Source organism: Amorphoplanes digitatis, assembly GCF_014205335.1.
GTDB lineage: Bacteria > Actinomycetota > Actinomycetes > Mycobacteriales > Micromonosporaceae > Actinoplanes > Actinoplanes digitatus.
The window spans coordinates 7418988-7530667 of the sequence record NZ_JACHNH010000001.1 but is presented as its reverse complement, the minus strand read 5'-3'; the positions used below and the strand labels follow the sequence as shown (position 1 = coordinate 7530667).

The 111680-nt window shown below is 70.5% G+C and carries 112 protein-coding genes, 3 tRNA genes, 1 pseudogene and 1 riboswitch (1 of these 117 only partly in view); of the genes and pseudogenes, 74 read left to right on the top strand and 42 right to left on the bottom strand.

Annotated elements, in window-relative coordinates; genetic code table 11:
- Both xylB and BJ971_RS33070 read left to right on the top strand, forming a co-directional pair.
- A protein-coding gene (gene xylB, locus BJ971_RS33075) for a xylulokinase (RefSeq protein ID WP_184997116.1) crosses the window boundary here: on the top strand, nucleotides 1-900 show its 3' portion. It extends 516 nt beyond the left edge of the window; 900 of the gene's 1416 nt are visible here — the last part of the coding sequence; its start codon lies beyond the left edge, outside the window; the stop codon is at nucleotides 898-900.
- A 10-nt stretch (nucleotides 901-910) separates the two neighbouring features.
- Nucleotides 911-2329 (top strand): MFS transporter, encoded by a 1419-nt coding sequence (locus BJ971_RS33070; RefSeq protein WP_184997114.1) that lies wholly within the window; start codon nucleotides 911-913, stop codon nucleotides 2327-2329.
- Here the strand turns inward: BJ971_RS33070 and BJ971_RS33065 are convergent.
- The 7 genes from BJ971_RS33065 to BJ971_RS33035 form a co-directional block, all read right to left on the bottom strand.
- Nucleotides 2307-3938 (bottom strand): glycoside hydrolase family 13 protein, encoded by a 1632-nt coding sequence (locus BJ971_RS33065; RefSeq protein WP_184997112.1) that lies wholly within the window; start codon nucleotides 3936-3938, stop codon nucleotides 2307-2309. The two genes, BJ971_RS33070 and BJ971_RS33065, sit on opposite strands and share 23 nt — an antisense overlap.
- Nucleotides 3939-3957: 19 nt before the next feature.
- On the bottom strand, nucleotides 3958-4677 hold the full coding sequence (locus tag BJ971_RS33060) for an HD domain-containing protein (RefSeq protein ID WP_184997110.1): 720 nt from the start codon (nucleotides 4675-4677) through the stop codon (nucleotides 3958-3960).
- 42 nt (nucleotides 4678-4719) lie between these two features.
- Nucleotides 4720-5646 (bottom strand): MHYT domain-containing protein, encoded by a 927-nt coding sequence (locus BJ971_RS33055; RefSeq protein ID WP_184997108.1) that lies wholly within the window; start codon nucleotides 5644-5646, stop codon nucleotides 4720-4722.
- Between the two features lie 154 nt (nucleotides 5647-5800).
- A complete protein-coding gene (locus BJ971_RS33050; RefSeq protein ID WP_184997106.1) occupies nucleotides 5801-5944 on the bottom strand; it encodes a GPGG-motif small membrane protein in 144 nt (47 codons plus the stop codon).
- 45 nt (nucleotides 5945-5989) lie between these two features.
- Nucleotides 5990-6733 carry a metallophosphoesterase family protein gene (locus BJ971_RS33045; RefSeq protein WP_184997104.1) on the bottom strand — a complete coding sequence of 248 codons (744 nt, stop codon included), beginning with the start codon at nucleotides 6731-6733 and terminating at the stop codon, nucleotides 5990-5992.
- On the bottom strand, nucleotides 6730-6984 hold the full coding sequence (locus tag BJ971_RS33040) for a hypothetical protein (RefSeq protein WP_184997102.1): 255 nt from the start codon (nucleotides 6982-6984) through the stop codon (nucleotides 6730-6732). The genes BJ971_RS33045 and BJ971_RS33040 overlap by 4 nt, the downstream gene beginning before the upstream one ends.
- Before the next feature lies 1 nt (nucleotide 6985).
- Complete coding sequence (locus tag BJ971_RS33035) at nucleotides 6986-7570, bottom strand: nucleotidyltransferase (protein WP_184997100.1); 585 nt, start codon at nucleotides 7568-7570, stop codon at nucleotides 6986-6988.
- 183 nt (nucleotides 7571-7753) lie between these two features.
- Here BJ971_RS33035 and BJ971_RS33030 point away from each other — a divergent pair, with 183 nt between their 5' ends.
- On the top strand, nucleotides 7754-8563 hold the full coding sequence (locus BJ971_RS33030) for a dTMP kinase (RefSeq protein ID WP_184997098.1): 810 nt from the start codon (nucleotides 7754-7756) through the stop codon (nucleotides 8561-8563).
- 7 nt (nucleotides 8564-8570) lie between these two features.
- On the opposite strand, the gene BJ971_RS33025 is transcribed toward BJ971_RS33030, so the two are convergent.
- The gene (locus BJ971_RS33025) at nucleotides 8571-9254 is read right to left on the bottom strand and encodes an SDR family NAD(P)-dependent oxidoreductase (RefSeq protein WP_184997096.1); all 684 of its coding nucleotides are present in this window, start codon (nucleotides 9252-9254) and stop codon (nucleotides 8571-8573) included.
- Nucleotides 9255-9803: 549 nt separating this feature from the next.
- On the opposite strand from BJ971_RS33025, the gene BJ971_RS33020 reads away from it, so the two are divergent.
- Complete coding sequence (locus tag BJ971_RS33020) at nucleotides 9804-10805, top strand: sigma-70 family RNA polymerase sigma factor (protein WP_184997094.1); 1002 nt, start codon at nucleotides 9804-9806, stop codon at nucleotides 10803-10805.
- A gap of 84 nt (nucleotides 10806-10889) precedes the next feature.
- Here BJ971_RS33020 and BJ971_RS33015 read toward each other — a convergent pair whose 3' ends face one another.
- The 3 genes from BJ971_RS33015 to BJ971_RS33005 form a co-directional block, all read right to left on the bottom strand.
- Nucleotides 10890-11849, bottom strand: coding sequence for a C40 family peptidase (locus tag BJ971_RS33015; protein WP_239087833.1), 960 nt, complete (start codon nucleotides 11847-11849; stop codon nucleotides 10890-10892).
- A 12-nt stretch (nucleotides 11850-11861) separates the two neighbouring features.
- A riboswitch (cyclic di-AMP (ydaO/yuaA leader) is annotated at nucleotides 11862-11987 on the bottom strand.
- A gap of 220 nt (nucleotides 11988-12207) precedes the next feature.
- Complete coding sequence (locus tag BJ971_RS33010; RefSeq protein WP_184997092.1) at nucleotides 12208-12534, bottom strand: DUF3817 domain-containing protein; 327 nt, start codon at nucleotides 12532-12534, stop codon at nucleotides 12208-12210.
- 17 nt (nucleotides 12535-12551) lie between these two features.
- Nucleotides 12552-12977 carry a hypothetical protein gene (locus BJ971_RS33005; protein WP_184997090.1) on the bottom strand — a complete coding sequence of 142 codons (426 nt, stop codon included), beginning with the start codon at nucleotides 12975-12977 and terminating at the stop codon, nucleotides 12552-12554.
- 91 nt (nucleotides 12978-13068) lie between these two features.
- On the opposite strand from BJ971_RS33005, the gene BJ971_RS33000 reads away from it, so the two are divergent.
- Together BJ971_RS33000 and BJ971_RS32995 are read left to right on the top strand one after the other, a co-directional pair.
- The gene (locus BJ971_RS33000; protein WP_184997088.1) at nucleotides 13069-13326 is read left to right on the top strand and encodes a DUF6158 family protein; all 258 of its coding nucleotides are present in this window, start codon (nucleotides 13069-13071) and stop codon (nucleotides 13324-13326) included.
- Nucleotides 13327-13901: 575 nt separating this feature from the next.
- Nucleotides 13902-14714 (top strand): GAF and ANTAR domain-containing protein, encoded by an 813-nt coding sequence (locus tag BJ971_RS32995; RefSeq protein ID WP_239087832.1) that lies wholly within the window; start codon nucleotides 13902-13904, stop codon nucleotides 14712-14714.
- Between the two features lie 4 nt (nucleotides 14715-14718).
- Here the strand turns inward: BJ971_RS32995 and BJ971_RS32990 are convergent, their stop codons facing one another.
- The 5 genes from BJ971_RS32990 to BJ971_RS32970 form a co-directional block, all read right to left on the bottom strand.
- The gene (locus tag BJ971_RS32990; RefSeq protein ID WP_184997084.1) at nucleotides 14719-15021 is read right to left on the bottom strand and encodes an antibiotic biosynthesis monooxygenase family protein; all 303 of its coding nucleotides are present in this window, start codon (nucleotides 15019-15021) and stop codon (nucleotides 14719-14721) included.
- A 56-nt stretch (nucleotides 15022-15077) separates the two neighbouring features.
- Nucleotides 15078-16811 (bottom strand): MDR family MFS transporter, encoded by a 1734-nt coding sequence (locus tag BJ971_RS32985; protein WP_239087831.1) that lies wholly within the window; start codon nucleotides 16809-16811, stop codon nucleotides 15078-15080.
- Nucleotides 16808-17293, bottom strand: a complete 486-nt coding sequence (locus BJ971_RS32980; RefSeq protein WP_184997082.1) for a MarR family winged helix-turn-helix transcriptional regulator — start codon at nucleotides 17291-17293, stop codon at nucleotides 16808-16810. The genes BJ971_RS32985 and BJ971_RS32980 overlap by 4 nt, the downstream gene beginning before the upstream one ends.
- A 61-nt stretch (nucleotides 17294-17354) precedes the next feature.
- Nucleotides 17355-17987, bottom strand: coding sequence for a class I SAM-dependent methyltransferase (locus tag BJ971_RS32975; protein WP_184997080.1), 633 nt, complete (start codon nucleotides 17985-17987; stop codon nucleotides 17355-17357).
- A gap of 55 nt (nucleotides 17988-18042) precedes the next feature.
- On the bottom strand, nucleotides 18043-18906 hold the full coding sequence (locus BJ971_RS32970) for an AfsR/SARP family transcriptional regulator (protein WP_184997078.1): 864 nt from the start codon (nucleotides 18904-18906) through the stop codon (nucleotides 18043-18045).
- Between the two features lie 240 nt (nucleotides 18907-19146).
- On the opposite strand from BJ971_RS32970, the gene BJ971_RS32965 reads away from it, so the two are divergent.
- Together BJ971_RS32965 and BJ971_RS32960 are read left to right on the top strand one after the other, a co-directional pair.
- Nucleotides 19147-19809, top strand: coding sequence for a response regulator (locus BJ971_RS32965; RefSeq protein ID WP_184997076.1), 663 nt, complete (start codon nucleotides 19147-19149; stop codon nucleotides 19807-19809).
- Nucleotides 19810-19906: 97 nt separating this feature from the next.
- Nucleotides 19907-21328, top strand: a complete 1422-nt coding sequence (locus tag BJ971_RS32960; RefSeq protein ID WP_184997075.1) for a hypothetical protein — start codon at nucleotides 19907-19909, stop codon at nucleotides 21326-21328.
- A gap of 25 nt (nucleotides 21329-21353) precedes the next feature.
- Here the strand turns inward: BJ971_RS32960 and serA are convergent, their stop codons facing one another.
- The 3 genes from serA to BJ971_RS32945 all read right to left on the bottom strand — a co-directional run bounded on the left by serA (nucleotide 21354) and on the right by BJ971_RS32945 (nucleotide 24521).
- Nucleotides 21354-22568 (bottom strand): phosphoglycerate dehydrogenase, encoded by a 1215-nt coding sequence (serA, locus tag BJ971_RS32955; RefSeq protein ID WP_184997073.1) that lies wholly within the window; start codon nucleotides 22566-22568, stop codon nucleotides 21354-21356.
- 172 nt (nucleotides 22569-22740) lie between these two features.
- A complete protein-coding gene (locus BJ971_RS32950) occupies nucleotides 22741-23868 on the bottom strand; it encodes a sensor histidine kinase (RefSeq protein ID WP_184997071.1) in 1128 nt (375 codons plus the stop codon).
- Nucleotides 23865-24521, bottom strand: coding sequence for a response regulator transcription factor (locus tag BJ971_RS32945; RefSeq protein ID WP_184997069.1), 657 nt, complete (start codon nucleotides 24519-24521; stop codon nucleotides 23865-23867). The genes BJ971_RS32950 and BJ971_RS32945 overlap by 4 nt, the downstream gene beginning before the upstream one ends.
- Nucleotides 24522-24645: 124 nt before the next feature.
- Here BJ971_RS32945 and BJ971_RS32940 point away from each other — a divergent pair, with 124 nt between their 5' ends.
- The 4 genes from BJ971_RS32940 to BJ971_RS32925 are packed head-to-tail and all read left to right on the top strand — an operon-like array spanning nucleotide 24646 to nucleotide 28119.
- Complete coding sequence (locus BJ971_RS32940; protein WP_184997067.1) at nucleotides 24646-25239, top strand: hypothetical protein; 594 nt, start codon at nucleotides 24646-24648, stop codon at nucleotides 25237-25239.
- Entirely contained in the window at nucleotides 25236-26279 is a 1044-nt protein-coding gene (locus BJ971_RS32935; RefSeq protein WP_184997065.1) for an efflux RND transporter periplasmic adaptor subunit, read from the top strand. The genes BJ971_RS32940 and BJ971_RS32935 overlap by 4 nt, the downstream gene beginning before the upstream one ends.
- Nucleotides 26276-26941: an ABC transporter ATP-binding protein gene (locus BJ971_RS32930; protein WP_184997063.1), complete on the top strand. Its 666-nt coding sequence runs from the start codon at nucleotides 26276-26278 to the stop codon at nucleotides 26939-26941. Before BJ971_RS32935 ends, BJ971_RS32930 begins: the two co-directional genes overlap by 4 nt.
- Nucleotides 26938-28119: an ABC transporter permease gene (locus BJ971_RS32925; RefSeq protein WP_184997061.1), complete on the top strand. Its 1182-nt coding sequence runs from the start codon at nucleotides 26938-26940 to the stop codon at nucleotides 28117-28119. Before BJ971_RS32930 ends, BJ971_RS32925 begins: the two co-directional genes overlap by 4 nt.
- Nucleotides 28120-28164: 45 nt before the next feature.
- Here the strand turns inward: BJ971_RS32925 and BJ971_RS32920 are convergent, their stop codons facing one another.
- Nucleotides 28165-28671 (bottom strand): class I SAM-dependent methyltransferase, encoded by a 507-nt coding sequence (locus BJ971_RS32920; RefSeq protein ID WP_184997059.1) that lies wholly within the window; start codon nucleotides 28669-28671, stop codon nucleotides 28165-28167.
- Nucleotides 28672-28710: 39 nt separating this feature from the next.
- Between BJ971_RS32920 and BJ971_RS40765 the strand changes: the two genes are divergently transcribed.
- From BJ971_RS40765 to BJ971_RS32905, 3 genes are all read left to right on the top strand, one after another.
- Complete coding sequence (locus tag BJ971_RS40765; protein ID WP_203709693.1) at nucleotides 28711-29433, top strand: hypothetical protein; 723 nt, start codon at nucleotides 28711-28713, stop codon at nucleotides 29431-29433.
- 87 nt (nucleotides 29434-29520) lie between these two features.
- A complete protein-coding gene (gene rph, locus BJ971_RS32910; protein WP_184997057.1) occupies nucleotides 29521-32109 on the top strand; it encodes a rifamycin-inactivating phosphotransferase in 2589 nt (862 codons plus the stop codon).
- Nucleotides 32110-32126: 17 nt separating this feature from the next.
- Entirely contained in the window at nucleotides 32127-32840 is a 714-nt protein-coding gene (locus BJ971_RS32905) for a VOC family protein (protein WP_184997056.1), read from the top strand.
- A 52-nt stretch (nucleotides 32841-32892) separates the two neighbouring features.
- Here the strand turns inward: BJ971_RS32905 and BJ971_RS32900 are convergent, their stop codons facing one another.
- From BJ971_RS32900 to BJ971_RS32890, 3 genes are all read right to left on the bottom strand, one after another.
- Complete coding sequence (locus tag BJ971_RS32900) at nucleotides 32893-33639, bottom strand: LPXTG cell wall anchor domain-containing protein (RefSeq protein ID WP_184997055.1); 747 nt, start codon at nucleotides 33637-33639, stop codon at nucleotides 32893-32895.
- Between the two features lie 431 nt (nucleotides 33640-34070).
- Nucleotides 34071-36659, bottom strand: coding sequence for an Hsp70 family protein (locus BJ971_RS32895; protein WP_184997054.1), 2589 nt, complete (start codon nucleotides 36657-36659; stop codon nucleotides 34071-34073).
- A gap of 542 nt (nucleotides 36660-37201) precedes the next feature.
- Entirely contained in the window at nucleotides 37202-37468 is a 267-nt protein-coding gene (locus tag BJ971_RS32890; RefSeq protein WP_184997053.1) for a hypothetical protein, read from the bottom strand.
- 714 nt (nucleotides 37469-38182) lie between these two features.
- Here BJ971_RS32890 and BJ971_RS42570 point away from each other — a divergent pair.
- The 9 genes from BJ971_RS42570 (at nucleotide 38183) to BJ971_RS32840 (ending at nucleotide 45147) form a co-directional block, all read left to right on the top strand.
- Nucleotides 38183-38344: an Imm1 family immunity protein gene (locus tag BJ971_RS42570; RefSeq protein WP_184997052.1), complete on the top strand. Its 162-nt coding sequence runs from the start codon at nucleotides 38183-38185 to the stop codon at nucleotides 38342-38344.
- Nucleotides 38345-38872: 528 nt separating this feature from the next.
- Nucleotides 38873-40078 (top strand): ABC-three component system protein, encoded by a 1206-nt coding sequence (locus BJ971_RS32875; RefSeq protein WP_184997051.1) that lies wholly within the window; start codon nucleotides 38873-38875, stop codon nucleotides 40076-40078.
- A gap of 14 nt (nucleotides 40079-40092) precedes the next feature.
- Nucleotides 40093-40602 (top strand): three component ABC system middle component, encoded by a 510-nt coding sequence (locus tag BJ971_RS32870; RefSeq protein ID WP_275411419.1) that lies wholly within the window; start codon nucleotides 40093-40095, stop codon nucleotides 40600-40602.
- A 5-nt stretch (nucleotides 40603-40607) separates the two neighbouring features.
- Nucleotides 40608-42596, top strand: a complete 1989-nt coding sequence (locus tag BJ971_RS32865; RefSeq protein ID WP_184997046.1) for a DUF3732 domain-containing protein — start codon at nucleotides 40608-40610, stop codon at nucleotides 42594-42596.
- Between the two features lie 197 nt (nucleotides 42597-42793).
- Nucleotides 42794-43012 (top strand): hypothetical protein, encoded by a 219-nt coding sequence (locus BJ971_RS32860; RefSeq protein WP_183227787.1) that lies wholly within the window; start codon nucleotides 42794-42796, stop codon nucleotides 43010-43012.
- The gene (locus BJ971_RS32855) at nucleotides 42996-43514 is read left to right on the top strand and encodes a DUF6879 family protein (RefSeq protein ID WP_184997044.1); all 519 of its coding nucleotides are present in this window, start codon (nucleotides 42996-42998) and stop codon (nucleotides 43512-43514) included. Before BJ971_RS32860 ends, BJ971_RS32855 begins: the two co-directional genes overlap by 17 nt.
- Nucleotides 43495-44346, top strand: coding sequence for a helix-turn-helix domain-containing protein (locus BJ971_RS32850; RefSeq protein ID WP_184997042.1), 852 nt, complete (start codon nucleotides 43495-43497; stop codon nucleotides 44344-44346). The genes BJ971_RS32855 and BJ971_RS32850 overlap by 20 nt, the downstream gene beginning before the upstream one ends.
- A 214-nt stretch (nucleotides 44347-44560) precedes the next feature.
- Nucleotides 44561-44821: a hypothetical protein gene (locus BJ971_RS32845; RefSeq protein ID WP_184997040.1), complete on the top strand. Its 261-nt coding sequence runs from the start codon at nucleotides 44561-44563 to the stop codon at nucleotides 44819-44821.
- 86 nt (nucleotides 44822-44907) lie between these two features.
- The gene (locus BJ971_RS32840; RefSeq protein ID WP_184997038.1) at nucleotides 44908-45147 is read left to right on the top strand and encodes a hypothetical protein; all 240 of its coding nucleotides are present in this window, start codon (nucleotides 44908-44910) and stop codon (nucleotides 45145-45147) included.
- Between the two features lie 260 nt (nucleotides 45148-45407).
- On the opposite strand, the gene BJ971_RS32835 is transcribed toward BJ971_RS32840, so the two are convergent.
- Complete coding sequence (locus tag BJ971_RS32835) at nucleotides 45408-45791, bottom strand: hypothetical protein (protein ID WP_184997036.1); 384 nt, start codon at nucleotides 45789-45791, stop codon at nucleotides 45408-45410.
- The gene (locus BJ971_RS32830) at nucleotides 45788-45985 is read right to left on the bottom strand and encodes a hypothetical protein (protein ID WP_203709778.1); all 198 of its coding nucleotides are present in this window, start codon (nucleotides 45983-45985) and stop codon (nucleotides 45788-45790) included. The genes BJ971_RS32835 and BJ971_RS32830 overlap by 4 nt, the downstream gene beginning before the upstream one ends.
- Before the next feature lie 169 nt (nucleotides 45986-46154).
- Between BJ971_RS32830 and BJ971_RS32825 the strand changes: the two genes are divergently transcribed.
- Together BJ971_RS32825 and BJ971_RS32820 are read left to right on the top strand one after the other, a co-directional pair.
- The gene (locus BJ971_RS32825; protein ID WP_184997034.1) at nucleotides 46155-46847 is read left to right on the top strand and encodes a hypothetical protein; all 693 of its coding nucleotides are present in this window, start codon (nucleotides 46155-46157) and stop codon (nucleotides 46845-46847) included.
- The gene (locus BJ971_RS32820; RefSeq protein ID WP_184997031.1) at nucleotides 46844-48046 is read left to right on the top strand and encodes a tyrosine-type recombinase/integrase; all 1203 of its coding nucleotides are present in this window, start codon (nucleotides 46844-46846) and stop codon (nucleotides 48044-48046) included. Before BJ971_RS32825 ends, BJ971_RS32820 begins: the two co-directional genes overlap by 4 nt.
- Nucleotides 48047-48136: 90 nt before the next feature.
- On the opposite strand, the gene BJ971_RS32815 is transcribed toward BJ971_RS32820, so the two are convergent.
- Nucleotides 48137-48212, bottom strand: a tRNA-Arg gene (locus BJ971_RS32815).
- Nucleotides 48213-48281: 69 nt separating this feature from the next.
- Nucleotides 48282-49289 (bottom strand): alpha/beta hydrolase, encoded by a 1008-nt coding sequence (locus BJ971_RS32810; RefSeq protein WP_184997029.1) that lies wholly within the window; start codon nucleotides 49287-49289, stop codon nucleotides 48282-48284.
- A gap of 169 nt (nucleotides 49290-49458) precedes the next feature.
- Here BJ971_RS32810 and BJ971_RS32805 point away from each other — a divergent pair, with 169 nt between their 5' ends.
- The 10 genes from BJ971_RS32805 (at nucleotide 49459) to BJ971_RS32760 (ending at nucleotide 62551) form a co-directional block, all read left to right on the top strand.
- The gene (locus BJ971_RS32805) at nucleotides 49459-50364 is read left to right on the top strand and encodes a single-stranded DNA-binding protein (protein ID WP_184999231.1); all 906 of its coding nucleotides are present in this window, start codon (nucleotides 49459-49461) and stop codon (nucleotides 50362-50364) included.
- A 934-nt stretch (nucleotides 50365-51298) separates the two neighbouring features.
- The gene (locus BJ971_RS32800; RefSeq protein WP_184997027.1) at nucleotides 51299-52267 is read left to right on the top strand and encodes a cobalamin biosynthesis protein; all 969 of its coding nucleotides are present in this window, start codon (nucleotides 51299-51301) and stop codon (nucleotides 52265-52267) included.
- A gap of 73 nt (nucleotides 52268-52340) precedes the next feature.
- Entirely contained in the window at nucleotides 52341-53933 is a 1593-nt protein-coding gene (locus tag BJ971_RS32795; RefSeq protein WP_184997024.1) for a cobyric acid synthase, read from the top strand.
- Complete coding sequence (locus BJ971_RS32790) at nucleotides 53930-54538, top strand: uridine kinase family protein (RefSeq protein WP_184997022.1); 609 nt, start codon at nucleotides 53930-53932, stop codon at nucleotides 54536-54538. The genes BJ971_RS32795 and BJ971_RS32790 overlap by 4 nt, the downstream gene beginning before the upstream one ends.
- 40 nt (nucleotides 54539-54578) lie before the next feature.
- A complete protein-coding gene (locus BJ971_RS32785) occupies nucleotides 54579-55649 on the top strand; it encodes a M48 family metallopeptidase (protein WP_184997020.1) in 1071 nt (356 codons plus the stop codon).
- 61 nt (nucleotides 55650-55710) lie between these two features.
- On the top strand, nucleotides 55711-57060 hold the full coding sequence (locus BJ971_RS32780) for a dipeptidase (protein WP_184997018.1): 1350 nt from the start codon (nucleotides 55711-55713) through the stop codon (nucleotides 57058-57060).
- Nucleotide 57061: 1 nt separating this feature from the next.
- Nucleotides 57062-58546, top strand: coding sequence for an FAD-dependent monooxygenase (locus BJ971_RS32775; RefSeq protein ID WP_184997016.1), 1485 nt, complete (start codon nucleotides 57062-57064; stop codon nucleotides 58544-58546).
- Nucleotides 58547-58657: 111 nt separating this feature from the next.
- The gene (locus BJ971_RS32770) at nucleotides 58658-59965 is read left to right on the top strand and encodes an MFS transporter (RefSeq protein WP_239087749.1); all 1308 of its coding nucleotides are present in this window, start codon (nucleotides 58658-58660) and stop codon (nucleotides 59963-59965) included.
- 120 nt (nucleotides 59966-60085) lie between these two features.
- Nucleotides 60086-60292 carry a hypothetical protein gene (locus BJ971_RS32765; protein ID WP_184997012.1) on the top strand — a complete coding sequence of 69 codons (207 nt, stop codon included), beginning with the start codon at nucleotides 60086-60088 and terminating at the stop codon, nucleotides 60290-60292.
- Nucleotides 60293-60988: 696 nt separating this feature from the next.
- The gene (locus BJ971_RS32760; RefSeq protein ID WP_184997009.1) at nucleotides 60989-62551 is read left to right on the top strand and encodes an ATP-dependent DNA ligase; all 1563 of its coding nucleotides are present in this window, start codon (nucleotides 60989-60991) and stop codon (nucleotides 62549-62551) included.
- A 111-nt stretch (nucleotides 62552-62662) separates the two neighbouring features.
- On the opposite strand, the gene BJ971_RS32755 is transcribed toward BJ971_RS32760, so the two are convergent.
- Nucleotides 62663-63091, bottom strand: a complete 429-nt coding sequence (locus BJ971_RS32755) for a hypothetical protein (protein ID WP_239087750.1) — start codon at nucleotides 63089-63091, stop codon at nucleotides 62663-62665.
- A gap of 10 nt (nucleotides 63092-63101) precedes the next feature.
- The gene (locus BJ971_RS32750) at nucleotides 63102-63926 is read right to left on the bottom strand and encodes an SURF1 family cytochrome oxidase biogenesis protein (RefSeq protein ID WP_260415964.1); all 825 of its coding nucleotides are present in this window, start codon (nucleotides 63924-63926) and stop codon (nucleotides 63102-63104) included.
- A 105-nt stretch (nucleotides 63927-64031) separates the two neighbouring features.
- Here BJ971_RS32750 and BJ971_RS32745 point away from each other — a divergent pair, with 105 nt between their 5' ends.
- Both BJ971_RS32745 and BJ971_RS32740 read left to right on the top strand, forming a co-directional pair.
- Nucleotides 64032-65492: a cobyrinic acid a,c-diamide synthase CobB gene (locus tag BJ971_RS32745; RefSeq protein ID WP_184997006.1), complete on the top strand. Its 1461-nt coding sequence runs from the start codon at nucleotides 64032-64034 to the stop codon at nucleotides 65490-65492.
- 270 nt (nucleotides 65493-65762) lie between these two features.
- Entirely contained in the window at nucleotides 65763-66365 is a 603-nt protein-coding gene (locus tag BJ971_RS32740; protein ID WP_184997004.1) for a TIGR03086 family metal-binding protein, read from the top strand.
- A gap of 347 nt (nucleotides 66366-66712) precedes the next feature.
- Here the strand turns inward: BJ971_RS32740 and BJ971_RS32735 are convergent, their stop codons facing one another.
- On the bottom strand, nucleotides 66713-68866 hold the full coding sequence (locus tag BJ971_RS32735) for a transglycosylase domain-containing protein (protein ID WP_184997002.1): 2154 nt from the start codon (nucleotides 68864-68866) through the stop codon (nucleotides 66713-66715).
- A gap of 180 nt (nucleotides 68867-69046) precedes the next feature.
- On the opposite strand from BJ971_RS32735, the gene cobC reads away from it, so the two are divergent.
- Genes cobC through BJ971_RS32715 form a run of 4 tightly spaced genes read left to right on the top strand, consistent with a single transcriptional unit; the run spans nucleotide 69047 to nucleotide 72729 of the window.
- Nucleotides 69047-70087 carry an Rv2231c family histidinol phosphate aminotransferase CobC gene (gene cobC, locus BJ971_RS32730; protein ID WP_239087753.1) on the top strand — a complete coding sequence of 347 codons (1041 nt, stop codon included), beginning with the start codon at nucleotides 69047-69049 and terminating at the stop codon, nucleotides 70085-70087.
- Nucleotides 70084-71136, top strand: coding sequence for a nicotinate-nucleotide--dimethylbenzimidazole phosphoribosyltransferase (cobT, locus tag BJ971_RS32725; RefSeq protein WP_184996998.1), 1053 nt, complete (start codon nucleotides 70084-70086; stop codon nucleotides 71134-71136). The genes cobC and cobT overlap by 4 nt, the downstream gene beginning before the upstream one ends.
- A complete protein-coding gene (cobA, locus tag BJ971_RS32720; RefSeq protein WP_184996996.1) occupies nucleotides 71133-72326 on the top strand; it encodes a uroporphyrinogen-III C-methyltransferase in 1194 nt (397 codons plus the stop codon). Before cobT ends, cobA begins: the two co-directional genes overlap by 4 nt.
- A 28-nt stretch (nucleotides 72327-72354) precedes the next feature.
- Nucleotides 72355-72729 carry a VOC family protein gene (locus tag BJ971_RS32715; protein WP_184996994.1) on the top strand — a complete coding sequence of 125 codons (375 nt, stop codon included), beginning with the start codon at nucleotides 72355-72357 and terminating at the stop codon, nucleotides 72727-72729.
- Here BJ971_RS32715 and BJ971_RS32710 read toward each other — a convergent pair.
- A complete protein-coding gene (locus tag BJ971_RS32710) occupies nucleotides 72726-74135 on the bottom strand; it encodes an alpha,alpha-trehalose-phosphate synthase (UDP-forming) (protein WP_184996991.1) in 1410 nt (469 codons plus the stop codon). The two genes, BJ971_RS32715 and BJ971_RS32710, sit on opposite strands and share 4 nt — an antisense overlap.
- A gap of 129 nt (nucleotides 74136-74264) precedes the next feature.
- Here BJ971_RS32710 and BJ971_RS32705 point away from each other — a divergent pair, with 129 nt between their 5' ends.
- The 5 genes from BJ971_RS32705 (at nucleotide 74265) to BJ971_RS32685 (ending at nucleotide 78353) form a co-directional block, all read left to right on the top strand.
- Nucleotides 74265-74783, top strand: coding sequence for a hypothetical protein (locus BJ971_RS32705; RefSeq protein WP_184996989.1), 519 nt, complete (start codon nucleotides 74265-74267; stop codon nucleotides 74781-74783).
- Nucleotides 74784-74902: 119 nt separating this feature from the next.
- Nucleotides 74903-76579 (top strand): energy-dependent translational throttle protein EttA, encoded by a 1677-nt coding sequence (gene ettA, locus BJ971_RS32700; RefSeq protein WP_184996988.1) that lies wholly within the window; start codon nucleotides 74903-74905, stop codon nucleotides 76577-76579.
- Entirely contained in the window at nucleotides 76572-76976 is a 405-nt protein-coding gene (locus BJ971_RS32695) for an acyl-CoA thioesterase (protein ID WP_275411400.1), read from the top strand. Before ettA ends, BJ971_RS32695 begins: the two co-directional genes overlap by 8 nt.
- A 2-nt stretch (nucleotides 76977-76978) precedes the next feature.
- Nucleotides 76979-77638: a DUF8185 domain-containing protein gene (locus BJ971_RS32690; protein WP_184996986.1), complete on the top strand. Its 660-nt coding sequence runs from the start codon at nucleotides 76979-76981 to the stop codon at nucleotides 77636-77638.
- A 130-nt stretch (nucleotides 77639-77768) separates the two neighbouring features.
- Nucleotides 77769-78353 carry a type III secretion system chaperone family protein gene (locus BJ971_RS32685; protein ID WP_184996985.1) on the top strand — a complete coding sequence of 195 codons (585 nt, stop codon included), beginning with the start codon at nucleotides 77769-77771 and terminating at the stop codon, nucleotides 78351-78353.
- A 47-nt stretch (nucleotides 78354-78400) separates the two neighbouring features.
- Here the strand turns inward: BJ971_RS32685 and BJ971_RS32680 are convergent, their stop codons facing one another.
- The 4 genes from BJ971_RS32680 to BJ971_RS32665 all read right to left on the bottom strand — a co-directional run bounded on the left by BJ971_RS32680 (nucleotide 78401) and on the right by BJ971_RS32665 (nucleotide 82826).
- Nucleotides 78401-79660 carry a delta-60 repeat domain-containing protein gene (locus BJ971_RS32680; RefSeq protein WP_184996984.1) on the bottom strand — a complete coding sequence of 420 codons (1260 nt, stop codon included), beginning with the start codon at nucleotides 79658-79660 and terminating at the stop codon, nucleotides 78401-78403.
- Between the two features lie 60 nt (nucleotides 79661-79720).
- On the bottom strand, nucleotides 79721-80146 hold the full coding sequence (locus tag BJ971_RS32675; RefSeq protein WP_184996983.1) for a globin: 426 nt from the start codon (nucleotides 80144-80146) through the stop codon (nucleotides 79721-79723).
- Nucleotides 80143-81510 carry an MFS transporter gene (locus tag BJ971_RS32670; RefSeq protein WP_184996982.1) on the bottom strand — a complete coding sequence of 456 codons (1368 nt, stop codon included), beginning with the start codon at nucleotides 81508-81510 and terminating at the stop codon, nucleotides 80143-80145. The genes BJ971_RS32675 and BJ971_RS32670 overlap by 4 nt, the downstream gene beginning before the upstream one ends.
- A gap of 221 nt (nucleotides 81511-81731) precedes the next feature.
- Complete coding sequence (locus tag BJ971_RS32665; RefSeq protein ID WP_377885496.1) at nucleotides 81732-82826, bottom strand: mechanosensitive ion channel family protein; 1095 nt, start codon at nucleotides 82824-82826, stop codon at nucleotides 81732-81734.
- A gap of 223 nt (nucleotides 82827-83049) precedes the next feature.
- Here BJ971_RS32665 and BJ971_RS32660 point away from each other — a divergent pair, with 223 nt between their 5' ends.
- Nucleotides 83050-83592: an HNH endonuclease gene (locus BJ971_RS32660; RefSeq protein WP_184996981.1), complete on the top strand. Its 543-nt coding sequence runs from the start codon at nucleotides 83050-83052 to the stop codon at nucleotides 83590-83592.
- A 7-nt stretch (nucleotides 83593-83599) separates the two neighbouring features.
- On the opposite strand, the gene BJ971_RS32655 is transcribed toward BJ971_RS32660, so the two are convergent.
- Together BJ971_RS32655 and BJ971_RS32650 are read right to left on the bottom strand one after the other, a co-directional pair.
- Nucleotides 83600-84355: a class F sortase gene (locus BJ971_RS32655; RefSeq protein WP_239087751.1), complete on the bottom strand. Its 756-nt coding sequence runs from the start codon at nucleotides 84353-84355 to the stop codon at nucleotides 83600-83602.
- 56 nt (nucleotides 84356-84411) lie between these two features.
- Entirely contained in the window at nucleotides 84412-84903 is a 492-nt protein-coding gene (locus BJ971_RS32650; protein WP_184996979.1) for a hypothetical protein, read from the bottom strand.
- A gap of 278 nt (nucleotides 84904-85181) precedes the next feature.
- Here BJ971_RS32650 and BJ971_RS42730 point away from each other — a divergent pair, with 278 nt between their 5' ends.
- Nucleotides 85182-85403, top strand: a complete 222-nt coding sequence (locus tag BJ971_RS42730; RefSeq protein WP_438839541.1) for a hypothetical protein — start codon at nucleotides 85182-85184, stop codon at nucleotides 85401-85403.
- 94 nt (nucleotides 85404-85497) lie between these two features.
- A complete protein-coding gene (locus tag BJ971_RS32645; RefSeq protein WP_184999227.1) occupies nucleotides 85498-85881 on the top strand; it encodes a DUF5130 family protein in 384 nt (127 codons plus the stop codon).
- A 4-nt stretch (nucleotides 85882-85885) separates the two neighbouring features.
- On the opposite strand, the gene BJ971_RS32640 is transcribed toward BJ971_RS32645, so the two are convergent.
- Nucleotides 85886-86446, bottom strand: a complete 561-nt coding sequence (locus tag BJ971_RS32640; protein WP_203709593.1) for a Uma2 family endonuclease — start codon at nucleotides 86444-86446, stop codon at nucleotides 85886-85888.
- Nucleotides 86447-86566: 120 nt separating this feature from the next.
- Nucleotides 86567-89125 (bottom strand): aminopeptidase N, encoded by a 2559-nt coding sequence (gene pepN / locus BJ971_RS32635; protein ID WP_239087752.1) that lies wholly within the window; start codon nucleotides 89123-89125, stop codon nucleotides 86567-86569.
- A 125-nt stretch (nucleotides 89126-89250) separates the two neighbouring features.
- On the opposite strand from pepN, the gene BJ971_RS32630 reads away from it, so the two are divergent.
- The 5 genes from BJ971_RS32630 to BJ971_RS32610 all read left to right on the top strand — a co-directional run bounded on the left by BJ971_RS32630 (nucleotide 89251) and on the right by BJ971_RS32610 (nucleotide 92839).
- Nucleotides 89251-89877 (top strand): DsbA family protein, encoded by a 627-nt coding sequence (locus BJ971_RS32630; protein ID WP_184996977.1) that lies wholly within the window; start codon nucleotides 89251-89253, stop codon nucleotides 89875-89877.
- 65 nt (nucleotides 89878-89942) lie between these two features.
- Nucleotides 89943-90179: a hypothetical protein gene (locus BJ971_RS32625; RefSeq protein WP_184996976.1), complete on the top strand. Its 237-nt coding sequence runs from the start codon at nucleotides 89943-89945 to the stop codon at nucleotides 90177-90179.
- A 54-nt stretch (nucleotides 90180-90233) separates the two neighbouring features.
- A complete protein-coding gene (locus BJ971_RS32620) occupies nucleotides 90234-91424 on the top strand; it encodes a DUF1015 family protein (RefSeq protein ID WP_184996975.1) in 1191 nt (396 codons plus the stop codon).
- Nucleotides 91424-92341, top strand: a complete 918-nt coding sequence (locus BJ971_RS32615; RefSeq protein WP_184996974.1) for an alpha/beta hydrolase — start codon at nucleotides 91424-91426, stop codon at nucleotides 92339-92341. The genes BJ971_RS32620 and BJ971_RS32615 overlap by 1 nt, the downstream gene beginning before the upstream one ends.
- A gap of 24 nt (nucleotides 92342-92365) precedes the next feature.
- Nucleotides 92366-92839, top strand: coding sequence for a ribose-5-phosphate isomerase (locus tag BJ971_RS32610; protein WP_184996973.1), 474 nt, complete (start codon nucleotides 92366-92368; stop codon nucleotides 92837-92839).
- Between the two features lie 3 nt (nucleotides 92840-92842).
- Here the strand turns inward: BJ971_RS32610 and BJ971_RS42725 are convergent, their stop codons facing one another.
- Together BJ971_RS42725 and BJ971_RS32600 are read right to left on the bottom strand one after the other, a co-directional pair.
- The gene (locus BJ971_RS42725) at nucleotides 92843-93193 is read right to left on the bottom strand and encodes a hypothetical protein (protein WP_417281804.1); all 351 of its coding nucleotides are present in this window, start codon (nucleotides 93191-93193) and stop codon (nucleotides 92843-92845) included.
- A gap of 137 nt (nucleotides 93194-93330) precedes the next feature.
- Nucleotides 93331-94572, bottom strand: a complete 1242-nt coding sequence (locus BJ971_RS32600) for a GNAT family N-acetyltransferase (RefSeq protein WP_184996971.1) — start codon at nucleotides 94570-94572, stop codon at nucleotides 93331-93333.
- Nucleotides 94573-94673: 101 nt separating this feature from the next.
- Between BJ971_RS32600 and BJ971_RS32595 the strand changes: the two genes are divergently transcribed.
- The 13 genes from BJ971_RS32595 (at nucleotide 94674) to BJ971_RS32535 (ending at nucleotide 105412) form a co-directional block, all read left to right on the top strand.
- Nucleotides 94674-95270, top strand: coding sequence for a DNA-directed RNA polymerase II (locus BJ971_RS32595; protein WP_184996970.1), 597 nt, complete (start codon nucleotides 94674-94676; stop codon nucleotides 95268-95270).
- 78 nt (nucleotides 95271-95348) lie between these two features.
- Nucleotides 95349-95741 (top strand): LapA family protein, encoded by a 393-nt coding sequence (locus tag BJ971_RS32590; protein WP_184996969.1) that lies wholly within the window; start codon nucleotides 95349-95351, stop codon nucleotides 95739-95741.
- Between the two features lie 43 nt (nucleotides 95742-95784).
- A complete protein-coding gene (locus BJ971_RS32585) occupies nucleotides 95785-96105 on the top strand; it encodes an ArsR/SmtB family transcription factor (protein WP_184996968.1) in 321 nt (106 codons plus the stop codon).
- Nucleotides 96102-96617 (top strand): SRPBCC domain-containing protein, encoded by a 516-nt coding sequence (locus BJ971_RS32580; RefSeq protein WP_184996967.1) that lies wholly within the window; start codon nucleotides 96102-96104, stop codon nucleotides 96615-96617. The genes BJ971_RS32585 and BJ971_RS32580 overlap by 4 nt, the downstream gene beginning before the upstream one ends.
- Before the next feature lie 136 nt (nucleotides 96618-96753).
- A complete protein-coding gene (locus BJ971_RS32575) occupies nucleotides 96754-97323 on the top strand; it encodes a hypothetical protein (protein WP_184996966.1) in 570 nt (189 codons plus the stop codon).
- A gap of 114 nt (nucleotides 97324-97437) precedes the next feature.
- Nucleotides 97438-97767 (top strand): hypothetical protein, encoded by a 330-nt coding sequence (locus BJ971_RS32570; RefSeq protein WP_184996965.1) that lies wholly within the window; start codon nucleotides 97438-97440, stop codon nucleotides 97765-97767.
- A 12-nt stretch (nucleotides 97768-97779) separates the two neighbouring features.
- On the top strand, nucleotides 97780-100032 hold the full coding sequence (locus tag BJ971_RS32565) for a CHAT domain-containing protein (protein ID WP_184996964.1): 2253 nt from the start codon (nucleotides 97780-97782) through the stop codon (nucleotides 100030-100032).
- Nucleotides 100029-101342, top strand: coding sequence for a tetratricopeptide repeat protein (locus tag BJ971_RS32560; protein ID WP_184996963.1), 1314 nt, complete (start codon nucleotides 100029-100031; stop codon nucleotides 101340-101342). The genes BJ971_RS32565 and BJ971_RS32560 overlap by 4 nt, the downstream gene beginning before the upstream one ends.
- On the top strand, nucleotides 101339-102295 hold the full coding sequence (locus tag BJ971_RS32555) for a tetratricopeptide repeat protein (RefSeq protein ID WP_184996962.1): 957 nt from the start codon (nucleotides 101339-101341) through the stop codon (nucleotides 102293-102295). Before BJ971_RS32560 ends, BJ971_RS32555 begins: the two co-directional genes overlap by 4 nt.
- 8 nt (nucleotides 102296-102303) lie before the next feature.
- Nucleotides 102304-103236, top strand: a complete 933-nt coding sequence (locus BJ971_RS32550) for a tetratricopeptide repeat protein (protein WP_184996961.1) — start codon at nucleotides 102304-102306, stop codon at nucleotides 103234-103236.
- Nucleotides 103233-104405 carry a tetratricopeptide repeat protein gene (locus BJ971_RS32545; RefSeq protein WP_184996960.1) on the top strand — a complete coding sequence of 391 codons (1173 nt, stop codon included), beginning with the start codon at nucleotides 103233-103235 and terminating at the stop codon, nucleotides 104403-104405. The genes BJ971_RS32550 and BJ971_RS32545 overlap by 4 nt, the downstream gene beginning before the upstream one ends.
- A 49-nt stretch (nucleotides 104406-104454) precedes the next feature.
- Nucleotides 104455-104892 carry a hypothetical protein gene (locus tag BJ971_RS32540; protein WP_184996959.1) on the top strand — a complete coding sequence of 146 codons (438 nt, stop codon included), beginning with the start codon at nucleotides 104455-104457 and terminating at the stop codon, nucleotides 104890-104892.
- 1 nt (nucleotide 104893) lies between these two features.
- Nucleotides 104894-105412, top strand: a complete 519-nt coding sequence (locus BJ971_RS32535) for a P-loop nucleotide/nucleoside kinase family protein (protein ID WP_184996958.1) — start codon at nucleotides 104894-104896, stop codon at nucleotides 105410-105412.
- A gap of 916 nt (nucleotides 105413-106328) precedes the next feature.
- On the opposite strand, the gene BJ971_RS32530 is transcribed toward BJ971_RS32535, so the two are convergent.
- Nucleotides 106329-106399 (bottom strand) — tRNA-Gly (locus BJ971_RS32530).
- Nucleotides 106400-106541: 142 nt separating this feature from the next.
- Here BJ971_RS32530 and BJ971_RS32525 point away from each other — a divergent pair.
- The 6 genes and pseudogenes from BJ971_RS32525 (at nucleotide 106542) to BJ971_RS42720 (ending at nucleotide 111680) form a co-directional block, all read left to right on the top strand.
- Nucleotides 106542-106615 (top strand) — tRNA-Pro (locus BJ971_RS32525).
- 40 nt (nucleotides 106616-106655) lie between these two features.
- Nucleotides 106656-108005 carry a trigger factor gene (gene tig, locus BJ971_RS32520; RefSeq protein WP_184996957.1) on the top strand — a complete coding sequence of 450 codons (1350 nt, stop codon included), beginning with the start codon at nucleotides 106656-106658 and terminating at the stop codon, nucleotides 108003-108005.
- A gap of 205 nt (nucleotides 108006-108210) precedes the next feature.
- On the top strand, nucleotides 108211-108840 hold the full coding sequence (locus tag BJ971_RS32515; protein WP_184996956.1) for an ATP-dependent Clp protease proteolytic subunit: 630 nt from the start codon (nucleotides 108211-108213) through the stop codon (nucleotides 108838-108840).
- Between the two features lie 12 nt (nucleotides 108841-108852).
- Nucleotides 108853-109509, top strand: coding sequence for an ATP-dependent Clp protease proteolytic subunit (locus tag BJ971_RS32510; RefSeq protein WP_184996955.1), 657 nt, complete (start codon nucleotides 108853-108855; stop codon nucleotides 109507-109509).
- A 232-nt stretch (nucleotides 109510-109741) separates the two neighbouring features.
- Entirely contained in the window at nucleotides 109742-111034 is a 1293-nt protein-coding gene (gene clpX, locus BJ971_RS32505) for an ATP-dependent Clp protease ATP-binding subunit ClpX (RefSeq protein WP_184996954.1), read from the top strand.
- Nucleotides 111031-111680, top strand: a pseudogene (locus tag BJ971_RS42720) (GNAT family N-acetyltransferase). Before clpX ends, BJ971_RS42720 begins: the two are co-directional and overlap by 4 nt.

Below are 111680 nucleotides of genomic sequence, written 5' to 3'. Positions count from 1 at the left end.
GACCGCAGCGACGCCAGCGGCACCCTCTACTGGTCGGCCGCCGCCGACGAGTACCGTCACGAACTGCTCGAACTGGGCTTCGGCCGGCGGATCCGGGTGCCGCAGGTGCTCGGGCCGACCGGCATCGCCGGCACCCTGCCGAACGGCGCGCCGCTCGGCCCGGGCGCCGGCGACAACGCCGCGGCCGGCCTCGGCGCGGGCGCGCTGCCGGGCGACGTGGTGATCTCCATCGGCACCTCCGGCACCGTCTTCGTCTCCTCCGACGTCGCGCCGGACGATCCGAGCGGCGCCGTCTCCGGCTTCGCCGACACGACCGGCCGGTTCCTGCCGATCGTCGTCACGCTCAACGCGGCCCGGGTGCTCGACGCGGCGACCCGGCTGCTCGGCGTCGATCACGAGGAGCTGTCCCGGCTCGCGCTGTCCGCGCCCGCCGGCGCGGACGGCCTGGTGCTGATCCCGTACCTGGAGGGCGAGCGGACACCGAACCGGCCGAACGCCACGGGTGCCATCCACGGCCTCACCTTGCGCACCTCGGACCCGGCGCACCTGGCCCGGGCGGCGGTCGAGGGCATGCTCTGCGCGCTCGCCGACGGCCTGGACGCCCTGGTCGCGTGCGGTGCGACGGCCAACCGCATCGTGCTGGTCGGCGGCGGCGCGCGCAGCGAGGCGGTCCGCCGGATCGCGCCGGCGCTGTTCGGCCTGCCGGTGCTGGTGCCGCCGCCGGGCGAGTACGTCGCGGACGGGGCCGCCCGCCAGGCCGCCTGGGTCGCCCGGGGCGGCGACGCGCCGCCGGCCTGGTCCGCGGAGCCACCCGAGATATACGAGGACGACAGCGTCCCGCTGATCCGGGAGCAATACGCTTCGGCCCGGGAAGCGGTGATCGACAAGGTATCCCGCTAACCTCGTCCGCGTGAGCTTGCGGGGAGGACCGGCACATCGCGCGTACAGCGTTGTCGTCTTCGTCATCCTCGCGTCCCTGGACAACGTCGCGATCGGCCTCGTCCCGCCGCTGTACCGCGACATCGGCAAGGAGCTCGGCGTCGGCGAGGGGCGGATCGCGCTTGCCACCACGGTGATGTTCCTGATCAGCGCGGTGGCGGCGATCGGCTGGGCGTACGCGGGCGACCGCACCAACCGCAAGCCGGTGCTGATCGCCGGCACGGTGATCTGGGTCCTGGGCACCGCCTGGTCAGGCCTGGCCGGCAGCTACTCGTCGTTCCTGCTGTCGCAGGTGCTCGCGGCGATCGGCCTGGGCGGCGTGGCCAGCGTCAGCTTCTCCGTGGTCAGCGACCTGATCTCGCCGCGCCGCCGTGGCCTGGTGATGAGCTTCTGGGGGCTGTCGCAGGGCATCGGCACGCTCGCCGGGACGTTGATCGGCGGCCTGCTCGGCTCGACCGACTGGCGGCGGCCGTTCCTGGTCGTCGCCGTTGCGGGCCTGATCGCCACCCTGGCCTACCTGCTGACCTACGACGTCCCGCGCGGCGACAGCCAGCCGGAGCTGCGGGGCGTGCACTACGAGGAGCGGATCCACCGCGACGACCTGCCGCGGATCCTGGCCCGGCGCACCAACGTCTGGCTGATCCTCCAGGGCTTCTCCGCGCAGGTGGCCTTCGGCTCGCTGGTCTGGCTGCCGGTGCTGTTCCGGGCCCGCGCCGAGGACCAGGGCTACTCGGCGCCGACCGCGGTGATCGTGGGCAGCGTCTTCGCCACGATGTTCCAGCTCGGCGGCGCGCTGTCGATCCTCGGCGGCCTCGTCGGCGACCGGCTGCAACGCCGCACGCCCCGGGGCCGGGCCCTGGTCGCGGCCGTCGGCGTCCTGGCCGCGGTGCCGTTCTACGTGGTGCTGTTCTTCGTGCCGTTCCACATCGACGTGCCGGACGGTGGCAGTACGGGTGCCGTGGTGGGCGCGATCCTGCGCAACGTCTACACCGAGCCGACCGTCGGGCTCAGCCTGGCCACCGCCATCTTCGCCCTCGCGCTGACCTCGGCGAACTCGCCGAACTGGTTCGCGCTCATCGCGGACGTGAACCCGCCGGAGCATCGCGGCACCGTCTACAGCCTCGGCAACCTGGTAAACGGCTTCGGCCGGGCCGGCGGCAACGTGCTGATCGCGGTGGCGTTCCGGGGCCTGTCCGGCGCCTTCCCGCCACCGCTGAACTACGCAGTCGGCCTGGCCGCGTTCCAGTTCTTCTTCGTGCCGACCGGCGTCATGTACTGGCTGGCCAGCCGGACGGTGGCCCGGGACATGGCGGACACCCACGCCGCCCTGGCCACCTACCGGGCGGAGCAGGAGGCGGAGGCGAGGATCAGACCCGCGCCCACACCGTGACGTCCTGCGGTACGCGACCGTCGGCGGCCAGCGGCTCGCTGGAGAGCTGGACCCGGGCGTTGAGCGGCAGCTCGGCCGGCGCGGTGCCGTAGTTGGTCAACACCAGCAGGTCGCCGTTGCGGTACGCCAGCACGTCGGCCGGGGTGTCCACCCAGGTCAGCGCCCCGGCGCCGAGGCCGTGCCCGGCACGCAGGCGCAGCGCGGAGCGGTACAGCTCGTAGGTGGAGCCGGCGACGTCCCGCTGGCGGTCCAGGGCGTACTCGGCCCAGGTCGCAGGCTGCGGCAGCCAGCTCGCGTCCGACGGGCCGAAGCCGTACGAGGGCGCGTCGGCCTCCCACGGGATCGGCACCCGGCAGCCGTCGCGACCGCGCTCGGCGTGCCCCGACCGCTCCCAGGCCGGATCCTGCCGGAACTCGTCCGGAATCTCGGTCGCCTCGGGCAGCCCCAGCTCCTCGCCCTGGTAGAGGTACGCGGAGCCGGGCAGTCCGAGCATCTGTAGCGTGGCCGCCCGGGCCCGGCGCAGCCCCAGGCCGGCGTCGGGCTGCGGGTCGCCGGCGCCGATGCCGTGCCGGCGCGGCTCACCGACCGGGTAGCCCAGCCGGGTCGCGTGCCGCACCACGTCGTGGTTGGAGAGCACCCAGGTGGTGGGCGCGCCGACCGCGGCGTTCGCGGCCATGGTGGAGCCGATGATCCGGCGCAGCGGGTCGGCGGACCAGGGCGCGTCCAGGTATTCGAAGTTGAAGGCCTGGTGCATCTCGTCCGGGCGTACGTAGCGGGCCAGCCGCTCGGCCGGCTGCACCCAGGCCTCGGCCACCAGGATGCGCTCGCCGGGGTACTCGTCGAGGACCGTGCGCCACCGCTGGTAGACCTCGTGCACGCCGTCCTGGTCCCACATCGGCGGCGGCGGGGCGCCCTCGGGCGCGAGCCCGCCGAGGATCACGCCGGCGTACTGCCAGTCGGCCAGGGTGGCGTCCTTGATCAGGCCGTGCGCCACGTCGACCCGGAAGCCGTCGACGCCGCGGTCGAGCCAGAAGCGCAGGATCGCCTCGAACTCGGCGCGGACCTTCCCGCTGCCCCAGTTGAGGTCGGGCTGGGAGACGTCGAACAGGTGCAGGTACCACTGGCCGTCGGGGACGCGCTCCCACGCCGGGCCGCCGAAGACGCTGTGCCAGTCGTTGGGCGGCTCGCTGCCGTCCGGCCCGCGCCCGTCGCGGAAGATGTATGCCTCCCGCTCGGGGCTGCCCGGTCCGGCGGCCAGCGCGGCGGTGAACCAGGCGTGCTCGTTCGAGGTGTGGTTGGGCACCAGGTCGATGATGACCTTGAGCCCGAGCGCGTGAGCCTCGCTGATCATCTTGTCGGCGTCGCCGAGGTCGCCGAAGAGCGGATCGACGGCGCGGTAGTCGGCAACGTCGTACCCGGCGTCGTGCTGCGGCGACGGGTAGAACGGCGAGAGCCAGACGGCGTCGACGCCGAGGTGGCGGAGGTCGCTCAGGCGTGCCGTGATGCCCGGCAGATCGCCCATCCCGTCGCCGTTGCTGTCGGCGAACGAGCGCGGATAGATCTGGTAGATGACGGCGCTGCGCCACCAGTTGTCTGTACGGGACGGCATGGCACCCAGGCTAGTCGCGCTATCCGTCGAGAATCGCGGCGAACCGCTCCTCTGCTAAATCGAGCTGGTCCAGGATGTGGTCCTTGGCGGCGACCGAGAGCGGGGTGTCCGGGCGTCCGACCAGCTCGCGCAGCTTCGGCACCAGCGGCCGGTACTTGATCGCGGAGCTGCGGGCCTTGTCGTATGTGGTGTGAATGACCCCGACGCCGTTGTCGGTGAAGTCGGAAACCTTGATGACCCGGGCCCACGGGTCGCGCTCGAGGCTGTCCGCGACGTGCGCCCGGTACTGCTCGTGCCGGTCGTACTCGGGGTCGTACTCCGGGTTGGTGACCGAGCGCACCAGCTCGGCCGTCCGGGGGTTGAACCGGCGGGCCAGCTCGGCGACGGCGGCGTCCGTCAGCACCTGGTGCCCGAGCGACGCGGGCAGGCCGGCCAGCTCCGCCGGGTGGTCCTCGACGGCGTCGTGCAGCAACGCCGCCGTCAGCACGTCCACGTCGTGGATCCCGTAATACCTCATGATCCGGATCGCCACCCGCAGCAGGTGGTTGAGGTACGGCTCCCGGACGCGGCGGTCCTCGGCGTGCAGCCGGGCCGCCAGCTCCAGCGCCTCCTCGAGCTGCCGCCGGTCGGCGGGCGGCAGCTCCTGGAGCTCGAGGGCGAACCGTTCGCGGAGCCCGGCCTCGCCGTAGACCTCGGTGATCGCGTGCAACGGCATCGTCAGCAGCATCCTTGGCGCCATGCCGAACAGGTATACCGGACGGAGGCGCTCCGTGTGCGCCGGTCAGGAAGGCACGTCGAGCAAAGGTTCGTCCGTCAGCGGCTTGGCCCGCGGCGGAACCGGCCGCGGCGAGGGCCGCACGCCCGGCGACGGGCGGCTGCCGGGCGCCCGCCGCATCGCCGACATCGACGCCTGCTTGAGCGACCAGGGGTTCTCGGCGTGCATGCCGCGGTGCGGCTTGCCGTCGCCCTCGGTGAACTCCTCCTCGGTCATCGCCTGTAGCGCGCTGAGCGCGACGCCGAGGATCGTGGCCGCGCTGATCAGGGTGATCGGCACGATCATCAGCAGTGGCCGGATGCCGCTCACCGAGGTGGACACCTTGGTGCTGAGTTCGACTGACATGGCGGCCATGCCGGTGTAGTGCATCCCGCAGACGGCCAGGCCCATGATCGAGGCGGCGCCGATCATCGGGCGCCAGCCGCGTACCGAGACGGCGAACCACAGCGCGGCGGTGGACGCGGCGACGGCGATGACGCCGGAGGCGGCGACCAGCGGGGGGTCGAAATGGATCCGGCCGGACACGTGCAGGCCGATCATGCCGGTGTAGTGCATCGCCAGCACCCCGGCGCCGGTCAGGACGCCGGCGATCATGGTCTTCACGACGCTGCGCCGGCCGTGGCCGACCACCAGCAGGCCGAGGCCGACGGCGACCACCGCCAGCCCGAGGCTGACCATGGTGAGCAGCGGGTTGTAGCGCACCGGGCTCTCGGGCACGTCGAAGCCCAGCATCGCGGTGAAGTGCATGAGCCAGATGGCCGCACCGCCGATCGCGAACGCGGCGATGATCAACCAGCGGTTGCGGCGGCCGCGGGAGCGGGCGCTGCGGGCACGGCCGGTGGACAGCAGTCCGAGGAAGGAGCCGAGGACCGCGACCAGGTAGGCCGCGACCGGATTGAATGCTCCGTAGGTGAAGTGATGGACCTCGGCCACTGCGTCACACCCTCGCGAAATGTCGGGAACAGGACGCAGAGGATTGAGCCATAGGTCCGATGTGGGACAACGCACGTCGTGTGCGCTCCGCTACACGCAGAGACCCGGGGCCGCGCGAATGCGCGGCCCCGGGTCGTGAGTGTTTGGCTACCGATCAGGTGAAGATGCTGACACCGCCGGGACCGACAAGCAGCCCGACGATAATCAGGACGACACCCCAGAGAATCTGCCGCCGAAAGAGCGCGAGGACGCCGGCGACCACGAGAATGACTGCGAGGATCCAGAGCAACAGTGACATGCAGGTCGGATACCCCGGGCGCTCGAATCGAAAACCTCGACCGGATCAGACGGCCACGAGGCCGGCATCGACGTCGCCGGAGAGCAGTTGGTACACGTTGTACGCCTGCTTGATCACGGGGTGCGACACGTTGCGGACCGGCACGCCGCCGGGCGTGCGCCCCCGCTCGGTGCCGTGGTGCGCGTGCCCGTGCAGGGCCAGCGCGGTCGGCGCCGAGTCGATGGCCTGCCCGAGCAGGTACGAGCCCAGGAACGGATAGATCTCCAGCGGCTCACCGGCCAGGGTCTCCGGCACGGGGGAGTAGTGGGTCAGCGCCACCAGCGCGTCGCAGTCGAGTCCGCGCAGCGCGGCGCCGAGCCGCTCGGCGCTCGCCTCGGTGGTGCCGACGAAGTCCTTCATCTCCCGCTCGCCGAACGAGCTCGCGCAGGCACCGGCGAAGCCGCCGCCGAAGCCCTTGGCCCCGGCGATGCCGAGCCGGTGTCCGTGCAGTTCGAGCACGGTGCCGTCGCCCTCGAGCACGGTCATGCCCGCGTCCCGCAGCACGTCGGTGACCTGAGCCTCCTGGTCGCTCTGGTGGTCGTGGTTGCCGAGCACGACGATGACCGGCACGCCGAGGTCACCGAACTCCGTCGCCATGCACTGGGCCTCCTCGACCGTGCCGTGCCGGGTCAGGTCACCGGCGATCAGCAGCGCGTCGGCGACACCCGGCAACTCCTCCAGCGCGGGCCGGTAGCGGCCCAGCACGTCCTTGTCCACGTGGACGTCGCCCACCGCCGCGATCCGGATCATGAAATCTCCTCCACCTCGGTGGGTGCCGCGGCGCGGATGATGCCGATGTCGCAGGCGATCTCCACGTCCGGGAAGCTGGTGGCGATCAGCCGGCAGATCTCGTCGCGGCGCCGCGCGCTCTCCACCTCGCCGCCGAGCACCAGCACGTGTTCGCGGCGTTGCAGGGTGATGCCCTGTTCGGCGATCGCCCCGCTCTCGGTGAGCAGGCGCTGGATCTCCGCCTCCAGGTATTCGTCGAGCTGTGGTGCCATCTCATCCCCCTACTGTCAGGTCGGCGTCCCCCGGCAACGCGACCACGTCGAGGCGGTCCAGCAGGACGAGGAACGCCTCCGCGTACGGTGATCTCGTGGTCTCCGCGCGTACCCGGTCCCAGTCGATCTGCTCGCGCAGCGAGCGGGCGACGGGCAGTCCGGTGGCGAAGTCGCAGTAATGCTGGGTGTAGCTGAGCAGCTTGTGGATCATCAATTGGGTCGCCGAGAGCACGGGCATGTTGATCGCCTCGACGGGGCGCATCACGGTGTCGCGCAGGGTCGCGTCGGTCACCGGCGACTCGACCGGCCGGTAGATCAGATCCACCATCCGGCCCTCGTCGTAGACCTTGACCAGCCAGTCCTCGGGCGGCTGCTGCACCTCGAAGCCGACCGCGGACAGCTCCTCGAGCGCACGCGGCTTGTCCTTCTCGCGGATCAGAAAGTCGACGTCGTGGTCGCTGGAGTGGCCGCCGTGCGCGTACACCGCGAAGCTGCCGCCGAGCGCGAACGGGATCTCCGCCTGCTTCAGGACAGAGGCCACCCGTTTGAGCGTGTTGACCAGGCCCTCATCCACCCGGTGCGGCATGCGGTCCCCCTGAGTCCTCGGTGTGCGTTTGCCACTCCAGCGACTACCCGAGCGGTCGACCCCTCACACCCCGAGCAGCACGCGGTGCCAAGGTCAAAATAAACTGCTTGACCCCATTTTGTACGCGGACAGCCTCGTCCACGCCCGAACCGTCCGTGACTCCCACAGGTACCGTTGGTGGGTATGGTCCCTGACCTTGATTCCCTCCCGGTGTCCCGTTCCGGCGGCGGCCGTCTGCGCACGGTGGCGCTCGTCGGCATCGACGGGTCCGGAAAGACGACCCAGGCGCACCAGCTGGCGACGGCGCTGGCCGCCCGCGGCCTGCCCGCGACCTACCGGCGCAACGCCGGCGGACGCCGCTGGTTCGGCCGGCTCGCCGTCGCCCTCGGCCGCATGGACGGCGAGCATCTGCTCGGCCGCCGGGCCATGCTCTTCGTCGAGTCGGTGCTGCGCTGGCTCGCCATCCTGCGGACCCTTCTGCGCCGCCGGATCACCGGCGAGATCTCGATCATGGACAGGTACGCGGTCTGCCAGTACGCCAGCATCCGCGCGCACGCCAAGACCCCCCGCCCCGGCCGGCTCAACCGCGCCGAGCGCCGGGCCCGGCTCGCCTACCGGGTCTTCCCGAAGCCGGACGTGACGTTCCTGCTCGCGGTCGACCCGGCGATCGCGTACGACCGGATCGAGCGGCGCGGCTACGACCACGAGGAGATGGCCTACCTGCGGGCGGCGTCGGCCGCCTACGAGGCGCTGCCGGAGCGCCCGGACTTCGTGGTGATCGATGCGAACGGCACCCCGGCCGAGGTGGGCGCGGCCCTGATCGGCTACCTGACCACGCCGCCGCCGGCCGTTGCGGTCCCGACGGCGCGGGTACCCGTCGGGCGCCGCGGTCCGGCCGCGGCGCTCGTGTCACACGGCCGCATGCTGCTCCTGGCCGGCGCGACGCTCGCGGCGGCGTCGGCGCTGACCTACCAGCTGGCCGAGGGCTTCTGACGCCCGCTCACGCTCGGCCGTAGACGGGTACCGTCGCGCCGCTCGTCGGCTTCGATCCGTCGCCGGCCAGGAAGGCGATCACCTGGGCGATGTCGGCCGGCGCGACCCAGCGCGAGAAGTCCGCGTCCGGCTGCCCGGCCCGGTTTGCGGGGGTATCGATCACGCTCGGCAGCACTGTGTTGCAACGCACACCGCTCTTTCGGTACTCGACCGCGACGGCGTTGGCGAAGGCCAGCACCGCGGCCTTGGCGGTCGCGTAACCGGCCGCGCCGGCGAACGGGGCCACGGCCGCGCGGGACGAGACGCACACCACCGAGCCGCCGCCGGCGTCAACCAGATGCGGCAGCGCCGCCGCCGTCACCAGGTAGGTCGGGCGCAGGTTCGCCCGGATGACCGCCTCGAAGTCCTCGATCGCCGTCTCGTGCACGAGGCCGCCGCCCGCGTACCCGCCGACCAGGTTGACCACGGCGCGCAGCGGCGCGTCCGGCTCACCCGCCGCGAGGGCAACGGCCGCCCGCACGTCCGCGGGCACGCTCAGGTCGGCCTCGATCCCGACGGCGCCCTTGGCGAGCCGGCCGACCGCGCCGGCCCGGACGGGAGCCACGACCCGCCAGTTCTGATCCCGCAGTATCTCGACGACGGCCTCACCGAGCCCGCCAACCCCACCCGTAACCAGCACGCTGCGCTCCATAGGGCTCACGTTAGCCGTGTGTTTTTGCTCACCATCGCGAGGATGGGCCGAAGGGTGCACCGCGCCGATCCGAACGGCCGTCATCCATGCGTGTGTCACCCGGGCGGGCTAGTGAACTGCGGCTCGTCGTGGCGCATCGTGGCAGTTGGTCCCGGTCCGAGCAGCGGCGGGATCTTTTGCCGTGGCATTTGCTTCAGGCCCGGCGACAACCTGTCGATGCAGGATGTGAACCCATTTGGCTACCCGGCCGTACTGGGTAGTGACGAGCATCGCAGGGAGACGCGTGATGCCCGTCGCTGTGACGAATGAGGGGCCGATGGTGTCATGTAGTAGGCGCAAGGGTATGCGTGTATCGACGCATCCACGCCGGGTGCGGCTCCGAATGCCTCTGAGAGGGCCTTCCTCAGTAAGTATGCATGCGGCTCTCAGGTGACACTCAGACATTCGTGACACTTTCGAACCACCAGCCGGAATCAGTACACGCCGTCTTCTGTTCATGTAGGTGTCCGCACCGCAATGCACGAGCAGCGGACGTTACGGGGAAGGCTGATGGACGCAGGTATTGCCCGTAACAGGGTTAGTGAAGGCAACGAGGGGACCGTGGGCAACGTGGAGAAGAACACCGTGATGCGGACCGACCAGGTCGCCGAGGAGCGCGACCTCGTCGGAGTCTACCTGCACGAGATCTCCCGGACGCCGCTGTTGGATGCCGCCCGGGAGGTCGACCTCTCGAAGGCAATCGAGGCCGGGCTCTACGCCGAGCACCTGCTCGACAGCGGCGAGGTCCGTCGCGGCGTGAGCCGGGAGGAACTGGAGCGACTGGCCACCGAGGGCAAGCGGGCGAAGGATCTCTTCATCCGCGCGAACCTGCGACTCGTCGTGTCGATCGCGCGTCGCTACGTGCGCTCGGGCATGCCGATGCTCGACCTCATCCAGGAGGGCAACACCGGCCTGGTCCGCGCCGTCGAGAAGTTCGACTACGAGCGCGGCTACAAGTTCTCCACCTACGCCACGTGGTGGGTCCGCCAGGCGATCAGCCGGGCGATCGCCCAGCAGGAGCGCACCGTGCGCCTGCCCGTGCACCTGGTCGAGGACGTCAACCGGATGCGCAACGTCACCCGCCAGCTCGTCCGCGAGCTCGGCGCCGACCCGGAGCCCGCGCAGGTCGCCGCGGCACTGGGCGTGACGGTGGAGCGCGTCACCGAACTGACCCGCTGGGCACAGGACACCGTTTCGCTGGACACCCCGGTGGGCGACGACGGCGACACGAACCTCGGCGACCTGGTCGCCGACAGCGACGCCCCGTCGCCGGAGGAGATCGTCCTGACCGCGCTGGAGCGTCAGCGCATCGAGGGCCTGCTGAACCACCTCGACGACCGGTCGGCGGGCATCATGCGCGCCCGCTACGGCCTCGAGGACGGTCGCGAGCACTCGCTGACCGAGGTGGCGTCGCGCTTCTCGCTCTCCCGCGAGCGGATCCGCCAGCTCGAGATCCAGGCGCTCGGCCGGCTGCGCGAGCTGGCCCGGGCCGAGGGCCTCCAGGCCGCGTAACCCGCAAGGAACGACAAGCCCACGATCAACGAAAAGGCCGGCACCCCCGAGGGGGCGCCGGCCTTTCGCCGTGACTGACCTTGCTCAGGTGACCCGGCCGTAGCCGTACGGGGTCATGATGTTGATCGACCGCTTCTTCACCGGCTGGCCCGCTCGGGACGCGTCGATGATCTGGCCGCCGCCGACATAGATGCCGACGTGGCCGAGGCTGCGGTAGAACACCAGGTCGCCGGCCTTCAGGTCGGACTTGCTGATCCTGGCGGTCGCGCTGTACTGCGCCGCGGCGTTGTGCGGCAGCGACTTGCCGGCCGCACGCCAGGCGGCGGAGGTCAGGCCGGAGCAGTCGTAGCCGTTCGGGCCGTCGGCGCCGTAGTCGTACATGACGCCGATGGCGTTGAAGGCGAACGTCACCGCCTTGCCGGCCGAGCCCGCGATGTTCGGGATGGGCCCCGTGTACCTGCTGCCGGTCTCGGTCGCCGAGCCGAACGCGGCGGTGCGCATCGCGAAGAGCTTCTTGAGGTCGCCCTCGATCTTCTTCTTGCGGTCCGACAGCTCCTTGAGCTCCGCGGCCTGCCGGTCCTGGGTCGCCTTGAGGGCGGTCTGACGATCGGCGAAGGTCTGCGTCGTCTCGGTGTATTTCTGGACGTCCCGGCTGCGGCTGCGGGAGATCTGCTCGAGGATGCTCATCCGCTCCATGAGGTTGTCGGATCCCTCGAGCATGACGTTCATGGTGCCGACGTTGCCGGTCTTGTAGGCCGACGACGCGATGGACTTCATCTGCGCGCTGGCCGCGACCAGGGCCACCTTGGCCGGCTCGAGCGAGGCGATGAGCTGCTTCTCGTCAGCCTTCGTCTTCTTCAGGCTGATCTTCATCTTGTTGTACGACTCGACGACGTCCTCGAGCTGGTCGGACGCCTTATCGATCTTCTTGGTGAGCTCGGCCTTCGACGGTTCCGCGTGTGCGGCGGTCGCGGAGGTGCCGGAGATCGCGATCGCCAGGACGGCGACCGCCAGCGCGCGGAGCCTGGTTCGGGCGTGTGGCAACGGTACGGGGCCTTTCTTCCGCTTGGCCGCCTACCGGGTTAGCTGACGGATTCGGGCGGGAAGAAGGCCCTACCGCTTGCGCGGATTCACCCCGATGCTGCTCGGTGGTTCCCCGGTTCGTCGCGGCGGAAGCGGTGACCCTGGGGGATCGGGGTCGTCCCATTTCCGCCGGCGAGGATTCGACGGCGCTGGCCGGCGCCACCGAGGGGTGTGGCTGCGGACCGGACCAACCGCATTAACTTATCGGCGCTCGGCATTAACACAAGAGCCAGAAGAGTGACTTGCGCCAATGATCACAAACATCGGAATGATCCGGATAGCGGGCGGCGACAAGGCCGATTCGCAGCGTGACTTTTGCCTACTCCGCCATGGCGGGTGGGGCGTCTACGGCCTCGACGGCCCACTTGTGCGTGACGACCCGTTCGGCCCAGAACGAGAAGAACGGGACCGTGCCGGCCAGCATCACGAGCAGCATCCGGCGCAGCGGCCACCCCACGCGGCGGCTCAGGTCGAACGTGGCGGCGAGATAGAGCATGTAGAGGAAGCCGTGGAACGGCCCGACGGCGGCCACCACCGTGTCGTCGTCGCCGATGTACTTCAGCGGCATGCCGACCACGACGAGCACGATCAGGACCACGCCGACGATCCAGGCGATGATCCGGTAGCGGGTGAGGGCTCCCTGCACGATCCACGTCCTTTGGTTCAACTGGTCTTGGTGCGGCGTCCGGGATAGTCGCCGGGCCGGGCCCCGGGGTGGGCGGCCAGCCAGCTCAGGTACTCGTTGTACGCCGCCAGCTCGGGGTCGTCGTCGGCGGGTGCCGCGCCGGCCACCGGGACACGGACCGGGCGGCGCACCGTCACCGGCTGGTCGCCCTGCGCGGGCTGCTCCGGCTCCTGGGCGTCCTGCTCCGGCGCGCGTCCCGCGCGGCGCTCCTGCTGGACCTCGCGGAACCACAGGAAGACGACGAACGCGGCGAACACCGGCCATTCGAAGGTGTAGCCCCAGCTGAGCGAGTTGCCGCCGGTGGCCCGGCTGAACTGCCACCAGCCCAGGCCCAGGAATCCGGCGACAAGCACCAGGGCGAGGGCGTGGCGCGCGATCCACGCGGGGGTCCACAGCCTCCTCATGTCGGTCAGCGTACCGGCGCGGGTTTCGCGGCATGATGATCGGGCAACCGGTTGCGTGAGGCACGTTCGGCGAATCAAGGCAGGTGGAGTCATGAAGGACGCCCGGCTCGGCCCCGGTGACGACCAGCCCGTCGTCTTCGAGACCGGCATCGACCCCGCGGGCCTGGCCGACGACGACCTCCTGCGCGAGCTGGCCAGCCTGCACCGGACCCGGCTCGACGCGTTGCGGCACGCACCAGAGGCGGCGCTGTCGACGCATCTGCGGCGCACGGCCGAGCTGGAGAGCGAATATCTGGCCCGGCACCCCGGCCGGGAGATCGATCCGTCCCGGCTCACCCAGGACTTCTGAGCGGCCCCGCCGCAGGTGTGGTCTGGGTCACAACGGCTACCGGAATCACCGCACCCCGCCGACGGTTGGGGTGGATGTCGGTGCGATCAGTGTCCCCGGGCCTCACCCTTTGCCTTCGCGGAATACCGTTCGGCTGGAGCCGCGTTGAGCCTTTCGCCGAGAGGCGACCTGCGCACCGACATCTTCATCTGCGCCGCTCCCGGGTTCCGGGGGCGGCGCACTTGTTTGCCCGCGAGGGGTTCGTAGCGGCCGGATTCGGGTAGTTGATCTCCATGGCCCACGACCATGCCGATCAGCGCGCCCTCGGAATGCCGGGAAGCCGTCACCGGGGCGCCCCGCGCCCGCCCTCGCGAGGCCGGGGCGGGCGTCCCGGATCCGTTCCCGGAGCGCCGCGGGAGAGCGGACCGTATCGCCCCGATGGGCACTCGGTAGTGGACACGACTTTCGTGTTCGCCGATGCGCATGGCAATATCGGGCAAATGTCAGCCCCGCAACGGAGCTCCGGGCGGCTCGCCTCGCATCGCGTTCCGCCGGCCTCCGGCACCCCGGGAAATCCTGCCGGCCAGACCCGCGCCGTGAGCCGTGTTCGCGTACCCCTGCCCGCCAAGTCCGGGTCGGCGGCCGGGGCCGTGACCGGCGAGCTGGCGGTGCCCGAGCCCCCCGTCACCGACCTCGTCCCGGCGATCCGGCCGGGCGACGGCCTTTCCGCGGGTCCGCATCCGGTGGAGCTCGCCGGGCTGCTGCACGAGCTGTCCGTCCGCATTCTCGGCGCCGACGCCGTGCCGCAGGCCCTGGACCGCCTCGCCGCCTTCGTGGCCGGCGCGGTTCCGGGCGTGCTGCGCTGCTCCGTGGCGCTGATCGGCGAGGGCGGCCCGCCCATGCTGGCCGCCTCCGGCGCCAGGGCGAAGGCCCTTGACGACCGGCAGTACGGCACCGGGAACGGCCCCGGTCTCGAGGCCGCCCGCAACCGCGTGCTGGTCACCGCCGGCGAGCTGCAGTCCGACCCGCGCTGGCCCGAGCTCGCCGAGTGCGCCCGCGCCGAGGGGGTGTACGGCGTCGTGTCGTTCCCGCTCGACGTGCAGCGCACCTCGGTCGGCTCGCTGAGCCTCTTCGTCGGCCAGCCGGGCGGCATCGCCCCCGATCTGCTGCTCACCACCATGGCGGTGGTCAACCAGGCCGAGGTTCTGCTGGGCGAGCTGCGCAGGCGCGAGGGGCTGAGCGAGGGCGCCACCGTCGACCGGGCGGCCGGCGTGATCATCGCGCAGCGCGGCTGCGGCGTGCAGGAGGCCTACGACGTGCTGCGGGAGACCGCGCAGCGCCTCGGCATGGACCGCCGGGCGGTCGCCGAGCGGCTGATCGCGGCGGCCGCCCGCAACGCTGAGGGCTGAAGGGCTACTTCGTCACGTGCTGGACCACCTCGAACTCCAGCAGGCTGGCGCCCGAGGCGACGGGGCGGGCGCGCTCCCCGGCGTGTGCCGCGCGACCGCTTCCTTCTGACCATGCTCTGAAGGCTTCATCGTTCGACCAGCGGGTGACTACGAAGTAGCGGGTCTCGCCCGCCACCGGGCGCAGCAGCTCGAAAGACAGGAAACCGGGCGCGTTCTCCACGGCTCCCTGCCGCGCTGCGAAGCGCTTCTCCAGCTCGGGACCGGCGCCCTCGGGCACCTCGATTGCGTTGATCTTCACGACTGCCATACGACAAAGGGTACGAGCGCGCGCTGCGCCCGTACCCGATGGTCGTCGGTCTGTCGTCAATAGGAGCTTTTGATCTCCGCGTCGGGGCCGGCGCCGACCCCGCCGGGCACACCGTCGCAGTTGGCCGCGGCCGCGGCGTCGTCGGCGCGCTGCTGCTGCGCCGACCGCTGTGCCAGTGGGATCTCCGGCAGGAAGAGCACCACGATCAGGCCGATCAGCATGATGGCCAGCGCCATCAGGTAGACCACCTGGAAGCTGTCGGAGAAGCCGGCCTTGAACGGGTGCGCCATGACGTCGGACAGCTTGCCGATGAACGACGTGTCGCTCAGCCCCTCGTGCTGCGCCTGCTGGAGGATCTTCAGCTGCGCCGGGTCCGATGCCGCCTGCTGGTACGCGGGCGTCTCCCGCGCCGCCGTCAGCTCGTCGTTGATGTTTCCCGGTAGCACGTTGAAGAGCACCGACAGGAAGATCGCGGTGCCCAGCGTGCCGCCCATCGACCGGAAGAAGGTGACAGTGCTGGTCGCGACGCCGATCTCCCGCGGCGACACCGCGTTCTGCACCGCGGTGATCATCGGCTGCATGTTGCCGCCCAGGCCGAGGCCCATCAGCACCATGATCAGCATGGTGCGCCACAGTGGGGTGTCCGCGTCGATCAGCGCGAACAGGGCCAGCGCGGTCGCCATCAGCACGCTGCCGATGATCGGGAAGATCCGGTAGCGGCCGGTCCGGGCGATGAGCTGGCCGGCGGTGATCGAGCCGGCCATGATGCCGGCCACGAACGGGATCATCTCCAGGCCGGCGACGGTCGGCGAGGCGCCCTTCACGATCTGGAGGTACAGCGGGACGGTCATCAGGCCGCCGAACATCGCCATGCCCAGGATGGTGCTCGAGGTGGCGCCGACGGCGACCGTGCGGTTGTTGAACAGCCGCAGCGGCAGCATCGCCTCGTCCTTGTAGGCCCGCTCCGCGAAGATGAAGGCCACGATGCCGATCAATCCGATCGCGTAGCAGAGGAACGCGCGGCCGGAGTCCCAGCCCCAGGTGCGGCCCTGCTCGGCGACGGTAAGCAGCGGCACCAGGCCGACGACGAGGAAGAGCGCGCCGGGCCAGTCGATGCGGTGCGGGGTGCGGATGTGCGGCAGGTGCAGCACCCGGGCCACGACGATCATCGCGGCGGCGCCGATCGGCACGTTGATGTAGAAGACCCAGCGCCAGCCGTCGACGCCCAGGATCGTGTCGGCGCCCGCGAAGAAGCCGCCCAGGATCGGGCCGACGACGCTCGCGGTGCCGAAGACGGCCAGGAAGTAGCCCTGGTACTTGGCGCGCTCGCGGGGCGGCACGATGTCACCGATGATCGCCAGGGCCAGCGACATGAGGCCGCCGGCGCCGATGCCCTGGATCGCGCGGAAGGCGGCCAGCCCGTACATGCTCTGCGCGAGACCGCAGAGGATCGAGCCGATGATGAAGACCGCGATCGCGAACAGGAAGAACGGCCGCCGCCCGTAGATGTCGGACAGCTTGCCGTACAGCGGGGTCGAGATCGTCGACGTGATCAGGAACGCCGTGGTCGCCCAGGCCTGGAGGTTGAAGCCGTTGAGGTCGTCCGCGATGGTCTTGGTCGCCGTTGCCATGATCGTCTGATCGAGGGCGGCGAGGAACATGCCCATCATCAGGCCGGTCAGGATGGTCAGGATCTGCCGGTGGGTGAATTCCACCGAGGGCATGCCGGCGCCTGGCGCGCCCGCCGCCGATCCGTCCTCCGCCGATGCGGTGGTGCCGGAGTCACTCACGCGTTCTCCCGTGCTGGTACGGCCGGGTCGCTGCGCAGGAGCGCCGCGACGGAGCTGTTGAATTCTGCGAACAGGTCGGCGAACGCGCTCACGCGCTCGGCCGGCCAGCCACTCAGCGCCTCGCTGAGCAGCGCGTGCCGCGCCTCGCGCAGCCGGTGGCAGGCCGAGTGGCCCGCCTCGGTGACGGCGAGCCGCGACACCCGGCCGTCGGCCGGGTCGGCCTCGCGGCGGGCGAGGCCGGCCTTGACCAGCTGCGCCGCCTGCCGGCTGACCGTCGAGGGGTCGGCGCCCTTCACCTCGGCGAGGTCGGTGACCCGCATCGGCCCCAGGTGCTGCATCGGGAAGAGCAGCATGAGCGCGGAGAACTCGGCACCGAGGTCTCCCGCGTTGAGCATGCCCTTGGCGCGCGCGCCGAGCCCGGCGAATCGCGCAATCTCGTCGGCGAGCCGTCCGGTGGCGTCACCCGCGTCCGATTTCGTCATCACGCACCTCCCGCCAAGATACGTGTAGCGTACAGCTTGTTGGTTGATGAAAGCATCTGCGTCAGCCGGTGGTGGTGGCCCGGGTTCGCAGCTCCCAGACGCCGGTGACCAGCGACTCGGTCTCCTCCAGCGCGGCCGGCACGGGCACCACGTACTCCGCGACCCGGGCGAACAGCCGCTCCGGGAAGAACCCCCGGCCGGGGTCGCCGACCAGGACCCGGGCGCCCTCGCGGCCCGCCCGGCGCAGCCGCGCCGCCATCCGGTCGGCGACGCCGCGGGTGTAGAAGACGTCGCCGGCCAGGATCACCTCCGCGGTCGAGTCCGCCTGCGCGACGTCCGCGACCCGGGTGTCCACCGCCGCGTCGTTCGCCGCCGCGTTCCGGGCCGCCGCCTGCGCCGCCCGCGGATCGACGTCCAGCGCCGTGACGCGGGCCGCGCCCGCCCGGGCCGCCGCGATCGCCGCCACGCCCGAGCCGGTGGCGATGTCGAGCACCGTCCTGCCCCGCACGATCTCGGGGTGGTCCAGGACGTAACGGGCCAGGGCCTGGCCGCCGGCCCAGACGAACAGCCAGAACGGCGGCGGCACGTCACTGCTGAACGCGCCGCCGTTCTCGTCGAACAACCCCACCCGGCCGTCGGCCAGGTGCAGCGAGATCTCCGGAGCCAGGGGTACGGGCAGCAGCGTCGTGTGCACGCGGCGATTCTTCGCGGTTTCCGCCCCGGGCGCCCGCTATTTGACCCGCGTCACGTCACTGCGGCCGGGCGGCCAGCTCCGCGGCCCGGCGCAGCAGGTCCGCCACCGTGCCGGGCCGGTGTGCCTCGCCGGCCGCCGCCAGGATCGCCGCGACCGCGCCGTCCACTGCGGGGTCCGAGCCGTCGTACCGCAGCAGCTCCAGGAACAGAGCGCGGGTCTCCGCGGACGGCTCGACGCCCAGGTCCTCGGCGAGCCGCCGGCGGCAGAGGTCGTATGCCCGCAGCGCCGCCACCCGGTCGCCGAGCGAGCGGTGCGCCGCCATCGTGATCGCCCAACCGCGCTCCGCGACCGGGTCGATGTCCACCGCGCGGCCCGCCAGCTCCAGCGCCGTGCTCGGCTCCCCGGCCGCCAGCGCGAGCCCGCCCGCGTCGAGCAGCGTCGTCACCAGGCGGGTCCGGTAGCGCTCGCGGGCCTCGGCCGCCCACTCCGGGTGCTCGACGTCCTCCAGCAGCGGCCGCCCGGCCAGGTGGGCGGCGGCGGTCAGCGGCCGCAGCGCGCGCCCCGCCGTACGGCCCGAGGCCGCCGCGACCAGCTCGTCGAAGCGGGCCACGTCCACCCGCACCCGCTCGTCGACGAGGGCGTAGCCGCCGTCGCGGCTGGTGATCGCGGAGTCACGGGAGTCGCCCGCCGGGTCGAGACGATGCCGCAAAAGGGACACATAACCCTCCACCGTGGTCCGGTGGCCGGCCGGTGGGCGTCCGGACCAGAGCAGTTCCGCCAACTCCGCGCCGTTCGTCTCGCCACGGAGCGCGAGCAGTGCCAGAATCTGCCGGGGCTTTTCGCCGCCGAAGTCCTGACCCGTCAGGCGCACGCCGCGTGTGCGGACCTCGAGTCGACCGAAGAGCTGGATTTCGTACATGGCGTAAGACCCTCTATGGGAGTGGGCCGCGCGACAAGCGTCCGCCGCGTCGTTCCGCACCCCGAAAGCGAGGGGTCCTGTCCACCGAAGATACGAGTTATGGCGGCCGCTCGGCCTCATCCGGACGGCGGGCGTACCGCCCGATCGGCTTGGCTCGCGGGTGCTGTCCGACTGTTGGTACGCCTTGGCTTCGGGCGAGAGACACATAGACTTCCAGCGCTGGCGGATCAGGAGGCGCGAATGGTGGGCGAGGCGATCACGGTGCTCGTGGTTGATGGGCATCAGACGTTCGCCGAGCTGCTCGGCGTGGCGCTGGCCGGGCAGCCGGAGCTTCGGTACATCGGTCATGCGCGCACCGGTGAGCAGGCCATCCGGCTCGTGCAGGAGTTACGGCCCAACGTGGTACTGCTCGATCCGGACCTTCCGGACGCGGACGGGATCGCGATCGCGGAGCTGCTGCGGCACCGGCAGCCGGACACCCGGTTCGTGATTCTGACGGCGAACAACGAATCCGCCCTGGTCGGCCGGGCGACGGCGGCCGGCGCGTCGGGGTTCCTGTCGAAGAACGGCCCGCTCGGCGACGTGCTGAACGCCGTGCACACCGCGCACGGCGGCGGCATGACGGTCTCCACCGACATCCTGGCGCGGCTGCTGCGCAGCACCTCGCCGGTGGTCGGGCCGCGGGCCGGCGGGCTGACCGCGCGCGAGCGAGAGGTGCTGGTCCTGATGGGCTCCGGGCTCGACCCGCGGGCCATCGCCCGGCGGCTCGGCATCAGCGTGCACACGTGCCGCGGTTACGTGAAGGCCGTGCTGGGCAAACTCGGCGCGCACAGCCAGCTGGAGGCGGTCGCGGTCGCCACCCGCCGGGGCCTACTCAGCCCGCACAGAAATAACGGAGAGTAATTCACGATCGTACTCATCCGATACGCCGCGGCATCCGTACTTCTCGCTGGAGCGCCCCCAGAAGTCGACGGCGCCGGCGCGGGTTGGAGGGCATCGCGTGGAACGACAACACGCCGATTCGTCCGATGTGTCCGTACCGGCGGCGGGCCTGATGTCCAACTCCGGCGCCGACTGGGCCAACCGCGACGGCGCGCCCTACCGGCGGCCTCCCGCTGTGAACTCGTTCCGTGACGATGCTGATGAGGAAGACATGGCCGACTCCCAGAGCTGGAGTGCTTTCGGTTCGCCCGCCACACCCTCGTCCGCGGACGCGCACGGCACACCCGCCGACCCGCCGGAGCCCGCGTACGGCCCGGCGCCGCCGGCCGGCCCCGGCCGCGCGTCGTTCGGGTTCTCCGCCGGCCCGATCAGCGGCAACCACAACGCCAGGACCGCGCCGGCCACCGGCGCGCAGTTCCCGCCCGCCGTCCCGCCGCCCGCGCCCCGCAAGCCGGAGCCGCGGATGCCCGCGCCGCGCCTGCCGGAGCCGCGGATGCCCGAACCGCGGTCGCCCGAACCCCGGTCGCCCGAGCCGCACCCGGTCCGCTCCGTCACCGGTGAATCCGTGCTGGCCAGATCCCGCCAGGCCCGGACGCCGTACGCGGTGGGCGAGGACGACGGCATCGGTGACTTCATCGGCGGACCGGGCCGTGAGATCCGGCCGCACCGCGCCGCCCGCCACCCGCATGCGACCGGCGAGCAGGCCGTCCTGGCCGGGCCGCCGCGGGGCGGGGGCCGGGGCGTGTTCGTCGCCGGTGTCGCGCTGAGCGCGGCCGTGCTGTTCGGCGGCGTCGTCGCCGGCGTCTCCTACTTCTCCGGCCCGGACAAGAGCCTCACGTCGGTGCTCGAACTCGGCGCGGGCGGTTCCGGCGACCGGACGGTCACCGCGCCCGTCGACGGCCGTACGGTGGCCTCCTTCGAGCTGGCCACCGCCGCGACCAAGCTGACAATGCGCAGCGAGGACCTCGGCGAGGACCTCTACCGGATCTCGACCGCCGAGGACGCCGGGATCCTGCCGAAGGCCGTCGTCGACAAGGACCGGGTACAGCTCAAGCTGGTTCCCGGCGGCGACGGCGGCTCCGGCGCGGTGGAGGTCGTGCTCTCCAACCAGGTGATGTGGAACCTGCGCCTGTCCGGCGCCGTCGACGAGCAGCGCATCAACTTCGCCGGCGGCGCGATCGGCGCCATCGACCTGATCGGCGGGTCCCGGGTCACCGAGATCGCCCTTCCCGAGCCGGCCGGCACGGTGGCGCTGAAGATCACCGGGGTCATCGACGAGCTCGCGCTGACCTCGCCGCAGGGCAACCCGGTCCGGGTGAAGATGCAGGGCGGCGCGAAGACCGTCGCGGCGGGCGCGCGGACGCTGCGCGACGTCGAGCCGGGTTCGACGCTGACCCCGAAGGGCTGGGCGACGAACGACCGCTACGACGTGACCGCGGAGACCCGGGTCACGCTCCTCTCGGTCGAAACCGTCAAGTAGCGCGACCCGGGCCCGCCGGCCTCGGTTAGGAGAGGACCCGGAGCCGCACCGTCTGGCTCATGCCGCGCAGCCGGTCGAGCACGTCGGCGCTGTAGCTGCCGCCGATGTCCGTGATCAGGTAGCCGTACTCGCCGCGGGTGCTTAGCAGCTGGCCCTCGACGTTGACGCTGTGCTCGGCCAGGATGCTGTTCACCTGTGCCAGGACGCCCGGCATGTTCAGGTGCACGTGGATGATCCGGCTCGTGCCGGTGGTGGCCGGCAGCGTGATGGTGGGCAGGTTGACGCTCAGCGTGGTGTTGCCCTCGCGCACGAAGAGCGCCAGCTTGTTCGCGACGAAGTCGCCGATGTCCGACTGTGCCTCCTCGGTGGACCCGCCGATGTGCGGGGTGAGGATGACGTTCGGCAGGCCGCGCAGCTCGGAGACGAACTCGTCGCCGCGGCCCTTCGGCTCGGTCGGGAAGACGTCGACGGCCGCGCCGACGAGGTGCCCGCTGGCCAGCGACTCGCGCAGGGCGACGTGGTCGACCACGATGCCGCGGGACAGGTTGAGGAAGATCGCGCCCGGGCGCATCCTGGCGAACTGCTCGGCGCCGAAGAAGCCGGCGTTGCCGGGCCGCCCGTCGACGTGCAGCGTCACCACGTCCGAGGTCGCCAGCAGCTCGTCCATGCTCGCGCAGCGCTGAGCGTTGCCGAGGGCCAGCTTGTCGGCGGTGTCGTAGAAGGACACATGCATGCCCAGGTTCTCGGCGAGCACCGACAGCTGGGTGCCGATGTTGCCGTAACCGACGATGCCGAGGCGGCGGCCGCGAACCTCGTGGCTGCCGACGGCGGCCTTGTCCCAGACGCCCTCGTGCATGAGGTTGTTCTTCTCGGTGAGCCGGCGGGTCATCGCGATGATCTCGGCGAGGGCCAGCTCGACCACTGAGCGGGTGTTGGAGAAGGGCGCGTTGAAGACGGCGATTCCGGCCTGCGACGCGGCGCCGAGGTCGATCTGATCGGTGCCGATGCAGAACGCGCCGATCGCGACCAGGCTGTCCGCGGCCTCGAGGACCTTCGCGGTGACCTGCGTCTTGGATCGGACGCCGAGCAGATGCACACCCTTGATGCGCTCGATCAGCTCGACCTCGTCGAGGGCGTTGCGGACGGACTCGACCTGGTAACCCGCCGCCTCGAGCCGGGACACCGCGTCCGGGTGAATGCTCTCGAGCAGCAGGACTCGCACGTTGGCTTGGTCGGTCATCACTTTCCGTTCATGTCGGGAGGACCATCCGGGCCGCCACACCGAAGCCCAGTTCACAGGCGCACCAGCCTAATGCCCCGGATTGCCCGGCCCCCGGTGGTGTGCCGGAGCTCCCATCTGGCGGTCAACCCGTCACCGGCCGTCCAGAAATTGTCACACCCGCCCGTGATCGCTACTGCCAGGGCCGGGCCGCCGGGAGGGTGACCGTCACGACGAGGCCGCCCTCGTCGCGGGGCACGGCGTGCACCTCGCCGCCGTGCGCGCGGGCCACCGCCCGCACGATCGACAGGCCCAGGCCGACGCCGGGGCCGGCGAGCCGGTCCCGGCCGAGCCGGCGGAACGGCTCGAAGAGCGTCTCGACCTCGTAGCGGGGCACGACCGGCCCGGTGTTGCTGACCTCAAGCGTCGCCAGGTCGTCCTTCGTGTAGGTGGCGACCCGCACCCAGCCGCCGTCCGCCAGGTTGTGCCGCACGCTGTTGTCGACCAGGTTCTGCACCAGCCGTTCGAGCAGGACCGGATCGCCGACGGTGGCGGCCTCGGCCAGGTCGACCTGTACGTCGTCCGCGCTCACGTGCGAGGCGATGTCCGCGAGGTCGACGTACGAGCGCTCGGTCAGCTCCCGCTCCGAGCGGGCCAGGGTGAGCAGCCCGTCGATCAGCCGGCCGTGCCGGTCGTTGATCGCCAGCAGGGTCGTGCCGAGCTGCCGCACCTCCACCGACGCCGACTCCTGCTGGAGCGCGACCTCCAGCAGGGTCCGGTTCAGGGTCAGCGGGGTGCGCAGCTCGTGCGACGCGTTCGCGATGAACCGCCGCTGCCCGTCGAACGAGCGGTCCAGCCGCGTCAGCATGAGATCGAACGTGTCGGCCAGCTGCTTGATCTCGTCGTCCGGGCCGGTCAGCGCGATACGCTCGTGCAGGCCGCGGTCGGCCGCCGGCGACTCGGCGATCCGCCGCGCGGTCTCGGTGATCCGGTGCAGCGGCTGCAACATCCGCCCGGCCACCAGCCAGCCCAGCGCGATCGCGACCGCACTCACCACCAGCAGGGCGATCCCGCCCTGGGTGAGCAGCACGGTCAGCGCGTCGTCGCGGGTCTCCCGGACGACCTCCTGGAAGTAGGCCTCCGGCTTCGGCAGGGTCGGATCCGCGGGGACGGGCCCGAGGTTCGTCGCCCCCCGGATGACGGCCTTGCCGGGCAACTGCTGCCAGACGAGGACATAGGTGACGCCGAGCATCACGACGCCGAACGCGAGGAAGAGGCTGCCGTACACCAGGGTCAGGCGGCCTCGCACGGTAAGTCTCATCCGATCCGATACCCCACTCCGGGCTCCGTGAGCAGCACCGGCGGGTTGCCGAGCTTGCGGCGCAACTTCAGGATCGTCATCCGTACGGCGTGGGTGAACGGATCCGCGTTCTCGTCCCACGCCTTCTCCAGCAGCTGTTCCGCCGACACCGCGGTGCCGTCGGCCCGCAGCAGCTCGGCCAGGACCGCGAACTCCTTGCGGGACAGCGGCACGTACCGGCCGTCGCGGAAGACCTCGCGCCGGTGCGGGTCAAGGCTGATGCCGGCCCGGCGCAGCACCGGCGGCGCGGCCGGGCGCGACCGGCGGCCGAGCGCGGCGACCCGGGCGGACAGCTCCCGGAACGCGAACGGCTTGGGCAGGTAGTCGTCCGCGCCGAGCGCCAGCCCCTCGACCCGGTCGTCGATCTCGGCCGCCGCCGTCAGCATCAGGATCCGCATCGTCGCGTCCCGCCCGGCCAGCTGCCGGCACACCTCGTCGCCGTGCACGACCGGCAGGTCCCGGTCGAGTACCAGCACGTCGTAGTCGTTGACCTGGGCGCGTTCGAGCGCGGCGGCGCCGTCGTAGACCACGTCCACCGCGTGGGCGTCGTGCCGAAGGCCCTCCGCGACGGCGTCGGCCAGCAGCGGCTCGTCCTCGACCACCAGGATGCGCATGCCTCCATGGTGACCCACGGTCACGTCACGTGGGCGTCATCGTTTTGCGTGACGGCCGGGAAACCCGCCGGGGACTTCACTGCATCCCGTGGCGGCCGTCCGGCCGCCGATGAGGGAGAAGACGATGCGGAGCTGGAGGATTCTCGCGCTCGGCCTGCTGCTCACTGCGGCGGCCGCCGGCTGCGGAGAGGCCGCCGCCGGCGACGGGGTTGCCTCGGTCGGCGGGACGCCGACGACGTCGGCCACGGCCGACGCACCCGATCAGAGGGACGAGGACGCACCGCTGAAGTTCGCGCAGTGCATGCGGGAGCAGGGCCTGAGCTGGTTCCCCGACCCGAAGCCCGACGGGGGAATTCAGATCAGACCCCCCAAGGGTACGGACAAGGCGAAGATCGACGCCGCCATGGAGGCCTGCAAGAAGTGGGCGCCGAACGGCGGCGACCACGGGCCGGCCGACCCGGAGATGCTCGAACAGGCCCGGCAGATGGCGCAGTGCATGCGCGAGAACGGCGTCGAGAAGTTCCCCGACCCGAAACCCGACGGAAGCATCCAGATCGACGGCAGGAAGGTCGGCATGGGCCCCGGTGACCCGACGTTCGACAAGGCCGAGGAGGCCTGCTCCAAGTTCCGCCCGGAGGGACCTAATTCCGGCACGAACAAGCATGAGGACACCTCCGGCGGCGGCTCGTCCCTCGAACTGAATTCGGAGCGGGGATGAGGCGCCGGCTGGGCATCGCCGTCGCCGCGGCGGCGGCGCTCACCGCGGGCGCCGCGGTCGTCGTCGTGGCCGGGCTGCCGGACGGGCAGGCCGAGGCGGAGGCGTCGGTACCCCCGCTGACGGCCGAGGTGAAGCGGGAGACGCTCGTCGACACCCAGGACGCCGACGGCGAACTCGGGTACGGGGACACGACCGCGCACGTCAGCCGGCTGTCCGGGACGGTGACCTGGCTCGCCGCGGCGGAGTCGACGGTGCGGCGCGGCAAGCCGCTCTACCGGGTGGACGACGACCCGGTGGTGCTGCTGTACGGCTCGCTGCCCGCGTACCGGACCCTGTCCGCGGGGGACACCGGGCGGGACGTCAAGCAGTTCGAGAAGAACCTGTGGGCGCTGGGGTACCGCGGGTTCACCGTCGACCGGACGTACTCGTCGGCGACGGCTTCCGCCGTACGGGATTGGCAGGACGATCTCGGGCTGGAGGAGACCGGCAAGGTCGACCCGGCACGGATCGTCTACGCGCCCGGCGCGGTCCGGGTCGCCGCCCAATCGGCGGCGCCGGGTGCCGCGGCGCAGCCCGGCACCGCGCTGCTCGACACGACCGGCACCGGCCGGGTCGCCACCGTCGAGCTGGACATCTCCGACCAGCGGCTGGTCCGCAAGGGCGCGGCCGTGCGGGTGACCCTGCCGGACGGCACCGAGGCGCCCGGCCGGATCACGGAGGTCGAGACGGTGGTGACGCCCGCCGAGGGGAACGAGGACGCGAGCACCAGCCTGTCGGTCACCATCGCCTTCGAGAAGGCCCCGAAGGGGCTGGACCAGGCGGCGGTCACCGTGGCGTTCACCGCGTCCGAGCGCAAGAACGTGCTGACGGTCCCGGTCTCGGCGCTGCTCGCGCTCGCCGAGGGCGGGTACGGCCTGCAGGTCGTCGAGGGCGGCTCCGCGCGCTACGTCGCGGTGGAGACCGGCCTGTTCGCCGACGGCCGCGTCGAGGTGTCCGGCGGCGGCATCAAGGACGGCATGCAGGTGGGGATGCCGGAATGAGCCAGGTCATCGAGCTCTCCGGCGCGACCAAGTCCTACCCGGGCGGCGTGACCGCGCTCGACTCCGTCGACCTCGGCGTCGAGTACGGCGAGCTCGCCGCGGTCGTCGGCCCGTCCGGCTCGGGCAAGTCGACGATGCTGCACCTGATCGGCACGCTCGACCGGCCGTCGGCGGGCACCGTCCGCATCGACGGGCACGACGTGGCCCGCCTGTCGGACCGCCAGCTCTCGGCGCTGCGTGCCCGCCGGATCGGGTTCGTCTTCCAGCAGTTCCATCTCGCGCCCGGGCGCACCGCCGTCGCGAACGTCGCCGACGGTCTGCTGTATGCGGGCGTACCCCGGAGAGAGCGCGAGCGGCGCGCGGAGGCCGCGCTGCACCGGGTCGGTCTCGGCGGCCGGCTCGGGCACCGGCCGCATCAGCTGTCGGGCGGCGAGCGGCAGCGGGTGGCGATAGCGCGGGCGGTGGCCGGGGAGCCGGCGCTGCTGCTGGCGGACGAGCCGACCGGAAACCTGGACTCGGCCGCCGGATCGGGGGTGGTCGAGCTGCTGCGGGAACTCCACGCGGGCGGCACGACCGTGCTGGTGATCACGCATGACCGGGAACTGGCCGACGAGCTGCCCCGGCAGATCGCGCTGCTCGACGGGCGGGTGGTCCAGCCATGACCCTGTCACCTGCCCGGCTGCGCGCCTCGGACCTGGCCCGGGTCGGCCTGTCCGGGCTGCGGGCGCGTCCGTTGCGGGCGGTGCTGTCCGCGCTGGGCATCGCGATCGGCATCGCGGCGATGACCGCGGTCGTCGGTATCTCGTCGTCCAGCCGCGCCGACCTGGACCGCGCGCTGGAGGCGCTGGGCACGAACCTGCTGACCGTCGGGCCGGGCAACACGATGTTCGGCGACAACGCGACCCTGCCCGACGAATCGGTGTCGATGATCTCCCGGATCGGCCCGGTGTACGCGGTCGCGGCGATCGGGTCGGTCTCCGACATGGGTGTCTACCGCACGGACCGGATCCCGGCGGCGCAGACCGGCGGCATCTCGGTGGCGGCGGCCCAGCCGGCCCTGCTGTCGACCGTCGGCGCCTCGCTGGCGTCGGGCAGCTGGCTGAACGCGGCGACCGAGCGGTACCCGGCGGTGGTGCTCGGCGCGACGGCGGCGCGGCGACTCGGCACGGTGCCGTCGGTCTACCTGGGCGGGCGCTGGTTCACCGTCGTCGGGGTGCTGAAGCCGGTGCCGCTGGCGCCGGAGCTGGACTCGGCCGCGCTGGTGGGCTGGAAGTCGGCCGCGGACTACCTGAAGTTCGACGGGCACCCGACGACCGTCTACACGCGATCCGCGGACGCGCAGGTAAACGCGGTGCGCGGGGTCCTGGCGGCGACGGCCAACCCGTCGAACCCCAATGAGGTGAAGGTCTCGCGGCCCTCGGACGCGCTGGCGGCGCGGCGGGCCACCGACCGGACCTTCACCCAGCTGCTGCTGGGGCTGGGCGCGGTGGCGCTGCTTGTCGGCGGGATCGGGGTGGCCAACACCATGGTGATCTCCGTGCTGGAGCGGCGGGCCGAGATCGGGCTGCGCCGGTCGCTGGGCGCGACGCGCGGCCAGATCCGGGTGCAGTTCGTCGCGGAGTCCATGCTGTTGTCGCTGGCCGGCGGGGTAGCGGGAGTGCTCATCGGTTTCCTGGTGACGGCGTTCTACGCGGGTACGCAGACCTGGCCGACCGTGGTGCCGCTGTGGGCACTGTGCGGCGGGGTCGGCGCGACCGTGGTGATCGGGGCGGTGGCCGGGTGGTATCCGGCCGTCCGCGCGGCGCGCCTGGCGCCGACGGAGGCGCTCGGCGCCGCCTGACCCCGTGCCCCGCCCGGCCGTTCACCTGCGGCCGGGCGGGGCCTCCTATCCTCGCCGCGGGCGCGCGATCAGCATTCCGCCGGTCACCGTCTCGGAGGGGTGGTGCAGCATGCTCACCTCGACGCGGAACCCGGCCTGTTCCAGCCATTCGGCGATCCGCTCGACGGGACGCCGGTGCACGTACACCCGCATCGGGTGCCCGCCGTAGCCCTCCGTCCGCAGCGTCGAGTCGTCGCCGACGAAGAAGCCGAGCAGCAGCGCACCCTCCGGCCGCAGCACGCGGCGGAACCGATGGAACGCCGCCCGGACCTCCTCGTCCGGGACGTGGATGATCGAGAACCACGCGACGAGTCCGGTGACAGAGGAGTCGGCGAGGTCGAGGTCGGTCATCGAGCCGACGTCGAACCGGATTCCGGGGTGGTCCCGGCGCGCCATGGCGATCATTCCGGGGGACAGGTCGACGCCGAACGCGGGAAGTCCGAGGCCGTGCAGGTGCGCGGTGACCCGTCCGGTGCCGCAGCCGACGTCGGCCAGCCAGTCGGTGTCCGTCATGGCGCCAGACCCTAAACCAGGCGTGGCAGAGTCGTCCGCATGAACACCGCGAGGGGCTCGTTCAGCTTCCCGGGGCCGTGGTTGGGTGGCGTATCCCTGATCGCCGGGCCGCTCCTGCTGCTGACGGGCACGCTGCTCCGCCTCGGCGTCCCGTTCTTCTTTCCGGACCAGCTCACCGCGTACGGGGAAAGGCCGGAGCTGATCGCCACCGCGTACGCGATGTTCCTGGCCGGCACCGTCGCGCTGTGGCCCGGTGTCGTCGCGGTCGCGGCGCGGGTCGGGGTCACCCGGCCCGGGTGGGCGGTGTGGGGCGGCAGCCTGGTGGTCTTCGGCCTGTTCGCCCGGGCGTTCCACTACGGGGTCAACACGTTCGCCTTCGCGCTGGCCGACAGCGTGGGTGTGAGCGCGGCGACGCAGGCCGTCGGCGCCTACTACGGCCGTCGGGAGTGGGTGGTGTCGAGCCTGACGGCCGCCGTGATGATCGGCTGGATCGTCCTGGCGATCGGGTGCTACCTGTCCGGGACGCTGCGGGCGGTGCCGGCCGTCGCGCTGGGGCTGATGTCCGGGCTGATGATCGGGGTGCTCAAGGGGAGCACCTGGGCCTCGGCCGTGCAGGTCGCCGGTCTCGTCGTGGCGTTCGTGCCGCTCGGCGTGACGCTGCTGCGCGGCGCCGACCGGCCGTCCAGGCGCGCGGTCCTGCGGACGGTACCGCTGGTCCTGCTGTTCATCGCCGGTTCGGTCGTCCTCGGACAGCTCGGCTGACGCGGCCTCTCTTTCACCCTATAGCGCAGTGGTGGGCTTGCGGCAAGGCCCGCGAGGAGGCGCAGAATCGTCGGCTGAGGGGGCTCAATGATCGAGCAATACGTGTTGGATCTTCAAGAGGTCGGCGAGGCGCACGTCGCGGTCGTCGGTGGCAAGGGCGCGCACCTGGGTGAGCTGTCGCGCATCGATGGCATCAACGTGCCGGCCGGCTTCTGCGTGACCACGGACGCCTTCCGGCGGGCCATGGCGCAGGCGCCGTCGATCGACGATCAACTGGATCGGCTGTCGCGGCTGGACCCCGACGCCCGGGACGAGATCCGCGCGCTCAGCGCGGAGATCCGCCAGGCGATCGAAGGTGCCGGCGTCCCCGACGACGTGGCGACGGCGGTCACCGGTGCGCTCGACGGGCAGACGGCCTACGCCGTCCGGTCCAGCGCGACGGCGGAGGACACGCCGACGGCCTCGTTCGCGGGCCAGCAGGACACGTACCTGAACGTCGTCGGCCCGGCGTCGATCCTCGAGCACCTCGGCCGGTGCTGGGCGTCGCTGTTCACCGAGCGGGCCGTGATCTACCGCCTGCGCAACGGCGTCGACCACCGGAAGGTGCACATGGCCGTCGTCGTGCAGCAGATGGTCTTCCCGCAGGCGGCCGGCATCCTCTTCACGGCCGACCCCGTCACGGGCAACCGGAAGGTCACCACCGTGGACGCCGGCTTCGGACTCGGCGAGGCGCTGGTCTCCGGCCTGGTGAACCCCGACGTCTTCACGGTGCGCGACGGCCAGATCGTCGCCAAGACGGTCGGCGCCAAACGGATCGCCATCCACGCCCAGCCCGCGGGCGGTACGCGGGAGGTGGCGATCGACCCGTCGCGGCAGGAGCAGCCCGCGCTGACGGACGCGCAGGCCGTGCGGCTGGCGCGGCTCGGGCGGCGGATCGAGGCGCACTTCGGCCGCCCGCAGGACATCGAATGGTGCCTGATCGACGACGACTTCCGCATCGTGCAGAGCCGGCCGATCACCACGCTGTTCCCCGTACCCGAGATCGGCGACGCTGAGAACCACGTCTACATCTCCGTCGGCCACCAGCAGATGATGACCGACGCCATGAAGCCCCTCGGCATCTCCATGTGGCAGCTCACGGCCATGGCGCCGATGCACGAGGCCGGCGGGCGGCTGTTCGTCGACGCCACCAGGCTGCTGGCCGCGCCGGCAAGCCGCGCCGGCTTCATGGAACTCGTCGGCAGGTCCGACCCGCTGATCAGCGACGCGCTGGAGACCATCCTCGACCGCGGCGACTTCGTCCCGGCGCTCACCGACGCCGCCCCCGTCCGGCCGCCGCTGCACGGCGGGTCCGGCCAGATCGAGACCGATCCGGGCATCGTCACCGAGCTGATCGAACGCGCCCGTACGTCCACCGCCGCCCTGCGGCACGACATCCGGTCGAAGACCGGGCCGGCGCTCTTCGACTTCCTGCTGGAGGCGATCCAGGAGCACAAGCGGGTCCTCAGTGACTCGCTGAGCATTCAGGCGATCATGGCGGGCATGGAGGCCACCTGGTGGCTCAACGACCGCCTGGCGGAGTGGCTGGGCGAGAAGAACGCGGCCGACACGCTCACGCGGTCAGCCCCCGACAACGTCACGTCGGAGATGGGCCTCGCGCTGCTCGACGTCGCGGACGTGATCCGCCCGTACCCCGAGGTGGTCGCGTTCCTGCAACGCGTCGAGGACGAGGGCTTCCTGGACGAACTGCCGAAGCTCCCGGGCGGGAGCGAGGCGCGCGACGCCATCGAGACCTACCTCGACCGGTACGGCATGCGCTGCGTCGGCGAGATCGACATCACGAGGCCGCGCTGGAGCGAACGCCCCACCACGCTCGTGCCCCTGATCCTCGACAACGTCGAGCTGTTCGAGCCGGGCGCCGCCGCGCGCCGCTTCGAACAGGGCCGGCAGGAGGCGCGGGACAAGGAACAGGAACTGCTGCAACGCCTCCGCGCCCTGCCGGACGGCGAGGCGAAGGCCGACGAGACCAAACGGATGATCGACCGGGTCCGAACCTTCATCGGCTATCGGGAGTACCCGAAGTACAACATCATCAGCCGTTACTTCGTCTACAAGCGCGCCCTGCTGGCGGAGGCCGAGCGCCTGGTGCGGGCCGGGGTACTCGCGGCGAAGGAGGACATCTTCTACCTCACGTTCCAGGAGTTGCACGACGTCGTACGCACCAACCGGTCCGACGATCGGCTCATCCGGGAGCGCAAGGAGGCGTTCCGGGCGTATCAGGCGCTCACGCCGCCCCGGGTGCTCACGTCCGACGGCGAGGCCATCGTCGGCGCGTACCGGCGCGACGACGTGCCGGCCGGCGCCCTGGTCGGCCTGCCGGTCTCCGCCGGAACGGTGGAGGGCCGGGCCCGCGTCATCCTCGACATGGCGGAGGCCGACCTCGAGGCCGGCGACATCCTGGTCACGGCGTACACGGACCCGAGCTGGTCACCCCTGTTCGTCGCGATCACGGGCCTGGTGACGGAGGTCGGCGGCCTCATGACCCACGGCGCGGTGATCGCCCGGGAGTACGGGTTGCCGGCCGTCGTCGGCGTGGCCGATGCCACCCGGCTGATCCGCGACGGGCAGCGGATCCGCGTACACGGAACCGATGGGTATATCGAGATCCTGCAGTGACACGGCAGGATCGGGGTATGACCGGCACACTGCGGGCCGTGGCGCTGGACGCCCCGGACATCGACCGACTGGCCTCGTTCTATGAGCAGCTCGCCGGCTGGCGACGCGTATACGGCGGCGATGACTGGATCACGCTGACCACCGATGACGGTTGGCGGATCGGTCTGCAGCTGGCCACCGACCATGTGTCTCCCCAGTGGCCGGACCCGGACCGGCCGCAGCAGGCCCACCTTGATTTCCGGGTACCGGACATCGACGAGGCGGCCGAGCGTGCCCAGCAGCTCGGCGCCACCCTGCTGCGCCGCAACGAGCGATGGCACACGCTGGCCGACCCGGCCGGCCACCCGTTCGACCTGTGCCTCAACCCGGACGACCCGCGGACCACCCTGATGGCCGTGATGCTCGACTGCCCTTCCGCGAAGACGCTGAGCCACTTCTACGCGGAACTACTCGGCAAGCCGGTGACGTACGAGGCGGACGGCGTCGCCATGATCGGCGAGGAGGGTGCGCAGCCGGTGATGTTCCAGCAGGTGGAGCAGTATGTTGCGCCGCGCTGGCCGGATCCGGCGTACCCGCAGCAGCTCCACCTCGACGTGACCGTCCGGGACTTCGACGCGGCGGAACAGAGCGCCGTAGCCCTCGGCGCCACCCGCCTGGACGGCGGCGGCCCGAACTGGCGCGTCTACGCCGATCCGGCCGGCAAGCCGTTCTGCCTCGTGCGGACGGACTAAGGCGTGTTTCGTAACTGGGGTCGGGTCCAGTTACGAAACACGCCCTGGGTGCTCAGGCCTCGAACCGGGTTCGCCGGCGGCGGGCCAGGAGGAATCCGCCGACCAGGAGGGCGACGCCGCCCGCGATGAGACCGCCGGTCGCCGGGCCGGTGATCGGAAGCCGGACGTCGTCGTCTTCCTCCCCCGCCGCCTGAGCCGACGGTGAGGCGCTGGGGATCGCGGCGCTGCTGCTGGGCGGGGTGGCGCTCGGCGTGCCGGTGGGGGCGCCGGTCGATGGCGGCGGCCAGGCCTCCACCCTCACCGGCCCGCTGGCGGTGACGGTGATGTCGTCGATCCAGAAGGTGACGGTCATGGTGGCTGTCCCGGGCTTGGTGGTCGGGCCGGCGTATACGCCGAGTCGGTAGACCTCGTAGAGGAAGTCGAAGTCCGCGGTCTCCGGCTTGCCTGCCTTGAAGGCCCAGCCGCCCAGGTCGGTGCAGGTCATATCGCCGCGCTCGATCCGGTCGCACGGGGTGCAACATGCTCGGATGCGGGACAGGTAGAGCCCGTTGTCGACCGTGATGCGAGCCTTGATGTTGGTGGCCGTGTAGTCCTCGCTGAAGGTGACGGTCGGCTGGAGCACGAGGTTGGAGTCGTCCTCCTGCGGCGGCACGAGCACCGTCCGCTCCGGCGTGGTCATGTCCGGAAGAACCATCGTGACCTCAGGCTGCGCGGCCTGGGCCGGAGTCGGCACGGCGGCGAGCAGCGAAGCGGTCACGGCCGCGGCGGCGAGCAGCCGGCGGGCAAACGCGAACAGCATGTCTTTCTCGTACCTCCCCGTTGAATGAACATGATCATGCTCATCGATCGGGGATCTTAGCTGAGTGCAGTGGTCGTCCCGCCGCGATGGCCGCCGGAGGCGATCTCCGGGTTGCAGGGCGGAGAGAGTCCCAAACCTGGGCCGCGGCCCAGGACTCACGCCCGCATGCCTGTCCACCGCTATTGAGTGGAGCTGCTGGCGGCGTGCGGGCCGCCGCAGCCGGCCGTGGTCGCGGACGGCCCGTACGGCCTCGCGTTCGGCGGCGCCTGGGATCCGCAGCTGCCGTCCGTGAACCCCGAGGACGGTGACCTTCCGCCGCGACGGCGACATCGTCGCGGTCATGGTCGTCGATTCGGGGCAGGGCATCATCCGGCAGCTCTGACGGCGCGGGAGACGGGCGTTCCGGCCCGTCGTCCGCGTGCGGTCGGGCCTCAGCAGGTCAGCGTGATCCGGGCGAAGCGGGCGCGGAACGGGGTGGGCTTCGCGCCGAACTGGGCCCGGTTGAGTGCGGACACGCCGACCCGCACGGTCTGCGGCAGCGTCGTCATCGAGACGGTGGCCAGGTCGGAGAACTCGGACGTGTCGAGGGAGCGCCAGGAGCCGGTGATGGTGTTGCCCGTCCGGGTCATGCGCAGGACGAGCCGGGTGGCCGTGGTCTCGATCGGGTTCTGGTTGGGCAGCGGCCCGTGTACCCGCGTGTGCTTGCCGTTGTCCTTGTACTCGAAGCCCACCGTCCCGGTCTTGCCGAAGGCGCGCTCGATCCGTACGTAGCTGTTCGGGCCGTTCCACAGCAGCAGGCCGGCGCCCTGGTAGAACACGGACGGGGTCACCTCCAGCATGGCCTCCAGGACGAAGTCGCCGGTGGCCGGGCGCAGCAGCATCGGCGCCGTCATGTAGGAGGTGAAGATGTCCGCACCCTCCGGGGCGTCCATTTCGGCCATCCCGTTGCTCACGATGATCGACGCGTCCCCCCGGGTGCGTTCCCAGGCGGGGTCCACCGCGGTGCCGGCGAAATCCTCGTCGAAACCGCAGGCCAGGGCGCTGACGGTCGGCGACGGGGCGGCGGCCGGGTGGCCGTCGGCGCGCAGCAGCCGTACGGCGATCGGCACGCTGGCGGCGATCAGCAGGACGGCGGCGGCCGCGACCAGGATGCGGATGCGACGCCGGCCCCGGCCGGGAGCGTCGGGCGGTGGCTCGCCCGCCGCGGCGGGCGGGGCCGCGGAGAGGGGCTTGGCCGGAGCCGTACCGCGGGGCGGCGTCGCAGTCTGCGCCATCCCACGCGGCGGCGTCACCTGCGGGAGCGCCGGAGCCGACGCCATCCCACGCGGGGGCGTCGCGGCCAGGGGCGTCCCGTCCGGTGGCGTCCCGTGCGGTGGCGTCCCGTGCGGTGGCGTCGGAGTCGGAGCCGTCCAGCGCGGGGGCGACGAAGTCGGCGGCGCCACGCTTGGGGTCGTCGCAGCCTGCGGCGGCGTCACAGCCGGCGCCGTCCCCCGTGAGGGCGTCGCGGCTGGCGGCGTCCCCCGTGAGGGCGTCGCGGCTGGCGGCGTCCCCCGTGAGGGCGTGGCGGCTGGCGGCGTCCCCCGTGAGGGCGTCGCGGCTGGCGGCGTCCCATGTGGAGGCGTCGTGGCCGGCGGCGTCGGAGTTGGTGCCGTCCAGCGCGGAGGCGACGCCGCAGGCGGCGTCACCTGCGGCGCCGGCCGGGCCGGCGGCGTCTCGCGCGGGGGCGGCTGAGCCGGCGGCGTCTCGCGCGGGGGCGGCTGAGCCGGCGGCGTCTCGCGCGGGGGCGGCTGAGCCGGCGGGGCGGGGAGCGGCAGCAGTTGGGTCAGCGGCTCGGCGATCCGCAGCGGCACGGTCGGCGGCTCGGCGGTCCGCAGCGGCATGGTCGCCGGCTCGGGCGACGATGGCGTTGACGGTGGGGAGGCCGGCGGTGCCGGGGTGGGCGCGGCCGCCCGGGCCGCGGCCGGCGGCACGGGCACCGGCGCCGGGACGAGGGCGGTGAGCCGGGCCGCGCCCAGCGCGATGCTGTGCTCCGGGTTGGGGTCGACCACGACCGGCCGGCCGAACGCCTCGCCGACGAGGGCGCCCGCCAGCGGGATCCGCGACGACCCGCCGGCCAACAGGACCGCGCGCAGCCGCTCCGGGGCGACGCCGGCCGAGCGCAGCGCGCGGCCCAGCGAGCGAACCGTCTCCTGGAGCGCCGGCTCGATCATCGCCTCGAACTCTTGCCGGGTCAGCCGCACCCGGGTGTTCAGACCGGGCAGCGCCACCCGGATCATCACCTCGGTGTCGAAGGAGAGCGCCTCCTTGGCCTCCACGCAATCGCGCCGCAGCTGGGCGAGTGCCGGCACCAGGTCGGGGTCGTCACCGGTAAGCCGGTCGGCCGGCAGGATCTGGGCCACGTGCTCGAAGACGGCCTCGTCGAAGTCGACCCCGCCCATCTGCTCGATCCCGTCGGGCGTGCCGAGCAGCTCGAACCCGTCCGCGGTGCGGCGCAGCACGGCCGCGTCGAAGGTGCCGCCGCCCAGGTCGTAGACGGCCACTATGTCGCCGTCGTCCATGTGCTCGCCCGCCGCATACGAGGCCGCGGCCGCCTCGGGCTCGCTGCGCAGCACCACCCGTGGCGCGTCGGCCAGGCGGGCCGCCTGTTCCAGCAGGTCGCGCTTGAACGGACCCCAGTTCGCCGGGCAGGTGAGCACCACCGAACCGGGCGGCCCCTGCTCGTTCTTCGTGGCGACCGCCAGCACGTGCTCCAACTGCCGGGCGAGCAGCGCGTGCGCCGGATAGGGCGAGCCGCCGATCAGCAGCGGCACCGGGTCGCCGACCCGCCGCTTGAACTCGCGGGCCAGCCGCCCCGGGTCCTCCGCGCCGCGGCGCACGGCCGGCTCGCCGACCAGCACCGGCCCGCCGGCAGGCAGGAAGATCACCGACGGGATCTCGGGACGCCGGCCACCGAGCCGGAGCACCTCCACGCCACTGCCGCGCCGCACGGCCGCCGCGGTCCAGGTGGTACCGAGGTCCACGCCCAGCCCGTACACCGGCCTCCTCCCGTTCGCGCGCCCGTGTGGGCCGGCAACCAGCATCGGCCGCGGCATGGGCACCGACAAGGCCGCAGGCGACGGATGCACCAAAGGCTGCACCGCCGCACACCGCGTTGACGATAGTCGATGTGTGGCGGCCGGATGTGTCACGGGTCAGTCATGCCGCAGCAACTCAACGCAATCGATGCCGACTAATGTGGCCGGAGGTGCCATGCGCCGCGCGCCACGACTGTCCAAGTTGGCCGCCTGCTGCGCGGCGGCCGTCTCGCCGCGCGCCGTCGTCCGCCTCGGCGGCCGGTCTCGAACCGGTGGCGGTGCCGAGCGAAGCTGGCTGGCTGAAGTGATGCCTGCTGAACCCGACTCGGAGATGAGGGTGACAAACTCACCCGTGGCCGACCGGCGGGCTGAGATGGGGTTTGGAGATCTGTGGTCAGGGATCGGGACTGGCCGTGATCGGCCTTCGCCGTGAGTGGACTTGGGCACCAGCGTCCGGGCTGATCCCGTGCAGCTCGTACCGCGTGGGGCTAGGTGCGGATCTCGCTGAACAGCCCAGCTACGAGCGCACCCAGGAGCAGGGTAGCGAAGAGTGCCACCAACACTCTGCGACGCCATCTATGTTGCGCGGGCTGGTGGGCGAAGGCGTCAGCCAACTGCTCGTAGCCTGCTACGGTGCCTGCCGGCGACAACCAGCTCGTCTGCTGCACCTCGGGCAAAGGCGGCGGGTCGGAGACGTCCTGTGTCTCGTAGAGAGGTTCGATCCGCGGCGGCAGCTTGCGGAATCGGTTATCCATGCCCGTCACTGTCGCATGCGACGGCAAGGTAGGGCACACCGAACGGCGCCGTTAGGGAATGGGCCGGGGATATCGCGGGCCGGGTCGGCGCCGAGCGGGTTCGGCAGAGCTATCGGCTGCTGTCTCAGATCATGGCCTCGGCGGTGGACAAGGACATGATCCCGGTGTCGCCATGTCGCCATGTCGCCATGTCGCCATGTCGCCATGTCGCCATGTCGCCATGTCGGCGTGTTCGGCTGCCTCGGACTCCCGAGGGTGACTGGCGACGCATGGGAGCTGGGTGGCCGACTCGCACGGCGTGATGACGGCCGCTCGTAGGCTCGGGCAGGCCAATGCGAGCGTCACGACCAGGCACTACGCCCGGCCGATCGATGAGCGGGACGTCCAGGTCGCGAAGCACCTCGACAAGCTGGGCACCAACCGAGCATCGGGCACGGAAGCCCGAAAGGCGGATCCGTGATCGGCGATCGATGCGGTGAGCTGGCGCGCCCGGCAGGATTCGAACCTGCGACCGACGGAGTAGGAGATCCGCCGGGTGCGCCTGATCATCGTGCTTCACCGACCATCACCCTGAGCAGCCAGAAGGTCGCTGCGGTCCAGTGGTCGAGTCAGCCAAGATCATGTCAGTTCATCAGCGATGATGCGGATCATGGGTAACAACGTCGGTAACGTCGGGCACAGCGCTCGCAAGCGTCGAGTGGACAAACGCGCACGTTGTTGCAGCGTTCGCAGTCGCGTTGCAACCGCGTCGTCGACCTCGTGGTGTTCCACTACTACGGGCACTGGTCGGAGTTTCCTCCATCGGCTGCGGTGCCGATAGCGGACGCGGTCGAAGCAGTTCGCTACTTCTGCGAGCATGGCAAACTTCCACGCTGATGAACTGGGTCGAGGTGTAAGCCCTCCGCCTCGAAGCTGCCTGGGCCCCGGCGTCCTTCCTGCCTCGGCGGTATCCGGCAATGTTAGTCAGGCGAACAAGACTCGCTTACGAAGTAGATCGAAGCCGGCTGGGCCGTACATCTGCCGCTTGATCGTCTTAATCTGGTTGACGCTGCCCTCGACCGGTCCGGCGCTGAAGGGCAGGCGTGAGCCCGGCGGTGACCGCGGCGAGGGTCGGCGGTCGGGCCGACGGGTCCTAGTACGTAGCCGACTAGTACATAGCCGATCACGTTCCAGCAGGCTTTTCCAGTCACGCCTCAGACCTTGCACATAGACCGCGACGGCGCGGATCGCTGCTTCCGTAGGATCGTCCAGCAAGTTCCTGGCGGGTCTTGCTGTTAGCCGGGCTGCGTGACGGCCGTCCCGCAGATGAGTCAGCCAGACCTGACCCGGGCTAAGATCGCGACAACATGCTGCGGCATCAAGGTTCCTGGACCTGGCCGGTCGTTAGGGTGCAGACTGGGTTACATGTCGTCCGGGGAGCACAACGCCTCTGGAAGCATGGTGGGCTACCTCTACCAGGCGGATTGGTGCCTGCTTGAGTTGATCAGGCGTGGCCCTGATCGACCGGATCTCGCAATCAGCCTCGAAATGCACGACGACGTTGCTTGGGACGAAGGCGGGACGCCTCGCGAGCTTCTACAGACCAAACATCATCTGAACTCCAATGCGGGCCTGGGCGATAAAGACAAAGACCTTTGGAAGACGGTTCTTGTTTGGATCAATGCTGGTAGCCCCGGGGATTCACACGGGCCAAGGCTAGGTCTGGTGTCGACAAGTGTTGCGGCGGACGATAGCGCTGCTGGTCTCCTTCGTCCTGATGAGCGTAGGAAAGCCGACGAAGCGCTGCGCCGACTCGATAAGGCTGCGGCGGAATCGACCAACGAGGTTACCAAAAAAGCTCGGGAAAAGTACCTGGCTCTGACTCCTGCGGAACGTGGCGCGTTCGTGGAAAGAATTTTCGTTCTTGACGGAGCTCCTCGAATCGGCGATGTTGAGGCGGAGCTTCGTAAGGCGCTGTGGAACGCCCTACCTACTGACCATGAGGACATGTTCATGGGGCTGGTATGGAAGTGGTGGCATGGAGTTTCCTTAGACATGCTTCAGGGGAGGCGTTCGGGGATCACTGCGGCGGCTGCGAGGGCCGAAATTGCCGGCATTCGCAACCGCTTCGGAGATGATGATCTGCCAACTACGGTGGAGTTGGCAGACGTTGATACGGAGGGCGTGCTTCTCGCGCACGAAAATAGTCCGTTCGTGCATCAATTGCGCTGGGTCCGGTGTAATTCGATCAATCTCCGTAAAGCAATAATCGACTATTATCGAGCTGTTGAGCAAACCGTTGATTGGGTGGACGACGATCTAATTGGACTGCATGAACTCAAACGATTCGAGGAGGAATTGCGTGACGAGTGGGGGCGTCATTTCGCAGACATGGTTGAGGACCTCGGCGAGAATGCTAGCGATGACGACAAGATCGCAGTTGGCAAGAACTTGCTCCGTCAGTTGAGAGACTCGACGTCCGTGAGTGTTCGCCCGAAGTACAATGATGCCTTCTTCGCGCGTGGTAAAAGGCATGAACTAGCTGACCGTGGCAGCTTGGGATGGCATCCTGACTTCCAGTCTTTGATGGAAAATCTACTGATCTCGACGGCTCGTCAATCGCAGGCTTAGCGCTAGGTGTAATTGTGACGCATTCGGAGGTTGATGCGCCGGCGTGGGCTCTGCGACCCTCTATACCCGCGGTAATGCTAAATCCTGCCCTATTCGCCGCACTTGCGGCGGCGGCCGCAGAGGAGTACCAGCGTCGGTCCGGGCACTACATGCCTTGGTACATGTCCTTCTTGGTTGCCCCATTGGTGCTTCACCGGAGCACTCGGGAGGTATTACCGCGAGATACCCGAACCCACATGGCCAACTGGGTGAGCAGTCATGCCGTGATCATCGCTGGTTTCCCGGCCAGGGCGCGCGAGCTGGTTGGCCCGGTGCAGGAGGGTATCCGGTTCGGCCTGCGGCATGAGGTCTTCGAGATTGATCAAGATGGCGGGCTCAGAGGAGCGCTGTCGGAGAGCGCGCGACCGGAGCACGCTAGCGGTGACTTGTCCGCGTTAATCCGTGCCGCTGGACTCGTCGGCAGGTGGCTGACCAAATTGGACCAGCCGGCTACAGCCTTTGCACTGCTGGGTGTGACACCCTAGTTACCGTGCAGCTCTTGGCGATTGTTCTCTACAGCAGACGCGGTCAGAAGAGGGTCGTCGGCTTCAAGCCGGGTGCTCTCAACATCGTTACAGGCGAGTCGCAGACTGGTAAAAGCGCTCTAGTAGCAATCACGGACTACTGCCTGGGGCGCGACGAGATCATGGTTCCCATCGGCCGCGAGTTCGCGACGGTGGCTTGGTACGGGGCGCTGTGGCAACTCGACGGGGGGAGAGCTTTCGTCGGCCGCCCGGCTCCTGCTCCTGGAAGGGCTTCCTCAACGGTCGCCATGCTTGAATTCGGAAGCGATCTCGATGTTCCCGACTTTGAGGATCTGGCACCCAACACGGATTCGACCTCTCTCCGGCAGCAGCTTAGTCGGAGGATCGGAATCGAGGAGCATCTTGCGGAGCCTCCGCCGGGGTCTCTTCGTCGAGCTTTCGAAGTCGGCATGGGGCAAGCAGCTTTGCTTTGCCTTCAAGATCAAGATGAGATTGACAGCTCGCAAGCGCTCTTTCATCGAGCCAGTGACAGAGCAATCGCGGACTCGATTCGCGACGCTTTTCCCTACTTCCTAGGGGCGGTTCCTCAGGATCAGGCGGTCAAGCATGCTCAGCTGAGGGACGCGCGCCGCGCATTGAGCCGGCTGGAAGCTCAGGTCCGGGCGGCTGAACTCAGAAGCGCGAACCTCGATGCTGAGCTCCGGGCACTACTCAATGAGGCTTCAAGCGTGGGGTTGGTGGGTGAGTCCACGCTGCCTGACGACCGCGCCGCCATGATCCTCTTGCTCCAACTGGCGCGCGTTCGTCCTCTTACCGAACCTGCGCCATTGCCTGATACGGATCAGCAGGATCGTCGTTTGGCACTCGAACGGCGTAGCCGTGAATTGCATCGACTGCTGAAGAAGGTGATGTCTGATCGAGCGCTCCTTCTCGACCAGCAAGATGGGCAAAGCGGCTATCGCAATGCCGTCGAGTTGCAGGTGGGGCGCCTGCAAAGCTTAGGTCTCCTCGACCTTTTGCCGCCTGATGACGAAGCTGGTGAACATTCTGTATCGGAGCAGGCAAGCATTTGCCCTGCGTGCAACAGCTCCTTGATGGATGGCCGAGATCGTACGAATGTGGATCTCGGGCACAGCCTTCGTTTCCTGCGGAGTCAGCTTGGTGATCTAAGAGCTGCGCCGCCTGCGCGACGGGGCGCTATTGAACGCTTGGAAGCGGAGGTTAGTCGTCTGAGGGACGAGATCTCCGCTGTCGATGGCGCGCTGGAAGGACTTCTTAACTCCGCCCGAATCAACGAAGATGTTCCGGTCAGTGCCGTCGACTTCACGCGAGGGCGCATTGATGCTTCGCTGGCTAGGATCGAAGCGCTCGATGAGCGAGAGATGATCATTCTCCGTTCCAGACTGCTTGACGCTGAGCGTAGGGTGCTGGCACTTGAAGCTGAACTGGATGATGATCAAGACCGGGAAGAGCTGACATCAAGGTTGTTGGCTATCAGTCGAGACATGACTTCCTACGCTAGGTACCTACGTCTGGAGCACTCAAGTGAGAATGTTCGTTTAGAGCTGTCCCGGCTCACGGTCGTCGCGGATACTGAGGAGGGCCCCGCGCCGCTGTTTAGGATTGGCAGTGGGGCAAACTGGGTCGGCTACCACCTCGTTACGCATCTTGCTTTGCATAAGTATTTCGTGCGTCAGAGCCGTCCGATACCAAGATTTTTAATTCTCGATCAACCGAGTCAAGCTTATTACCCGTCGGCCGCACGGGCAGGAGCGCAAACACGGGACGCGGATCCGGAAGCCGTAAAGCGCCTTTTTAAGTTGATTTTCGATGTGGTGGAATCTCTTGAGGGCAGACTTCAGGTGATTGTTATAGATCACGCCGACGAACCTGATGAATGGTTTGACCGTTCGGTCGTGCACAACTGGCGCGATGGTGAGAAGCTCATTCCCGTGGAATGGCTAGATGCGGTTGCGGATGAAAGTTCCTCGTAGAAGATTTGCCTGGTGGGGGTATGACCCTTTCGGGCGTTCTAGGGAGACCGCCGCGTGATAGCACCTTGAAACCCGCCACGGTTTCAGAGTCGTCGCCAAAACGTGATAGCCGATCCTGAAGACTTGACGGTGCGTAGTGATGCATTCACGATGGAGAGCGCGCAACACCTCGCAACCTTCGAGACAGGGAGTTGGCCGTGCGCCTAACCTTCGTAGCCAAGGACCCGAACTCCAACCCGACGAACTCGCCAACGCTCTACCGGACTGACCGGGGTAGCTGGCTGGTACAGGGCTTCGTGGTGACCGATCCCGAAGCGCTGGCGGAGATGGACATTCCGGAGGGAGAGTCTGTGGTCGAGATCCCTGACAGGATGATCCAGTTCTTCACCGAGGAGGGCCGTGGCGTCGCTGGATGAGGCGGAGTTTGACCGCCTGCTCCGCACCTTCGAGAGGTCGTCAGACCACCTGGAGACGCGTGACGCCTACGGAACCGAGATCGAGATTCCGTACATGGCCAAGTGGGCGGCTCAGGAACCGGATGACCTGCGCTGGCTTGACGACTGGTGCGCCACCCTGCGGAGCCATGTGGCCGCGGGTAAGACCGTCCGTCGGGCGCGAGTTATTTCTGAGCCGCTGAGCGACTACCAGCGATGGAGCTTCAGCATCGCCGACCCTATGGTCGACGCTGGTGAGGACATCCGCTGGACTCCCCGCTCGCTGGTGTCATCGCTGGCTCTACCAGGTAATGACTTCTACTTATTCGATGATCGGCTTGTGGTCTTCCTGCTCTACACCGGCGGTGGACTGAACGCCGGCATGGAGGCCTCGACCGACCCTACTGACGTCAACCTCTGCCGATCCGCCTTCGACGCGGTGTGGAAGCTCGCGATCCCGCATCGTGACTACGAACCCAAGTAGCTCCGGCAAGCAAGCGCAACAGGCGCTTGGCGCCCGACTCCGTGAGATCCGCAGAGACGCTGGACTCACGGGGCGGGCGCTGGCTGCTGCAACGGGTCAGCACTACACGAGGGTGAGCAAGCTGGAGAACGGTGTTCAGCAGCCGACCTCCGAGGACATCCGGGACTGGTGCCGAGCCTGCGGGGCGGATGCCGAGATTCCCGACCTCCTCGCGACGCTTCGGGCCGTCGAATCGGCGTACGTGGAGTTCCGTCGGCAGGCGCGGGCTGGGATGAAGCGGGTGTTGGGCATCCGTGCTCCCACGCTCTACGAGGAGACGAGCCTGTTCCGGATCTACGAGCACAATGTGATTCCCGGACTTTTCCAAACGCCCGACTACTGCGCAGCCATGCTGTCGTTTTGGAGCCGCTTCCTCGATGCTCCCAACGACCTGGAGGAGGCGGTCGCCGTCAGGATGGAGCGCCAGAGGATCCTCTACCAACGAGGTAGACGGTTCGCCGTCGTCCTGGAGGAGCAGGCGTTGCGCATCTGGTTCGGCGACGCTGACACCCAGGCAAACCAGCTCGATCGCCTGCTGACCGTCATGTCGTTGCCGACCGTGGCGCTCGGTGTGATCCCGCTGATGGTCGAGCGAGGAGCCGTACCGTCGGCGGGCTTCTGGATGTTCGACAACCAACTCGTGGCCTTGGAGACGCCCACGGCGAGCATCGAGGTCACCCAGCCCAGTGAGATCGAACTGTATGGGCGGATGTTCGAGAACCTGCATCAGGTCGCTCTGTACGGGAGGTCGGCCAGGGACTTGATCACCCGAGTTGCGAGCGAGTTGGGCTGACGCAACTATTCGCAACTTCGTGGACCCGTGAGATCTCGCTTACCTAGCGTCTATCCCTGTTGCCAATGAGGGATGTGACCCATGGTGTTGGTAGTCGCAGTGGCCTCGCTGGTCGTCGGGTTCGTCGGCGGCGTGCTCAGCTTGAAGGCCAAGAACAAGTGGTGTCCCGGTTGCGGGACAAGCCTGGCCTGTCTCGCCTGCGGGGAGGTGAACAGTGGAGCGCCGCGTCTCGCCCGCGAAGCGTGAGGTCTCGCCCGGCGTCGTCCTCAAGGTGAGTGTCATGGGCGGCTACTCCGTCGAGCGAGACGGCGATTACATCGGCTGGATACATGCCAGCATCGGCGACCGATGGAGCGCCTACGTGAGACGTCCCGGAACCAGCGGGGACCTTCTGGGTAGGTATACCCAAGACGATGCCGTGAAGGCCATCGTGACGGCCTGGGACGCGGGCGTAGTCCTCCCGAACGGACGCTGAGCATGACGGAGAAACGGGAGTATCCGCCGGCCGTGCTCGTGCACTCTGAATCGTGCCCCGACGTGGAGACTCTCCGCAGGCGAGGCATGACCTTGATCCCGATGATCACTCCGGCCATTGCTCACACCTACCCGAACGGCAGGATGCACAACTGCTACCACTTCACGTTGCAGAGTCGCGGCGTGGTGGAGACGGTGCAGTACCCGCCACATCGGTACGAAGAATCGACAGTCGTGTACGACGACGCGTCCATGCCGTTGTGCGCGGTGTGCATGGGAACACATGGAGTCCTCGATCGGCTGGTCCTGCCGCCAGGTGTGCGCTGACCGCTGAGGGCGCGGTGTCCAGGTTGAGGTCAACCAAGGCGAGGGCGGAGCCCTCGATGTTGAGACTTTCCTGATTCGGGGCGCAGCCCCGAGATAGCTGGCATCCCGAGACTTCGCCGCTCGTCTGTTCTGCCGTTGAGAGAGAGTAGAGAAGCCGCTGACGTTTTCCCAGCTCACAGCGTTTTGGGTTGTTGCTGGTGACCAATCGTGTTGGTTCAGCAGGCCGACGTTTGCTCGGAAAGTTGGGGACTCAGCTCAGGTCATTCAAGGTCGTGGACTGAGCACCGCCACCGATCCTTCGTCGACTTCTGGAAGATGTGATGACGAAGCACGAGGCAACGGGCCTTCGACTCCGGGGCGATGAGACCGCGACTCTTGGCCTCCCTGATGGCTGCTGAGACGCTGTCGCGGCGGCAGGCCAACACCTCGCCGGCGTCGGTGACATTGCCCAGGATTCGGGCAAGCTCGCCGACCCGGAGTTCGGCATGGCCGAGGGCGTTCATCTTGCCCATGGCGGCGAACAGAACACGGATGTGGAGCGGTCCGGTGCTCGGCTCTCCGGCCAACTTGTACATCTCGTTCTGCGAGAAGGCTGCCCAGGGGCTGCCTCCCGCGAACACGATCTTGCGGTACGGATCGGTCACGCGCTGACTCCCGCCACAAGCGCCTGCTCTTCGTAGGCCTCGATGTCGATGAGTCGATAGAGAATGCGTCCGCCCAGTTTGAGGTAGGTGGGTCCGATGCCGGCGCTCCGCTGGTTCGCGAGATGCCCGGCGGTTACGGACCAGCGGAGCGCCAGGTGGGCCGGGGTGAGGTGGGTGGTGTGTTGCTGTGACACGCGGCGGAACTCCCGTTGGTGAACGAGCGGATGGATGTACGCATGTCTCTCCTCTGGGTGTCTGGGCTGAGCCTGGGTGATCCACGACGAAGTTTAGCGGGAGATAGTGAAGGTGCCAACAAGCCATAACGGTTATGGCGGGTTGTCGATATCTGGTAATCTCGTGATCATGAGTAGAACCCCCTCCAACGTGAGCGAGGCGTTGGCGATGGCACCGGAGTCCGCTGGGTCGGCCGTCTGGCTCGATGCGAGCGGACAGGAAGCGCTCACGGTCCATCGTCACGACGACGGTCACCAGGACTGGCTCGTAGCGTTCCGGCTGACGGCGTCGGGCGACACCTTCGGAGAATGGCGACCGGTTGAGTTCGCCGTCCGGCAAGCCGTTGAGGCCGACACCCCGGCCATGTCGAGCAAGACCATCCGTGCGATGCCCATCGGCGAACTGCTGGCCGCCTCCAGGAAGGCGCTGAGTGCTCAGCTCGGAGCCCGTGAGGGCGTTCCTGGCCTGCGCTTGATCAGCCCGTCTGCGACCCGTCTAGCGCCGTTCCTGGAGGACGCGCGTGGGCGGCAGGCTCGTGACGATGTGGCGTATGCCGGCCTCGCTCTTGAGTACGCATTCCTGGTTCAAGACGGCGACCGCGCACCCGCCAAGACGCTTGCCGCCCAGCACGGCGGAGTGAGCGGCACCTGGGCAAACCGCATCGCGGAAGCGCGACGGCGGGGCCTGCTCACTGCGGTCAAGCCGGGTGAAGCCGGTGGCGGGATGACCGACAAGGCGATGAAGCTGCTCAACCCGGCGTGGTCGCCAGACGCTGACGCGTTGATCGATGCCCAGATAGCTGAGATGGAAGGTGATGCATGAGCAGGCGAGCGCTTGGCCTCGGTGAAAACGGGGAGATCGAAGCGAGCCCGCAGGTGCGGGACGAGGCGGGCAAGTGGAAGCGAGCGCCGACGCCTCGTCGTGCGGACCGTTGGCGAGCTCGTTGCTACTACCGGGGCTATGACGGAGTCGTGAAGGAGGTGTCCCGGTTCGCATCGACGAAGCGGGCGGCCATCCAAGCCGTTGAGGCAGCCTTGGCAGAGCGTGAACGCGGTCACGTCGAGATGACCTCGGGCATGAAGCTGACGGCGGCAGGCGAGCTGTGGCTTGCTCAGATCAGGCGTACCGACTCCGGTCTGAGCCCACGGACCATTCTCGACTACGGCCGGACTTTCACTCGCTACATCGACGTTCCAGGTTCAAGCATCCGTGGCCTGACGCTCGCGCAGACGAACGATCCGCAGCGTCTCCGGGCGTTCCTCCAGGCGGTGGCGGACAAGCACGGGACCGGGGCGTCGAAGATCAGTCGGAGTGTGTTGTCCGGCATCTTCGGGTTCGCGATCGACAACGGCACGTTGGCGACCAACGCGCTTCGCCAGATCCGGGCGGTCAAGGCGCAGGTCGTCAAGACGCCGGTTCGGGAACGTGACACCACCCGCGCGTTGACCAGGGACGAGCGAGACCACGTCATCGCCTACGCGGACAAGCTCACGCTGTCGGAAACAATCAATCCCCGCACCCGGCGGAAGCGTGAAGCTGTCGCGGACCTGATGGCGTTCATGGCCGGAACCGGCGTACGGATCAACGAGGCGAGGGCTGTTCGCTGGGATGACCTCGATCTGGAGGCCGGAACGGTTCACGTGCGCGGCACCAAGACGCGCGGTTCGGACCGGAGGCTGAATCTTCCTCCCTGGCTTAACGGGCGGCTGAAGGTGCGGGCGGAGCGGTTGGGGACCAACGGGTTGGTCTTCAGCTCTCCGCACCACCTGAACGAGCCGGAGCGGTTGTGGGACCAGAGCAACTCCGCCAAGGCGCTCGCTCGCATCTTCCTCGGCAGCGGGTTCCGTTGGGCTACGCCGCACACCCTTCGCCGTACGGTCGCGACGATCCTCGACCAGTCCGGCGTACCGATCGCGAAGATCGCCGACCAACTCGGTCACACCGATCCGGCCATGACCGCACGCGTGTACCTTGGCCGTGACCTCATGGGCGACAAGGCGGCGGTCGCGGCGTTCCTCTGACGCAGGAACGCCAAAGTAGGTAACAAAACAGGTAATCGGGGCTTGAGGTAGAGCATCGTCAGATGCGCTCGCCCTGGTAGATCGAAGTCATGGCGCGCCCGGCAGGATTCGAACCTGCGACCGACGGATTAGAAGTCCGTTGCTCTATCCGCTGAGCTACGAGCGCCTGACCTGCCCACAGGGTGGGCTGGCCTGCACATACTAGAGTTTCGCCGCCGCCCGGTCGAGCGGGATGTCAGTGAGTCGCCACGTCCGCTTTGTCCTCCGGGGCGGGCGGTACCGAGACCTCCGGCGTGCCCTGCGGCGGGACGAACGCGTCCACCCATCTGCCCAGCTCGCGGAAGACCTCCGTGCGGACGTCCTTGCCGGAGAGCGTGAGGTCGTGCAGGCCGCCGTCGAATCGGGCGATCATCACCCGTGGTCCGAGGCGCGGCGCCCAGCGCACGATGTGTTCCACGTCCAGGACCGCGTCGGAGACCCGGACATCCTCGGTCCAGTCGCGGCCGCGGAAGGTCCGGGTGGAGCAGGCTACGAGCACAGGTGCGTCGATGGACAGCCCGGCGCGCAGGCGGGCCTGGCCGCGCCGGATCGCCTCGAGCCATCCCGTACGCACGGGAAAGCCGTTCAGCGGCTTCCACGCGAGGTCGTACGTCCACTCGCCACGGTAATCGCTGTGCAGACTCTGTCCGTACAGGCCGAGGGTGGGGACGGGCACCGCCCGGTAAGGCCTGCGGCCGGCCCGGCCGACGATCTTCATCAGTGGCCTGCGTAGCAGCCACGGCACATTGAAGTCGAAGAACGGGCTGTTCAGGAACAGGCCGTCGACGAGGCCCTGACCGCTGCGGGAGTGTGCCCAGAGCGACGTGACCAGGCCGCCGGTGGAGTGGCCGGCGACCAGCAGCTGGTCGTGGCCGTCCACCTCGCGGATGATCCGGACCGCCTCGTCCAGTTCCGGGTAGTAGTCGGTGAGGCTGCGGCAGAAGTTGGGCGTCTGGTGCTCGAGCAGGCTGCGGCCGTACTTGCGTAGGTCGAGCGCGTAGAAGTCCCAGCCCCGTTCGACGAAGAAGTCGGCCAGGTGGGTCTGGAAGAAGTAGTCCACGAATCCGTGCACGTAGAGCACCGCGCGGCGCGACGGGGTGTCCCCGCGGCGGCGGACGAGGGTCGCGATGACTGCGCCCTCGTCGTCGGTGCCCAGGTCGATGGTGTGTCGCTCGTACGGCAGGCCCAGGACGTCGGTCTCCACGCCGCTAGGTTACCCACGCGTAGGGTTCTTGGCGCTATACCAAAGCCGACCGATCTTCAGTGGTTTTCCACATTCTGCCGTTGTCCACAGCCCAGCAGGGCTTTCGAAGCGGACATCCGGGCATTCACTGCACGCTGCTTCCCAGATTCCCCACGTCGAAGGAGAAGCAGTGTTCGAGACGAACGTCGTTGTCGTCGGAAATGTCCTGACTGCGCCGGAGTGGCGCCGCACCACCAGCACCAACGCGCTGGTCGCCAACTTCCGGGTGGCGTCGACCGCGCGGCGGCTGGATCGGGAGACCGGCCGCTGGGTCGACGGCAACCAATTCCGTGTACGGGTCAACTGTTGGCGCCGTCTCGCCGAGGGCGTGGCGTCCTCGGTGACGGTCGGCGACCCGATCGTCGTGGCGGGTCGCCTGTTCACCCGCGACTGGACCGATGCCGACGGCAACCTGCGCACCACGTACGAGATGGAGGCGGTGTCGGTCGGTCACGACCTGGCCCGCGGCCGCGGCCGTTTCCTCCGCAACAAGCCGGCCGCCGCGACGAGCACGGTGGAGAACATGGAGGCGGACGGGCAGGTTCGCGGCGAGGCGGCGGAGCCGGTCTCCGACGAGGAAGCCCCGACCGTGTACGGAGAGGGCGTCCTCGACGGCGACGAGCCGACGTTCGAGGACGTCCCGGCGGGGCTGACCATGCGCGGCGGCACTCTCGAGCCGTTCGACATCGACATGGCGATCCCGCCGATCGACGAGCCGGGGTCGTCAGATGAGCCCAGGTCCTCGGATGTGCCCAGGTCTTCAGATGTGCCTGGGTCGTCGGATGTGGCCGGGTCTTCGGGTGTGCCTGGGTCGTCGGATGTGGCCGGGTCTTCGGGTGTGCCTGGGTCGTCGGATGTGGCCGGGTCTTCGGGTGTGGCCGGGTCTTCGGGCGAGGTCGGCGGCCTGGGGGAGCTTGGGCCGTCGAGAGGGCTCGATCCTTCTGGTGAGCCCGAGGTGGAGGCCGCGGGCGAGGGCGGCGGCGGGCGACGCGCGGGCCGTGGTCGTAGCAGCCGACGGCAGCCTGTGCCCGCCTGAGGTCTTCTGAGCTGCCGCCGCTGCGGGACCGGAGTTCCCCCGTGGGTTCCGCAGCGGCGGCGCCGGACCGGCCCTCCCTTCCATCCATCCGGCCGACAAACCTGTCGCTTGGCGCCGACCTCCGCGGCCGCCATCGCGTGGGAGTTCGGGCGGTGCGCACCGGTTGTGGGTGTGGATGGCCGAGGGCCGGCCGGCCGATGGGCCTCGCCGGGGGCCAGCGCGAGGTCCATCGGTCCGGCGGGTGGGCGCCCGGGTGGCGGGCGCCGCTCGCCCAGCCCCCTGCCGCGCGGCGCTGACTGCCGCCGGCGGCCCGGCCGTCGCCGTTCGACGGCGGCCGGGCCCTGAACCGCGGCGGCGGAAGGTTCCCCGTCCTCCGCCGCCGCTCGCCGACCCGGTCGATCCGGCGCCCTGGGGTGAGCGTCGAGAACGACCGGCCCGGCGGGTGGGTGTTCGGTGGTCGGCACCCACCCGCCATCCGGGCCGCCCGGCCCGCGCCTGGGGCGCTCCCCGCCCGGAGAGGCGCGTCCGCCCAGCACGGCGGAACCGCGCCCGCGCGGGCCGGGCGGCGTCGGCCGGCCGTCGCTCCACATCGCCGGGGCGGCGGCCGGCACGCGTCGCGATGCCGGAGTCAGCCGATAGGGCTCTCCGCGTGGCCGGGCCGGTCCAGGTCGCCGGCCACCTCGCCGTGCGGGCCTGGCACACGGCGCGGGTGCTCGGAACCCCGGCTGCCAGGGTGTCGGCCGGACACGCGGCGCGGTGCCCGGAACTGGTCTGACGCCAGGTGTTGGCCGGCATGTGGGTGCGGGTGCCTGAAGCCGGTCGCCCGGGGCGTCGGCCGCACGCGGTGTGGTGCCAGGGGAGGGGAGAAGTGTGGGTGGACCGGATGGCCGGGGGATGGGGTTACTAGGGTGGGCGAGTGGGAGGAACTGGGCGAATGCGGATCCTGAGGCCGGGTGCCGGCGCTGCCGATGCCGTCGGGCTGCTCGCGGGCTATGCCCTGGACGCGGCGTTCGGTGACCCCCGGCGCCTGCACCCCGTTGCCGGCTTCGGCCGGGCCGCCGGCGTGCTGGAACGTCGCCTCTACGCGCCGAAGCGCCGCGCCGGGGCGGCGTTCACCGCCGTGGCGGTCGGTGTTCCGGTCGCGGCCGGGCTTGCCGCCGCCGCGGTGACCCGGCGGCGGCCCGTGGCCCGGGCCGCGCTGGTCGCCGCCGCGACCTGGACCGTGCTCGGCGGGCGCACGCTGCGTCGCGAGTCCGCCGTGATGGCCAGGCACCTCGAGCAGGCCGACCTGCTCGCCGCGCGGGGGCGGCTCAGCCACCTCTGCGGCCGCGATCCCTCGGCCCTCGACGAGCCCGAACTCGCCCGCGCCACCGTCGAATCGGTCGCCGAGAACACCTCCGACGCGGTGGTCGCGCCGCTGCTCTGGGGCGGGCTGCTCGGCCTGCCCGGGCTGCTCGGCTACCGGGCCGCAAACACCCTCGACGCGATGGTCGGGCACCGGTCTTCGCGGTACGCCCGGTTCGGCACCCCGTCGGCGCGCCTCGATGACGTGCTCAACCTGTTGCCCGCCCGGCTCACCGGGCTGCTCACGATCGCCGCCGCACCGCTGGCGCGGGGTGAGAGCGCCGAGGCACTCCGGGTGTGGCGCCGGGACCGTAACGACCACCCCAGTCCCAACGCCGGGCAGTGCGAGTCCGCGATGGCAGGCGCGCTCGGCGTACGGCTGGGTGGGCGCAACGTCTACTTCGGACGTACCGAGACCCGGCCGTTGCTGGGTGACGGACCGCGGCCGTCCGCCGGCGATCTGCGCCGCGCGGCTCGGATCTCCGGCGCCGTCGGCGTCGGCGCCGTTGCGCTCGCCGCGGGCGTCGCGCTGCTCCGATCCGGCCTGGTGCGCCGATGAGCGAGCTTGCGAGCGAATCATCGGCTCCGCGCCCGACGCATGTCATCGCCGTAGCGCCGGCGGAGGCGATGGCATGAGCGGCGGGCTGCTGGTCGCGGGGACCACCTCGGACGCGGGCAAGAGCGTGCTCACCGCCGGGATCTGCCGGTGGCTGCACCGCCGCGGCGTCAAGGTCGCCCCGTTCAAGGCGCAGAACATGTCCAACAACTCCGTCGTCGTGGTCGGCGCCGACGGGCGCGGCGGCGAGATCGGGCGTGCACAGGCCATGCAGGCCGCCGCGTGCGGGATCGCGGCGGACATCCGCTTCAACCCGGTGCTGCTCAAGCCCGGCAGCGACTACTCCAGCCAGGTCGTGCTGCTCGGCCAGGCCGTCGACACCGTGACCGCGGGCAACTACCGGTCCCTGCGGCCGCGCCTCGCCGAGGCCGCGCACGCGACGCTGGCGGAGTTGCGCGCCGAGTACGACGCGGTGATCTGCGAAGGGGCGGGCAGCCCCGCCGAGATCAACCTGCGGGACGGCGACTTCGTCAACATGGGCCTGGCCCGGCACGCGGGGCTGCCGGCGATCGTGGTCGGCGACATCGACCGGGGCGGGGTCTTCGCCGCGCTGTTCGGCACGGTCGCGCTGCTCAGCGCCGAGGATCAGGCGTTGGTCAGCGGATTCGTCATCAACAAGTTCCGCGGTGACGCGGGCCTGCTGCAACCGGGGCTCGACATGATCACCGCCGCCACGGGGCGGCCCGTGCACGGCGTGCTGCCGTTCAACCTGGACGTGTGGCTGGACGCCGAGGACTCCCTGGCGTACGGGCGGGTGCTCGGCCGGCCCGCCGCGCCGCGCGGCACCGAGTGGTTGCGGGTCGCGGTGGTCCGCCTGCCGCGCATCTCCAACGCCACCGACGCCGAGGCCCTCGCCACCGAGCCGGGTGTCCAGGTTCGCCTGACCATCGAGCCCGCCGAGATCGCCGACGCCGACCTGGTCGTGCTGCCCGGTTCCAAGGCGACGGTCAGTGATCTGGCCTGGCTGCGCGAGACCGGCCTCGCCGACACGATCCGCGCGCACGCCGCGGCGGGCAAGCCGCTCGTCGGGATCTGCGGTGGCTTCCAGATGCTCGCCGGCACCATCCACGACGACGTCGAGAGCCGTCTCGGCACCGTCGCCGGCCTCGGCCTGCTGCCGGTCGACATCACGTTCGGCGAGCGGAAGACCCTGGCCCGGTCGCGGGGCGCGGCCTGGGGGCAGGTCCCGGTCAGCGGCTACGAGATCCATCACGGGTACGTGTCGGCGGGCGACCCCGAGCCGCTGATGCGGTACTCCGACGGCGCACCGGAGGGCGCGGTCGTCGGGGCGGTCTGCGGCACACACTGGCACGGCGCCTTCGAGTCGGACGAGTTCCGCCGCCGGTTCCTGACCGAGGCGGCCCGGCAGGCGGGCCGGACCGGCTTCGTGGTCGCGCCGGACACCCAATTCGCACAGGTACGCGAACGCGCGCTCGACGTGCTCGGTGACCTGGTGGAGGAGCACCTCGACACGGATGCGCTCTGGCGTCTCATCGAAACGGGTCCGCCGAACGACTTTCCGTTCATCCCGCCGGGCGCCCCGGCCGCCGCCGGGGGAGCCACCCCGCACCCCCGCACCGGTGCGGGCGAGGATCCGGGCACCGGATGAGCGCCGAGACCTATGCGGCCCTGGCCGAGCGGATTCTCGCCACCGAGCCCCGGCTCGGTCCCGTGCGGCTGGTGGCCGTCGACGGGCCAAGCGGGGCCGGCAAGAGCCGGTTCGCCGGACGGCTGGCCAAGGTTGCCGACATCCCTGTCGTGCACACCGACGATCTGCTCGACGGCTGGGACGACCAGTTCACCTTCTGGGAGCGGCTCGAGGAACAGGTGCTCGATCCGCTGCGGCACGGCCGGCCCGCCACCTACCGCCGCTACCTCTGGCACCGGGAGGAGTTCGGCGCGGACCCGGTCACCGTCGAGCCCGGTCCGGCCGTACTGCTGGAGGGCGTGACCGCCGCGCGGCGGGTGATCCGGCCGGAGCTTTCGTACTCCGTCCTGGTGACCGCGCCGCCCGAGCTGCGGTGGCGGCGTGCCATAGCCCGTGACGGGCGCGACGATGTTGCGTTTCGGGCGTACCTTGAGCGCTGGCGCGCAAACGAGGACGAGCACTTCGAGTCGGATGCCACCGCGGCGCACGTGGATCTTCTGGTCGACGGCGCGGCGGAGGGTACCGACGATAGGTACGAACGGCTCCGGCCGGCGCCGGCGGACTGAACCATGATCAGCCGTGAGAGCGGCGGAACGGGGACGGACGATGACGACCGACGACAGCCGCCCGGCGCGGCGCAGGATCACGCTGACCGGCATCAGCTCGCGGGCGTGGGAGCACCCCGCCGACCGCGGCGCCCTCACCGCCCTGCGTGAGCTGCGCGGTTTCGACGACGTCGTGAAGGCGTTCTTCGGCATGTGGAACGAGCGCGGTTTCCGCCTGGCCTACCTGGCCGGTGCCATCCGCGTCGACCACCGGCAGTATCCGCGGGTCTACCAGCGCTTCACCGAGGCGGCCGCCACGCTCGACGTGGCCGAGCTGCCCGAGCTCTACGTGGAACAGTCGCCGATGATCAACGGCCAGGCGATCGGCATGGACAAGCCGTTCATCGTCATCACCACCGGTGCCGTCGAGAAGCTCGACGACGAGGAGCTGCGCGCGCTGCTCGGCCATGAGATCGGTCATGTCCGCAGCGGCCACGCCGTCTACAAGACCATCATGATCATCCTCACCCGCTGGGCCGCGAGCCTCAGCTGGATGCCGGTCGGCGCCATCACGCTCCGGGCGATCATCGTGGCGATGTACGAGTGGTGGCGCAAGGCCGAGCTCTCCGCCGACCGGGCCGGCCTGCTCGCCGGCCAGGACCCGGCCGCCTCGCTGCGCCTGCTGATGAAGCTCGCCGGCGGCGGCGACCTCTCGCAGATCGACACGGCCGCGTTCCTGGAGCAGGCGGCCGAGTACGAGGGCGGCGGCGACCTGCGGGACAGCATCCACAAGCTGGGGATGACCGCGTGGAGCACCCACCCGGTGCCGGTCGCGCGCGCCAGCGAGCTGCGCCGGTGGATCGACGCCGGCGACTACGGACGGATCCTCGAGGGCGACTACCCGCGCCGCGACTCCGACGGCAACGCCTCGGTCACCGAGGACGTCAAGGCCGCCGCTGACTCGTACCGGCAGACGTTCAACACCTCGCAGGACCCGCTCGTCGGCCTGCTCCGCAAGTTCGGCGGTGGCGCCGCCGACATGGCCGGATCCGCCGCCCGGGGCGCCCGCGACTGGGCCAACCGGGGCCGTGGCGGCGAGGGGGAGACGCCGCCCGCGCCGCCGGAGAGCTGAGTCGTCCACAGCCCTTGAGGTGAGCACCCGGAGCCCGGCCCGTCCAGCCTAGGATCGCCTCATGAGCCTGACTGAAGACGAACTGCGCGCCGCGATCGCGCGGGAGCTGCCCGGTGTCCGTGCCGACCTGGAGCGGCTTGTCCGCATCCCCGGGATCGCGTTCGACGGCTTCGACCACTCGCACGTCGAGCGCTCCGCCGAGGCCGTCGCCGAGCTGCTGCGCGGCTGTGACCTCGAGGTGCAGATCGTCCGCGGTTCGGGCCAGCCCGCGGTCATCGGCCACAAGGCCGCCCCCGCGGGCGCGCCGACCGTCCTGCTCTACGCGCACCACGACGTGCAGCCGGCCGGCGACCCCGCGCTGTGGACCAGCGACCCGTTCGAGCCCGTCGAGCGCGACGGCCGCCTCTACGGCCGGGGCGCCGCCGACGACAAGGCCGGCGTGATGGCACACGTCGCGGCGCTGCGGGCGTTCGGCGACCGGCTGCCGGTCGGCGTCGTGGTCTTCGTGGAGGGCGAGGAGGAGTTCGGCTCCGAGTCGCTCGACGAGCTGCTCGTGGCGCACCGGGACACGCTGCGCTCCGACGTCATCGTCATCGCGGACTCCGGCAACTGGGACATCGGCGTGCCGGCCCTGACGACCTCGCTGCGCGGACTGGTCAACTGCTTCGTCGAGGTCAGCACCCTCGGCGCCGCGGTGCACAGCGGCATGTTCGGCGGTGCGGTGCCGGACGCGCTCACCGTCCTGGCGCGGCTCATCACCACCCTGCACGACGAGAACGGTGCGGTCGCCATCGAGGGCCTGATCGGCCGGGAGAACGCCACCGTCGACTACCCGGAGGAGCGCTTCCGCCACGAGTCCGGGATCCTCGACGGGGTCAAGCTGATCGGCGAGGGCCGGCTCACCGACCGGATCTGGTCCAAGCCGGCGGTCGCGGTGCTCGGCATCGACGCACCGAGGACCGACGGGGCACCCAACGCCCTGGTGCCCAAGGCGAAGGCCAAGCTGAGCGTGCGGCTCGCGCCCGGCGACGACTGGCAGTCGGCGTACGCGGCGATCCGCGCCCACCTCGAGAAGTTCGTGCCGTGGGGTGCGCGGGTCGAGGTGACGCTGGAGAGCGGCGGAGCGCCCTGCGTGATCGATGCGACCGGCCCGGCTTACGACGCCGCGCGGTCCGCGTTCCGCGACGCCTGGGACGGCGTCGCCCCGGTCGACATGGGCGTCGGCGGCTCGATCCCGTTCATCGCCACGTTCCAGGAGCTCTTCCCCGGCGCGGCGATCCTGGTGACCGGCGTCGAGGACCCCTACGCGGCCGCGCACGGCCCCAACGAGAGCCTGCACCTCGGCGAGTTCGCCCGGGTCTGCCTCGCCGAGGCGCTGCTCCTGCGCAACGTGGCCGCGCTGGGCAAGTGACATGACCGACGAGCTGAGCTGCGACGTTCTCGTGGTCGGTGCCGGTCCGACCGGGCTGATGCTGGCGAACTGGCTGGTGAAGCTCGGCGTCCGGGTGATCGTCGTGGACGGCAAGGACGGACCCACCCGGGAATCGCGGGCGTTGGTGGTCCAGGCGCGCAGCATCGAGGTGTACGACCAACTCGGCCTCGCCGACGCGGTCCTCGATGCGGCGCACCGGGCCGAGGCGCTCGCACCGGGCTTCGGCCGCCGCGTCTTCGGCCGGATCCCGCTCGGGCCGCTGGTCGGCGACGTCACGCCGTACCCGTGGATCGAGGTCTTGGAGCAGAGCCGCAACGAGCAGATCCTGTACGCGAACCTCCAGGCGCTCGGCGGCTCGGTCCGCTGGGGTGAATCGGTGACGTCGCTGACCGGGGGCGCCGACCGCGTCGAGGCGGTCGTCGGGGACATCACGATCACGGCCCGCTTCTGCGTCGGCGCCGACGGGGCCAACTCGGTGGTACGCAAGTCGCGCGCCATCGCGTTCGAGGGGGTCACCAACCCGCACACGTTCTACGTCATCGACGCGACGGAGACCTCCGGCCTGGTCGAGGACGCGATCAACGTGCGGCCCGGAAAGGCGGACTTCCTCCTCGGCTTCCCGATGCGGGGCCGCGGCACCTGGCGCCTGATCGGCCTGGTCCGCGACGAGGACGCCGACGGCAAACTGGCCGAGGAGGACGCGCGCGCCAGGATGCAACGCGACTTCGCGGTGACTTACGCGCAGTCCCGCTGGTTCGCCACCTACAAGGTCCACCACCGGGTCGCCGGGAAGTTCCGGGACGGCCCGTTCTTCCTCGCCGGGGACGCCGCGCACGTGCACTCCCCGGTCGGCGGCCAGGGCATGAACACGGGCCTACAGGACGCGCACAACCTGGCCTTCAAGCTGGCCGACGTGGTGCACGGCCGCGCCGCCGACGCCTGGCTCGACCGCTACGAGGCCGAGCGGCGGCCGGTCGCGAAGACCCTGGTGGCGACGACCGACCGGCTGTTCGGTTTCATCACCTCGCAGAAGACGTCGCTGCGCGTCCTGCGCCGGGTGGCCGTGCCGGTGCTGGCGTCGATCGGCGTCCGGGCGCTGCCGCGCACGGCGGGCGCGTCGCGTCTCTTCGAGTACGTGTCGCAGACCCGCATCCGCTATCAACTGACCCCGGACGCGCAGTCGGACCCGGTCGTCGGCCGCCGGCTGAGGTGGGCCGGCGGCAACTTCGAGGTGCTGCGCTCCCTGCAATGGCAGATTCACGGGTACGGCGGGCTGACCGAGTCCGACGCGCCGGACCTGGGGCTGCCCGTGCACCTGTTCGACCCGGCGCCGCAGACGACGCTGCTCCCGGGACAGCTCTACCTGGTGAGGCCGGACGGGTTCGTGGCGGCGCAGGCGACGCCGGCGGAAGCGGCCGAGGTCTTCCGGCGCGCGATGCCGCCCGCAGCCGCGCACCACGCTTGACCCTAAGGCAGCGCCGGCGCTGCCCTCGTCGTCGTGTCGGGTCGCTCGCCCGGGTGCGCTTGTATGAAACGCGCCCACCAGCTGTCCACGCCGGAAGGACCCGTCACTCCCATGGCCACCAAGGCGTACACCGATTCGCCGGCCGCGCGCGAGGCCCTACAGCGCAGAACCCTGCGCGTCGTCATGACCTCCCAGGTGTTCGGCGGTGCCGGCCTCGCCGCCGGGGTCACGGTCGGCACGTTGCTGGCCGCGGACATGCTGGGCACCAGCAGCCTGTCCGGGCTGCCGGTGGCGCTGTTCACCGCCGGGTCCGCCGCTGCCGCCCTGCTGGTCGGCCGGCTCTCGCAGCGCCTCGGCCGCCGCGCCGGACTGACCGCCGGGTACGCCGCCGGCGCGATCGGCGGCGCCGGAGTGGTGCTGGCCGCCGCCGTCGACAGCGTCCCCCTGCTGATGGTGTTCCTGCTCGTCTACGGCGCGGGTACCGCCACCAACCTCCAGGCGCGCTACGCCGGCGCCGACCTCGTCGGCCCGCAGCGCCGGGGCCGCGCCGTCAGCTCCGTTCTCGTCGCCACCACCCTCGGCGCGGTCGCCGGCCCGAACCTCGTCGCCACCACCGGCGACCTCGCCCGGCAGGTCGGCATTCCGGCCCTGGCCGGCCCGTTCGGCCTCGCCGCGATCGCCTACGCCCTCGCCGGCGCGGTCCTGTTCGCGCTGCTGCGCCCGGACCCGCTGCGGATATCACGCCGCATAGCCGCCGCCGAGCCGCCGGACACGGCCGCCGCCGGCCCGCATCCGACCTCGGCCGGCGGGCCGACCACGGCCGGCGGGCCGACCACGGCCGGCGGGCCGACCGCCGGCGGCGTCATGGCCGGGGCGACCACGATGGTCCTCACCCAGCTCGTGATGGTCGCCGTCATGGCCATGACCCCGATCCACATGCGGGCACACGGCCACGACCTGCACGCGACCGGCCTGGTCATCGCCGTCCACATCGCCGGCATGTACCTGCCGTCCCCGCTGACCGGCCTGCTCGTCGACCGCGTCGGCCGCGTACCCGTGGCGGTCGCATCCGGGCTGACGCTGCTCGTCGCCGGTGTGGTCGCGGCGAGCGCACCCACCGATTCGGTCGCCGCTCTGGCTCTGGCCCTTGCCCTGCTCGGCCTGGGCTGGAACCTCGGCCTGGTGTCCGGCACCGCCATGGTCACCGACGCGCTGCCGTTGCAGACCCGGGCCAGCACGCAGGGCGCCGTCGACCTGTGCGTGGCGCTCGCCGGTGCGGGCGCCGGCATCGCCAGCGGCTTGATCCTCTCCGCCACCAGCTACGCGACTCTCGCTCTGGGCGGCGGGTTCCTCGCGCTGGCCATCATCCCGCTCATCGCGCGCCGACGACCGGCCGACGCCACCGTCTCGCCGGGCTGACCGGCCAGCACACCCGTCGCACACCGCGCCCGCAGCGACAGCGCGCCGTCGGGAAACAACCGACCAACGGACGTGGCGAGTCGGGTGCGGAACCTAGATCAGTCCTGTTAGGATTCGAACATGAGTTCGAATGACGCTATCGCGGCGCTCCGCGCCGCCGGCAGTGCTCTGGGGGACGTCGACGTCTCCGGGTGGGACGAGGCCGCCCTCAACGACAAGCTCGCTGAGTTGTCCGACGCCCTCTGCCAACTCGACGCACAGGTCAGTCGTGTCGCCGACGCGGTTCGCGCGCGCGGCTTCCGGGTCGCGGAGCCGGTCGCCGCCTGACCGTGCCCACTGTCCCGGCCCTGCCGCCCCGGCGCATCCCGTCGTCGCGATCCGCCGGTGCCAGACCTACGACCGGGATGTCTGCGGCCCGGTCCCGGCGCAAAGCGCCAAACCTGCCCTGGGGTGACCTGGCCTCGCGAGCCAGGGCTTCTTCGTTCCAGATCGTCCGCCGCGTCACGCCGGGTTCGCCCGGTTTCATCTCGCTCGGCCTGTCGTCGTCACCGTCGTAGCGCGGGCCGAGCGTTACGAGCGTCCGCTGATGCGGCATCCGCACGAGCCTGTCCCGGGCCACCGCCTGTCCCGGGCCACCGCCTGTCCCGGGCTACCGCTTGTCCCGGGCTACCGCTTGTCCCGGGCTACCGCTTGTCCCGGGCTACCGCTTGTCCCGGGTCACTGCCTGTCCCGGGCTACCGCTTGTCCCGGGCTACCGCTTGTCCCGGGTCACTGCCTGTCCCGGGCTACCGCTTGTCCCGGGCTACCGCTTGTCCCGGGTCACTGCCTGTCCCGGGTCACTGCCCGTCCAGGCCACTGTGTGGCCGGTGGCCGCCGCGCGGGCCGGTAGCCGCCGAACCCGGCCGGTTTCGGCGGGTAGGCCGGGGCTGTCCGGTCAGCTCGGGTCCGATCGAGGCCGGTGTCGACCGCTTCACGGGGGAGCGCGTCGCCACCGGCCCGCGAATGTCGTAGGGGGCTGCCAGGATGGGGTTCGTGCAGTTCCTCGACCTGGCAGCCACCTCGGCAGCCGTCTCCGCGACATCTGGCCGCAAGGCCAAGATCGACCTGCTCGCCGCCGCACTGCGTCGCCTCGACCCCGCCGAGCTGGCCGCGGGTTCCGCCTACCTCGCCGGTGAGCTGCGGCAGCGGCAAACCGGCGTCGGCTATGCCGGCCTCCGGGACCGGCCTGCCCCGGCCGCCGAGCCCACCCTCACCGTGGCCGAGGTCGACGCGCGGATCGCCGAGATCTCGGTGGTCTCCGGGGTCGGCTCGCAAGCCCGCCGCCGCGAACTGCTCGCCGGGCTCTTCGGCCGGGCGACGGCCGACGAGCAGCGGCTGCTGGTCGGCCTCTTCAGCGGCGAGCTACGCCAGGGCGCGCAGGCCGGACTGCTCGCCGACGCCATCGCACGTGCCGCGGAGGTGCCCATCGCGGAGGTCCGCCGGGCGCTCCTGCTCTCCGGCGACCTCAAGCAGGTAGCCGTCGCCGCGCTGACCGGCGGGTCGGCGGCGCTCGCCGAGTTCAGCCTGCGGGTCGGCACGCCGCTGACTCCGATGCTGGCCGGCAGCGCCCCGGACGTCGGCGCCGCGCTGCTGGCGACCGGGGCCCCGGCCACCGTCGACGTCAAGCTCGACGGCATCCGCATTCAGGTGCACCGCTCCGGTGATGAGGTGGCCGTCTTCACCCGCAGCCTCGACGACATCACGTCCCGGCTGCCCGACGTCGTCGCCGCCGTCCGGACGCTGCCGGCGCGGGAGATCGTCCTCGACGGCGAGGCGATGGCCCTCGACGCGCGGGGCCGACCCCGGCCGTTCCAGGAGACGTCCAGCCGCGCGGCCACCCGCGGCGCCCGGCGCGGCGGCGAGGCCGGCCCGAGCGCAGGCCCGGCACTGGTTCCCTACTTCTTCGACCTTCTGCACCTGGACGGCACCGACCTGCTGGATGAGCCCGGCCGGGTGCGCTGGGCGGCACTCGCCGACGCGCTGCCCGCCGGCCTGATCGTCGGCCGCCGGACCGTCGAGACCGAGGAGCAGGCCGCCGAGGCCTTCGCGGCCGCCCTCGCCGCCGGCCAGGAGGGCATCGTGGTCAAGGCGCAGGAGGCGCCCTACGACGTGGGCCGCCGCGGCGCCGCCTGGGTCAAGGTCAAGCCCCGCCACACTCTCGACCTGGTCGTGCTGGCGGTGGAGTGGGGCCACGGCCGGCGCCAGGGCTGGCTGTCCAACCTGCACCTCGGTGCCCGGGACCCGCACACCGGCGGGTTCGTGATGCTCGGCAAGACCTTCAAGGGCCTCACCGACGAGTTGCTGCGCTGGCAGACCGAGCGGTTCAAGGAGCTGGCGATCGACGACTCCGGCTGGGTGGTCACGGTCCGACCCGAACAGGTGGTGGAGATCGCCTTCGACGGGGTGCAGACCTCGCCGCGCTATCCCGGTGGCGTGGCGCTGCGGTTCGCCCGGGTGCTGCGCTACCGCGACGACAAGCGCGCGGAGGAGGCGGACACGATCGACATGGTCAAAGCCCTCGGAATGCCCGCGACCCCGGACGCCTGAACTGACCCAATGCGCTGCGCTGCCACGAGGGCAAGCGGCGGAGGCCATCGACGTGGTCGAGGCCAGGGAGCGCGTGCAGCCCCGATGCCTGGGCCGGTTGGAGGCGCTGTGTCAGAGGGAGGCCAGGGACCGGACGTAGTTGACCTGCTGGTGGACATAGGTCACCTGGGACTGGTCCGTCACCGGGATGCGCGCGACGTATTGACGAGTGGCGTTGGTCACCGTCACCTGCACCGTTCCGCGCGGGATGGTGACCTTGACCAGCAGGAACAGCAGGCTGAAGACCGTCAGCACGCAGAAGCCCACGATCGCGGCGACGATCGCCCAGGTCGGGATCTTCTGCTCGCTGTGCCAGTAGTCGTTGACCGTCCAGGTCGAGCCCGCCAGGGGGATGTCGCCCGCCGGCGTGTGCACCACCGTCGACGTCACGCCCATGTCGCCGATCTGGATGACCACGGGGCCGGGCACCATCGGGTCCACCGGCGGGGGCGGCGCCGGCACGCTCCACGGGTCGCTCGCGGTCGGGTCCGGGAAGGTCACCCGATAAACCCTAGTCGGGCTGTCGCGTACTGGGAACGGTCGTGAGCCGCTGGTCCGCGGCCGCCACCCGGTCCACGCGCTTCTTCGGCGCGTCGCCGTTCGCCTCCTTGCGCGCCTGCCACCCGAACGCCAGCAGCGCCATCACGGCGAACAGCCACCACTGGACCGCGTACCCGCCGTTCTGCCAGGAGTCCTCGTGGTCGATCGGGATGGCCTGGAAGCCTGGTGCCGGGTCGCTGAGCAGCACGTACGCCCCGTACACGGGGAAGGGTAGTTCCTTCGCCAGCTTGGGCACCGAGATGCGCCGGGTGTCGATCCGGCCGTCGCGGTGCTCGATCGGCGACGGGCGGCTCTCGGACAGGTGCACCTGGCCGACCACGGTGACCTCGCCCGTCGGCGGGGCCGAGGCCACGGGGGCCGAGACGGCGTCGCCGTTCGCGGACGGGACCCAGCCCCGGTCGACCAGGACGGCGGTGCCGTCCGCCAGCACAAGCGGCGTGACGATCTCGAAGCCCACCGCGCCGTCGACCGTCCGGCCGCGCGCCTGGATCTCGTGCGCCGGGTCGTAGTGCCCGGTGACGGTGACCTTCGTCCAGGCCGCGTCCTTGCCGGGGTATGCGCCCGGCGTGCCGGCCGCGGTGGGCCGGGCCAGCACGGACGCCAGCGGAACCGCCGGGATGGAGTCGGCCGCGTCGATGCGGGTATTGATCGCGCTGCGTTCCTGGTACCGGTGCAGCTGCCAGTTGCCGAGCATCACCATGACCACCGACGCGGCCACGGTGAGCGCCGCGCCGGCCAGCCAGCGGGGCGTCAGCAGGAACCGGTACACGATCAGAGGCTACCCGGCTCCCGTCGGCGGCTCGCGCCTGGCAGGTAGGGTGCGATGTCCGACCGTCAATATCACGTAGTCGCAGTTTTCCGTATCCCCGAGGGAGCCATGATGTCCGCCCACTCGCGCGTAGTGGTGAGCGCACCCTCGTCGGGACATGGCAAGACCGCTATCGCGGTCGGCCTGCTCGCCGCCTGTAGCGCGCGGGGGGTTCCGGCCGCCGGCTTCAAGGTCGGCCCCGACCACACCGACGCCGCCTATCTGGGCCTGGCCGCGGGCCGCCCGGGTCGCAACCTGGACCCGCGCCTGGTCGGCGCGCAGCGAATCGCTCCGCTCTTCGCGCACGGCGCGGCCGGATCGCAGGTCGCGGTCATCGAGGGCGCGATGGGCCTGTTCGACAGCCTGACCGGACAACCCGAGATCGACGGTACGGCCGCAGTCGCCGCCGCCCTGCGCGCGCCGGTGATCCTGGTTGTCGACGTGGCGGCGATGGGCCACTCCCTGGCGGCGCTGGTGCACGGGTTCCGGATGTTCGACGAGATGGTGCACCTCGGCGGCGTCATCCTGAACCGGGTCGCCTCGCCGCGGCACGAGGAGATGCTCCGGACGGCTCTGGACGACATCGGCATGCCGGTGCTGGGCGCGCTGCGCCGCGGCGACCTGCCCGCCGTGCTGCCGGCCCGCGCGCAGGGCTCGGTGCCGGTCGCGCACCACAGCGTGGAGGCCGTCCGCGCGGTGCGCCGGCTCGGCGAGGCCGTCGCGAGCGCACTCGACATCGACCGCGTCCTCGCGCTTGCCGACGCGGCGCCGCCGCTGCCCGGCCAGGCCTGGTCGCCGATCGACGCGCTGGCCGACGGTTCCGGCGAGCCCCCGGTCCCGCCCGAGAACCGGCCGGTGGTCGCGCTGGCCGGCGGTCCGGGCGCCGTCTACACGTACGTGGAAGCGGTGGAGTTGCTCACCGCCGCGGGCGCGGACGTGGCGATCGTCGACCCGCTGCGCGACGAGGCCCTGCCGCTGGGCACCCGGGCGCTGATGATCGGCGCGGCGCTGCCCGAGGGCTACGCCGAGGAGCTCTCCGCGAACCGCCGCCTGTGCGCGGCGGTGAGCCAGCTGGCCCACGAGGGCCGCCCGATCATCGCGGAGGGCGTCGGCCTGCCATGGCTGGGCCGCGACTTCGACGGCCGCCCGATGTGCGGCGTCCTGGACGTGTCGGCGCAGACCGCGGGGGTGACGATCGCGGGCTACCGCGAGGCGACCGCACCGGCGACCTCCCCGCTCGCCCCGGCCGGAGCGCGCATCACCGGGTACAAGCAGCACCGTGCGATCGTCGCGCCGCGCGCCGGGCAGGTACCGGCGTGGACCTGGGCGGGCGGAAACCCGGAAGGCTTCGTGTGGCGGCAGGTGCATGCCTCGCAGCTCGGGCTGCACTGGGCGGGCGCACCGGAGATCGCGCGCCGGGTGGTCGCGGCCGCGCTGGCGCCCGCCCCGGGCATGGGCCCCGCCCAGCCGGAGGACGACGATCCCGGCGAGCAGACCCTCTCCCTCTCCGCGATCACCCCGCCACAGGCCTGACACTCCTACGGCGGCCGCGGTGAGTGCGGCGGCCGCGGTGAGTGCGGCGGCCGCGGTGAGTGCGGGCCAGTGAGCGTGGCGGCCGCGCGTTGGGCGCGGTCTGGGCGGTGAGCGCGGAGAACACGTTGGTCGCGCAGTGGGCGGGGGCGGCGGGCGGTGGAGGGGCCGCGTTGGCCGGTCCCGGTTCCGCTGCGAAGACCCACTCGGAGTCCGGCGATTGTCGCACCCCGGCCGTACGGTGAGGGTGTTCCGCGAGAAGGGAGCACCGCCGTGGCCGATCGTGTCCCCCTGGATTTCTCCCCACCGGTTCGCCAGATCCGGGCCCTGCTACTTGGCGTCACCGACGACCACCTCGGCTCCCCGACTCCCTGCCCCGACTGGACGGTCGGCGATCTCCTCGATCACCTGACAGGGCTCTGCTGGGCGTTCACGCAGGCCGCGCAGAAGACCGACGCGCCCGGCTCCGACTCCCCGCCGCCCCGGCCGTCGGCCGCCAACCTGGCGCCGCACTGGCGCAGCCGGCTCCCGGTCGTCCTCGAGGAACTGGCGATCGCCTGGCGGTCGCCGGCGGCGTGGGAGGGCACGGCCCGGGCGGGCGGCGTCACCATGCCGGCCGCGGCGATGGGCACGGTCGCGATCAACGAGTTGATCATGCATGGGTGGGACCTGGCCCGGGCCACCGGGCAGGAGTACGCCGCGGATCCGCGGATCCTGGAGCAGTTGATCGAGTTCCTGTCCCAGGGCCCCCGGGAGGGCACGCCCGGCCTGTTCGGCCCGGTCGTGGAGGTAGACGACGAGGCCGACCTCCTGGAGCAGACGGTCGCCCTGGCCGGCCGCAACCCGCACTGGAGGCCGATCTCGTCGGCCCACTGACGACAGCCCTGGGACCGCCGGCCCACCGCAACCCGCGCTGAGGTCCGACCTCTTTGGCTGGCCGCAGCCGGTGCTGGCGGCCGACCTTCCTGGCGGCCGTAACCCGTGTTGGAGGCTGAATTCGTCGGCCCACTGACGGCAGCGCTCGGACCGGCGGCCGGTCGCAGCCGGTGCTGGTAGCCGGCCTCCATGGCCGGCGCCAATCCGCGCAGGCGGCTGCCCTCGGCGGTCCACTGGCGGCAGCGGCCGGAGCCTGGTCGGACCGCACCCCGCGCCGTCGGCCGACCTCGTCCACCGACGGCGGCTGCCGGGCAGGGCCTTGGGCCGCATGACCGTGATGGAGCGGGCTACCAGCCGCCGTGGACCATTTCGTCCGGTGGCGGGGTGAACTTCAGCTTCGGCTTGCCCTTGAGGGCGTCCTTCAGCGTCTGCGCCACCGTGTACTTGGAGATCGTTCCCCGGCTCGTACCCACCGTGTTGTCCGGGTTGTCGGGGTCCGCCACGAAGGCCGCTGCCGCCAGCTGCGGCGTGAACCCGCAGAACCAGGCGCTCCGGTTGCTGTCCGTCGTCCCGCTCTTGCCCGCCACCGGCCGGTTCATCACCGCGTGCACCATGGGCGACGTCTCCCAGCCGCCGCATCCGCCCTTGGCCGCGCCGTAGCCCGTGACGCACCGGGCCGCGTCCGTGGCGGCCTGCGCCACCTCGGGGCGCAGCGCCCGATGGCAGCGTGGGCCGGCGACCTTCTTCCCCCGGTACTCCAGCGAGGTTCCGTCCCGGGTATTGATCATGCGGACGGGCAGCGGTTCGCAGTACTTGCCCTCGGCGGCCACGGTCGCGAAGACGTTCGCCATCTCGACCGGGGTCACGTCGCTGACGCCCAGGGTGAACGCTCCCCAGCCGTCGGCGTGGTCCGGGCCGGCCAGCGTCCGGTCGATCTCGGTGCGCCACTTCAGGCCGAGCCGTTCCGCCATCTGGACCGCCTTCTCGGCGCCGACCTTCTCCTCGAGCTGCACGAAGTACGTGTTCACCGACTTGCCGAAGCCGCTCCACATGGTCTGCCGCCCGGTCATCGATTTGCTGGCGTTCTTGGGGCACCAGTGCACCCCGCAGGTCGCCGGGCCGGGCGCCGTGATGTATTTCGACACGTAGCGCTTCGGGGCGTTGAAGGACGTGTTCAGCGGCATGCCCGCGTCCAGGGCCGCCAGCAGCGTGAAGATCTTGAAGGTTGAGCCGGCCTGGTAGCCGGCCATGTCGCCGCCGCCGAGCAGGGGGTTGACCGTGTTCGGGTAGTTGCCCTTGGCCTCGTCGCGCTTGCGGCGGTCGCTGTGCTTGCCGTTCTTCTTCTGGCTCAGCGCGTACTTGCGGTTCACCGCCATCGCCTTGATCCGGCCGGTGCCGGGCTCGATGACGACCTCGCCGTGCGCGTAGACGCTGCGCTTCTTCTCCTTGTCCAGGACGTGCTTGATCGCCGATTTCTGGATCTTCGGGTCGATCGTGGTGACGACCTTGTAGCCGCCGCGGCGCAGGTTCTCCAGGCGCTCCCGGGCCGTCTTGCCGAACGCCGGCTGCTCCATCCACCAGTTGCGCAGGTAGTCGCAGAAGAAGCCCCAGTCGTTGTGCTTCTTCGGCACCGAGACGCAGTCGTTCGGCGGGGTGGTCAGCTTCAGCTGGATCGGGGTCTTCTTGGCCGCCGCGGCCTGGGCCGCGGTGATCGAGCCGATCTTGACCATCTGGTCGATGACGTAGTCGCGCCGCTCGGTGGCGGCGGTCTGGTCGTTCGTCGCCGGGTCGTACGCCGACGGCGCCTTGACCACCCCGGCTAGCAGGGCCGCCTCGGTCAGGGTCAGGTCCTTCGGCTTCTTGGAGAAGAAGACCTCTGAGGCGGCGAAGATCCCGTACGCGCGGTGCCCGAAGTACGCCGAGTTCAGGTACTTCTCCAGGATCTCGGACTTGGAGATCCGCTTCTCCAGTTCGAGCGCGAGCCGCATCTCCCGCAGCTTGCGCGCGGTGGTCTGCTCGGTGGCCTTGAGCGCCTGCATCGGGGTCTTGGCGCCGTCGCGCAGCGCCATCCGGACGTACTGCATGGTCAGCGTCGAGGCGCCCTGCGAGACGCCGCCGGCCTGCTGGTTCGCGACGAAGGCCCGGGCGACGCCCTTGGCGTCGACGCCGTTGTGCTCGTAGAAGCGGCTGTCCTCGGACGCCACGATCGCCTTGGTGATGAACGGCGACATCTCCGCGATGTCGACGGGCCGGCGGTGCTCCTCGTAGAACGTGGTCAGCAGGGTCCGGCCGTCGTTGGCGTACACGTAGGTGGTCTGTGCCGAGGGGACCTCGATGAGCTCCTCCGGCATGCTCTTGAGCGCGACGGCGCCGTCCTTGGCGGCGGCGCCGGCGAGCGCTACCAGCGGGAAGATCAGGGCGGCGACCGCGACCCCCGCGATGAGCCCGGCCCGGACGAGCGGGGCGATCCGTCCAGCTTTGGCGAGTCGGCTCTTCGTCACTTCTCGAAGGTATGACAAAACCGCTCATGTCCTGACGGAACGGCCGAAGTATTCCGGCGGATCACGTCCGGCATGCTGGGTCGTGTGACCCCTTCCGTGGATCTTCATCCTCATGGTGACGAGGCCGGCGGGACGGCCGTCCCCGGTTCGGGGGACGCCTCCACAGCCGGCGACTGTGATCTGCATCATCACGGTGACGCCGAGGTCGCGCCCGGGCTTGTCGACCTCGCGGTCAACGTGCGCCGCCAGCCGATGCCGCCCTGGCTGGCCGGCCCGATCCACGCGGCGCTGGCCGACCTGGCCGCTTACCCGGATCACTCCGCGGCCACCGCGGCCGTCGCGGCGCGGCACGGCCGCGAGCCGGGCGAGGTCCTGCTCACCGCCGGCGCGGCGCAGGCGTTCGTGCTGATCGCGCAGGCGCTGCGCGACGCGCGGCGTCCGGTCGTGGTGCATCCGCAGTTCACCGAGCCGGAGGCGGCGCTGCGCAACGCCGGGCACGCCGTCGGGCGGGTGCTGCTGCGCGAGGCCGACGGCTTCCGGCTCGACCCGGCCCTGGTGCCGCCGGACGCCGACCTGGTCTTCGTCGGCAACCCCACCAACCCGACGTCGGTGCTGCACCCGGCCGCCGACGTCGCCGCGCTGGCCCGCCCGGGCCGGGTGCTGGTGGTGGACGAGGCGTTCGCCGACACGACGTTCCGGCCGGGTGTGCCGGGCGAACCCGAGTCGCTCGCCGGGCGCCGCGACGTTCCCGGCCTGATCGTGCTGCGCAGCCTCACCAAGACCTGGGGCCTGGCCGGGCTGCGGATCGGCTACGCGCTCGGTCCGGCCGGCCTGCTGGCCCGGCTCGCCGCCGCGCAGCCGCTCTGGGCGGTCTCGACGCCGGCCCTCGCGGCGGCCGCCGCCTGCGCGGCGCCGGCCGCAGTGGCCGCGGAGCGGGAGATCGCCGCGGAGCTCGCCCGGGAACGGGACCATCTGGTCGCCCGCCTCGCCGACGTGCCGGACGTCACTGTCGCGGGCACGCCGGCCAGCGCGTTCGTCGCGCTGCGCGTGGCGCGTGCCGCAGAGATCCGCCTTGAGCTGCGCAAACGCGGGTACGCGGTGAGGCGCGGCGACACGTTCCCGGGGCTGGGCGCCGATTGGCTGCGGATTGCGGTGCGCGACACTGCCACCACAGACGCGTTCGTCGCGACACTGGTTGATGTGCTGAAGGAGCGACAGTGACCCTGGAGACGACCCTCGCCGCGATCGCGCCCGCCGACGAGCAGGCCATGTCCGCCGCCCGCGAACTACAGGGCCGGCTGACCAAGCCGGCGGGCTCGCTGGGCGACCTCGAGGAGCTGTCCGTCCGCCTGGCCGGGCTCGCCGGCGTCTGCCCGCCGCCGCTGCCGGAGCCGGGCGCGATCGCCGTCTTCGCCGGGGACCACGGCGTGCACGCGCAGGGCGTGACCCCCTGGCCGCAGGAGGTCACCGCGCAGATGGTGGCCAACTTCGTGGCCGGCGGCGCGGTGATCAACGCGTTCGCCCGGCAGGTCGGCGCCTCGCTGATGGTGGTCGACGTCGGCGTCGCGATCCCGCTGCACGGCGGCGAGAACCTGCTCGACGCGAACATCCGGCGCGGCACCCGGGACCTCAGCGTCGAGCCGGCGATGACCACCGACGAGGCCCGCGCGGCGATCGAGGTGGGCATCTCGGTGGCCGGCGCGCTTATCGACGGCGGCGCGAAGTGCCTGCTCACCGGCGACATGGGCATCGCGAACACCACGCCGGCGGCGGCCCTGATCGCCGCGTTCACCGGCGCGGACCCGGCGGCGGTCACCGGCCGCGGCACCGGCATCGACGACGAGACCCACGCCCGCAAGATCGCCGTGATCGCGGCCGCCCTCGAGCGGCACGCGCCCGACCCGGCCGAGCCGCTCGCCACCCTTGCCGCCGTCGGCGGCCTCGAGCACGCGGCGCTCGCCGGCTTCATCCTCGGCGCCGCGGCGCGCCGGGTCCCGGTGATCGTCGACGGCGTGATCGCCGGTTCCGCGGCGGTGGTGGCCGCCGCGTTCGCGCCCGCCGCGGTCGACGCGATGGTCGCCGGGCACCGCTCGGTCGAGCCCGGCGCCACGGTCGCCCTGGCCCACCTCGGCCTCACCCCGCTGCTCGACCTGGGGCTGCGGCTCGGCGAGGGTACCGGCGCGGCGCTGGCCCTGCCGGTCGTCGCCGGCGCGGTCCGGGTGCTGCACGAGGTGGCCACGTTCGACTCGGCGGGAGTCTCGGAGAAGTGAATCTCTACCCCTTGGCGCTGAAGCTGGACGGCCGCCGGGTGCTTGTCGTCGGCGGCGGCGCGGTGGCGACCCGGCGGATGCCGGCCCTGCTCGCGGCCGGTGCCCGGGTCGACGTGGTCGCGCCCGCGCTGACACCCGCCTTGCGGGCGCACGCGGAGGCCGGGCGGCTGACCTGGCACGAGCGGCGGTTCGCCGCCTCCGACGTGGACGGTGCCTGGCTGGTGCAGGTGGCGGTCGACGACCCGGCGGCGGCGGCCGAGGTCAGCGCGGCGGCCGAGCGCCGCGGCGTGTTCTGCGTACGCGCGGACGACCGTGCCGCCGCGACTGCCTGGACCCCCGCGGTCACCCGGCACGACCAGGTCACGGTGGCGGTCACCGACGGCGGCGACCGCAAGCGCGCCCTGGCCGTACGCGATCAGATCGCCGCCGCGCTGGAGGCCACCCCGCCGCGCGAGCGGGAGTCGCTGAAGGGCCACGTCGCGCTCGTCGGCAGCGGGCCGGGCGACCCGGAGCTCATCACCGTCAAGGGCCGGCGCCTGCTCGCCCGCGCCGACGTCGTGGTCGCCGACCGGCTCGCGCCGGGCATGCTGCTGGACGAGCTGCGCCCCGACGTCGAGCTGGTCGACGCGGCCAAGATCCCCTACGGCGCCTCGGTGGCGCAGGAGGAGATCAACCGCATCATCGTCGAGCGGGCACAGGCCGGCGCGTTCGTCGTCCGGCTCAAGGGCGGCGATCCGTTCGTCTTCGGCCGCGGCGGCGAGGAGGTCGTCGCGTGCGCGAAGGCGGGCATTCCGGTGACCGTGGTGCCGGGCGTGACCAGCTCGATCGCCGCCCCGGCGCTGGCCGGCATCCCGGTGACCCATCGCGGGGTGGCGCACGAGTTCACGGTCGTCTCCGGGCATGTGCCGCCGGAGAGCCCGGAGTCCCTGGTCGACTGGGCCGCGCTGGCCCGGCTGCGCGGCACCCTTGTCGTCCTGATGGGCCTGAAGAACCTGCCGAGGATCGCCGCCCGGCTCATCGCCGAGGGCCGGGCCGCCGACAGCCCGGCCGCGATCGTGCAGGAGGGCTCGACGGACTCCCAGCGGGTGCTGCGCAGCACCCTCGCCGAGGTGGCCGAGGCGGCCGTCAATGCCGGCGTCCGGCCGCCCGCGGTCGTGGTGGTCGGCGACGTGGTCACCGTGCTGGGATAGACGGGTGACGGGTGGGTAACCCATTGGCATGAGTGAGCGACCACACATGACACTTGCCGGGGTCGTGCTCGATTCCCCGGACGCGAGGGAACTCGCGGCCTTCTATCAGCGGCTACTGGGCTGGAACGTCGTGCAGGACGAGCCGGGGTGGGTGATGCTGGGCGCGCCCAACGGCTGCCCGAGCCTCTCGTTCCAGACCGACTCCGGTTACGTGCGACCGGTCTGGCCCGCCGGCCCCGGCGATCCGCAGATGAGCGCCCACCTCGACATCCGCGTCCAGGAGCTGGAGCAGGCCGGTGGCCACGCGGAGAAGGCCGGCGCCACCCTGGCCGACTACCAGCCGCAGGAGGACGTCCGGGTCTATCTCGACCCGGACGGCCACCCCTTCTGTCTCTTCCTCTAGGCCTCGGGCGCCGGTTCCCGCTCCGTCACGCCGAGCTCGTTGAGGAACGTGCGCGCCCACTCGGCGACGTCGTGGGTGCGCAGGTGCCGCTGCATGACGCGCATCCGTCGCTTGAGCTCGGACGGCTCGGCGCCGACGGCACGCAGCAGCGCGTCCTTGACGCCGTCCGGGTCGTGCGGGTTGCAGAGGAACGCCTGCTTCAGCTCGGTCGCCGCGCCGGCGAACTCGCTGAGCACCAGCGCACCGCCGCCGCTGGCCCGGCACGCCACATACTCCTTGGCGACCAGGTTCATGCCGTCGCGCAGCGGCGTCACCATCATGACGTCGGCGGCGAGATAGAGCGCGGCCAGCTCGGTCCGGCTGTATGACTGGTGCAGATAGTGCACCGCCGGCATGCCGACCCGGCCGAACTCGCCGTTGATCCGGCCGACCTCGCGCTCCACCTTGACCCGTAGCGTCTGGTAGTGCTCGACGCGCTCCCGGCTCGGCGTCGCGACCTGCACCATCACGGCCTCCGGCACCGCCAGCTTGCCGTCGGCGAGCAGCTCACGGAACGCCTTGAGGCGCAGCTCGATGCCCTTGGTGTAGTCCAGCCGGTCGACGCCGAGGATGACCGTCTCCGGGTCGCCCAGCTCGGCGCGGATCTGCTTGGCGCGGGCCTGCACGCCCGGGTCGGCGGCCATCCGCTCCATGTCCGCGGTGTCGATGCTGATCGGAAACGCCCCGGCCTTGACCTTGCGGCCGTCGACCTGGATCGACTGGCCCTCGTAGCGAAGGCCGAGCAGGTGCCGGGCCAGCCGGACGAAGTTCTGCGCCGCCAGCCGCTGCTGGAAGCCGACCAGGTCCGCACCCAGCAGCCCGCGCAGGATCTCGGCGCGGAACGGCATCTGCATGAAGAGCTCGATCGGCGGGAACGGGATGTGCAGGAAGAAGCCGATCCGCAGGTCGGGACGCATCTCGCGGAGCATCGCCGGCACCAGTTGCAGCTGGTAGTCCTGCACCCAGACGGTGGCGCCCTCGGCGGCGACGTCGGCGGCGGCCTGCGCGAAACGCTGATTGACGATCCGGTACGCCTCGCGCCAGCGCCGCTTGTAGACCGGCGTCTCGACGGCATCGTGGTAGAGCGGCCAGATCGTCGCGTTCGACTGGCCCTCGTAGTAGCGCTCGAGCTCCTCGGCGCTCAGCGGCACCGGATGGATCCGGATGCCTTCGAGCTCGAACGGCTCGGGCGCCTCCCCGGCGCCGCCGGCCCAGCCGATCCACGTGCCTCGCTGCTCGGCCAGCACCGGATGCAGGGCGGTGACGAGGCCGCCCGGGCTAGGCCGCCACTGCCGCTCGCCGTCGACGATGACCTCGTCGACGGGCAGGCGGTTGGCGACAACAACAAAGGAACTTCGTTCGGCCACGCTGAGTGCACCTCCGGGTCGTTCTGGGTTCCCGCTATCGAGCCTACTGTGCGTAGCCAGTTCAGACCTTCCCAGCCACCTTCCGGCCGCGCGGTGACGCCTCTGGCCCGAGGGTGCCATCCTTGGCCGGTGAGCCTGTCCGATGATCTTCTACCGCCGCGTCGACCGCTGTTCTTCCCTGTGGTCATCGCCACCGTATTTCTGAGCATCATCGGGATGTCGGCGGGACTGGTCCTGGGCTCACACCACAAGACTCCGCCCGAGCGGGACGTTTCCGCCGGCAGCTCTCTACCCACCGAACCGGTGATCACATCCGTCCCGTGCCCGCCTGAGATGCATGCCACTGCCCGCCGGCTCGGTTACAACGTGACCCTGGTCCAGGTGTTGAGGGTACGGGCGGCGAGCACCGGTACCACGGTGTGGATCTGCCGCGACGAGGCCGACCGCCTGTATTACCAGGGCAACCGCGGCGGGTACGAGACGTGGATCGAGGGTAAGACGGCCCTGTTCCTGACGGGCGTCGTCAGGAAGGACGACGGTTTCTTCGCCGTCGCCGCCAACGGCACCACCTTCTTCGTCAGCGAGCGGCGGCTGGAGATCGTGCGCAAGAAGGGCGCGGCGGAGGGCTGGGACGTCACGCCGGAGTGATCTCGCCGGGGAATCCTGGCGGTGCCGACGGGGTTGTTGTAGGTGGCCGGGGGCGACCTGGAAAGATTGACCTCTCGTCCGGCAACCCGGAAATCCCGATCACGGAGGTAGGCCGCACCGTGGCCCAGTTCATCTACGTTCTGGAAAAGGCGCGCAAAGCGCACGGCGACAAGGTCGTGCTCGACGACGTGACGCTGAACTTCCTCCCTGGTGTCAAGATCGGTGTGGTCGGTCCCAACGGCGCCGGTAAGTCCAGCCTGTTGAAGATCATGGCCGGGCTGGACACCGTGAGCAACGGCGAGGCGCGGCTGATGCCGGGCTACACCGTGGGCATGCTGGCACAGGAGCCCCCGCTCAACGAGACCAAGACCGTCCTCGGCAACATCGAGGAGGCCGTCGCGGAGACGAAGGCCAAGCTCGAGCGGTTCAACAAGATCGCCGAGCAGATGGCCACCGACTACACCGACGAGCTCATGGAGGAGATGGGCAAGCTCCAGGAGGAGCTCGACCACTCCAACGCCTGGGACGTCGACTCCCAGCTCGAGCTCGCCATGGACGCCCTGCGGTGCCCGCCGCCGGACGCCGACGTCACCCAGCTCTCCGGTGGTGAGCGCCGCCGCGTCGCGCTGTGCAAGCTGCTCCTAGAGGCGCCCGACCTGCTGCTGCTCGACGAGCCGACCAACCACCTGGACGCCGAGAGCGTGCAGTGGCTGGAGCAGCACCTGGCGAAGTACGCCGGCACGGTCATCGCGATCACGCACGACCGGTACTTCCTCGACAACGTCGCGACCTGGATCCTCGAGCTCGACCGGGGCCGCGCGTACCCGTACGAGGGCAACTACTCGACGTACCTGGACAAGAAGGCCGCCCGCCTCCAGCTACAGGGCCGCAAGGACCAGAAGCTCCAGAAGCGCCTCACCGACGAGCTCGAGTGGGTCCGGTCGAACGCGAAGGCACGCCAGACCAAGTCCAAGGCGCGCCTCGAGCGCTACGAGGAGATGGCCAACGAGGCGGAGAAGACCCGCAAGCTGGACTTCGAGGAGATCCAGATTCCGCCGGGTCCGCGCCTGGGCAACACCGTGATCGAGTCGAAGGACCTGACCAAGGGCTTCGACGGCCGGGTGCTCATCGACAACCTGTCGTTCTCGCTGCCGCGCAACGGCATCGTCGGCATCATCGGCCCGAACGGTGTCGGCAAGACCACGCTGTTCAAGACGATCGTCGGGCTGGAGCAGCCGGACTCGGGCTCGGTGCGGGTCGGCGAGACGGTCAAGCTCTCCTACGTCGACCAGAACCGCTCGGGCCTCGACGGCACCAAGACGGTCTGGGAGGTCGTCTCGGACGGGCTGGACCACATGATGGTCGGCAAGGTCGAGATGCCGTCCCGGGCGTACGTCGCGGCGTTCGGCTTCAAGGGGCCGGACCAGCAGAAGCCGGTCAAGGTGCTCTCCGGCGGCGAGCGCAACAGGCTGAACCTCGCGATGACGCTGAAGATCGGCGGCAACGTGATCCTGCTCGACGAGCCGACCAACGACCTGGACGTCGAGACGCTCTCCAGCCTGGAGAACGCGCTGCTGGAGTTCCCCGGCTGCGCCGTGGTCATCTCCCACGACCGGATGTTCCTGGACCGGGTCTCCACCCACATGCTCGCGTGGGAGGGCACCGAGGAGGACCCGGACAACTGGTTCTGGTTCGAGGGCAACTACGACGCGTACGAGAAGAACAAGATCGACCGCCTGGGTGCCGACGCGGCCCGGCCGCACCGGGTCACCTACCGCAAGTTGACGCGTGACTAGGTTCATCTACGACGTGGCCGTGCGCTGGTCCGACATGGACGCGTACGGCCACGTCAACAACTCGCGCTTTCTCACCCTCTATGAGGAGGCGCGGGTAGCGATGTTCTTCGTCGGCGCGCGGGCGCAGGGCCTCACCTCGTTCGAGGACGGCATCGTCATCTCCCGGCACGAGGTCGACTACCTGCGCCCGGTCGACTACGGCGACGCCGTACGCATCGAGATGTGGGTGTCCCGGCTGCGGGCGGCCAGCTTCACGGTCTCGTACGAGCTGTTCGACGACGGCGTGCTCGCCAGCCGGGCCAGCTCGGTCTGCGTGCCGTACAACCTGGCCGAGCAGTTCCCGCGCCGGCTGACCGGCCCGGAGCGCGACTTCCTCAAGCCGTACCTGGAGGCTTGACGATGACCGCTCACGGGATGACCGGCGTGGCGGATGCGGGTGCCTTCCTGGCCCGGCTGGTCCGGCTGGACCGGCAGGTGCTGGTCCGGCTGCGCTCTGCGGGTGAGCGCACCGCGCTCTGGGCGCTGCTGCCCTGGGGAGTGCTTGTCACCCGCGAGGTGGCCGGGCCCGGCCCGGGGGACGCGACCGTGTCGGCCGCCGATCTGCTCGCCGTGCTGGCGCGGGGCGGCCCGGAGCTGCCGGCCCGCCGCGACTCCGACTGGCGCTGGCCGTTGCCGCCGGCCCGGTCGACGGTGGTCGAGTCGGTGGCGGCCGCGGAGTTAAGCCGGCTGGCGACGGCGGCGGCGGGAACGCTGCGCGAGGTGGCCGCGGGTGGTCTCGCGGGCCGCTCGGTCGGACAGCGCGCGGTCCGCGACGCGTTGCTCGATCACGTCGCGCTCGTCGTCACGCCGGCCGCCGCCGGCCCGGTCGAGGTGTCGCAGCGGCTCGTTCAGGCGAGTTCGCGGATGGGTTTCCTCGGTCCGGCCGATGAGGACGGTCAATGCGTCCGAGTGTGTGTGGCGGGACGCTGGGTGGGTCTTTCTGCACCATATGGAGTCGCATGGCTACAGCCGGTCAAAGAATTGACCGTTATGCCTATAGGGGGTCACCCGAAAGGGTGATGAGGCATCGTTCCTCCGGTCGCGCCCTCCCTTTGAGGGGATGACCTCCGCGACCTGTACGGGTACCGTCGCCCCGTGGTCCACCGCTACGTCCGGCGGAGGGGCCTGCTGGGGAGTGAGGTGCACAACGATGCCGTGGTGGTCATGGCGTCCCGGGTCGGCCGGGGGCGATGAGCCCGAGACCGGCGGCGAGGTCGCGTTGCAGAGCAGCGTCCGCGTCGGAGTACCGGCGCAGCGTGAGCCGGGACACTCTTCGATGTCCTCCGCCGATCTGTCCGCGATCGACGAACCAGGCCAGGTCGCCCCCGTCGACCTCGCGCGGCTCGGCAAGGCTCTCGACCTGCTCGATGTCCGGTTCCTCGCCGACGGCGGCGGGAGCCTGCTGGCGATGTGGGAACGGCACGCCGTGCTGTTCACCCTCGAGGGACCCGACGACGAGATCCTGGTCATGCGTGCGCGTCCGCACGCGACCGTCCCGCCCGACTGGGCCGACCGCGCCTACCGCGTGGTCAACGAATGGAATCACACCCGCCGCTTCTGCAAGGCCTACGTGGGTGACCCCACCGAACGCGGCCAGCTGCCGATCTACGCCGAGTTGCAGGTGCCGCTCGCGTCGGGCGCGCACGACGCGCTGCTGGTGGAGATGCTCGACTGCGGAGCCGCCGTGGCGACCTCGTTCGTCGACTGGCTGCACGACGAGGGCGCACTGCTCTGAAAACAGAGAAGGACCCCCGCACCCGGGGGCCCTTCCTGCTGCGCTGATCACGAGAGCGGGAACATCCCGATCCGCCCGTGGTACTCCTTGGCCAGCTTGTCGGTGTCGGAGCCGACGATCAGGCCGTTCGGCACGACCTCGAACGCCCGCACCCCGACACCCCGGTCCCGGCCCGGGTTCCAGGACAGCGCCCGGCCGGTGCTGGGGCTGATCGCGCCGATGCCCACCCTGGTGACCGCTCCCGGGCCCGGGCCCTTCGAGTCGCTGCCGTAGGGGTTGTCCAGGTAGCGGTTGTGCCCGCCGACGTAGACGGCGCTGCCGGTGACCGCGACCGCGTAGAGCGAGTCGCCGCCGGTGCGCTGCACCCAGGTGGGGTTGTGCTTGCCGTTGCCGCCGGTCTCGAAGCGCGCGGCCGAGTCGCAGAGCTTGGTCGGCGAGGAGGCCCGGCCGGTGGAGGCGACGACGAAGTACCTGCCGTCGGGGGAGAACTTCACCTGCCGCAGGTAGGTGTCGAAGCCCTTCATGCACGCCGGCTTGTACGCGTCGGTGTACCAGCTGGTCACGGTCGCCGCGGCACCCGTGATGTCGAACATGGCGATCTGCGTACGGCTGACCGAGCCGACCTTGAGCAGCGCGCCCACCGCGATCAGCCGGTCGCCGTCCGGGGTGATGTCGAAGTGCTCGACCCGGGTCCGGGTCAGGCCGGGCGCGGAGAGCTTGGCGTCGAAGCCGGCGTCGACCGCCCCGCTGCCCGCGTCGAGGCGGGCCAGCCCGGCCCGCTTGACGCCGTTGATGGAGGAGAACGTGCCGCCCGCGTAGAGATGGGTGCCGCGGGCGTTCAGCGTCCGGACGTCACCCCAGTTGATCTGCGCTTCGAAGGCGGCCACCCGGGCGCCGTCCGCGACCGAGACGCGGGCGAGCCCGCGCTGGGTGGCGCCGTTCACGGTCTTGAAGGAGCCGCCGAGGTAGACGGTGTCGGTCGAGCCGGCCGTGAGCGCGTAGACGGGCGCGTCGACCTGGGGGGCGAACGCGCTCACCACGCCGTCGCGCAGCCCGTACGCGAAGATGTTCTTGCGGGCGTAGGTGGTCTTGCGTTCGCTGTCCTGCACCCGGGTGAAGCTGCCGCCGACGACGACCGTGTCACCCACGACGGCCAGGGCCCAGACCGTCCCGTCGAGCACGTGCGGGGTGAAGTCCACGGGGTCGGCCGAGACCACCGACGGCTGGGCCAGGTCGGCCGCGGCCGGCGTCGACGCCAGCAGGGCGACGCAGGTCAGCGCGGTAGCGGCGAGCAGACTGCGTCGCATCGGTCACTCCTGTGATCGGGCCGCGACGCCTGTGACAAGACGTTCGCGTTGGTAATCCGATCAACGAGTGGGCTGGCCGCCGGGATGTGCCTCCATCGTGTTGACCATGAAGTAGGCGGCCCGCTCGAGGTAGTCCCAGAGGGCGCTGTGGTGCGGCTCGGGCAGGTGCAGCGAGTCGACCGCGGCGCGCATGTGCAGCAGCCAGGCGTCGCGCTCGGCCGGGCCGACCCGGAACGGGGCGTGCCGCATTCGCAGCCGCGGGTGGCCGCGGCTGGCCGAGTAGGTGTTCGGGCCGCCCCAGTACTGCATCAGGAACAGGGTCAGGCGGTCGGCGGCCGGGCCGAGGTCCTCCTCGGGGTACATCGGGCGCAGCAGGGGGTCGCGCGCGACGCCCTCGTAGAACGCGTCGACGAGCCGGCGGAAGGTCGGCTCGCCGCCGACGGCCTCGAAGAAGCTGGCTTCCGGTTGTTCGTCTGCTGCGCTCACCCGTCCAGTTTGCCAGCAGGACCTGGCCGGACCGGATCCGGTGTGACGCGCGTTGCCGGCACGCTCGGCGCGGGGACCACCTCGGTGCTCCCGTCGGCGGCCACTCGGGGCAGGTAGACGACCAGCGCCAGCATCAGCAGCAGCCCGCTGACGCTCCACAGGCCGACGACCAGGGGGATCGACGAGATCTGTGCCAGGGCGCCGGTGGCGATCACGGCGAAGCACTGGGTGGCTTGCAGGCCACCCTGCATGACGCCGAACGCCCGTGCGCGGTAGCCGTGCGGCAGGGCCAGCACGAACTCGGCGTTGAGGGTGGGCATCAGCCCGCCCTGCGCGATGCCGGAGATCACGACGAGCGCGGCGACGGTGGCGGCGTTCGGCGCGAAGACGGTCACGGCCAGCGCCGTCGGCGCCAGCAGGGCGAGCGGCTTGACCAGCCGGTGGCGCCGCGACTGGCGGACCAGCCGACTGATCCCGAGGCCGCCGATGACGAAGCCGACCGGGCCGGCGGCCATGATCAGGCCCTGGTCGAAGCCGCGGGCGGAGGGATCCTCGTGGAACAGCACGGCCCATCCGGCGGCCAGGCCCTCGGGCAGGACCGTGAAGGTGGTCAGGGCGAAGACGATGAGCGCGATCGAGCGCAGCAGGGGCGTACCGAAGACCAGTCGGAAGCCCTCGCCGGTCTCCCGCAGCAGGTGCCGGCGCTCGGCGCGGCTGTGTGCCGCCGGCCGCGTCCGGACGCCCATCGCGATCAGGCCGGCGGAGACGACGAAGGAGACCGCGTCGAGCGCGACGCCCAGCCGGGGGCTTATCCCGACGGCGAGCGTGGCGCCGGCCAGGTAGCCGAAGACCTGGGCGGCCTGCGAGGTCGAGGCGTTGACGGCCAGGCCGGTGACGAGCTGGCGGCGGTCGAGGATCAGCGGCAGCATGGCGGAGCGCGCCGCCTGGGTGGGCGGTGCGCCGAGCATCGCCACGAAGAGCAGCAGGATGATGACGTAGACGTTCATGCCGGGCAGCGCGATCAGCGCGATCGGGACGGCCCGGGCCAGGTCGGCGACGATCAGGACGCGGCGGTAGGGGTAGCGGTCGGCGAGCGCGGCCAGCACCGGGCCGCCGATGATCCACGGCACGTAGCTCACGGCGAAGGACACCGCGGAGAGCAGCACGGACTCGGTCTGCTGGTAGACCAGCACGACGATCGCCGCGCGGGCCAGGTAGTCGCCGAGCCAGCTCACCACCAGCGAGACGTAGAGCGCGCGGTACTCCTGAACGGCGAAGAGTTCCCGGAAAGTCACGGGGCGCTCCGGCTCCGTCCCGCCGCCGGCCCGTTCGGCCGGCTGCGCGGCGGGTCGGTCGTCCGACACCAGGCCTCCATCGATCGCGACGGCCGGCGGGATCGCCGACGGCCGGCCGGACACGTTCGCGAGGTTTCTCCGGATTCGGAGCCCGCGCGAACGTGACGCTGCATGTGCAGATGCTCTTTGCGAGATTCTGCCCGATCGTCCGAGTCCTGGCTAGGGCGTACGGGGGAAATGTCGGCCATTCGGTGGAGGTCGGACATCCCCCATCATGCCGTTCGCACAGGTCAGGTAGCGCCCCCGGTCGTATCCGGCGGGGTCGGCGATGGGTGGGTATAGCTCGGGGGCGCCGCCGCGCGGGGCAGCATCCGCGACACGGCGATCCGCTCGCTGATCCCGGCGGTCTCCAGCGCCTCGGTGAGCCGGCGGCGCAGCTCCCGCTGGATGGTGATCCGGCTGGTGGCGGTGGTCTTGGCGATGGTCCGGATGACCGCGCCGTCCACGGTCAGCTGGTCGACGCCGATGACCTCCGGCGGTTCGAGGAACTCGGTCGAGTGCGACGGCTCCTCGGCAAGGGCGAGCGCGGCCGCGCGCAGCACCGCGGTCGCCTCCTCGGAGTTGACGAAGCCGATCGGGACGTCGATGACCACCATGGCCCAGCCCTGGCTCTTGTTGCCGACCCGGATGATCTCGCCGTTGCGGACGTACCAGAGCACGCCCTGCATGTCCCGGACGGTGGTGACCCGCAGCCCGACCGTCTCGACGATCCCGATGGCGTCGCCGAGGTCGACCGTGTCGCCGACGCCGTACTGGTCCTCGAGAAGCATGAAGAGGCCGGCGATCAGGTCCTTGACCAGGCTCTGCGCGCCGAAGCCGACGGCAACCCCGACGATGCCGGCGCTGGCCAGCAGCGGCGCGAGGTTGAAGCCGAGCTCGCCGAGGACCAGCAGCGTCGCGATGGTGAAGACGACCGCGGTGACGAAGCTGCTCAGCACCGACCCGATCGCCTCGGCCCGCTGCCGGCGGCGCTCGGGGATGTAGGTGCTCTCGGCCGCCTCCTGCTCCTTGTCGGTGCGCTCGCGCAGGGGCTTGAGCAGGGCCGGCATCTCGGCCCGCGACGTGGTGGCCGTCAGCCGCCGGATGCCGCGGCGCAGCAGCCATCGGATGAGGATCGCGATCAGGACGATCAGGATGATCCGCAGCGGCTTGACGACGATCACGTAGCTGCTGTTGGCGAGCCACTGTATGCCGGTCTGCTCCAGGACCCACGAACAGAGCGCGTCCGTCTTGCAGGACGACGACAGCTCGGTGGGCCCGGGCACGCTGAAGAGATCGGCGGAGCCGGAGGGGGCCGGTGTGGGAGGAGGGGCTAGCAGGATCACGGGGCCTTAACCTACCGGCCCGCGGCCCGCGCCCGCAGCCGCGGGGCGGGCGGACGTACACCCGCGAGACCTCAGACGTTTACGGGACGACCGCAGATTCTGCTCGCAAATTCGTCATTCATCAGGGACTATTGGCGCACGAGCACCGGTAGATCCGGCGCTCGCCCTATGACCACAAGCACATGGGAGCGGTTACAAGCACCTACCCCGAAGGGTGATCACGATGCCTGACATACGACCCGCAGTCGGCTCCTCCGCGTTGGTATTGAACGCCACCTACGAGCCGCTGTGCGTCGTGTCGGTGCGTCGGGCGACCATCCTGGTGCTCACCACCAAGGCGGAATGCGTCTCCGACGGGGACGGCATCCTGCACAGCGCGCGGCAGGCACTCCCGGTCCCGTCGGTAGTGCGCCTGACCAGGTACGTGAAGGTCCCGTACCGCACGCACGTCGGCCTGTCCCGCCGGGCGATCTTCGCCCGCGACGGCGGCCGCTGCGCATACTGCCGCGGCTCGGCCGAGACCATCGACCACGTCTTCCCCCGCAGCCGGGGCGGCCTGCACGCCTGGGACAACGTGGTGGCGGCCTGCGCGAAGTGCAACCACAGCAAGGGCGACAAGACGCCGGCCGAGCTGGGCTGGCGCCTGCACGCGGCGCCCGCCGCACCCCGGGGCGTCGCCTGGCGGGTGCTGGGCCACCGCACCCCGGACCCGCGCTGGGCGGACTGGCTCGACCTGCCCAAGCCGCTCGAGGCCGAGGCCGCGTAAGGGCCCGTCAGGCGTCCTTGGTGCCGGTCAGGCTGGCGAAGACGATGACGTTGTCGCTGTAGCCCCGTTCGCCGCCGAGCCAGTTACCGCCGCACGTCACCAGCCGCAGCGACGGCCTGCTGTAGTCGCCGTAGACGCGCTTGATCGGCAGCTTCTCCTTGTCGAAGTGCTCGACCGAGTTGATCCGGAAGACCGCCACCCGGTTGTCCTCGCGGAGGATCTCGATCCGTTGACCCGGCTTCAGCCTGCCCAGGTCGTGGAAGACCGACGGGCCCGTCCTGGTGTCCGCGTGGCCGACGATCAGCGCCGGCCCGAACTGCCCCGGCGTCGGGCCCTGGTCGAACCAGCCCACCTCGTTGTGCCGCTTCAGCGGCGGCGTGCCGACCGAGCCGTCCTTGGCCAGGCCGACGTTCAGGATCGGCGCCGCCACCTTGATCGCCGGGATCATCAGGCGCTCGGGCGCGCTGGGGCTCAGCACCGGGAATGCCCTCGGCGGCGGCTTGTCCGGGCCCTTGAGGAGGTCGCGCAGGTTGAAGCCGGTCGCCGCGCCGATCCCCGTGGCCACCGTGAACAGACCGATGAAGACCAGGATCACCGCGGCCAGGCCGAGTGGCATCTGGCGGCGGCCGCGGACCGGGTGCGGGGCCGGCAGCCCGCGACCGCCCGGCGGGCGGGCCGGCGCCGGCGGGGGAGCGGGTGCGGGCGGGGGAGCCGGCCGGGACACCACCTCGGCCGGGCGGCGCCGGAGAACGGACTCGGGCATGCGCGGGCCGGGTGGCTCCGGCCGCGACACCGCCGGGCGGGGCATCCGCCGCCGCCTCAGCCGAGGCGGCGGCGCCGGACGGCCACCACGCCGAGGACCACGCCGGCCACCACCGTGGCCAGCCCGCCGCCGATCATCGCGCCCGCGGACAGGCGCGGCGCGGTGCCGCCGCCGCCCGTCGCCGGGCCGCGCGCCGGTTCCACCTTCACGACCACGTGCAGCGTGTTCTCCGCCGTCTTTCCGTCCGGGCATTTCAGCCGTACGGGATAGTCGCCCGCATCGGTCGCGGGCGGTACGCGCGTCGTGGAGGTGAGGAATCCGTAGCTCGGCGACACCGTGATCGCGCCGATCGGGTCGATCGTCACGGTCGCCGGTTTCAGGTTGTCGTCACAGCTCGCGCGGATTCCGATCTGGTCGCCGGCGGGCACCGTGCTGGGGTTGGTCTCCACGAAGACGGTCGCCGCCGCGAGCGAGGGCGATTCCTCGATCAGGACGACGGGCAGGGCCAGGACAAGCGCCGCGATTGCGGCCGGGACGGATGTGCGCATGACCTTCCCCCTTCTGCCGTCCGCGGCAGAAACCTCGCGGACGGCGCGTGAGGGTGATTTTCGCATCTGCGCGCCGTTTCCGCGTGGGTGCGGTGATCCCACTTCGGGGTGTTGACACCCGGCGGCCCGTGACGGTCCACACTCCGCTACCGTGATTAGCGTTCGGATCACTGGGAACACAGTGAATTGGCCGGTTCTTTTGACGCCTGGGGGCGTTGAGGTTGTCGAAATTCAGCACGATTCTGATCTTCGTTGTCATTCCATTGGCGATCATCGCCGTGATCGCGGTGTCCGGCGCGGCCGGCAGTAGCCGGCATCGTCCGTCCCGCCGTTACCGCCCTGGCCGGCCCTTCGAATTCAGGCCGATCTGGTTCCTGGCGTCACCCGCGCAGGTGACCGCACCGGGAACGCGGCCGGCGCTCACGGCCGGAGTCATCGAGGACTCCTCCGGCGCCCCGGTCCGGCCCGGCCCGACAGGAGGCGCAAGTGACCGTTGGTGAGACTCAGGCCCTGACCGCCGAGAGCAGGGAACAGCCGCTGACCGCTCTCGACCATCCGGGTGGCCCGACGCTGACCGCGTACCCCGAGCTGACGATGTCGCCCGCCGGCATCGACGCGCTCGACGGGCCGTTCACGACCCGCCAGCTGCTCCGGCTCGACGAGGCGCTGCGGGTCGCCGACCAGTCGACCGGCCTGACGTTCAGCGTCTACATCGGTGACCTCGAGGAGCCCGCCCGCGAACACGCCGAGCAGCTGCACCGTCAGCTGGACGGCGCGGCGACGGCGGTGCTCGTCGCGGTCTCGCCCAACCAGCGGGTCCTGGAGATCGTGACGGGGCCGGAGGCGCGCAAGCGCATCACCGACCGCGACGCGAAGCTGGCCGCGCTCTCGATGGCCGCCGCGTTCGCCGGGGGAGACCTCGCCGGTGGCGTGCTGTCCGGACTCGACCAACTGGCGTCGCACGCCGGCCGGCACTAGCCGGCTACAGCCACACTGCCGGGGCCACGAGCACCGGGAACGGGGCGTCGACCTTGATCGGGTCGGCGCCCTGCAGTGTCTTGCCGGGCATATACCCGTCCGGGCCGAGCGTGTACGTGTGCAGCACCGGCGACGGGCCCGGCTCGATCCGCCAGTACGCCGGAATGCGGGCGTCCGCGTACAGGGCCGGCTTGAGCAGCCGGTCGTAGCGCCGGCTCGTGGCGGTCTCCACCTCGACCACCAGCGCGACGTCGGCCGGGTCCGCCCAGATCGCGCCCGAGGAGCGCGGCCGCAGCACGGTCACGTCCGGGACCAGGTTGCTGTCGCCGAGCGCGACGCCGAGCCGGGCGCAGACCCACCAGCCGCTCGGCGCGGCCTCGCGAAGCAGCTTCACCAGGGCCCGCACCGCCGCCTCGTGCGGGCCGTCCAGGGGCGGGGTGACGTGCAGGCTGCCGTCGACGATCTCGTAGCGGTGCCCGTCCTGCGGGAAGAGGTGCAGATCCGGCTCAGTCCACTGTCCTTCGGGGGCGGTCCACCGCACGCCCGGGCTCGCACCGATCGTCACCGGACACCTCCATCAACGTGGAGTGTCAGCGTACTAACGCTGAGTTGTGTCCGGTGGGTTTCGGGCCCGTAAGTTTCGCGGGTCGCAAGGAATTGAATCCCTCACGACCCGCGAAAACACTCAACCCGCGCTGGCGTCCTTCGCCCGGGCCTTGAGAGCCCGCAGCACGCCGTCGCGTCCCTCGGCGACCAGGCGGCGCAGCGACGGCGTGTGCCCCTCGGCGGCGAGCCAGGCGTCGGTCAGCGCGACCGTCTCCTCGCTCACCTGGTACGCCGGGTAGGCCAGCATCGCGAACTCCTGCGCCGGCTCGCTGTCGGACCGGGCCCAGACCGCGTCGATGGCCTCGAAGAACTTCGCGGCGAACGGCGCGGTGAGCTCCACCTGCGTCGACGCCTGGAAGCCCTGGAGCAAGGAGCGGTTGAGCCAGTTCGGCAGCTTCTCCTCGCCGGTGAGCTGCGCCCAGACCCGGCTCTTGTTCTCCAACGTCGGCAGCAGGGCCCGGGCGAGGGCGGCCTCCCGCTCGCCGCTGGCGGTCAGGTCCGAGGCCAGCTCCTCGTCGATCTCCGCCTCGCTCGCCGCGCCCTTGGCGGCCAGCGCCTCGAGGATCGTCCAGCGCAGCTCGGTGTCGATGGTCAGGCCCGCCGGGATCCCGGTCCCGTTCAGCCAGCCGCGCAGGGTGGCCAGGTCCTCGTCGCCGCGCGCCGCGTTGATGAAGGCGCGCGCCCAGGCCAGCTGGAAGCCGCTGCCCGGCTCGGTCGCGGCCAGGGTGGTCCTGGCCGTCTCGGCCAGCTGCGCCCAGCCCGTCGGCGCCCACTTCGGGTCCGCGTACATCGTCAGGGTGGTGGCCGCCTGGCGCAGCGTCGCCGTCGTCAGGTTGATGTCGCGCTCCAGCGGCAGCCCGGTACGAACCAGGGCGATGTAATCGCGGGCCGCCAACTCGGCGTCGCGCAGCTGGTCCCAGGCCGCGGCCCAGCACAGCGCCCGCGGCAGCGACGACTCGAAGCCGGCGATGTGCCGCACGACGGTCGCCATCGAGCGGTCGTCGAGGCGCAGCTTCGCGTACGTGAGGTCCTCGTCGTTGACCAGCAGCACGTCCGCGGCCCGGACCCCGGCCAGCGCGGGGATCTCGGTCCGCTCGCCGCTCACGTCGATCTCGAGCAGCTCCCGGCGGACCAGGCTGTCGCCGTCGAGGTCGTAGAGGCCGACGCCGATGCGGTGGGTGCGCAGCGTCGGGTACGCCGCCGGCGCCTCCTGGCGCACGACCACGCTCTCGTAGGTGCCGTCGGCGCCGATCGTCACCAGCGGGCGCAGCGTGTTGACCTGGGCCGTCTCGAGCCACTGCGCGGCGAACTTGCGCAGCTCCCGGCCCGAGGCGGTCTCCAGCTCGGTCAGCAGGTCGTCGAAGGTGGCGTTGCCCCAGGCGTGCCGCTGGAAGTACGCCCGCAGCCCGGCGAGGAAGGACTCCAGCCCGACGTACGCGACGAGCTGCTTGATGACGCTCGCGCCCTTGGCGTAGGTGATGCCGTCGAAGTTGACCTCGACGGCCTCCAGGTCCGGCATCTCGCAGTAGACCGGGTGCGTCGAGGAGAGCTGGTCCTGGCGGTAGCCCCACGCCTTGCGCACCGAGAGGAACGTCGACCAGGCGTCGGTGAACCGCGTCGCGGTCGTGTTGCACCAGTGGCTCGCCCACTCGGCGAACGACTCGTTCAGCCACAGGTCGTTCCACCAGCGCATGGTGACCAGGTCGCCGAACCACATGTGCGCGAGCTCGTGCAGGATCGTGTTGGCGCGCTGCTCGTACTCGTAGTCGGTGACCTGCGAGCGGAAGATGTAGTGCGCCTCGGCGTGCGTGACGCAGCCGAAGTTCTCCATCGCGCCGGCGTTGAAGTCGGGCACCCAGAGCTGGTCGTACTTCGGCAGCGGGTAGCGCACGCCGAACTGCTCGTGGAAGAAGTCGAAGCCCTGCTTGGTGATCAGGAACAGGTCGTCCGGGTCGAGGTAGCGCGCCATCGAGGCACGGCAGTAGACGCCCAGGTCGATGCCGTCGTGGCTGTCGCGCAGCTCGTGGTACGGCCCCGCGCACAGCGCCGTGATGTAGGTGCTCATCCGCGGCGACGTCTCGAAGTGGACGGTCTTCGCGCCCGCCTCGGCCGTGACGGTGTCGTCCACCGGCATGTTCGAGACGACCTTCCAGTGCGCCGGCACCGTGGCGTGCCAGGTGAAGACGCTCTTCAGGTCGGGCTGGTCGAAGGCGGCGTACACGCGCTGGGCGTCCGCGGTCTCGAACTGGCTGTAGAGGTAGATCTCCTTGTCGACCGGGTCCTCGCTGCGCTGCATGCCCTGCCCGCTCGCCGAGTACGCGAAGTCGGCATCGACGAGCAGCGTGTTCCGGTCCGCCAGGCCGGTCAGGGTCAGGCCGGCCTCCGCCGACCAGCCGGACAGGTCGACCGGCGCGCCGTTGAGCGTCGCTGACCGCACGCTCGCGGCAGCGACCTCGATGAACGTCGTCGCGCCGGGCTCGGTGCAGCGGAAATCGACCCGGGTGGTCGAGCGGAAGGTGCCCGTACCGGGCCCACCCTGGCCGTCGGTCAGGTCCAGGGCGATGTCGTACCCCGTTACCTCGAGCAGGCGGGCACGCTCGGCGGCCTCGACCTGGGTCAGGTTACGAACTCCGGCCACTTCAGTCTCCTCAATGCCGATCCAGGCTCCATCGCCCCGGCCTAGAGCTTTCCACGTCACCATATGTGGTGCCCGCGTGGCGCACGTCACCGCCGGGTCCGGCCGGGGCGAGGGAGGATCAACGTATGAGTGAACGCGCCGCGGTCGACATGTGGTTCGACCCCCTGTGTCCCTGGGCCTGGATAACCTCACGCTGGCTGCTGGAGGTCGAGAAGGTCCGATCCGTCGATATCACGTTCAACGTGATGAGCCTCTCGGTGCTCAACTCGGGCCGCGACCTGCCCGAGCAGTACCGGGAGCTGATGACCAAGGGCTGGGGCCCGGTCCGGGTCTGCATCGCCGCCGCCGAGGCCGCCGGGCCGGAGGTCCTGCGCGACCTCTATACGGCCCTTGGCACCCGCATCCACCTGCAGAAATACGAGCTGGACGAGAAGCTATACACCGAGGCGCTCGCCGAGGTCGGCCTCGACCCGGCGCTGGCCGCGGCGGCCGGCACCGACGCCCGGGACGACGCGCTGCGGGCCAGCCACAACGCGGGCATGAAGCCGGTCGGCACGGACGTCGGCACGCCGGTCATCCACGCGCCCGGCCCGGTCGAGGGCGAGAAGATCGCCTTCTTCGGCCCGGTCGTGACGCCCGCGCCGAAGGGCGAGGCGGCGGGGCGGCTCTGGGACGGCGTCCTGCTGGTCGCCGGCACGCCAGGCTTCTACGAGCTCAAGCGCACCCGCGATCTGGGCCCGATCTTCGACTGACGCGCCACCTGAGTCTTCGGCGGGTCGTTGGGTGAGGCGAGAACCACACCCGACCGGAGGCTCTGATGTCCGAGTCCGACAGCATCGCAACTTCCACCATCGCGGTACATCGTGGGGCATGGGACGGCCTGCCCTCCGATGTCGCCGCGATGGTGGCGCCGCCCGTGATCGTGTCCAGCTTTCCCCTGGTAGAGGCGCCGGAGCACAGCTCGGCCCGGCGCCGGGCGAAGCAGGTCAAGCTGCGCGGCCACCTGCCGTCGGCGGCCCAGTTCGGCCGGCACCGGCGGCGCGGCCAGCCGTGAGACGCCGCCGGGGTGTGCGCAGGACCGTCACACCGCGGCGGTAGGTTCGCTGGCATGACGGTCGTGCACCCGATCAGCCGGGCCTGGATCACCACTGGCGGCACCGGCGCGCAGAATTACGACGAGTTCGCCGACGATGCCGAGATCACCGAGATCATCGCCGCGAACCCGCACAGCGCGCTCGCCGTCGAGATGCCGCACCGCGCGCCGGAGTCGGTGGGCAAGGCGTTCGCGGACTGCCTGCCCGACGCCGCCGCGCGACTCGCGCAGGAGAAGGCCGCGGGCAGCTACTCGCCGGCGGAGGACGTGGTCGTCCTCTACCGGATCACCGCGCCCGGCGAGCCCGCCGCATACGGGCTGTGGTCGATGGTCGACACCGACCAGATCTCCACCAGCGCCGACGAGCCGGGCCTGGTCATCCGCAACGAGGACGTGTTCATCGCCAAGGTGCGCGAGCGCGTCGCCCTGGCCGAGACGCTCGAGACGCTGCTCTCGCCGGTCCTGCTGTTGCAGACCGGCCGGGGCGACGAGCTGCACGCCGCGCTCGCCGAGGCCGCCGACGCCGCCGGGGCGCCCGCCGCGACCGACACCGACCAGAGCGGCCGCACGCACGCCATCTGGGTGGTCCCCGCCGGCCCGGCACAGGACCGGCTCACCGCGCTCGCCGGCGGCGGCGAGCTGGTCGTCGCCGACGGCAACCACCGCAGCCTGGCCGCGCAGACCGGCGGCCTGCCGCGCTTCCTGGCCGTCGTGACCACCCCCGCGTCCGTCGCGATCCAGCCATACAACCGGCTGATCAGCGAGCTGCCCGCCGCCGACTTCGTCGAGCGCCTCACCGCGGCCGGCGCCCGGGTCGAGGAGCTGCCGCGCCCCGCGGCGATCCCCGCCAAGGGCACCATCGAGCTGTACGCGGGTGGCCGCTCATTCGCCGTCGTGCTGCCGCCGGCCGAGGGCGCCAGCCCGGTGGAGAGCCTCGACCACGCCCTTGTCGAACGGATCCTGCTCGGCGACGTCCTCGGGCTCGACCCGGGCGACAAGCGCATCTCGTACGTGGGCGGCGACTACCCGGCGCAGTGGCTGCGCGGCGAGGTCGACGCCGGCCGCGCCGAGCTGGCCGTCCTGATCGCCCCGGTCACCGTCGACGACTTCGTGGCGGTGAACCTCGCCCGGCAGAAGCTGCCCCGCAAGAGCACCTGGTTCACGCCGAAGGCCCGCGGCGGCCTCGTCCTGGCCCAGCTCTCCTGATGCTGCACCCACAGGTCGAGGTGTCGCTGGCGATCCGCCGCCGCCCCAGCGCCGACGTCCTCGCGGCCGACCCCTACGCGCAGCTCCTCTTCGCGCGCGCGGCGATGGAGGAGTCCAACGAGGCCGAGTGCGGCCCGGCGATCCCGCTGCCCGTGGTCGTCGACGTGGACGCCGACGGCGTGCCCTGCCGGCTCTACGCGACCGGCGTCGACGCACCCGTCTTCGTCTACGTGCACGGCGGCGGCTGGTGCTACGGCAGCATCGAGACGTTCGACCGGCTCTGCCGGCGCATCGCGGACCGCTCGGGCTGCGCGGTGCTGTCGGTCGGCTACCGGCTCGCGCCGGAGCACGTCTTCCCGGCCGCCCTCGACGACGTCGAGACCGCGCTCGCCTGGATCCGCAAGGAGGGCGCCGGCCTCGGCGTCGACCCGTCCCGGCTGGCGATCGGCGGCGACAGCGCGGGCGGGCAGCTCGCCACCGTCGCCGCCCGGCGCCAGCGCGACGCCGCCACCCCGCTCGACTACCAGGTGCTGATCTACCCGGCCATCGACCCGATGACGGCGTCGGAGTCCTACGACGAGGTCGGCGGCCACGGCCTCGACCGCGAGTCGATGCGGCTGGCCTGGGAGTCCTTCGTGCCGGACCCGGCGCTGCGTTTCAGCCCCGACGTGGCGCCGCTGGCGGTCGCGGACCTGACCGGGATGCCGCCGACGCTGCTGATCACCGCCGAGTACGACGTGCTGCGCGACGAGGGCGCCGACTACGCGGACGCGCTGCTGGCCGCCGGCGTCCCCGTGGTCCACGTCCGTTACGCGGGCGTCAACCACGGCTTCGCCCGCAAGCTGGTGCTCTTCGACGCAGCGCGGGCCGCCGCGGACCATATCGCCGCGAGCCTGCGGGCCGCGCTGACGTTCTGATCCGGGTTTGAAAGACTGCGGGTCATGCGCGTCTACCTGGGTTCCGACCACGCCGGCTTCGAGCTGAAGAACCACCTGGTCAACCACCTCAGCAAGCAGGATTACGACGTCGTCGACGTGGGTCCGCAGGCGTACGACCCCGAGGACGACTACCCGGCGTTCTGCCTGAACACCGGCGCCCGGGTGGTCGCCGACGAGGGCAGCCTCGGCATCGTCATCGGCGGCTCCGGCAACGGCGAGCAGATCGCCGCCAACAAGATCGCCGGGGTCCGCTCGGCGCTGGCCTGGAACGTCGAGATCGCCCAGCTCGCCCGCCAGCACAACGACTCGAACGTGCTCGCCATCGGCGGCCGCCAGCACACGCTGGACGAGGCCACCGCGATGGCCGAGGCGTTCCTGACCACGCCGTTCTCGGGCAGCGAGCGGCACGCCCGCCGCATCGCCCAGCTCGCCGAGTACGAGCGCACCCGCGAGCTCCCGCCGCTGCCGGAGAGCTGACGCCTACCGGTTCCGCGGCAGGTCTTCGCGGGGCATCCAGTTGCGCCGCACGATCGGCAGGCCGGCGTCGGCCTCGGCGAGCTGCTCCGGCGTCGGCCGGGCCGCGTCGCGGGCGCGCAGCGCCGCGCCGACGCTGACCTGGGACGAGCCCGATCCGACGAGGCCGCGCAGCCCCCGCTCGGACTGGTCGTCGCCGCCGGCGCCCGCGCCGGAGGTCGGCCGGGAGCCGGGCGCGGGGCGCGGCCGTCCCGCGAAGGCGTTGCCGGCGGCCCGGGGCGGCCGTGCCGCGGGTCTCGGGCTCTCGGCGACGGGGTCCAGCACCGGCGCGGTCGCCTCGACGGTCTCGCCGGTCACGGCCGGCGTGGGCGCGACGGTGGCCGGACCGGGCGGCGCGGTGGGCGCGGCCGTGGCCGATGAGGGGGGACGCAGGCGGCGGCGCCGACGCTCGGGTTCTTCGCCCATGCGGACGAACCTACCGCCGCCTGGCCCACTTAGAACACCTCAGTGGGATTCGGTAGCCGATGCCAACTGAACGCGGTCGTGGCCCGGCGCAGGGCTCCCGGCGTCAGTTCGCGGACCGTTCCGGCGGCGCCGAGCGCCGCCAGCGACGTCGCGCCCAGGTAGGCCGAGCCCAGCTCCAGGATCGTGCAGGCCAGGTCGGCGGTGTCGTCGGTGGGGGTACAGGTGGCGACGCCGTCGGGGTCCGCCCGCAGCCGCCAGCGGCCGGTGTTCGCCGTCAGCAGCGGGTCGGTGACGTCGAGGACCACGTCGACCGGTGCGGCGTACGCGCGGGCGGCGAGCGCCTTCGGCAGGTCGACGACGCGGATCCAGAGGCCGTCGACCAGGGTGCTGCCGAGCCGGCGGGGCTCGTCGACCAGGTACTGGAGCGGCTCGTCGACCGCCGCGAAGTGCATCGTCGCCGAGCGGGCCAGATCGGTCTTGAGCAGGAAGTTCCACAGGGCCGCGTAGGTGGCCGGGTCGGCGGCGACGACCTCGCGGATCTGCACCTCGCAGTCCGGGCCGAGGCGGTCCCAGCGGGACTTCGTGCGCCACAGCGCGTACCCGGTGGGGCCCTGGGGTGTGTCGTGCACCACGCCGTGCAGGGCGGTGGAGCCGTCGCGCTGCGACTCGATGTCGGCAAGCACGTAGCGCCACCACCGGTCGTCGCGGCTGGACCAGCCGGTGCGCTCGGGCCGTAGCTGCTCGTAGATCTTCGCGAACTCGGCGATCGCGTCCGCCGGCGCGACCATGCGCAGCCGGGAACCGGAGCCGGGCACGAGCGCCGCGGGTGGGCGTACCTCCCGGGTGGGGATCTCCAGGCGGAGACGCTGCGCCGCCGGGCCGTAGCCGAACCGGGGATAGATCTTGGATTCGCTCGCCCAGAGGACGGCGATCGGCTCGCGGCCCGCGGCCGCGATGTCACCCAGCTGGCGGTGCATCAACCGGGTGAGCAGCCCGCGCCGCCGGTGGGTCGGCGCCACACCGACGAGTGACACGTGCGCGGCCGGCACGATCGCCCCCGGCACGGTCAGTTCCCTGCTGTACGCCGCCGCGTGGCCGACGACCGCACCGGCGTCGTCGGCGACCAGCGTGCGCTCGGCCTCGACGACCGAGGCCTCGGCGTCGCGGGCCTGCTGATCGATGGTCTCGTGGAAGACGTGGCCGAGCAGGTCGGAGACCTCGGCCCAGTCGTCGGCGTCGCCCGTCCTGATCCGGATCGCGAAGTCATCCATGGTGTTTGTGTAACGGAACCCGCGCGCGCTTGCGACCGATATTTGTTCGCTCGTTACTCTCGATGCAGGGCGGCGTCCGGCCGTACCGGGGGAGGGGAACGATGTCAGAGCAACCGCAGTGGCCCGAGCGGACGCTCAACATGCCGCCGCAGGACCCCTGGGCCGAGCAGCCGACCGCGCGTACCGTGCCGCAATCCCCGTCCGCGCCGCCGGCGCAGGCCGCGCCGCCGTCGCCGTTCTCCAGCGGCCGCGCCTCGGTGAACCCGCGCCCGCGCACCCAGCAGTTCGCCGCGGAACACGAACCGACCGGCACCGGCTGGCCCGGCGCCGAGGCGCCGCAGGAACGCCATCCGCTCGGCTGGCACGTCCGTCAGCTGCGCCGCGGCGGCGAGTGGAGCTTCGCGGGCCTGCTCTTCGCGTTCGTCTGCTGGGGCATCTGGGCGCTCTCCTCCGACGGCGACCTGACCACGCCGATCGTGGTGTTCATCGTGTCGGTGCTGGTCGCCGCTGGCCTGTTCGCTCTGTCCCGACTGGTGGGCAGGGTGGTCCTGGAGCGCCAGTTCGGCCGGGTCCGCCACACGGCGCGCGGCTCCCACATGATGGCGGGGTTGTTCCTGGTCGGCGTGGGCATCGCCCACCTGCGCCAGACGCAATGGGTGATGACCGCCTTCAACTGGGTCGTCGACCTGTTCCGGTAGGCCCGGCCCGGCGATTCGCCGGCGGCAACGCCGGTGAACAGGGTTAACGGAACGCAGTCTTGGGCAAGACTGTAAGTCATGGCGTACCCACCCGAGGACCGTCCCGCAGCCGCCCCGGACGCCGGCGCGCCACCGCCGCCACCGCCGCTGCCGGCGGAGCTGGCAGGAACGCTCGCGGGCCTGGAGGGCGCCGGTGAGGCGCCCCCGCCGCGGCGGCCGGACTCCTCGGTGCCGCGGACGCGCACGAGCGCGGTCTGGTTCGGGGTGTGGGCCGGCGCCATCGCGCTCATCCTTCTGATCATCTTCGTCGCGCAGAACACCGGGAACGTGCGGCTCAGCTTCCTCTGGCTGGACGGCCAGATCTCACTGGCGCTGGCGATGCTGATCGCGGGCGTCTGCGGCGCGTTCGTCGCGATGGCCGTCGCCTCGGTCCGGATCATCCAGCTGCGCCGCCTGGTCCGGCGTCGCTGACCCGAGCTTGACATGTGACCTTCTGGTCACATAACTTTGAGTCATGGCGGACGACGACCGGGTGTTCAAGGCCCTCGCCGACCCGACCCGTCGCTTCCTGCTCGACCTGCTCTTCGCCCGCGAGGGTCGCACCCTCACCGAGCTCGAGTCCGAGGTGGAGATGACGCGCTTCGGCGTGTCCAAGCACCTCAAGGTGCTGGAGGAGGCCGGGCTCGTGGTGGTGCGCCGGGAGGGCCGGGAGAAGTTGCACTTCCTCAATCCCGTGCCGATCCGGCTGATCCACGACCGCTGGATCGACAAGTACACGGAGCGTCATGTGACGGCGCTGGTTGACCTCAAGAAATCGCTGGAGGACGAGTCATGACCGATACCACCACCCAGGTGTACCGCGTGTGGATCAAGACGGCGCCGGAGAAGATCTGGGCCGCGATCACCGAACCCGAATGGACGCAGAAGTACGGCTACGCCGCCCCGGCCTACTACGAGCTCAAGCCCGGTGGCGCCTACCGGTCCGAGGCCACGGAGGAGATGCGCGAGTTCGGCCGGCAGAACGGCTTCCCGATCCCGGACACCATCGTCGACGGCGAGGTGCTGGAGAGCGACCCGCCGCGGCTGCTGGTGCAGACCTGGCGGATGCTCATGGACCCGACGACGGCGGCCGAGCCCTTCACCAAGCTGACCTACCTCATCGAGGAACTGAAGTCGCAGCCCGGCGTCTGCCGGCTCACCATCACCCACGAGCTCGTCGACGCCCCGGCGACGGCGACCATGGTGGCCGGTTCGCCGCTGGACGAGGCCGGTGGCGGCGGCTGGGCCTGGGTGCTCAGCGACCTCAAGTCGCTGCTCGAGACGGGTTCGCCGCTCAGCGCCGCCTGATCGCGTGTGTACGCCGGCCCGTGGCCGCGGGCCGGCGACCACGGCAGGGAATATGTCATTCGCCCTATTCCGGTCGTGGGTCGCCCGGCACTAGCTTTGCCTGCCAGCGCGACCCGTGCACCGATCGGAGACGACTGTGAAGTCCGGCAAGTTCCACACCTTCAGCGCCCCGCTGGCGACCCTGCTGGCCTTGACGGCCGTCCTGGCCGGGTGCGGCGATGCCGGTGACGGGCCGGAGCCGGCGGCACAGGGTGACGCACCGGTGAGCGTGCCGTCCCCGGACGAGACGGTGGAGGCGACCACGCCGGCCGCGGACACCGCGGCGAAGGCGGCCGCGCCCGACTCCTGCGACCTGCTCACGATCGCGGAGATCAAGAAGCTGACCGGCCTTGCGGTGTCGATCCGCACGGACACGCCGGACCGGTGCATCTGGATCGTCGAGAAGCCCACGGACAGCCACTACGGCGGACTCACCATCGGCGTGGAGGGCTACGCCACGGCGGAGAAGGCCGAGGAGGCGTTCAAGTGGTACGTCGACGAGCCGGTGCCGGGCATCGGCGACGAGGCGTCGATAAAGAACGACGACCCCGCCTCGCTGGCCATCCGCGTCGGCGCCGCGAAGATCACGATTACCGAGCAGAATCCGGCCATCACCCGGGAGATCCTTTTTGAACTCGGGCGCTCCGCCGCCCGTAACGCCGCCTGATTCCGACGTTCGTCCACTCTTGCCGGACGGGACAGCCAGGAGTGGTGATTGCGCGGTGCGGGATACAGTCGTGGCTCTCATTGTGGCGCGTTTACGCGGAGCGAGGGATGCGACATGGCGACTGCCTCGATTGAGGTGTCCGGACCCGATGCTGAACGGCAGGCCGGGGAGTTGCAAGTGGCCTTGGGCCGGGTGGTGAAACCCGGTGAGAGTGTCTCCCCGGTCGAGGTACACCGGTCCCTGGAATTGGTGATCGCGGCGATCGGCCTGGTGTTCAGCGGCGTCGATGCGGCAAAGACGATCTGGGACTGGTGGAGCGAGCGTAAATCGCAGGGCACCCAGGTCAGGATCATTCTCGACGACGGTACCGTTGTTGATCTTTCCGGAGTGGATCAGGGGCAGTTGGAGATCGAACTTCAACGTCGAGCGAAAGCCGGGCGGTGAGGGCCTACGACGATGGAACAGTTCGAGATGGAGATCTTCGAGCAGACCTCCGACTACTCCGAGATCCGGCTTTCGCACGGTGACGCGCTGCGGACCCGTGGCCTGGACCGAAAGGCGATCGACGACCTCATCGAGGTCGTCGGTCGCATCTATGCCGAGGATTCCCTGGCGCAGCGCGTCTTCGGCGCGGCGCAGCTGCGTGAGCTCGGCAAGCGGCTCTATCACTTCCTCGACGGCGACGAGCGGTGGCTGAGCGAGGTCTCCGGCGACCCGCGGGGTGTGGTCCTGCGGATCTCCGCGGAGGCGCGGCTGCGGCACCTGCCGTGGGAACTGGTCGTCAAGGACGACGTCCACCTCGCCGTCAACGAACGGACCCCGCTGCTGCCGATCCGGGCGTGCAGCGCGATCGCGGCCGTCGCCGATGAGGTCAAGGCGCACAACCGGCCGCTGCGAGTGCTGTTCATGGCCGCGTCGCCCGAGGGGGTCGAGCCGGTCCTGAGCTATGAGGCCGAGGAGTCCGGGATCCTGACCGCGACCGCCGACACCGGCACGGATCTCGTGGTCGAGGAGAGCGGGACCCTGGAGGGGCTCCGGTTCACCGCGGAGTCGTACGGCGCGGGCTACTTCGACGTCCTTCACCTGAGCGGCCACGCCACGATCCACGAGGGTCAGCCCAAGTTCCTGGTCGAGAACGAGCTCGGCGGTCCGGTCCTGGCGTCGGCCGACGAGATCGCCCGCGCGATGGTCGGCCAGTGGCCGCGGGTGGTGTTCGTCTCGGGATGCCTCACGGGCAGCGCCGCCGGCGGCGGAACCATCCCCTCGATGAGCGAGAGCCTGGTCAACTCGGGTGCCCCGGTCGTGCTGGGCTGGGCTCTGCCGGTCGGCGACGTCTCGGCCACCATGTTCGCGACCTACCTCTACCGGGCGCTCGCCGCCGGGCAGCCGCTGGACCTGTCCGTGGTGCGGGCCCGCCAGCAGCTCTACGGCGAGCAGAGCCGCAGCTGGCATCTGCTGCGCGTCTACGCCGACAAGTCGCCGCTGACGCCGATGGTGACGCCGCTGAACACCTCCGGGCGCGGGCGGATCAGGGTCCGCCACGCGGCCGACGAGTTCCTCGACCCGCAGACGCAGATCTCCCGGGTCGCCTCGCGCACCAACTTCGTCGGGCGCCGGCGGGTGATCCAGCGCTGCCTGCGTACGCTCAAGCAGCCCCTCGGCACGCCGGGCGCCGCGCAGGCCCTCGTGCTTCAGGGCATGGGCGGTCTGGGCAAGAGCACCCTCGCCTCGCGGCTGCTGGAGCGCATGCCGACACACCAGCGGGCGGTCTGGTTCGGCCGGGTCGATCTCACGAAGTTCCGGGAACTGACCTCGAAGGTACGGTTCCAGAGCCTCGACCAGCAGATCGAGGCGGCCGCGGTGCTCGCCAAGGACGAGGTCGACCTGTCCGTGCGGCTCACCTACCTGTTCGACGGACCGCTCGGACAGCTGCCGTGCCTGCTGGTCTTCGACGACTTCGAGCAGGGCAACCTCGAGGAGCGCGACGGCGGCTACGTGCTCTCGCCCGAGATGGCGCAGATCCTCCCGGCCCTGCTCAAGGCCATCGACGAGACCAACAGCCCGAGCCGGGTCATCATCACCAGCCGCTACCAGTTCCCGGCGCCACCCGGGGTGACCCTGCGCGTCGAGGCGCTCGAGACGTTCACCGACGTCGAGCAGGTCAAGAAGGTCGCGAACCTGCCGAACCTGCGCCCACAGTCCGTCATCCCCACCGCCGTCAAGGAACGGGCGGTCGCGGCCGCCAGCGGCAACCCCCGGCTACTGGACTGGCTCGACCGGATCATCCCCGACACCACCCTGGACGTCGACGGCCTGATCGCCGCCATCGAGAACGAGGCCGACAGGTTCCGCCGGGAGAACATCTTCGCGCAGAAGCTGCTCGGCACCCAGCCGATGGAGCTCCAGAAGATGCTGGCCCGGCTCAACGTCGTCGAGCTGCCGATCCCTTCCGCGACCGTCTTCGCCATCCAGGATCATCCGGAGGCGGAGACCCACGTCAGGAGGGCCGTCCAGCTCGGCCTGCTCGAGGAGGGCACCGACCCCGAGACCAACGAGCCGCGCTACTTCGTCTCCAACGTCCTGCGGCCCCTGATCAGGCCGCTCATCACCGACGACGAATACCGCGAGGCCTGCGCCGCCGCGGCTCGATCGCTCTACCAGATCTGGGTCACGGCCGAGCCGGCCGTGGACGCTGAGCCGGAGCCATGACGTCGACGGCCCGGCTCGTGGAGGTGCACCGCCTGGCGGTGGCGGGCCACGAAGCCGGGATCGCGCGTCACGTGGGAGAGCGGGTCGGCCGTGTGTGGCTGACCCGGTCGCGGTTCGCCGACGTGATCCGGCTTTCCGAGCAGACCCTGACCCTGGGGGAGGACGGCGCCGCGTTCTATCACCTGGGGTGGGCGAAACGCGTCACCGGTGTCCCGGCGGAGGCACTGGCCGCCTATGACCGCGCGCTGGGCCTGTTCCGGGCCGCCCAGGAGCGCGGAAATGAGGCCGCCACGTTGAGCAACATCGGCAACGTCTATCACGGGTTGGGTGATCGGCAGCGGGCGCTGAACTATTACGAGCAGGCCCTGCCGATCAGGCGGGAGGTCGGTGACCGGGGTGGTGAGGCCTCCACGTTGAACAACATCGGCCACGTGTACGACGGTTTGGGTGATCGGCAGCGGGCGCTGGACTACTTCGGGCAGGCCCTGCCGATCATGCAGGAGGCCGGTGACCGGGGTGGTGAGGCCACCGCGTTGAACAACATCGGCCACGTGTACGACGGTTTGGGTGATCGGCGGCGGGCCCTGGACTACTACGGGCAGGCCCTGCCGATCGTGCGTGAGGTCGGTGACCGGGGTGGTGAGGCCTCCGCGTTGAACAACATCGGCCATGCCTACGACGGGTTGGGCGACCGCCCGCGAGCGGTCGCCTACTACGGGCAGGCCCTGACCATCGTGCGGGAGGTCGGTGACCGGGCGGGTGAAGCCACCGCGTTGAACAACATCGGCGGCGTGTACGCCGAGCTGGGTGAGCACCAGCGGGCGCTGGACTACTTCGGGCAGGTCCTGCCCATCGTGCGGGAGGTCGGTGACCGGGCGGGTGAGGCCGCCGCGTTGAACAACATCGGCAGCGTGAACGACAGGATGGGCGACCGCCGGCGGGCGCTGGACTACTACGGGCAGGCCCTGCCGATCCTGCGTGAGGTCGGATTGCGGGCGGGAGTGGCCGCCACGTTGAACAACATCGGCGGCGTGTACGCCGGGTTGGGTGATCGGCAGCGGGCGCTGGACTACTTCGGGCAGGCCCTGCCGATTCGCCGGGAGGTCGGTGACCGGGCCGGTGAGGCTGTCACGCGGTTCAGCACCGCCATGGTCTACCGCGAGCTGGGCGAGCTTGACCGGGCCGTCGCCGAGCTGGAGCAGGTCGTGGAGCTGGACCGGCTGGTCGGCCACCCCGACCTGGAGTCCGACACCGCCGTTCTCGAGCGTGTCCGCCAGGAACAGGCCGGATCGATTCCGGGCCCGCGATGACGTCGATCGCCCAGCTGGTGGAGGTGCATCGCCTGGCGGTGGCCGGCCGCGAGGCCGGGATCGCGAGTTCGGTGGGAAATCTGGTCGGTCGAGTGTGGCTGGTCCGGTCGCGCTTCGCCGACGTGATGCGGATGGCCGAGCTCACCCTGACGCTGGGCGATGACGCCGGCGCCTACTACGACCTGGGATGGGCCAGGCAGGTCACCGGTTACCCGGCCGAGGCGCTGGCCGCCTACGACCGCGCGCTGACCCTGTTCCGGGCTCGCCAGGAGCGGGTGAACGAGGCCGCCGCGCTGGGCAACATCGGTGCCGTGTACGACGGTTTGGGCGACCGGCAGCGGGCGCTGGACTACTACGGCCAGGCCCTGCCGATCCAGCGGGAGGTCGGTGACCGGGACGGTGAAGCCGCCACGCTGGGCAACCTCGGCCACGTGTACGACGGGCTGGGCGACCGGCAGCAGGCGCTGGACTACTACGGGCAGGCCCTGCTCATCGTCCGGGAGGTCGGGAACCGGGCCGGTGAAGCCGTCATGTTGAACAACATCGGCCTTGCGTACAACGGACTGGGCGACCTGGAGCAGGCGCTGGACCACTTCGAGCGGGCGCTGCCGATGCGCCGTGAGGTCGGCGACCGGGCCGGTGAAGCCGTCACGCTGAACAACATCGGCCTGGTGCACGAAGGGCTGGGCGACCTTCAACAGGCGCTGGACTACTTCGGCCAGGCTCTGCCGATTCGCCGCGAGGTCGGTGACCGGGCCGGTGAGGCCGTCACGCGGTTCAACATCGCCATGATCTACCGCCGCTGGGGTGAGCTGGGCTGGGCCGTCGACGAACTGGAGCAGGTCGTGGAGCTGGACCGCCAGGTCAGCCACCCTGACCTGGAGTCCGACACCGCGATGCTGGAGCAGGTCCGCCAGGAACAGGCGGGAACGGTTCCGGGGGCCGAGCCGTGACGGCGTCGATGGCTCAGCTGGTGGAGGTGCATCGCCTGGCGGTGGCCGGACGCGAAGCCACGATCGCGCGCACGGTGGGTGACCGGGTCGGTCGGGTGTGGCTGGTCCGGTCGCGGTTCGCCGACGTGATCCGGTTGGCCGAGCAGACCCTGGCGCTGGGTGAGGACGCCGGCGCCTTCTACGACCTGGGCCGGGGCAGACAGGCCACCGGTTTCCCGATGGAGGCGCTGGCCGCCTACGACCGCGCGTTGAGCCTGTACCGGGCCGCCCAGGAGCGCGGGAACGAGGCCGCCACGTTGAGCAACATCGGTGGCGTGTACGCCGGGTTGGGTGACCGGCAGCGGGCGATGGACTACTTCGGGCAGGCCCTGCCGATCTTCCGGCAGGTAGGTGACCGGGCCAACGAGGCCGTCACGCTGAACAACATCGGCAGCGTGTACGACGGGCTGGGCGACCCGGAGCAGTCGCTGAACCACTACGGCCAAGCCCTGCTCATCGTCCGGGAGGTCGGGAACCGGGCCAGTGAAGCCACCGCGTTGAACAACATCGGTTTCGTGCACGCCGGGCTGGGCGACCGGAAGCAGGCGCTGGACCACTTCCTGCAAGCCCTGCCGATCCGCCACGAGGTCGGCGATCGGGCCGGTGAAGCCATCACCCTGAACAACATCGCCCTGGTGTACGACGGGTCAGGTGATCCTGGGCGGGCGCTGGAGTACCTCGGCCAGGCCCGCGCGATCCTGCGGGAGGTCGGTGACCGGGCCGGTGAGGCAGTCACGCTCTACAACATCGCCATGATCCATCGCCAGCTGGGCGAGCTGGGCCGGGCCGTCGCCGAGCTGGAGCAGGTCGTGGAGCTGGACCGGCAGGTCGGCCGCCCCAATCTGGACCGCGACACCGCCATGCTGGAGCTTGCCCGTCAGGAGCAGACGAGATCGCGATGACATCGGTGGCGCGGTTTGTGGAGGTGCATCGCCTGGCGGTGGCCGGCCAGGACGCGGCGATCGCGCGGGTTGTCGGTGACCGGGTCGGTCGCGTGTGGCTGGCCCGGTCGCGGTTCGCCGACGTGATCCGGCTGGCCGAGCAGACCCTGACCCTTGGCGAGGACGCCGCCGCCTACTACCACCTGGGTTGGGCCAAACAGGTCACCGGATTCCCGGCCGAGGCGCTGGCCGTCTACGACCGCGCGCTGGGCCTGTACCGGGCCGCCGGCGACCGCGGGAACGAGGCCGCCGCATTGAGCAACATCGGCGGCGTGTACGACGGTTGGGGCGACCGGCGGCGTGCGCTTGACTACTACGGCCAGGCCCTGCCGATCCTGCGGGAGGTGGGTGACCGGGCCGGTGAGGCCGCCGCGTTGAACAACCTCGGCCACGTGTACGACGGACTGGGTGAACTACAGCAGGCGCTGGACTATCTCGGGCAGGCCCTGCCCATCCGCCGGGAGGTCGGTGACCGGGGCGGCGAGGCTGTCACGTTGAGCAACATCGGCCACGTGTTCTCGGTGGCGGGCGACGCGCAGCGGGCGCTTGACTACTACGGCCAGGCCCTGCCGATCCTGCGGGAGGTCGGCGACCGGGGCGGCGAAGCCACCACGTTGAACAACATCGGCCGTGTCTTCGACGGGGCGGGCGACCGGCAGCAGGCGCTGGAGTACTTCGGGCAGGCCCTGCCGATCCTGCGGGAGGTCGGGAACCGGGCCGGTGAAGCCACCACGTTGAACAACATCGGCCACGTGCACCACGGCCTGGGCGATCGGCAGCTTGCGCTGGGCTACTACCGGCAGGCGCTGCCGATCGTGCAGGAGGTGGGTGACCGGGTCGGCGAGGCCGTCAGCTTGAACAACATCGGCGGCGTGTACGACGGGTTGGGCGACCCGCAGCAGGCGCTGGACTACTACGGCCGGGCCCTGCCGATCCGCCAGGAGGTCGGCGACCGGGCCGGCGAGGCCGTCACGCGGTTCAACGTCGCGATGATCTACCGCCAGCGGGGCGAGCTCGACCGGGCCGTCGCCGAACTGGAGAAGGCGGTGGAACTGAACCGGCAGGTCGGCCACCCTGACCTGGAGTCCGACATAGCCATGCTCGAACAAGTCCGCCGGGAACGAGGGTGATCGGTCCCCGTCCTGGACCGCCGCATGTTGCCCATGATCGGATGCTGGGATGGAGCTCACCAAGCAGTTCAGCGACGACCAGTACGCCGCGGCGCTGGAGTCATGGTCATGGCTGGACCTGCATGGCAAGACGCCCCGCTTCGCCTCACTGTTCGGCAACATCTTCCTGGAGGACGAACACGGCGCGTGGTGGTTTCTCGACACGCTCGGTGGAGAGCTCACGCCGGGATGGGCGAGCCGCGCCGAGCTGATCGCCGACCTGGAGACAGAGGAAGGCCAGGACCAGTACCTGTTGGGCGCGCTGGCAATGGCCGCTTTCCACCGGCGGGGCCTGAGCCTGAACGATGACGAGGTGTACGCCTACGCGCCGCCACCCATCGTCACCGGCAGCTTCAACGTCGACGAGATTCAGGTGTTCCGGTTCTCAGTGGTGGTGAACATCGCCGGGCAGCTCCACCAGCAGCTTCAACACCCGTCCGCGGACTGACATGGTCGATCGCCTGGTACTGGTGAACGGGTTGCCCGCGTCCGGCAAGACGACGCTCGCTTCACAGCTGGCCGTTCAGCTCTCTGTGCCTCTGGTGTCGAAGGACTCGATCAAGGAGCTGCTCGCGGATGCGTTCCCCTCCGCTGCCACGCCTTCGTTGGGTCGCATCGCGATGGAGACGGCATGGAGTCTGGTCGCCGAGATGCCCGGCACGGTGATCCTCGAGTCCTGGTGGTTCAAGCCTCGTGACCTGGGCCTCGTCAAGGCGGGCTTAGAGCATTGCTGCGCCCCGATGGTGGCCGAGATCTGGTGCGAGGTGCCGGCCGACGTCGCCCGCGAGCGCTTCGCGGCGCGTAGCCGGCCGGCGGTATATCAGGATGCGCGGCGGCTGGCGGCCTGCTGGGAGGACTGGGCGGCGCGCGCCGAGCCGCTGGGTGTCGGGCTGACCGTGCGGGTACGCACGGACCAGCCCGTCGACGTCGGCGCGGTAGCCGCGGCCGTCCTCGGCCGGGACCTCTAGGCAACCGTGGGTATCAACCTTGAGCAGTACGCGCGCCGAGTCAGTGAAGGACCCTGCTTCGTCTGCGGGTTCCTGGAGGGTCACCCCGACTACGGGCACAGCCGTATCCGAGTCTGAGACGTTTCCGTGGCAGCTATGACCGCTATCACACTCCCGGGCGACCAGGTCGCCGTCGCCCAGGCCTCCGTGCTCGCCCTGGTGCCGCGCAGACCTCGCGGGCGCACGCGCGGCGTCGAGCCGGCTGCCCAATTTCCATTCGGACGATGTCGGCACCTCCTTGTGGAACTGCGGTAGCACCTTGCCGATCGAAGCCAACGTGTTCGCGCAGGCCTGTGGGATCAGGACGAACCATGGGTCTGGGTCGGACGTGCAGGTGGCAGTGATCGTGCGCAACAGCCGATCGAGCGTCTACTACGCCGAAGCGGCAGTGCAAATAAACCGACCCGGCCCCCGTGGTCGGTGGGAGTGCCTGAGAGCAGGGGTCGCGGCGCACTCTTGGTCGGTGTGCTTCGGAGAGACCGTGTACGAGCCCAGCGACGTGTCCGTGCTCGAAGCGGGCGTCAACAGCACGTTCCTCTCCGTCATCTCGACAGCCGTGTAACGACCCGGACGTGCTGATCTTCACAGGGGCGAAGTGCCGCGTGCTGCGGTCGAGTTCCTCGGCAAGGCGGCCGGCTGGCGCGACGCGGTGGCGTCGGTCGGGCTGCCCGGCTGCCGCCTCCACGAACTGGGGCACACGGGGAACACCCTTGCCGCATCCTCGGGTGCGGGCACCCGGGGAGTAAGGCCGGCGGCCGGAGGAAGAAGGGCGAGCGGCCTGTGGGCTGAGCTACCGGCCCGCAAGATCATTTAGGTCGTTGGAACGACGAAGGCCCAGGTTCGGGATATGCTCCCTGACCTGGGCCTTTGTACTCCGAGCGGGCGACGAGAATCGAACTCGCGTAATCAGTTTGGAAGACTGAGGCTCTACCATTGAGCTACGCCCGCGTGACACCCCACTGCTGTGCGGTGCCGGGGTCAGCCTACTGAATGCCGCCGCGGCATGCGAACCCGATATCCCCCGCGTGGCGCACGCGGGTGACGCCGCGGCACACGACACGCGGTGGACCGCATACACTTGCCGTCGCCACGGGGTGTGGCGCAGCTTGGTAGCGCACTCGCTTTGGGAGCGAGGGGCCGTGGGTTCAAATCCCGCCACCCCGACTTCACCAACACACGAAGAGATCCATCAAGGAGTACGCCTGTGAAGAGCACCGTCGAGACTCTGAGTCCGACTCGGGTGCGGCTCGCCATCGAGGTGCCGTTCGACGAGCTGAAGCCCAGCCTGCTGAAGGCGTACCGTGAGATCGGTTCTCAGGTCCAGATTCCGGGCTTCCGCCGGGGCAAGATCCCCGCCGCGGTCATCGACCAGCGCGTCGGCCGGGGCACGGTCCTCAACGAGGCCGTGCAGGAGGCCATCCCGCAGCAGATCCTGGCCGCGGTGCGCGAGCACGACGTCAAGACGCTGGGCCGCCCTGAGGTGGAGATCACCGAGTTCGCCGACAACGAGCCGCTGAAGTTCACCGCGGAGGTCGACGTCCGTCCGGAGATCACCATTCCGGACCTTTCGGGCATCACGGTTGAGGTTCCGGCCGTCGAGATCGGCGACAGCGAGATCGACGAGCAGATCTCCGGCCTGCGTGAGCGCTTCGCCACCCTCAAGACCGTTGACCGCCCGGCGGCGGAGGGCGACTACGTCCAGCTCGACCTGCGGGCGACGGTCGACGGCGAGGAGGTGCCCGGCGGCTCCGCGACCAACATCTCGCACGAGGTCGGCAGCAAGCAGCTTCTCCCGGGCCTCGACGACGTCCTCGTCGGCCTGGTCACGGGCGCCGACGCCACGTTCACCACGCAGCTCGTCGGCGGCGACTTCGCCGGCCGCGACGCCGAGGTGGCCGTTACGGTGCGTAGCGTCAAGGACAAGCAGCTGCCCGAGATCGACGACGAGTTCGCGCAGCTGGCGAGCGAGTTCGACACCCTCGACGAGCTCAAGGCCGACCTCAAGGAGCGGCTGAGCAAGGTCAAGAAGGTCGAGCAGATCTACGCCGCCCGCGACGAGGCGCTCAAGCAGCTCGTCGAGGCCGCCGACATCCCGGCGCCCGAGGGCATCGTCAAGGACGAGGTCGAGGGCCGCAAGCAGGCGATGACCGACCAGCTGGAGCGCATCGGCGCCAGCCTCGAGGACTACCTGACCTCGGAGGAGAAGACCGAGGAGCAGATCGACAGCGAGCTGACCGAGGCGGCCACCGAGGGCGTCCGGATCCAGCTGCTGCTCGACACGATCGCGGACGCGGAGGAGATCCAGGTCTCCGACGACGAGTTCGGCCACGAGATCGTGCACCGCGCGCAGCGCGCGCAGATGCAGCCCCAGCAGTACTACGACCAGCTCGTGAAGTCGGGGGCGGCCGCGGCCGTCTTCGGCGACGTGCGCCGCGGCAAGGCCCTGGCCAACGTCATGGAGCAGGTCACGATGAAGGACTCCGCCGGCAACACGCTCAGCCTCGACGACCTCCGCGAGGCCTCCGAGGACGAGCACGCCGGGCACAACCACTGATATCCGGGCGGATCGGCCGCCGCGCGCCCCTTGCGGCACGCGGCGGCCTACGCTTTTTTTCGGGTACGGAGGGAGCTGATGCGCTGTCAGCGAACACCTGCCCGAGCGGGAAGCTGATGCGGATGCGACCGGTTAGGTTGGTTCTACGACGGACAACCTGTCGGCCGGATCCCTCGGCCGACACAGTCAGCTGTGAAGGGCTGCCATGACCGATCTGCACATCCCTGCAAGTCCCACGCTGCGTGGTGACTCCCTCAGTGGCAACCTGGACGACTCGGTCTACAACCGCCTCCTGCGCGAGCGGATCATCTTCCTCGGCAGCGAGGTGACCGATCAGGTTGCCAACCGCATCTGCGCGCAGCTGCTCCTGCTCTCCGCGGAAGACCCCGAGCGCGACATCAACCTGTGGATCAACTCGCCGGGTGGTTCCGTCTACTCCGGCATGGCGATCTACGACACCATGCAGTTCATCGACAACGACGTCTCCACCGTGGCCATGGGCATGGCCGCGTCGATGGGGCAGTTGCTGCTCTGTGCCGGCACGGCGGGCAAGCGTTACGCGCTGCCGCACGCGCGGATCATGATGCACCAGCCGTCGGGTGGCATGGGCGGCACGGCCGCCGACATCGCCATCCAGGCCGAGCAGATGCTCTACACCAAGCGCATGTTCCAGGACCGGGTGGCCTTCCACACCGGCCAGGACCAGGCGCAGATCGAGGCCGACTCCGACCGGGACCGCTGGTTCACGGCGGAGGAGGCCAAGAACTACGGCTTCATCGACAAGGTGATCACGGGTGCCACACAGGTTCCCGAGGGCGCCGGAACGCTGAACTGAGGAGAGCTGACCATGACCGACCTGACGATGCCTCCCGGGTTCGCTCCGGTGCACAACCGCTACGTCCTGCCCTCGTTCGTCGAGCGCACGTCGTACGGCGTGAAGGAGTCGAACCCGTACAACAAGATGTTCGAGGACCGGATCATCTTCCTCGGCGTCCAGGTGGACGACGCGTCGGCCAACGACGTGATGGCCCAGCTGCTGACGCTGGAGAGCGCCGACCCGGACCGCGACATCCTGATGTACATCAACTCGCCCGGTGGGTCGTTCACCGCGATGACGGCGATCTATGACACGATGCAGTACGTCCGTCCGGACATCAGCACGGTCTGCCTCGGCCAGGCGGCCAGCGCGGCCGCGGTGCTGCTCTCCGGCGGCACCCCCGGCAAGCGGATGGCGCTCCCGCACTCGCGGATCATCATCCACCAGCCGGCCACCGAGGGCGGCTACGGCCAGGGCTCGGACATCGAGATCCAGGCACGCGAGATCATGCGCATGCGCACCCAGCTCGAGGAGATGCTCGCCAAGCACTCCAACCAGTCGGTCGAGAAGGTCCGCAAGGACATCGACCGAGACAAGATCATGACGGCCAGCGAGGCCAAGGAGTACGGCCTGGTCGACACCGTCCTGGCCACCCGCAAGAAGAGCCTCCAGAACGCCGGCGTCTGAGCCCAAACGTGTCATGTCGGGGGTCGGTCGGCGCGCGCTAGACTGACTGACCCCTGACACGCCCGTTTTGGGGGGTCGGAGAACTGCCCGTCAGCGGGTAACGTCGAGCCAGCAACCTCAGTAACGCGGGTCGGCAGACGATGAACTCTGTAGGACGTTGTTTGGCGACGAGGAAACCATCCTCAGGCCAGGGGCCGGCACAAGCCGGCCGATGAGCGCAGGGAGAACGTAGGTGGCACGGATCGGCGACGGTGGCGACCTACTGAAGTGCTCCTTCTGTGGGAAGTCCCAGAAGCAGGTCAAAAAGCTCATCGCGGGCCCTGGTGTCTACATCTGCGACGAGTGCATCGACCTCTGTAACGAGATCATCGAGGAAGAGCTGGCCGAAACCGGCGAGGTGAAGTGGGAAGAGCTTCCCAAGCCGATGGAGATCTGCCAGTTCCTCGACAACTACGTGGTCGGGCAGGAGCAGGCCAAGAAGGCCCTCTCTGTCGCTGTCTACAACCACTACAAGAGGATTCAGGCCGAGTCGGCCGGCGCGCCCGGAGGCGGTAGCGACGTCGAGGTGGCCAAGTCCAACATCATGCTCATCGGCCCCACCGGCTGCGGTAAAACCCACCTGGCGCAGACGCTGGCCCGCATGCTCAACGTCCCGTTCGCGATCGCGGACGCCACGGCGCTGACCGAGGCCGGCTACGTCGGCGAGGACGTCGAGAACATCCTGCTCAAGTTGATACAGGCCGCGGATTACGACGTGAAGCGCGCCGAGCAGGGCATCATCTACATCGACGAGGTCGACAAGATCGCCCGCAAGAGCGAAAACCCGTCGATCACCCGCGACGTGTCCGGCGAGGGCGTCCAGCAGGCCCTGCTGAAGATCCTCGAGGGTACGGTGGCGAACGTCCCGCCGCAGGGCGGCCGTAAGCACCCGCACCAGGAGTTCATCCAGATCGACACCACCAACGTGCTGTTCATCGTCGGTGGGGCGTTCGCGGGCCTGGACCGGATCATCGAGTCCCGGGTCGGCCAGGGCGGCGTCGGCTTCGGCGCACACCTGCGCTCGATCTCGGACCGCGACACGGACGACATCTTCAGCAAGGTCATGCCCGAGGACATGCTGAAGTTCGGCCTGATCCCCGAGTTCATCGGCCGGCTGCCGGTCATCACCACCGTGCGCAACCTCGACCGCGAGGCGCTCATCAAGATCCTCACCGAGCCCCGCAACGCGTACGTGAAGCAGTACCAGCGGCTCTTCGAGCTCGACGGCGTTGAGCTCGAGTTCGACACCGGCGCCCTCGAGGCGATCGCCGACCAGGCGATGCTCCGCGGCACCGGCGCCCGCGGCCTGCGGGCCATCATGGAGGAGGTCCTCCTCTCCGTGATGTACGAGGTACCCAGCAACCCCGATGCCGCCCGGGTGCTCATCACCCGCGAGGTAGTGGTGGAGAACGTCATACCGACGATCGTCCCCCGCGAATTCGTCGGCCGCCGCGCCCGTCGCGAACGCGAGGAGAAGTCGGCCTGACCGCACCGCACGGTCTTCCGGAGGTCCTGGCCCGGGTCGAGCACCACGAACGACTCCCGACGGACCCCTGGCTCGAACTGGTGTCTCCACCGTCGCCCCAACGGGCGGCGGTGGCGTCGTTTCCCGGCCATGTGGTCGTGGCCGCCGACGTCGACCGGCCCTGGGTCGACTCGTGGCTCGGCACCGGCGACAATCTCAGCGCACCCCTCTCGCCGAGGTTCCTCGGCGCCCTCGAGGAGCGGCTGCGCCTGGCCGCCGGCAACATCGACGCGGTCCTGCTCGCCCCGCCCGCGGCGGGGGAACCCGCTGTCCCGCTCACGCCGATCGCGGACAGTGACCACCCCCGGGTGGTCCGCGCGCGGGAATACCGCCAGGACGTACGGGCCTGGACGTGCGGATCCGCGGTGCTCGTCCTGGGCCGGGGACTGGCCGGGCGCTGGGAGGCCGCCGTCGAGGTGGCGGAGGACGCCCGCAACAAGGGGCTGGGACGCTCTCTCTCGCGGCCGCTGCCCGTCATCTGGTGCCGGAGGGTCGGCCGGTGTGGGCCCAGGTCGCTCCGGGCAACGCGGCGAGCCTGCGCGCCTTCCTGGCGGCCGGCTACGAGCCGGTCGGCGCCGAGGCCCTGTTCATGCCGCCGCCACGCTGA

Bases quoted from the DNA above. Each gene is read 5' to 3' on its own strand.
- BJ971_RS32600 (WP_184996971.1), bottom strand. From the start codon at position 94,572: ATGGATGACTTCGCGATCCGGATCAGGACGGGCGACGCCGACGACTGG.
- BJ971_RS32515 (WP_184996956.1), top strand. From the start codon at position 108,211: ATGACCGATCTGCACATCCCTGCAAGTCCCACGCTGCGTGGTGACTCC.
- BJ971_RS32630 (WP_184996977.1), top strand. From the start codon at position 89,251: ATGAGTGAACGCGCCGCGGTCGACATGTGGTTCGACCCCCTGTGTCCC.
- BJ971_RS33040 (WP_184997102.1), bottom strand. From the start codon at position 6,984: ATGGCACCACAGCTCGACGAATACCTGGAGGCGGAGATCCAGCGCCTG.
- BJ971_RS32945 (WP_184997069.1), bottom strand. From the start codon at position 24,521: ATGCGCATCCTGGTGGTCGAGGACGAGCCGCTGCTGGCCGACGCCGTC.
- BJ971_RS33035 (WP_184997100.1), bottom strand. From the start codon at position 7,570: ATGCCGCACCGGGTGGATGAGGGCCTGGTCAACACGCTCAAACGGGTG.
- BJ971_RS33020 (WP_184997094.1), top strand. From the start codon at position 9,804: ATGGACGCAGGTATTGCCCGTAACAGGGTTAGTGAAGGCAACGAGGGG.
- BJ971_RS32555 (WP_184996962.1), top strand. From the start codon at position 101,339: ATGACGTCGATCGCCCAGCTGGTGGAGGTGCATCGCCTGGCGGTGGCC.
- BJ971_RS32775 (WP_184997016.1), top strand. From the start codon at position 57,062: ATGACCGACGAGCTGAGCTGCGACGTTCTCGTGGTCGGTGCCGGTCCG.
- BJ971_RS33045 (WP_184997104.1), bottom strand. From the start codon at position 6,733: ATGATCCGGATCGCGGCGGTGGGCGACGTCCACGTGGACAAGGACGTG.
- BJ971_RS32650 (WP_184996979.1), bottom strand. From the start codon at position 84,903: ATGCGCACATCCGTCCCGGCCGCAATCGCGGCGCTTGTCCTGGCCCTG.
- BJ971_RS33065 (WP_184997112.1), bottom strand. From the start codon at position 3,938: ATGCCGTCCCGTACAGACAACTGGTGGCGCAGCGCCGTCATCTACCAG.
- BJ971_RS32590 (WP_184996969.1), top strand. From the start codon at position 95,349: ATGGCGTACCCACCCGAGGACCGTCCCGCAGCCGCCCCGGACGCCGGC.
- BJ971_RS32920 (WP_184997059.1), bottom strand. From the start codon at position 28,671: ATGACGGACACCGACTGGCTGGCCGACGTCGGCTGCGGCACCGGACGG.
- BJ971_RS32565 (WP_184996964.1), top strand. From the start codon at position 97,780: ATGGAACAGTTCGAGATGGAGATCTTCGAGCAGACCTCCGACTACTCC.
- BJ971_RS32940 (WP_184997067.1), top strand. From the start codon at position 24,646: ATGCGGAGCTGGAGGATTCTCGCGCTCGGCCTGCTGCTCACTGCGGCG.
- BJ971_RS32900 (WP_184997055.1), bottom strand. From the start codon at position 33,639: ATGCTGTTCGCGTTTGCCCGCCGGCTGCTCGCCGCCGCGGCCGTGACC.
- serA (WP_184997073.1), bottom strand. From the start codon at position 22,568: ATGACCGACCAAGCCAACGTGCGAGTCCTGCTGCTCGAGAGCATTCAC.
- BJ971_RS33050 (WP_184997106.1), bottom strand. From the start codon at position 5,944: ATGTCACTGTTGCTCTGGATCCTCGCAGTCATTCTCGTGGTCGCCGGC.
- BJ971_RS32780 (WP_184997018.1), top strand. From the start codon at position 55,711: ATGAGCCTGACTGAAGACGAACTGCGCGCCGCGATCGCGCGGGAGCTG.
- BJ971_RS32715 (WP_184996994.1), top strand. From the start codon at position 72,355: ATGAGTGAGCGACCACACATGACACTTGCCGGGGTCGTGCTCGATTCC.
- BJ971_RS32570 (WP_184996965.1), top strand. From the start codon at position 97,438: ATGGCGACTGCCTCGATTGAGGTGTCCGGACCCGATGCTGAACGGCAG.
- BJ971_RS32770 (WP_239087749.1), top strand. From the start codon at position 58,658: ATGGCCACCAAGGCGTACACCGATTCGCCGGCCGCGCGCGAGGCCCTA.
- BJ971_RS32990 (WP_184997084.1), bottom strand. From the start codon at position 15,021: ATGGCAGTCGTGAAGATCAACGCAATCGAGGTGCCCGAGGGCGCCGGT.
- BJ971_RS32660 (WP_184996981.1), top strand. From the start codon at position 83,050: ATGCCTGACATACGACCCGCAGTCGGCTCCTCCGCGTTGGTATTGAAC.
- BJ971_RS32825 (WP_184997034.1), top strand. From the start codon at position 46,155: ATGAGTAGAACCCCCTCCAACGTGAGCGAGGCGTTGGCGATGGCACCG.
- BJ971_RS32905 (WP_184997056.1), top strand. From the start codon at position 32,127: ATGACCGGCACACTGCGGGCCGTGGCGCTGGACGCCCCGGACATCGAC.
- BJ971_RS33060 (WP_184997110.1), bottom strand. From the start codon at position 4,677: ATGGCGCCAAGGATGCTGCTGACGATGCCGTTGCACGCGATCACCGAG.
- rph (WP_184997057.1), top strand. From the start codon at position 29,521: ATGATCGAGCAATACGTGTTGGATCTTCAAGAGGTCGGCGAGGCGCAC.
- BJ971_RS32795 (WP_184997024.1), top strand. From the start codon at position 52,341: ATGAGCGGCGGGCTGCTGGTCGCGGGGACCACCTCGGACGCGGGCAAG.
- BJ971_RS32620 (WP_184996975.1), top strand. From the start codon at position 90,234: ATGACGGTCGTGCACCCGATCAGCCGGGCCTGGATCACCACTGGCGGC.
- BJ971_RS32545 (WP_184996960.1), top strand. From the start codon at position 103,233: ATGACATCGGTGGCGCGGTTTGTGGAGGTGCATCGCCTGGCGGTGGCC.
- BJ971_RS32615 (WP_184996974.1), top strand. From the start codon at position 91,424: ATGCTGCACCCACAGGTCGAGGTGTCGCTGGCGATCCGCCGCCGCCCC.
- BJ971_RS32765 (WP_184997012.1), top strand. From the start codon at position 60,086: ATGAGTTCGAATGACGCTATCGCGGCGCTCCGCGCCGCCGGCAGTGCT.
- BJ971_RS32745 (WP_184997006.1), top strand. From the start codon at position 64,032: ATGTCCGCCCACTCGCGCGTAGTGGTGAGCGCACCCTCGTCGGGACAT.
- BJ971_RS32685 (WP_184996985.1), top strand. From the start codon at position 77,769: ATGCCGTGGTGGTCATGGCGTCCCGGGTCGGCCGGGGGCGATGAGCCC.
- BJ971_RS32560 (WP_184996963.1), top strand. From the start codon at position 100,029: ATGACGTCGACGGCCCGGCTCGTGGAGGTGCACCGCCTGGCGGTGGCG.
- BJ971_RS32625 (WP_184996976.1), top strand. From the start codon at position 89,943: ATGTCCGAGTCCGACAGCATCGCAACTTCCACCATCGCGGTACATCGT.
- BJ971_RS32935 (WP_184997065.1), top strand. From the start codon at position 25,236: ATGAGGCGCCGGCTGGGCATCGCCGTCGCCGCGGCGGCGGCGCTCACC.
- BJ971_RS32690 (WP_184996986.1), top strand. From the start codon at position 76,979: ATGACCGCTCACGGGATGACCGGCGTGGCGGATGCGGGTGCCTTCCTG.
- BJ971_RS32890 (WP_184997053.1), bottom strand. From the start codon at position 37,468: ATGGATAACCGATTCCGCAAGCTGCCGCCGCGGATCGAACCTCTCTAC.
- BJ971_RS32930 (WP_184997063.1), top strand. From the start codon at position 26,276: ATGAGCCAGGTCATCGAGCTCTCCGGCGCGACCAAGTCCTACCCGGGC.
- BJ971_RS32585 (WP_184996968.1), top strand. From the start codon at position 95,785: ATGGCGGACGACGACCGGGTGTTCAAGGCCCTCGCCGACCCGACCCGT.
- BJ971_RS32840 (WP_184997038.1), top strand. From the start codon at position 44,908: ATGACCTTGATCCCGATGATCACTCCGGCCATTGCTCACACCTACCCG.
- BJ971_RS32580 (WP_184996967.1), top strand. From the start codon at position 96,102: ATGACCGATACCACCACCCAGGTGTACCGCGTGTGGATCAAGACGGCG.
- BJ971_RS32785 (WP_184997020.1), top strand. From the start codon at position 54,579: ATGACGACCGACGACAGCCGCCCGGCGCGGCGCAGGATCACGCTGACC.
- BJ971_RS33030 (WP_184997098.1), top strand. From the start codon at position 7,754: ATGGTCCCTGACCTTGATTCCCTCCCGGTGTCCCGTTCCGGCGGCGGC.
- BJ971_RS32680 (WP_184996984.1), bottom strand. From the start codon at position 79,660: ATGCGACGCAGTCTGCTCGCCGCTACCGCGCTGACCTGCGTCGCCCTG.
- BJ971_RS32760 (WP_184997009.1), top strand. From the start codon at position 60,989: ATGGGGTTCGTGCAGTTCCTCGACCTGGCAGCCACCTCGGCAGCCGTC.
- BJ971_RS32610 (WP_184996973.1), top strand. From the start codon at position 92,366: ATGCGCGTCTACCTGGGTTCCGACCACGCCGGCTTCGAGCTGAAGAAC.
- BJ971_RS32950 (WP_184997071.1), bottom strand. From the start codon at position 23,868: ATGAGACTTACCGTGCGAGGCCGCCTGACCCTGGTGTACGGCAGCCTC.
- BJ971_RS32800 (WP_184997027.1), top strand. From the start codon at position 51,299: ATGCGGATCCTGAGGCCGGGTGCCGGCGCTGCCGATGCCGTCGGGCTG.
- BJ971_RS32875 (WP_184997051.1), top strand. From the start codon at position 38,873: ATGTCGTCCGGGGAGCACAACGCCTCTGGAAGCATGGTGGGCTACCTC.
- BJ971_RS32535 (WP_184996958.1), top strand. From the start codon at position 104,894: ATGGTCGATCGCCTGGTACTGGTGAACGGGTTGCCCGCGTCCGGCAAG.
- BJ971_RS32645 (WP_184999227.1), top strand. From the start codon at position 85,498: ATGTCGCCCGCCGGCATCGACGCGCTCGACGGGCCGTTCACGACCCGC.
- BJ971_RS33005 (WP_184997090.1), bottom strand. From the start codon at position 12,977: ATGAGGAGGCTGTGGACCCCCGCGTGGATCGCGCGCCACGCCCTCGCC.
- BJ971_RS32540 (WP_184996959.1), top strand. From the start codon at position 104,455: ATGGAGCTCACCAAGCAGTTCAGCGACGACCAGTACGCCGCGGCGCTG.
- BJ971_RS33000 (WP_184997088.1), top strand. From the start codon at position 13,069: ATGAAGGACGCCCGGCTCGGCCCCGGTGACGACCAGCCCGTCGTCTTC.
- BJ971_RS32970 (WP_184997078.1), bottom strand. From the start codon at position 18,906: ATGTACGAAATCCAGCTCTTCGGTCGACTCGAGGTCCGCACACGCGGC.
- BJ971_RS32550 (WP_184996961.1), top strand. From the start codon at position 102,304: ATGGCTCAGCTGGTGGAGGTGCATCGCCTGGCGGTGGCCGGACGCGAA.
- BJ971_RS33025 (WP_184997096.1), bottom strand. From the start codon at position 9,254: ATGGAGCGCAGCGTGCTGGTTACGGGTGGGGTTGGCGGGCTCGGTGAG.
- BJ971_RS32595 (WP_184996970.1), top strand. From the start codon at position 94,674: ATGTCAGAGCAACCGCAGTGGCCCGAGCGGACGCTCAACATGCCGCCG.
- BJ971_RS32925 (WP_184997061.1), top strand. From the start codon at position 26,938: ATGACCCTGTCACCTGCCCGGCTGCGCGCCTCGGACCTGGCCCGGGTC.
- BJ971_RS40765 (WP_203709693.1), top strand. From the start codon at position 28,711: ATGAACACCGCGAGGGGCTCGTTCAGCTTCCCGGGGCCGTGGTTGGGT.
- BJ971_RS32980 (WP_184997082.1), bottom strand. From the start codon at position 17,293: ATGACGAAATCGGACGCGGGTGACGCCACCGGACGGCTCGCCGACGAG.
- BJ971_RS32965 (WP_184997076.1), top strand. From the start codon at position 19,147: ATGGTGGGCGAGGCGATCACGGTGCTCGTGGTTGATGGGCATCAGACG.
- BJ971_RS32510 (WP_184996955.1), top strand. From the start codon at position 108,853: ATGACCGACCTGACGATGCCTCCCGGGTTCGCTCCGGTGCACAACCGC.
- BJ971_RS32655 (WP_239087751.1), bottom strand. From the start codon at position 84,355: ATGCCCGAGTCCGTTCTCCGGCGCCGCCCGGCCGAGGTGGTGTCCCGG.
- BJ971_RS32820 (WP_184997031.1), top strand. From the start codon at position 46,844: ATGAGCAGGCGAGCGCTTGGCCTCGGTGAAAACGGGGAGATCGAAGCG.
- BJ971_RS32790 (WP_184997022.1), top strand. From the start codon at position 53,930: ATGAGCGCCGAGACCTATGCGGCCCTGGCCGAGCGGATTCTCGCCACC.